116 protein-coding genes (1 of these 116 running past the window's edge) are annotated in these 111,782 nt (G+C 70.6%); 67 read left to right on the top strand and 49 right to left on the bottom strand.

Features of this window, described 5'->3' with window-relative positions; all coding sequences use genetic code 11:
• The 5 genes in view from FKR81_RS20115 to FKR81_RS45655 are tightly spaced (at most 32 nt apart) and all read left to right on the top strand, a layout consistent with a single transcriptional unit that may run on beyond the window.
• Positions 1–875, top strand: the 3' end of a protein-coding gene (locus FKR81_RS20115) for an NHLP family bacteriocin export ABC transporter peptidase/permease/ATPase subunit (RefSeq protein WP_146353643.1). It extends 1,342 nt beyond the left edge of the window; 875 of the gene's 2,217 nt are visible here — the last part of the coding sequence; its start codon lies beyond the left edge, outside the window; it ends in the stop codon at positions 873–875.
• Between the two features lie 2 nt (positions 876–877).
• The gene (locus FKR81_RS20110; RefSeq protein ID WP_146353642.1) at positions 878–3,805 is read left to right on the top strand and encodes an NHLP bacteriocin export ABC transporter permease/ATPase subunit; all 2,928 of its coding nucleotides are present in this window, start codon (positions 878–880) and stop codon (positions 3,803–3,805) included.
• 11 nt (positions 3,806–3,816) lie between these two features.
• A complete protein-coding gene (locus tag FKR81_RS20105) occupies positions 3,817–4,803 on the top strand; it encodes a hypothetical protein (RefSeq protein ID WP_146353641.1) in 987 nt (328 codons plus the stop codon).
• 15 nt (positions 4,804–4,818) lie between these two features.
• A complete protein-coding gene (locus tag FKR81_RS45825; protein ID WP_328593150.1) occupies positions 4,819–4,926 on the top strand; it encodes a hypothetical protein in 108 nt (35 codons plus the stop codon).
• 32 nt (positions 4,927–4,958) lie between these two features.
• Entirely contained in the window at positions 4,959–5,081 is a 123-nt protein-coding gene (locus FKR81_RS45655; RefSeq protein ID WP_268891573.1) for a hypothetical protein, read from the top strand.
• 110 nt (positions 5,082–5,191) lie between these two features.
• On the opposite strand, the gene FKR81_RS20100 is transcribed toward FKR81_RS45655, so the two are convergent.
• The 12 genes from FKR81_RS20100 to FKR81_RS20045 form a co-directional block, all read right to left on the bottom strand.
• Entirely contained in the window at positions 5,192–5,902 is a 711-nt protein-coding gene (locus FKR81_RS20100) for a GvpL/GvpF family gas vesicle protein (RefSeq protein WP_146353640.1), read from the bottom strand.
• The gene (gene gvpJ, locus FKR81_RS20095) at positions 5,899–6,216 is read right to left on the bottom strand and encodes a gas vesicle protein GvpJ (protein WP_235921651.1); all 318 of its coding nucleotides are present in this window, start codon (positions 6,214–6,216) and stop codon (positions 5,899–5,901) included. The genes FKR81_RS20100 and gvpJ (FKR81_RS20095) overlap by 4 nt, the downstream gene beginning before the upstream one ends.
• Positions 6,213–6,482: a gas vesicle protein K gene (locus FKR81_RS20090; RefSeq protein WP_146353639.1), complete on the bottom strand. Its 270-nt coding sequence runs from the start codon at positions 6,480–6,482 to the stop codon at positions 6,213–6,215. The genes gvpJ (FKR81_RS20095) and FKR81_RS20090 overlap by 4 nt, the downstream gene beginning before the upstream one ends.
• The gene (gene gvpJ, locus FKR81_RS20085) at positions 6,479–6,637 is read right to left on the bottom strand and encodes a gas vesicle protein GvpJ (RefSeq protein ID WP_146353638.1); all 159 of its coding nucleotides are present in this window, start codon (positions 6,635–6,637) and stop codon (positions 6,479–6,481) included. The genes FKR81_RS20090 and gvpJ (FKR81_RS20085) overlap by 4 nt, the downstream gene beginning before the upstream one ends.
• A complete protein-coding gene (locus FKR81_RS20080; protein WP_146353637.1) occupies positions 6,630–7,316 on the bottom strand; it encodes a GvpL/GvpF family gas vesicle protein in 687 nt (228 codons plus the stop codon). The genes gvpJ (FKR81_RS20085) and FKR81_RS20080 overlap by 8 nt, the downstream gene beginning before the upstream one ends.
• A complete protein-coding gene (locus FKR81_RS20075) occupies positions 7,313–7,528 on the bottom strand; it encodes a hypothetical protein (protein ID WP_235921664.1) in 216 nt (71 codons plus the stop codon). The genes FKR81_RS20080 and FKR81_RS20075 overlap by 4 nt, the downstream gene beginning before the upstream one ends.
• 110 nt (positions 7,529–7,638) lie before the next feature.
• The gene (locus FKR81_RS20070) at positions 7,639–7,941 is read right to left on the bottom strand and encodes a gas vesicle protein GvpO (RefSeq protein ID WP_146353635.1); all 303 of its coding nucleotides are present in this window, start codon (positions 7,939–7,941) and stop codon (positions 7,639–7,641) included.
• Between the two features lie 267 nt (positions 7,942–8,208).
• Positions 8,209–8,385 (bottom strand): CsbD family protein, encoded by a 177-nt coding sequence (locus FKR81_RS20065; protein ID WP_146353634.1) that lies wholly within the window; start codon positions 8,383–8,385, stop codon positions 8,209–8,211.
• A 244-nt stretch (positions 8,386–8,629) separates the two neighbouring features.
• A complete protein-coding gene (locus tag FKR81_RS20060; protein WP_146353633.1) occupies positions 8,630–9,256 on the bottom strand; it encodes a dihydrofolate reductase family protein in 627 nt (208 codons plus the stop codon).
• Positions 9,253–9,723, bottom strand: coding sequence for an SRPBCC domain-containing protein (locus tag FKR81_RS20055; protein WP_146353632.1), 471 nt, complete (start codon positions 9,721–9,723; stop codon positions 9,253–9,255). Before FKR81_RS20055 ends, FKR81_RS20060 begins: the two co-directional genes overlap by 4 nt.
• Positions 9,720–10,055, bottom strand: coding sequence for an ArsR/SmtB family transcription factor (locus FKR81_RS20050; protein WP_146353631.1), 336 nt, complete (start codon positions 10,053–10,055; stop codon positions 9,720–9,722). Before FKR81_RS20050 ends, FKR81_RS20055 begins: the two co-directional genes overlap by 4 nt.
• 46 nt (positions 10,056–10,101) lie before the next feature.
• Positions 10,102–11,277: a cytochrome P450 gene (locus tag FKR81_RS20045; RefSeq protein WP_146353630.1), complete on the bottom strand. Its 1,176-nt coding sequence runs from the start codon at positions 11,275–11,277 to the stop codon at positions 10,102–10,104.
• A gap of 162 nt (positions 11,278–11,439) precedes the next feature.
• On the opposite strand from FKR81_RS20045, the gene FKR81_RS20040 reads away from it, so the two are divergent.
• Genes FKR81_RS20040 through FKR81_RS20030 form a run of 3 tightly spaced genes read left to right on the top strand, consistent with a single transcriptional unit; the run spans position 11,440 to position 16,288 of the window.
• Positions 11,440–14,469: a squalene/phytoene synthase family protein gene (locus tag FKR81_RS20040; protein ID WP_186763065.1), complete on the top strand. Its 3,030-nt coding sequence runs from the start codon at positions 11,440–11,442 to the stop codon at positions 14,467–14,469.
• Positions 14,466–15,803: a cytochrome P450 gene (locus tag FKR81_RS20035; RefSeq protein ID WP_235921650.1), complete on the top strand. Its 1,338-nt coding sequence runs from the start codon at positions 14,466–14,468 to the stop codon at positions 15,801–15,803. The genes FKR81_RS20040 and FKR81_RS20035 overlap by 4 nt, the downstream gene beginning before the upstream one ends.
• A gap of 41 nt (positions 15,804–15,844) precedes the next feature.
• On the top strand, positions 15,845–16,288 hold the full coding sequence (locus tag FKR81_RS20030; RefSeq protein WP_146353628.1) for an acyl-CoA thioesterase: 444 nt from the start codon (positions 15,845–15,847) through the stop codon (positions 16,286–16,288).
• Here FKR81_RS20030 and FKR81_RS20025 read toward each other — a convergent pair.
• The gene (locus FKR81_RS20025) at positions 16,285–17,064 is read right to left on the bottom strand and encodes a class I SAM-dependent methyltransferase (protein ID WP_146353627.1); all 780 of its coding nucleotides are present in this window, start codon (positions 17,062–17,064) and stop codon (positions 16,285–16,287) included. The two genes, FKR81_RS20030 and FKR81_RS20025, sit on opposite strands and share 4 nt — an antisense overlap.
• 11 nt (positions 17,065–17,075) lie before the next feature.
• On the bottom strand, positions 17,076–19,751 hold the full coding sequence (locus FKR81_RS20020) for an ATP-binding protein (protein WP_235921663.1): 2,676 nt from the start codon (positions 19,749–19,751) through the stop codon (positions 17,076–17,078).
• Positions 19,752–19,857: 106 nt separating this feature from the next.
• On the opposite strand from FKR81_RS20020, the gene FKR81_RS20015 reads away from it, so the two are divergent.
• Positions 19,858–20,931: a class I SAM-dependent methyltransferase gene (locus FKR81_RS20015; protein ID WP_146353625.1), complete on the top strand. Its 1,074-nt coding sequence runs from the start codon at positions 19,858–19,860 to the stop codon at positions 20,929–20,931.
• Positions 20,928–23,063: an alpha/beta fold hydrolase gene (locus tag FKR81_RS20010; protein ID WP_235921649.1), complete on the top strand. Its 2,136-nt coding sequence runs from the start codon at positions 20,928–20,930 to the stop codon at positions 23,061–23,063. Before FKR81_RS20015 ends, FKR81_RS20010 begins: the two co-directional genes overlap by 4 nt.
• Before the next feature lie 328 nt (positions 23,064–23,391).
• Here FKR81_RS20010 and FKR81_RS20005 read toward each other — a convergent pair whose 3' ends face one another.
• From FKR81_RS20005 to FKR81_RS19960, 10 genes are read right to left on the bottom strand one after another with little or no spacing between them, the layout of a single operon-like run.
• The gene (locus tag FKR81_RS20005; protein ID WP_146353624.1) at positions 23,392–23,850 is read right to left on the bottom strand and encodes a nuclear transport factor 2 family protein; all 459 of its coding nucleotides are present in this window, start codon (positions 23,848–23,850) and stop codon (positions 23,392–23,394) included.
• A gap of 22 nt (positions 23,851–23,872) precedes the next feature.
• Positions 23,873–24,637 carry an IclR family transcriptional regulator gene (locus FKR81_RS20000; protein WP_146353623.1) on the bottom strand — a complete coding sequence of 255 codons (765 nt, stop codon included), beginning with the start codon at positions 24,635–24,637 and terminating at the stop codon, positions 23,873–23,875.
• Positions 24,638–24,639: 2 nt separating this feature from the next.
• Entirely contained in the window at positions 24,640–24,996 is a 357-nt protein-coding gene (gene pcaC, locus FKR81_RS19995; RefSeq protein WP_146353622.1) for a 4-carboxymuconolactone decarboxylase, read from the bottom strand.
• Complete coding sequence (gene pcaD / locus FKR81_RS19990; protein ID WP_146353621.1) at positions 24,986–25,732, bottom strand: 3-oxoadipate enol-lactonase; 747 nt, start codon at positions 25,730–25,732, stop codon at positions 24,986–24,988. Before pcaD ends, pcaC begins: the two co-directional genes overlap by 11 nt.
• Positions 25,729–26,091: a hypothetical protein gene (locus tag FKR81_RS19985; RefSeq protein WP_146353620.1), complete on the bottom strand. Its 363-nt coding sequence runs from the start codon at positions 26,089–26,091 to the stop codon at positions 25,729–25,731. The genes pcaD and FKR81_RS19985 overlap by 4 nt, the downstream gene beginning before the upstream one ends.
• The gene (locus tag FKR81_RS19980; RefSeq protein WP_146353619.1) at positions 26,088–27,335 is read right to left on the bottom strand and encodes a class-II fumarase/aspartase family protein; all 1,248 of its coding nucleotides are present in this window, start codon (positions 27,333–27,335) and stop codon (positions 26,088–26,090) included. The genes FKR81_RS19985 and FKR81_RS19980 overlap by 4 nt, the downstream gene beginning before the upstream one ends.
• Positions 27,328–27,870 carry a protocatechuate 3,4-dioxygenase subunit alpha gene (gene pcaG, locus FKR81_RS19975; protein ID WP_146353618.1) on the bottom strand — a complete coding sequence of 181 codons (543 nt, stop codon included), beginning with the start codon at positions 27,868–27,870 and terminating at the stop codon, positions 27,328–27,330. Before pcaG ends, FKR81_RS19980 begins: the two co-directional genes overlap by 8 nt.
• Entirely contained in the window at positions 27,863–28,600 is a 738-nt protein-coding gene (pcaH, locus tag FKR81_RS19970; RefSeq protein WP_146353617.1) for a protocatechuate 3,4-dioxygenase subunit beta, read from the bottom strand. The genes pcaG and pcaH overlap by 8 nt, the downstream gene beginning before the upstream one ends.
• Complete coding sequence (locus FKR81_RS19965) at positions 28,593–29,264, bottom strand: CoA-transferase subunit beta (protein WP_146353757.1); 672 nt, start codon at positions 29,262–29,264, stop codon at positions 28,593–28,595. The genes pcaH and FKR81_RS19965 overlap by 8 nt, the downstream gene beginning before the upstream one ends.
• Before the next feature lie 4 nt (positions 29,265–29,268).
• Entirely contained in the window at positions 29,269–30,069 is an 801-nt protein-coding gene (locus FKR81_RS19960; RefSeq protein ID WP_146353616.1) for a CoA transferase subunit A, read from the bottom strand.
• Between the two features lie 207 nt (positions 30,070–30,276).
• Between FKR81_RS19960 and FKR81_RS19955 the strand changes: the two genes are divergently transcribed.
• From FKR81_RS19955 to FKR81_RS19900, 12 genes are all read left to right on the top strand, one after another.
• Entirely contained in the window at positions 30,277–31,296 is a 1,020-nt protein-coding gene (locus FKR81_RS19955; protein ID WP_146353615.1) for a cupin domain-containing protein, read from the top strand.
• The gene (locus FKR81_RS19950; RefSeq protein WP_146353614.1) at positions 31,296–31,499 is read left to right on the top strand and encodes a hypothetical protein; all 204 of its coding nucleotides are present in this window, start codon (positions 31,296–31,298) and stop codon (positions 31,497–31,499) included. The genes FKR81_RS19955 and FKR81_RS19950 overlap by 1 nt, the downstream gene beginning before the upstream one ends.
• A complete protein-coding gene (locus FKR81_RS19945; protein WP_146353613.1) occupies positions 31,499–32,629 on the top strand; it encodes an FAD-dependent oxidoreductase in 1,131 nt (376 codons plus the stop codon). The genes FKR81_RS19950 and FKR81_RS19945 overlap by 1 nt, the downstream gene beginning before the upstream one ends.
• Positions 32,629–33,063 carry a type II 3-dehydroquinate dehydratase gene (locus FKR81_RS19940; RefSeq protein WP_146353612.1) on the top strand — a complete coding sequence of 145 codons (435 nt, stop codon included), beginning with the start codon at positions 32,629–32,631 and terminating at the stop codon, positions 33,061–33,063. The genes FKR81_RS19945 and FKR81_RS19940 overlap by 1 nt, the downstream gene beginning before the upstream one ends.
• Entirely contained in the window at positions 33,060–34,769 is a 1,710-nt protein-coding gene (locus FKR81_RS19935) for an ABC transporter permease (RefSeq protein WP_146353611.1), read from the top strand. The genes FKR81_RS19940 and FKR81_RS19935 overlap by 4 nt, the downstream gene beginning before the upstream one ends.
• The gene (locus FKR81_RS19930) at positions 34,742–35,851 is read left to right on the top strand and encodes an ABC transporter ATP-binding protein (RefSeq protein ID WP_146353610.1); all 1,110 of its coding nucleotides are present in this window, start codon (positions 34,742–34,744) and stop codon (positions 35,849–35,851) included. The genes FKR81_RS19935 and FKR81_RS19930 overlap by 28 nt, the downstream gene beginning before the upstream one ends.
• Positions 35,852–36,928 carry an ABC transporter substrate-binding protein gene (locus FKR81_RS19925; RefSeq protein WP_146353609.1) on the top strand — a complete coding sequence of 359 codons (1,077 nt, stop codon included), beginning with the start codon at positions 35,852–35,854 and terminating at the stop codon, positions 36,926–36,928.
• Positions 36,928–37,599, top strand: coding sequence for a fumarylacetoacetate hydrolase family protein (locus tag FKR81_RS19920; RefSeq protein WP_146353608.1), 672 nt, complete (start codon positions 36,928–36,930; stop codon positions 37,597–37,599). The genes FKR81_RS19925 and FKR81_RS19920 overlap by 1 nt, the downstream gene beginning before the upstream one ends.
• A 5-nt stretch (positions 37,600–37,604) precedes the next feature.
• The gene (locus FKR81_RS19915) at positions 37,605–38,072 is read left to right on the top strand and encodes a MarR family winged helix-turn-helix transcriptional regulator (RefSeq protein ID WP_186763064.1); all 468 of its coding nucleotides are present in this window, start codon (positions 37,605–37,607) and stop codon (positions 38,070–38,072) included.
• Positions 38,069–39,043: a substrate-binding domain-containing protein gene (locus FKR81_RS19910; RefSeq protein ID WP_146353606.1), complete on the top strand. Its 975-nt coding sequence runs from the start codon at positions 38,069–38,071 to the stop codon at positions 39,041–39,043. The genes FKR81_RS19915 and FKR81_RS19910 overlap by 4 nt, the downstream gene beginning before the upstream one ends.
• Positions 39,036–39,659: a dienelactone hydrolase family protein gene (locus FKR81_RS19905; RefSeq protein ID WP_186763063.1), complete on the top strand. Its 624-nt coding sequence runs from the start codon at positions 39,036–39,038 to the stop codon at positions 39,657–39,659. The genes FKR81_RS19910 and FKR81_RS19905 overlap by 8 nt, the downstream gene beginning before the upstream one ends.
• Before the next feature lie 161 nt (positions 39,660–39,820).
• Positions 39,821–40,102 carry a hypothetical protein gene (locus tag FKR81_RS19900; protein ID WP_146353604.1) on the top strand — a complete coding sequence of 94 codons (282 nt, stop codon included), beginning with the start codon at positions 39,821–39,823 and terminating at the stop codon, positions 40,100–40,102.
• 7 nt (positions 40,103–40,109) lie between these two features.
• On the opposite strand, the gene FKR81_RS19895 is transcribed toward FKR81_RS19900, so the two are convergent.
• The 15 genes from FKR81_RS19895 to FKR81_RS19830 form a co-directional block, all read right to left on the bottom strand.
• Positions 40,110–41,336, bottom strand: coding sequence for an MFS transporter (locus tag FKR81_RS19895; protein WP_146353603.1), 1,227 nt, complete (start codon positions 41,334–41,336; stop codon positions 40,110–40,112).
• Positions 41,333–42,136, bottom strand: coding sequence for a nucleotidyltransferase domain-containing protein (locus tag FKR81_RS19890; RefSeq protein WP_146353602.1), 804 nt, complete (start codon positions 42,134–42,136; stop codon positions 41,333–41,335). The genes FKR81_RS19895 and FKR81_RS19890 overlap by 4 nt, the downstream gene beginning before the upstream one ends.
• Positions 42,126–42,854: a CPBP family intramembrane glutamic endopeptidase gene (locus FKR81_RS19885; protein ID WP_146353601.1), complete on the bottom strand. Its 729-nt coding sequence runs from the start codon at positions 42,852–42,854 to the stop codon at positions 42,126–42,128. The genes FKR81_RS19890 and FKR81_RS19885 overlap by 11 nt, the downstream gene beginning before the upstream one ends.
• A complete protein-coding gene (locus FKR81_RS19880) occupies positions 42,847–43,101 on the bottom strand; it encodes a PqqD family protein (protein WP_146353600.1) in 255 nt (84 codons plus the stop codon). The genes FKR81_RS19885 and FKR81_RS19880 overlap by 8 nt, the downstream gene beginning before the upstream one ends.
• A 219-nt stretch (positions 43,102–43,320) precedes the next feature.
• Positions 43,321–44,211 carry an HAD-IA family hydrolase gene (locus FKR81_RS19875; protein WP_186763062.1) on the bottom strand — a complete coding sequence of 297 codons (891 nt, stop codon included), beginning with the start codon at positions 44,209–44,211 and terminating at the stop codon, positions 43,321–43,323.
• On the bottom strand, positions 44,208–45,248 hold the full coding sequence (locus FKR81_RS43640) for a phosphoenolpyruvate carboxykinase (ATP) (protein ID WP_186763061.1): 1,041 nt from the start codon (positions 45,246–45,248) through the stop codon (positions 44,208–44,210). Before FKR81_RS43640 ends, FKR81_RS19875 begins: the two co-directional genes overlap by 4 nt.
• Complete coding sequence (locus FKR81_RS19870; protein ID WP_186763060.1) at positions 45,241–46,176, bottom strand: JmjC domain-containing protein; 936 nt, start codon at positions 46,174–46,176, stop codon at positions 45,241–45,243. The genes FKR81_RS43640 and FKR81_RS19870 overlap by 8 nt, the downstream gene beginning before the upstream one ends.
• Positions 46,163–46,834, bottom strand: a complete 672-nt coding sequence (locus FKR81_RS19865) for a P-loop NTPase (RefSeq protein ID WP_146353597.1) — start codon at positions 46,832–46,834, stop codon at positions 46,163–46,165. Before FKR81_RS19865 ends, FKR81_RS19870 begins: the two co-directional genes overlap by 14 nt.
• Positions 46,831–47,877, bottom strand: a complete 1,047-nt coding sequence (locus FKR81_RS19860; RefSeq protein ID WP_146353596.1) for a phosphotransferase — start codon at positions 47,875–47,877, stop codon at positions 46,831–46,833. The genes FKR81_RS19865 and FKR81_RS19860 overlap by 4 nt, the downstream gene beginning before the upstream one ends.
• Before the next feature lie 4 nt (positions 47,878–47,881).
• Complete coding sequence (locus tag FKR81_RS19855) at positions 47,882–48,781, bottom strand: phosphotransferase (RefSeq protein WP_186763059.1); 900 nt, start codon at positions 48,779–48,781, stop codon at positions 47,882–47,884.
• Entirely contained in the window at positions 48,778–50,118 is a 1,341-nt protein-coding gene (locus FKR81_RS19850; RefSeq protein WP_146353594.1) for an alanine racemase, read from the bottom strand. The genes FKR81_RS19855 and FKR81_RS19850 overlap by 4 nt, the downstream gene beginning before the upstream one ends.
• A complete protein-coding gene (locus FKR81_RS19845) occupies positions 50,118–51,008 on the bottom strand; it encodes a class I SAM-dependent methyltransferase (RefSeq protein ID WP_186763058.1) in 891 nt (296 codons plus the stop codon). Before FKR81_RS19845 ends, FKR81_RS19850 begins: the two co-directional genes overlap by 1 nt.
• Positions 51,009–51,045: 37 nt before the next feature.
• Positions 51,046–52,056: a S66 peptidase family protein gene (locus FKR81_RS19840; protein ID WP_146353592.1), complete on the bottom strand. Its 1,011-nt coding sequence runs from the start codon at positions 52,054–52,056 to the stop codon at positions 51,046–51,048.
• Entirely contained in the window at positions 52,053–53,012 is a 960-nt protein-coding gene (locus FKR81_RS19835; protein ID WP_235921647.1) for an amino acid--tRNA ligase-related protein, read from the bottom strand. The genes FKR81_RS19840 and FKR81_RS19835 overlap by 4 nt, the downstream gene beginning before the upstream one ends.
• A gap of 179 nt (positions 53,013–53,191) precedes the next feature.
• Positions 53,192–54,175: a hypothetical protein gene (locus tag FKR81_RS19830; RefSeq protein WP_146353591.1), complete on the bottom strand. Its 984-nt coding sequence runs from the start codon at positions 54,173–54,175 to the stop codon at positions 53,192–53,194.
• Positions 54,176–54,279: 104 nt separating this feature from the next.
• On the opposite strand from FKR81_RS19830, the gene FKR81_RS19825 reads away from it, so the two are divergent.
• Positions 54,280–57,393, top strand: a complete 3,114-nt coding sequence (locus FKR81_RS19825) for an ATP-binding protein (RefSeq protein WP_146353590.1) — start codon at positions 54,280–54,282, stop codon at positions 57,391–57,393.
• A 65-nt stretch (positions 57,394–57,458) separates the two neighbouring features.
• Here the strand turns inward: FKR81_RS19825 and FKR81_RS19820 are convergent, their stop codons facing one another.
• Positions 57,459–58,229, bottom strand: coding sequence for an AfsR/SARP family transcriptional regulator (locus FKR81_RS19820; protein WP_235921662.1), 771 nt, complete (start codon positions 58,227–58,229; stop codon positions 57,459–57,461).
• Positions 58,230–58,598: 369 nt separating this feature from the next.
• On the opposite strand from FKR81_RS19820, the gene kdpF reads away from it, so the two are divergent.
• The 7 genes from kdpF (at position 58,599) to FKR81_RS19785 (ending at position 67,534) form a co-directional block, all read left to right on the top strand.
• Positions 58,599–58,700: a K(+)-transporting ATPase subunit F gene (gene kdpF, locus FKR81_RS19815; protein ID WP_146353588.1), complete on the top strand. Its 102-nt coding sequence runs from the start codon at positions 58,599–58,601 to the stop codon at positions 58,698–58,700.
• A complete protein-coding gene (gene kdpA / locus FKR81_RS19810; RefSeq protein WP_146353587.1) occupies positions 58,700–60,322 on the top strand; it encodes a potassium-transporting ATPase subunit KdpA in 1,623 nt (540 codons plus the stop codon). Before kdpF ends, kdpA begins: the two co-directional genes overlap by 1 nt.
• A gap of 38 nt (positions 60,323–60,360) precedes the next feature.
• Positions 60,361–62,310, top strand: coding sequence for a potassium-transporting ATPase subunit KdpB (gene kdpB / locus FKR81_RS19805; RefSeq protein ID WP_235921661.1), 1,950 nt, complete (start codon positions 60,361–60,363; stop codon positions 62,308–62,310).
• Between the two features lies 1 nt (position 62,311).
• Positions 62,312–62,833, top strand: coding sequence for a potassium-transporting ATPase subunit C (locus FKR81_RS19800; protein WP_146353585.1), 522 nt, complete (start codon positions 62,312–62,314; stop codon positions 62,831–62,833).
• Positions 62,817–65,384: a sensor histidine kinase gene (locus tag FKR81_RS19795; RefSeq protein ID WP_146353584.1), complete on the top strand. Its 2,568-nt coding sequence runs from the start codon at positions 62,817–62,819 to the stop codon at positions 65,382–65,384. Before FKR81_RS19800 ends, FKR81_RS19795 begins: the two co-directional genes overlap by 17 nt.
• Positions 65,381–66,061, top strand: a complete 681-nt coding sequence (locus tag FKR81_RS19790; protein ID WP_146353583.1) for a response regulator — start codon at positions 65,381–65,383, stop codon at positions 66,059–66,061. Before FKR81_RS19795 ends, FKR81_RS19790 begins: the two co-directional genes overlap by 4 nt.
• An 84-nt stretch (positions 66,062–66,145) precedes the next feature.
• Positions 66,146–67,534 (top strand): MFS transporter, encoded by a 1,389-nt coding sequence (locus FKR81_RS19785; protein ID WP_146353582.1) that lies wholly within the window; start codon positions 66,146–66,148, stop codon positions 67,532–67,534.
• Between the two features lie 3 nt (positions 67,535–67,537).
• Here the strand turns inward: FKR81_RS19785 and FKR81_RS19780 are convergent, their stop codons facing one another.
• The gene (locus tag FKR81_RS19780) at positions 67,538–68,062 is read right to left on the bottom strand and encodes a hypothetical protein (RefSeq protein ID WP_146353581.1); all 525 of its coding nucleotides are present in this window, start codon (positions 68,060–68,062) and stop codon (positions 67,538–67,540) included.
• A 139-nt stretch (positions 68,063–68,201) separates the two neighbouring features.
• On the opposite strand from FKR81_RS19780, the gene FKR81_RS19775 reads away from it, so the two are divergent.
• From FKR81_RS19775 to FKR81_RS19765, 3 genes are all read left to right on the top strand, one after another.
• Positions 68,202–69,047, top strand: coding sequence for a hypothetical protein (locus FKR81_RS19775; protein WP_146353580.1), 846 nt, complete (start codon positions 68,202–68,204; stop codon positions 69,045–69,047).
• A 19-nt stretch (positions 69,048–69,066) separates the two neighbouring features.
• Complete coding sequence (locus FKR81_RS19770) at positions 69,067–69,558, top strand: pyridoxamine 5'-phosphate oxidase family protein (RefSeq protein ID WP_146353579.1); 492 nt, start codon at positions 69,067–69,069, stop codon at positions 69,556–69,558.
• Between the two features lie 100 nt (positions 69,559–69,658).
• Positions 69,659–70,231 (top strand): hypothetical protein, encoded by a 573-nt coding sequence (locus tag FKR81_RS19765; protein WP_146353755.1) that lies wholly within the window; start codon positions 69,659–69,661, stop codon positions 70,229–70,231.
• Between the two features lie 4 nt (positions 70,232–70,235).
• On the opposite strand, the gene FKR81_RS19760 is transcribed toward FKR81_RS19765, so the two are convergent.
• A complete protein-coding gene (locus FKR81_RS19760) occupies positions 70,236–70,583 on the bottom strand; it encodes a hypothetical protein (RefSeq protein WP_222598334.1) in 348 nt (115 codons plus the stop codon).
• A 261-nt stretch (positions 70,584–70,844) separates the two neighbouring features.
• Here FKR81_RS19760 and FKR81_RS19755 point away from each other — a divergent pair, with 261 nt between their 5' ends.
• Positions 70,845–71,717 (top strand): alpha/beta fold hydrolase, encoded by an 873-nt coding sequence (locus FKR81_RS19755; protein ID WP_146353578.1) that lies wholly within the window; start codon positions 70,845–70,847, stop codon positions 71,715–71,717.
• Positions 71,718–71,748: 31 nt separating this feature from the next.
• On the opposite strand, the gene FKR81_RS19750 is transcribed toward FKR81_RS19755, so the two are convergent.
• Positions 71,749–72,459, bottom strand: a complete 711-nt coding sequence (locus tag FKR81_RS19750) for a TetR/AcrR family transcriptional regulator (protein ID WP_146353577.1) — start codon at positions 72,457–72,459, stop codon at positions 71,749–71,751.
• Between the two features lie 76 nt (positions 72,460–72,535).
• Here FKR81_RS19750 and FKR81_RS19745 point away from each other — a divergent pair, with 76 nt between their 5' ends.
• Both FKR81_RS19745 and FKR81_RS19740 read left to right on the top strand, forming a co-directional pair.
• Complete coding sequence (locus FKR81_RS19745) at positions 72,536–73,993, top strand: FAD-dependent oxidoreductase (protein WP_146353576.1); 1,458 nt, start codon at positions 72,536–72,538, stop codon at positions 73,991–73,993.
• On the top strand, positions 73,990–74,448 hold the full coding sequence (locus FKR81_RS19740) for a DUF6640 family protein (protein WP_146353575.1): 459 nt from the start codon (positions 73,990–73,992) through the stop codon (positions 74,446–74,448). The genes FKR81_RS19745 and FKR81_RS19740 overlap by 4 nt, the downstream gene beginning before the upstream one ends.
• A 60-nt stretch (positions 74,449–74,508) precedes the next feature.
• Here the strand turns inward: FKR81_RS19740 and FKR81_RS19735 are convergent, their stop codons facing one another.
• Together FKR81_RS19735 and FKR81_RS19730 are read right to left on the bottom strand one after the other, a co-directional pair.
• Positions 74,509–75,183, bottom strand: a complete 675-nt coding sequence (locus FKR81_RS19735) for a hypothetical protein (RefSeq protein WP_146353574.1) — start codon at positions 75,181–75,183, stop codon at positions 74,509–74,511.
• A complete protein-coding gene (locus FKR81_RS19730; RefSeq protein ID WP_146353573.1) occupies positions 75,180–75,530 on the bottom strand; it encodes a hypothetical protein in 351 nt (116 codons plus the stop codon). Before FKR81_RS19730 ends, FKR81_RS19735 begins: the two co-directional genes overlap by 4 nt.
• 150 nt (positions 75,531–75,680) lie before the next feature.
• Here FKR81_RS19730 and FKR81_RS19725 point away from each other — a divergent pair, with 150 nt between their 5' ends.
• From FKR81_RS19725 to FKR81_RS19690, 8 genes are all read left to right on the top strand, one after another.
• Positions 75,681–77,645 (top strand): sensor histidine kinase, encoded by a 1,965-nt coding sequence (locus FKR81_RS19725; protein WP_146353572.1) that lies wholly within the window; start codon positions 75,681–75,683, stop codon positions 77,643–77,645.
• On the top strand, positions 77,642–78,298 hold the full coding sequence (locus tag FKR81_RS19720; RefSeq protein WP_186763056.1) for a response regulator transcription factor: 657 nt from the start codon (positions 77,642–77,644) through the stop codon (positions 78,296–78,298). The genes FKR81_RS19725 and FKR81_RS19720 overlap by 4 nt, the downstream gene beginning before the upstream one ends.
• A 145-nt stretch (positions 78,299–78,443) precedes the next feature.
• A complete protein-coding gene (locus FKR81_RS19715) occupies positions 78,444–78,911 on the top strand; it encodes a hypothetical protein (protein ID WP_146353571.1) in 468 nt (155 codons plus the stop codon).
• Positions 78,912–79,061: 150 nt separating this feature from the next.
• Positions 79,062–80,657 (top strand): FAD-dependent oxidoreductase, encoded by a 1,596-nt coding sequence (locus FKR81_RS19710; protein WP_146353570.1) that lies wholly within the window; start codon positions 79,062–79,064, stop codon positions 80,655–80,657.
• A gap of 45 nt (positions 80,658–80,702) precedes the next feature.
• Complete coding sequence (locus FKR81_RS19705) at positions 80,703–82,208, top strand: FAD-dependent monooxygenase (RefSeq protein ID WP_146353569.1); 1,506 nt, start codon at positions 80,703–80,705, stop codon at positions 82,206–82,208.
• Positions 82,209–82,294: 86 nt separating this feature from the next.
• Positions 82,295–83,137, top strand: coding sequence for an SDR family oxidoreductase (locus FKR81_RS19700; RefSeq protein ID WP_146353568.1), 843 nt, complete (start codon positions 82,295–82,297; stop codon positions 83,135–83,137).
• 91 nt (positions 83,138–83,228) lie between these two features.
• Entirely contained in the window at positions 83,229–84,260 is a 1,032-nt protein-coding gene (locus FKR81_RS19695; protein WP_146353567.1) for a methyltransferase, read from the top strand.
• 23 nt (positions 84,261–84,283) lie between these two features.
• Positions 84,284–85,888, top strand: a complete 1,605-nt coding sequence (locus tag FKR81_RS19690) for an FAD-dependent monooxygenase (protein WP_146353566.1) — start codon at positions 84,284–84,286, stop codon at positions 85,886–85,888.
• A gap of 62 nt (positions 85,889–85,950) precedes the next feature.
• Here FKR81_RS19690 and FKR81_RS19685 read toward each other — a convergent pair whose 3' ends face one another.
• The gene (locus FKR81_RS19685) at positions 85,951–87,579 is read right to left on the bottom strand and encodes an FAD-dependent monooxygenase (RefSeq protein WP_146353565.1); all 1,629 of its coding nucleotides are present in this window, start codon (positions 87,577–87,579) and stop codon (positions 85,951–85,953) included.
• A 146-nt stretch (positions 87,580–87,725) separates the two neighbouring features.
• Here FKR81_RS19685 and FKR81_RS19680 point away from each other — a divergent pair, with 146 nt between their 5' ends.
• From FKR81_RS19680 to FKR81_RS19595, 19 genes are all read left to right on the top strand, one after another.
• Positions 87,726–88,184, top strand: coding sequence for an anthrone oxygenase family protein (locus tag FKR81_RS19680; RefSeq protein ID WP_407936534.1), 459 nt, complete (start codon positions 87,726–87,728; stop codon positions 88,182–88,184).
• Complete coding sequence (locus FKR81_RS19675; protein WP_146353563.1) at positions 88,181–88,714, top strand: hypothetical protein; 534 nt, start codon at positions 88,181–88,183, stop codon at positions 88,712–88,714. Before FKR81_RS19680 ends, FKR81_RS19675 begins: the two co-directional genes overlap by 4 nt.
• Positions 88,711–90,570 carry an asparagine synthase (glutamine-hydrolyzing) gene (gene asnB / locus FKR81_RS19670; RefSeq protein WP_146353562.1) on the top strand — a complete coding sequence of 620 codons (1,860 nt, stop codon included), beginning with the start codon at positions 88,711–88,713 and terminating at the stop codon, positions 90,568–90,570. Before FKR81_RS19675 ends, asnB begins: the two co-directional genes overlap by 4 nt.
• A 284-nt stretch (positions 90,571–90,854) precedes the next feature.
• Positions 90,855–92,774, top strand: coding sequence for an AfsR/SARP family transcriptional regulator (locus tag FKR81_RS19665; protein WP_146353561.1), 1,920 nt, complete (start codon positions 90,855–90,857; stop codon positions 92,772–92,774).
• A 155-nt stretch (positions 92,775–92,929) separates the two neighbouring features.
• Positions 92,930–93,325, top strand: coding sequence for a TcmI family type II polyketide cyclase (locus FKR81_RS19660; protein ID WP_328593149.1), 396 nt, complete (start codon positions 92,930–92,932; stop codon positions 93,323–93,325).
• Entirely contained in the window at positions 93,322–93,750 is a 429-nt protein-coding gene (locus FKR81_RS19655) for a cupin domain-containing protein (protein ID WP_146353559.1), read from the top strand. The genes FKR81_RS19660 and FKR81_RS19655 overlap by 4 nt, the downstream gene beginning before the upstream one ends.
• Positions 93,747–95,000, top strand: coding sequence for a beta-ketoacyl-[acyl-carrier-protein] synthase family protein (locus tag FKR81_RS19650; protein WP_146353558.1), 1,254 nt, complete (start codon positions 93,747–93,749; stop codon positions 94,998–95,000). Before FKR81_RS19655 ends, FKR81_RS19650 begins: the two co-directional genes overlap by 4 nt.
• Before the next feature lie 35 nt (positions 95,001–95,035).
• The gene (locus FKR81_RS19645; RefSeq protein ID WP_146353557.1) at positions 95,036–96,286 is read left to right on the top strand and encodes a ketosynthase chain-length factor; all 1,251 of its coding nucleotides are present in this window, start codon (positions 95,036–95,038) and stop codon (positions 96,284–96,286) included.
• A 34-nt stretch (positions 96,287–96,320) separates the two neighbouring features.
• Entirely contained in the window at positions 96,321–96,581 is a 261-nt protein-coding gene (locus tag FKR81_RS19640; protein WP_146353556.1) for an acyl carrier protein, read from the top strand.
• Complete coding sequence (locus tag FKR81_RS19635; RefSeq protein ID WP_146353555.1) at positions 96,581–97,042, top strand: SRPBCC family protein; 462 nt, start codon at positions 96,581–96,583, stop codon at positions 97,040–97,042. Before FKR81_RS19640 ends, FKR81_RS19635 begins: the two co-directional genes overlap by 1 nt.
• Positions 97,043–97,071: 29 nt before the next feature.
• Entirely contained in the window at positions 97,072–97,833 is a 762-nt protein-coding gene (locus tag FKR81_RS19630) for an SDR family NAD(P)-dependent oxidoreductase (protein ID WP_235921646.1), read from the top strand.
• A gap of 22 nt (positions 97,834–97,855) precedes the next feature.
• A complete protein-coding gene (locus tag FKR81_RS19625) occupies positions 97,856–98,605 on the top strand; it encodes an SDR family NAD(P)-dependent oxidoreductase (RefSeq protein WP_146353554.1) in 750 nt (249 codons plus the stop codon).
• Between the two features lies 1 nt (position 98,606).
• Positions 98,607–98,912 carry an antibiotic biosynthesis monooxygenase family protein gene (locus FKR81_RS19620; RefSeq protein WP_146353553.1) on the top strand — a complete coding sequence of 102 codons (306 nt, stop codon included), beginning with the start codon at positions 98,607–98,609 and terminating at the stop codon, positions 98,910–98,912.
• Positions 98,909–99,229 carry an antibiotic biosynthesis monooxygenase family protein gene (locus FKR81_RS19615; RefSeq protein WP_146353552.1) on the top strand — a complete coding sequence of 107 codons (321 nt, stop codon included), beginning with the start codon at positions 98,909–98,911 and terminating at the stop codon, positions 99,227–99,229. The genes FKR81_RS19620 and FKR81_RS19615 overlap by 4 nt, the downstream gene beginning before the upstream one ends.
• A 112-nt stretch (positions 99,230–99,341) precedes the next feature.
• A complete protein-coding gene (gene accA / locus FKR81_RS19610; protein ID WP_146353751.1) occupies positions 99,342–101,009 on the top strand; it encodes an acetyl-CoA carboxylase carboxyltransferase subunit alpha/beta in 1,668 nt (555 codons plus the stop codon).
• Positions 101,006–101,152 carry a hypothetical protein gene (locus FKR81_RS43635; RefSeq protein ID WP_186763055.1) on the top strand — a complete coding sequence of 49 codons (147 nt, stop codon included), beginning with the start codon at positions 101,006–101,008 and terminating at the stop codon, positions 101,150–101,152. The genes accA and FKR81_RS43635 overlap by 4 nt, the downstream gene beginning before the upstream one ends.
• Positions 101,149–101,640, top strand: a complete 492-nt coding sequence (locus FKR81_RS19605) for an acetyl-CoA carboxylase biotin carboxyl carrier protein (protein ID WP_146353551.1) — start codon at positions 101,149–101,151, stop codon at positions 101,638–101,640. The genes FKR81_RS43635 and FKR81_RS19605 overlap by 4 nt, the downstream gene beginning before the upstream one ends.
• A gap of 3 nt (positions 101,641–101,643) precedes the next feature.
• On the top strand, positions 101,644–102,984 hold the full coding sequence (locus FKR81_RS19600; RefSeq protein WP_146353550.1) for an acetyl-CoA carboxylase biotin carboxylase subunit: 1,341 nt from the start codon (positions 101,644–101,646) through the stop codon (positions 102,982–102,984).
• A gap of 11 nt (positions 102,985–102,995) precedes the next feature.
• Positions 102,996–104,447 carry a peptide MFS transporter gene (locus FKR81_RS19595; RefSeq protein WP_146353549.1) on the top strand — a complete coding sequence of 484 codons (1,452 nt, stop codon included), beginning with the start codon at positions 102,996–102,998 and terminating at the stop codon, positions 104,445–104,447.
• A gap of 2 nt (positions 104,448–104,449) precedes the next feature.
• Here the strand turns inward: FKR81_RS19595 and FKR81_RS19590 are convergent, their stop codons facing one another.
• Genes FKR81_RS19590 through FKR81_RS19580 form a run of 3 tightly spaced genes read right to left on the bottom strand, consistent with a single transcriptional unit; the run spans position 104,450 to position 106,775 of the window.
• Positions 104,450–104,905 (bottom strand): MarR family winged helix-turn-helix transcriptional regulator, encoded by a 456-nt coding sequence (locus FKR81_RS19590; protein WP_146353548.1) that lies wholly within the window; start codon positions 104,903–104,905, stop codon positions 104,450–104,452.
• Positions 104,906–104,913: 8 nt separating this feature from the next.
• A complete protein-coding gene (locus FKR81_RS19585) occupies positions 104,914–106,377 on the bottom strand; it encodes an FAD-binding oxidoreductase (RefSeq protein WP_146353547.1) in 1,464 nt (487 codons plus the stop codon).
• 23 nt (positions 106,378–106,400) lie between these two features.
• On the bottom strand, positions 106,401–106,775 hold the full coding sequence (locus FKR81_RS19580) for a hypothetical protein (protein WP_146353546.1): 375 nt from the start codon (positions 106,773–106,775) through the stop codon (positions 106,401–106,403).
• Positions 106,776–106,948: 173 nt separating this feature from the next.
• Between FKR81_RS19580 and FKR81_RS19575 the strand changes: the two genes are divergently transcribed.
• From FKR81_RS19575 to FKR81_RS19560, 4 genes are read left to right on the top strand one after another with little or no spacing between them, the layout of a single operon-like run.
• Positions 106,949–107,893 carry a GNAT family N-acetyltransferase gene (locus FKR81_RS19575; RefSeq protein WP_186763054.1) on the top strand — a complete coding sequence of 315 codons (945 nt, stop codon included), beginning with the start codon at positions 106,949–106,951 and terminating at the stop codon, positions 107,891–107,893.
• Positions 107,894–107,928: 35 nt separating this feature from the next.
• Positions 107,929–109,182: a cytochrome P450 family protein gene (locus tag FKR81_RS19570; protein WP_146353544.1), complete on the top strand. Its 1,254-nt coding sequence runs from the start codon at positions 107,929–107,931 to the stop codon at positions 109,180–109,182.
• A gap of 19 nt (positions 109,183–109,201) precedes the next feature.
• A complete protein-coding gene (locus FKR81_RS19565) occupies positions 109,202–109,975 on the top strand; it encodes an SDR family NAD(P)-dependent oxidoreductase (RefSeq protein ID WP_146353543.1) in 774 nt (257 codons plus the stop codon).
• Between the two features lie 37 nt (positions 109,976–110,012).
• Entirely contained in the window at positions 110,013–110,993 is a 981-nt protein-coding gene (locus tag FKR81_RS19560; protein WP_146353542.1) for a quinone oxidoreductase family protein, read from the top strand.
• The last annotated feature ends 789 nt before the right edge of the window (positions 110,994–111,782 follow it).

Raw genomic sequence — 111,782 nt, 5'->3', positions numbered from 1 at the left:
CGCTGGTGACGTCGTTCAGCGCGCCCATCGCCCGGCTGACGAGCGTCGCGGGCCGCATCCAGGACTTCGGCGTCGACGTCGCGCGGCTGCGGGACGTCGAGAACTTCCCGCCCGACGAGCTGGACGCGGTGCCGGAGCCCGAAGACGTCAAGCGGCTCAACGGACACGTCCGCTTCGAGCGGATCACCTTCGGCTACAACCCGCTGGGCAAGCCGTTGCTGGAGGACTTCTCGTTCGCCGTCGGTCCCGGTGAGCAGGTGGCGCTGGTGGGCGGGTCCGGCAGCGGCAAGTCCACCGCGACCCGGCTCATCTCCGGGCTGTACCGGCCGTGGGGCGGGCAGGTGCAGATCGACGGCGTGCCGCGCGCCGACGTTCCGCGCAGCGTGCTGGCCGCGTCGGTGACGTTCGTGGACCAGGACATCTGCCTGTTCGAGGGCACCGTGCGGGACAACGTGACGCTGTGGGACCAGTCCATCCCGGACGAGGACGTGATCACCGCGTTGAAGGACGCGGCGATCTACGACGTGATCTCCGGCAGGCGCGGCGGCATCCACAGCCGGGTCGAGCAGGACGGCCGCAACTTCTCGGGAGGACAGCGGCAGCGCATGGAGATCGCCCGCGCGCTGGTGCGCAACCCGAGCGTGCTCGTGCTCGACGAGGCGACCAGCGCGCTGGACTCGGAGACCGAGCTGCGGATCACCGACAACGTCCGGCGGCGCGGCTGCGCGTGCATCGTGATCGCGCACCGCCTGTCCACGATCCGCGACAGCGACGAGATCCTCGTGCTGGACAAGGGAGTCGTGGTCGAGCGCGGCAGGCACCCCGACCTCGTCGCGGCAGGCGGCAGGTACGCCGCGCTGATCAAGGAGCACTGATCATGACCCAGCTCGTGCACCCGGACGCCGTGGAACTGCTCGGGCACCTCGGTGAGCAGGTGGCTCTGCCCGCGGCGCACCGCATGCCACTGGACGGCCGCACCACCCTGTGGCTGGTGACCGGTGGCGAGCTCGACGTGTTCGCCGTGGACACCGGCGAGGGCGGCAGGTGGCACTTCATCGGCAGGGTCCGGGCGGGCACCATCCTGTCGGCGCCGGTGCGCGGGCCGAAGCACACGCTGGTCGCCCGTCCGGTCGGGGACGCGGGGCTCAGCAGGCTGCGGGTGGGCGATCTGGTCGCGGCCCAACGCGACCGGTGGGAACGTCACGGCGGCGGGCTCAGCCCGGAGGAGAAGGCGCTGGCGCACGGCATCGACCTCGGCCTGGTCGTGCTCATGGACTTCGTCCGCGACGGTCTGCCGCCGAGGGAGTTCGTGCCGCTGCTGCCGGGCACCGAGGTCGAGATGAGCGCGGGGCAGGACGCCCGGCCGGTCGACGGCGTGCTGTGGGTCGATGTCCTCAAAGGACGGATGCGCGCGGGCGGGCACGGAACCTCGCGAGAACGCGAGGCCGGTGAGTCGGTCACCATCTGCCCGCAGGACTGGGTGTCGTGCGACTTGTTCGCGACGCTCAAGGTCAGGGACACCGAGGGGCTGCTCGCCGACGGGCTGCTCTGGGAGAACCTGCTCAAGCTCCAGGCCAGGATCCTCTACCAGATCGACCGCGCCGTGGAGCGCCAGGACCGCGCGGGCAACGACCTGATCGCCGCGGGCCGTGCCACCGGCGAAGCGGTCAGGGACCGGGCGAACCAGGCGCTGCGCACGGTGTTGCTGCCCGATGACGGCTCGATGCGCGGCGAGGTGCTGGGTACCGACGACAGCCCGGTGGTGGCGGCGTGCCGGCTGGCGGCGGGTGAGCTCGGCATCACCGTCGTCGCACCGGAGTCCGACCAGGCGGACAGCCGGGTGGGCCCGATCGAGCGGATCGCGACGCGCTCGCGCTTCCGCACCCGCACGATCGCGTTGAAGGACAGGTGGTGGCAGGCGGACGTCGGCCCGCTGGTCGGTTTCCGCGCCGAAGGGCACGCACCGGTCGCCCTGTTGTGGCGGCGCGGTGGCTACGAGGCTGTGGACCCGGAAACCGGTGCGCGCACGGCGGTCACGGCGCAGTCCGCCGGGGAGATCGAGAGCCGGGCGGTGATGTTCTACCTCCCGCTGCCGGAGAAGCCCGTGCGCAGCTGGCAGCTCATGGCGTTCGGACTGAAGGGCAGTCTGCGCGACGTGCGGAACCTGTGCACCGCCGCGGCGGTCGCGGTGCTGCTCGGCCTGCTGGTGCCGATCACGACGGGGCAGGTGCTCGGCGAGTTCGTGCCGAACGCGCAGACCAGCCTCATCATCCAGCTGTGCCTCGCGCTCGTGCTGGCGAGCCTGGTGTCCGCGGCGTTCGCGTTGCTGGAGAACGTGGCACTGCTGCGCATCGAGGGCAGGTTCGAGTCGACCCTGCAAGCCGCGGTGTGGGACAGGTTGCTCAGGTTGCCCGCCAGGTTCTTCACCCGCTACTCGACGGGTGAGCTCGCGAGCGCGGCGCTCGGGGTGAAGCACATCCGCGCGGTGCTGATGGGTGTCAGCTCGGTGGCACTGCACTCGGGTGTGCTGGCGTTGTTCAACTTCCTGCTGCTGTTCTGGTTCAGCGTGCCGCTGGCGCTGCTCGCCGGACTGTTCGTCCTGGTCGGCATCGTCGTGTTCGTCGTGCTGGGGCTGCGCCAGATGCGCTGGCAGGGCAAAGCGCTCGAGCTGGACCACAGGCTGGCGAACAAGGTCTTCCAGACCCTGCGGGCGCTGCCGAAGCTGCGCGTGGCCGCGGCGGAGAACCGCGCCTACGGCGACTGGGCGGGCGACTTCGTGCGGGAGAAGGAGTTCCAGAAGAAGGTCGGCCGGTACCAGGACATCGTCACCGTGTTCAACGCGGCCTACGTGCCGCTCTGCACGATGCTGCTGTTCATCGCGCTCGCGGGGCCGGCGCGCGACGTCATGTCCGTGGCGGAGTTCCTCGCGTTCAACGCCGCGTTCGCCATCATGCTGACGTCGATGATGCAGTTCACCAGCTCGGTCACGTCGGTCATCGCGATCGTGCCGATGTACCGGCGGCTCGTGCCGGTGCTCACGGAACCGCTCGAGGTGTCCGAGGCGAACACGGTGCCCGGCGAGCTGTCCGGCGACATCGAGGTGAACCACCTGTCGTTCGGCTACGCCGAGGACGCTCCTCCGGTGCTGAACGACGTGTCGTTCCACATCCGGCCCGGCGAGTTCGTCGCGGTGGTCGGCCCCAGCGGCTGCGGCAAGTCGACCCTGTTGCGACTGCTGCTCGGTTTCGAGAAACCGGTGTCGGGAACCGTGCTGTACGACGGCCAGGACCTGTCCTCATTGGACACCGCGGCCGTGCGCCGCCAGTGCGGTGTGGTGCTGCAGCAGGCGAAGCCCACCACCGGCACGATCTACCAGGCCATCGCGGGCGCGCAGAACTTCACGATCGACGACGCCTGGGCGGCGGCTGAGATGGCCGGTCTGGAGGCCGACATCAGGGCGATGCCGATGGGGATGCACACCATCCTCAGCGATGGCGGAACGCTGTCCGGTGGTCAGCGGCAGCGGCTCGTGATCGCGCAGGCGCTGATCCGCAAACCGCGCATCCTGTTCTTCGACGAGGCGACCTCCGCGCTGGACAACGAGACCCAGCGCGTCGTGACGGAGAGCACCCAGCGCCTGCGCGCCACCCGGATCGTCATCGCCCACCGGTTGTCGACGGTCATGGACGCCGACCGGGTCATCGTGCTGAACGCGGGCCAGGTCGAGCAGTTCGGCTCGCCCGCGGACCTGCTCGCGGACACCGATGGCCTCTTCCACCAGCTCGTACGACGTCAGATGCAGTGATCGGAGCAACGATGAGCAGACTGGTTCCCGCTCTGGCACTGGCCGGCGCGGCGTTGATGGGAACAGCCGCACTCGCGGGATGCGGCACCGAGAAACCCGCCGCGGCCGTGGGGCAGCCCGCGGTGCTCTCCGCGGCGGAGGCGGCGGAGGTGGTCGCCGGCTACGACCGGGCCAACAACGAGGTCAACGCGACGCTGAACGCGGAGGCGCTCGCCCGGATCGAGGCACCGCCGCTGCGCACCACCAGCGAGGCGTGGTTGCGCATCACGAAGCAGCAGGCGCGGAGCATTCCGCTGATCACCAGCAACGACCCCCGGTTCATCGTGCCGTCGGGCACGGGACACCCGCGCTGGTTCGTGGCCACGGCCAACCGCGTCCAGGGTGGTGTGCCGAGCCCGCGCCCCACCTACTCGGTGTTCACGCAGCAGCAACCGGGTGCACCCTGGCTGGTCGCCTACTCGCTCGCACCGATGGAAGACGCACCCGCGCCCGCGTTGAACGGCGCGTCCGCGGCGACCGCGGTCACCGACGTCGCCGATCTGCTCGTCCGGCCGGAGAACCTCGGCCAGGCCATCTTCGACCACTACGCGAAGGACCTGACGGGCAAGGACGACTTCGCCAAGAGCACGGCACTAGACGACCAGCTCGCGAACGGGTTCAAGGTCGGCCGGAACGTGTTGCGTACCAAGGGACGTGAGCTGACGCGCACGGTGAGCGCCACGGAGCTCCCCCGGTACGCGCTGCGCACAGAGGACGGGGGAGTCCTGGTCTTCACGGCGAGCACGGTGGTCGACGTGATCAAGGCGTCGGCACCGGGCGGGCTGGTCACCTTCGAGCCGGGGACCAACGAGGCCGCCCTCGCGGGCAAGACCGGTGCGAAGGCCTTCGCCATCACCCGCCTGCACGCGTTCCTGACCCACATCCCCACCAAGGCGTCCGGGGCTCAGGTGAAGGTGCTCGCCTTCGCCGATGCGCCGATCAGCATCTCCCCGCGATGAGAACGGAGAACGACCATGCCCGAGAACACCGAGCCGGCTGACCTGCTGGAGATCGACGAGGAGGAGCTGGACGAGATCGCCGGTGGTGACGGCGGTCAGAGCTCGTACCCCCCGTACCTGTGAGTCCCGAAATCAACCACGAATGGAGAAGGACCATGCCCGAGAACCCCGTCAATCCCGAGGTCGTCGACATCGCCGAGGCCGACCTGGAGGAGGTGGCCGGCGGCGCCGCGAAGATCGGCAGGCAGGACGACGTCCACATCCTGCCGTACGAGTGAGGTCCTGATCCGGTGAGTCGATCAGCCGGCCTGCCCGGTGCACGGCCGGGCAGGCCGGCTGATCGCGTCCGAAGTGCGCCGGGGTCGTGGCAACCTGGATCGACCCGGACCTACCAGCCCCAACGAGACGTGGGCTGGAGCTCGAACCGGGTGCGTTCCGGTGGCGCGCCGAGGAAGTTGAACGCGGGCAACGGGCCGGTGCAGGTCGCCGTGACCCCGTCGATCGCGGCGACCGCGGCGCGCACGGCCTCGACTTCGCCGAGTGACACCAGCAGTGCGCGGTGTTCCTCGGTGTGCTCGGCCGCGTCGAGCAGTGCGACCTCGCGGGCCATCGCCGACGCGGGAGCGAGCAGGCCGTCGGCCTGGCCGCGGCGCCAGGCCACGATCTTCCGCGCGATCACCTCGCCCTGCCGGATGGTGCCGGTCAGGTCCGTACCACCACCCCTCGAGAACTCGCGTTCGTCGTACACCGCGCGCAATGCGGCGTCTTCGTCGAACGCGACGCGCACGTGCATCTCGGCCAGGCCGTCGAGCCGGTTCAGGTGGCCCCGCAGCACCGGCACGCTCAGCGCGAGCACCGCGGCGCGGGCGGCGTCGGTGTCCACCGCGGTGGTGCCGAAACGCAGCGGCAGCACCGGGCCGTTCGGCACCAGCGCGCACAACCAGGCCAGGTGTGCGGTGGCTTCCTCCTCGGTCAGCGCGCGGTCCGCCCGCCGGTCGCTGACCACCACGGCGAGGTCCTCCAGCTCGGCCAGCCGCAGTGGTGAGCCGTCCGGCAGCCGGTGGCGGGCCCGCACGACGCCGTGCAGGTGCAGGCTCACGGCTGCAGTCGCGGGGGTTGGGTGACCACGGCCGGGATCGCCGCGCCCAGCAGGCCCTGGGTGCCGCCGATGCCCTGCGCGGCGGGTACTGCCGCCAGCACGCCCCGGCGGGCCGCGTCGAGCCGTTGCATCGCCTCCAAGTAACGGATGTAGGTGTCGACGCTGGCGATCACGATCTTGATCTCGATGGCCAGGATCTCGATGCCGATCAGCGAGACGCGCACCGACGCGTCGATCACGAGTCCCTTGTCCAGCAGGATGTTCAACACGTCGGCGAGGCCGCCGCCTGAGTTCGGGATGGCGGGAGCGGTCACGATGATGTCCTCTCTTGGTCCAGCAGTCGTGCGACGTCCACGGGCAGCCGGACACCGGAGGAATCCGGCTTTCCCAGTGCTTCCCGCAGTGCGGCGAACTGGCGTTGCAGCGAGATCAGTGCCAGGCCGAGGTTCTCCACCTGCTCGGTGGTCAACGTGCCGGCGTCCACCCGGCGCAACGCTTGGCGCTCCAGCAGTTCGCACACGATCTCCAGCACTGCGACGACGATCCGGCCGAGTCCCCGGCCCACTTCCTCGTTGCTCACCGGGAGCTGCCGATGCCGATGAGCAACAGCCGCAGGTCGAGCCGGATCAGCTCGACGCCCGCAAGCGCGATGACCACGTCGCCGCGCACGACCGCACCCCGGTGCACCACCCGGTCGAGCAGGTCGACCAGGCTCGCGGCGCTGTGCTCAGGCATCGGCGAACTCCACGTTCGTGAACGAGTACGGCGGCCACGGCCCGGTGATCTCCACCGGCTGGCCCAGTTCGCCTGCCAGCCGGCCGATCTCGGCGTGGAAGTCGTCCTCGTTCTCCGTGTCGACCAGGTACGCCGCTTCGAGGAGCAGGTCGCTCGCGTGGTCGCGGCACGTGCTGTCGGCGGCACGTCTGGTCAGCGCCTGATGCACCGCCTCGGCGCTGCGCCGGGCGTCCTCGGCCGCGGTCAGCCGTTGACGGCGCAGCGCCAGGTAGCCGGTCCCGGACACGCTGTCCAGGTCAACGGGTTCGGGCTCGGCGGCGGCGCGCACCCGGACGCCCCACTCGCGCCGTCCCTCCACCCGGTCCAGCCAGGCCAGTGCCTCCTCGTGGCGAGCGCGGAGCAGGCGCAGCGCGGCGTCGGCGCCGTCGAGGACGGTGCCGAACCGCAGTGGCAGCACCGGTTCGTGCTGGAACACCGCGCGCACCACGGCGTCGTGCTCGCGGACCAGCACGGCGAGCGGGCCGTCCTCGGCGGGCTCGTCGGCCTCGATCCCGGTGAACCGGTCGAGGTCGACCTCGGCCACGACGAGCGCCAGCCCCTGATAGCTGATCAGCCAGGGCCCGGCGAGGTCGGCCAGGCGGTCCCTGGTGATCGCGTAGGCGTACAAGCCGCAGCTCATGGTCGCTTCTCCTCCAACGTCCGCTCCAGCGCGGCGACGCGGTCGCGCAGTTCGGTGTTCTGCTGTTCCAACTCGTTCACCTCGGTCGCCCGGTTCACCGCTTTCGGTGTGAAGAACGGGTCGTTCGTCCACCAGTCCATCCCCATTTCGCGGGCGGTCTGGGCGGATGCGATGAACAAACGCACCCGCAATGTGAGCAGTTCGATGTCCACGACGCTGACGGTGATGTCGCCGACTATCACCACGCCTTTGTCGAGAACGCGTTCCAGTGTGTCGGCGAGCGAACTGGGTCTGTTGTCCACCTCTTACAACCGTCCTGTCATCACATGTCGGTCGTCCCACGTGTGTAGCGCCTGAGTCGTTCGCATGCGAACAATTCCCCGGTCGCGTCGACGTCGACGCGATAGGTGGCCATGATGCTGGTGGTGGCCGGTACGCGTTCCAGTTCCAGCACGTCGACCAGCACCGACCAGCCACCTTCCGGCAGCGCGCGCACTCCCGTGACAGCTTCGGGCGCCCTGCCGGTCAGGGAACCGAACTGCTCCGTCGCAGTTCGAATGGCGATTACCGCCGTCAACTTGACAGGTTTTCCAGATGACGACGAATCGTTCGAGTCGACGCTCATTTTCGTGACTTTAGTTATGCGGGGCGCGACGTTACTGGAATGATCACCAGATAAGACGCGACATGGTCATCGCGCTCCGTTGGAAAAGTTGGCCGTTAGACCGGCCGCGTCGCCCGTTGAGGGCTGAAGGGCGTCTCTCGGGCCACCATTGGGCGGCAATCGAAAATGTTAGCCAGCCATCTCATTTGGACGCGGAAACGAACTCGTGCCGACACGCGCGCGGGCGCGCACCACTTGGGTGCACGCCCGCACGCGGAGACGGCTGAGTCAGTCCTTCTTGAAAGCGTCCTTGACCTTCTCGACCGACTCCTTGAGGTGGCCCTTGGCCTGGTCGGTCCTGCCCTCGGCCTCCAGGCCCTTGTCGTCGGTTGCCTCGCCGACGCCTTCCTTGACCTTGCCCTTGAGCTCGTCGGCCTTGGCGTCGAACTTGTCGTCGGTGCCCATGTGGTCCTTCCTCGACCTGAGTCGCGGGCTTGATGCCCACCTCTCGGGTGCCCACACGGGGAAACCTCAACCCTCGCGCCGGCTCGGGCGATCCGCGTAGCACGCCGGACCGCCTTCGACTGAATCCGGCTTCGGTCTGACACGTTGTCGGTCGAAAACAGTCTGCAATTCGACACCACGGTGCCGCGGCAGCTCGTGCACCGGGCGTCGTCGCGGCACACCGGCACCTCTGACGGGTCCGCGGCTACCGCAGGTCGGTGACGCCTTCGTAGTCGCCGGTGCGGGCGGCCCCCGCGGTCTCGTACTCGAGCAGCAGCAGCCCCTGTTTCGCGGCCTCGTGCCGGACGAGCCGCAGACCGGTCGCTGAAACGGGGTGCGTGAGCAGGCGCCGCCCCGACCCGATCACGACGGGCGCGACTACGAGGCGGAGGGTGTCGACGAGGCCCGTGGACAGCAGTGCGGCGCCGAGCCGGGCGCTGCCGTGGATCTGGAGCTCCCGGCCCGGACGTTCCTTGAGCGCACCGACGGTCTGCACCGGATCGCCGTGCAGCACGGTGGCCGGCTGCCAGCTCGCGGTCGTGAGCGTGTTCGACACGACGTACTTCGGCAGGGCGTTCATCCGCTCGGTGAACGGGTCGTCGGGGTCGGTGATCCGCGGCCAGTCGCGCGCGAACGCCTCGTAGGTCCGGCGTCCGAGCAGCAGGCCGTCGGCGAGGTCGAGCCACTCGGACGCGCGCTGGACGAACAGTTCGTCGATGTGCGGGACGAGCCAGCCGCCGCTGGTGAAACCGTCGCTCGTGTCCTCGGTGCTCGAGCCGGGGCCCTGGCTCACGCCGTCGAGGGTGACGAACTGCGTCAGCGTGATCTTCATCGGGCGGCTTCCACGAACCGGATGAGCTGGTCGGCGACGGTGCCCCAGCCGTCGGCGAAGCCCAGCGCGGCGTGGCGGTCCCTGGCGGCCGGATCGCCGTGGCGCACGACGATCCGGTAGTCGGTGCCGTCCGGGTGGTCGTGCAGGGTGATCTCGGCCGTCATCGAGATCGGGTCGGGGGTCGCGGGCCGCCATCCGCTGTCCACGGCGTTGGTGAACACGATGCGCTCGAACTCGTCCACCACGAGGAAGCACATGTCGGAGTGCGGGGCGAACGTGACGCCGTCTTCGCTCATCCTGGTGATGAACGCGCCACCGGGGCGGACTTCCAGGCGGTCGACCCGGCACACGGCCGGGGCGGGGATCCACCACTGCGCCAGGCCGGCCGGATCGGTCCACGCGTTCCACACGACCTTGCGGGGCGCGCGAATGACGCGGTCGATGCCGAGGTCGAGATCGGGGTTCATGTCGGGTCCTCCGTGGATGCGATGACGAATCGCTCGAGTCGGTCGGTGCGCTCTTCCCAGAGACGTCGCTGCTGCGCCAGCCAGTTCTCGACGACCGCGAACCGCTCCCGGTTGAGCTCGCAGGTGCGCACCCGGCCGGACTTCGCGGTGTGGATCAGGCCGGTCGACTCGAGCATCCGCACGTGCTTCATGAACGAGGGGAGCGTCATGGTGGCCTCGCCCGCCAGTTCGCCGACGCTCGCCGGCCCGCGTCCGAGCCGGTGGATCACCGCCCGCCTGGTCGGGTCCGCGAGAGCGAGGAAGACCCCGTCGAGCTCCAGATACTGTGCCACGAGGCTAAGTATCCGACGACGCGATACTTAGCGCAAGGGCTAAGTGTTACCAGGCAACCTGCAGCTCGTGGACGCCGATGTTGATGCTGCGCCGGAACCTGATCTCCTCGGGCGGCACGGCAAGGCGCAGATCGGGCAGTCTGCGCAGCACCGCGGGCAGTGCGATCTGCAGTTCCGCGCGGGCGAGTGACTGGCCGATGCACTGGTGGACGCCGTGTCCGAACGCGAGGTGGCCGCGGGCGTTGCGGTCGACGTCGAGCGTGCCGGGCTGGTCGGCGAACGCAGGGTCGTGGTTGGCCGCGGGCAGGCACAGGATGAGGCCCTCGCCCGCCCGGACGAGCTGTCCGCCGATGGTGATGTCTTCGGTGGCCGCTCGGACGACGCTGTTCTCGGTGATGGACAGGTAGCGGAGCAGCTCCTCGACGGCTGCGCGTGCGTCGTCCGCGGCGCGGAGGCGGGCTGCCTGGACGGGGTGCTGCAGCAGGGCCAGCACGCTCAGCGCGAGCATGTTGGAGGTGGACTCGTGCCCGGCGATCAGCACGAGCAGGCAGTTCATCGCCGCTTCGTCCGCGGTGAGCTCACCCCGGCTCACGTGCGCGGCCTGCTGGCTCGCGATGTCGTCGGCGGGGTCGGTTCCCTTGCCAGCCAACAACTCGTGCAGGTATCCGACGAGCGCGTGGACGGCCGACTTCTTGTCCACGTCCGGGTACTCGCTGCTGAACAGGGTGGCGGTCTTCTCCTGGAAGAAGTCGTGGTCGCGGTAGGGCACCCCGAGCAGGATCGAGATCACCAGTGACGGGACGGGCAGCGCGAACTCGCGCACGAAGTCCGCTGGGGCGCCCTTGCCGATCATCTCGTCGAGGAACCGGTGCACCACCTCCTCGATGCGGGGCCGCACGAGGTTCGCCTGCCTGACCGTGAAGTGGCCGGTGAGCGTGCGGCGCAATCGGGCGTGCTCGGGATCGTCCATCCTCGCCATCGACCTGAAGCCCAGGTTGTTGCCCGGCAGGTTCGGGTTCCGCGAGTCGGCGCTGCACCGCGGGTCCGCCAGCGCCGCGCGGACGTCCGCGTGCCTCGTCACGACCCACGCCTCGCGGCCGTCGGCCAGCGTCGCGCGTTGCAGGCCTTCCCGCTCCCGCCACGCGGCGTAGTCCGCGGGCTGCTCGTACGGGCAGCGGCCGGACCGGCTGCCCGGATAGGACGGCGGTCTCGTCGTGGTCATGTGGGTTCCTGTCGTCGGGCGTGGTGATTCTCGGGTGCCTGCGACATGGCCTTTCGACCACATACCGGAAATGAGACGGGCCTTAAGTGGCACGAACGTCGCCGCCAGCGCCCGGCCGGTGAGGATGAATCGGGGGGGACACACACGACGAGGGGCACTCTGTTGGCCGTCCTACATCCCGATCCCGCGGCGTTCTGCCGGGAGATGCTGCCGCTGACGTCGCGGACGTTCGCGCTCACCGTCCCGCTGCTGCCGTCCCCGTTGGACGAGATCGTGACCACGGCCTACCTGCTGTGCCGGGTGGTCGACACCGTCGAGGACGAGTCCGGGAGCCCGGTGTCCGACCGGGTGCAGCTGCTCACCGAGCTAGCGGCGCTGGCGGCGCTGCCGCCGGACTGGCGGGAGCGGTCCGCCGCCGCCGCGGAGCGCGCCCGTGGCCTGCTCGGCTCCGGCACGCCCGCAGACGAGGTGCGGCTCGTCGCCGGGCTGCCCGTGGTGCTGGAGAACTTCACCCGCCTGCCACGCGCGGCGCGCGGGCTCGTCCAGGAGTGCTTGCAGGACATGGCGATCGGCATGGCGGACACGCTGTCGCGCCGTCAGTCCGCACTGGAGGACGTGGACGAGGTCCTCGCCTACTGCGACGTCGTCGCGAGCACCGTCGGACGGATGCTCACCGGGTTGTTCGCGTGGCGCTCCGGTGGTGCGGCGGCGGTGCTGCCCGCGTTGACGGCGCGTGCGGACTCGTTCGGCCGGGTGCTGCAGCTGACCAACATCATCAAGGACGTCCGGGCCGACCTGGACGCGAACCGGTGCTGGCTGCCCCGCACCGTGCTCGCCGACTGCGGTGTCGACAGCCCGGAGCGACTGCGGGACCCCGAGAACGCCACGCGCGCCCGTGCCGTGCTGCGCCGCATGATCGCGATCGCCCACCGGGAGCTCGTCGACGCCGTCGCGTACGTCGACGCGTTGCCGTCGGCCGACGCCGCGGACGCCGCCATCCGGCGGTTCTGCACCGCGCCGTTGCTGATGGCCGTGCTGACCCTGCGCAAGATCTGGCGCGGCGACGAGGTCTTCGGCGTCCGGCCCGTGAAGATCAGCAGGCGCACGGTCGCCGCCGCGATGCTGACGACCCGTGTGACCGCGGCGCGTCCGACCGCGCTCACCACGATGTTGACCGCACTGCGCCGGTCGTTGCCCGGCCCGCTGCCGCACGACGCGCCCGCACCGCCGCCTGCACGCACGCGCCGGTCGCTCGGCGAGGGCATCGAGGCGGCGGCGGCCCGGCTCGTGGCCGCCCAGTCCCCGACCGGTTCGTGGCACGAGGACTACGGCAGCATGCCGATGTTCCTGGCCCAGTACGTCATCACGTGCCACGTGGTCGGCGCGATGCCCGACGAGCACACGCGTGCGCGGATGGTGCACCACTTCCGCGTCCGGCAGAACCCCGACGGCGGGTGGGGCATCGACATCGAGTCCGACAGCATGGTCCTGGCCTCCACGCTGGGGTACACGGCGCTGCGCCTGCTCGGCGTGCCCGCCGACGACCCGTGCGCGCGTGGTGCCCGCGCGTTCATCCTGCGGCACGGCGGCGCGCTCGCCGCACCGCACTGGGCGAAGCTCATGCTCGCCGTGCTCGGTGTGTTCGACTGGAAGGGGCTGTACCCGTTCCCGCCCGAGGGGTGGCTCCTGCCGCGCGGGCTGCCGGTCCACCTCGGTCGCCTGTGGTGCTACCCGCGGGTCGTGTTCACGTCGATGAGCTGGTTGTACGCCCGGCGCGCGGTGGTGCGGAGCGACGACCCGGTGCTGCGCGAGCTCCGCGACGAGCTCTACGCCGTGCCGTACGACCGCATCGACTGGCGCAAGTCTCGGGGGACGATCGCCGCCACGGACTCGTTGCGGCCGCGGTCGTGGCTGCTCAAGGCCGCGTTCGCCGCACTCTCGATCTACGAGGCGCGGCCGTCGCCGAAGCTGCGCGAGCGGGCGATGGCGACCGCGCTCGACCACGTCGACCACGAGAACCGCACCTCCAACTACGTCGGGCACGGTCCGATCCCGAAGTTCCTCGACACCCTCGTGTGGCACTTCGCCGATCCCGGTGGCGACGCGGTGCTGGCGCACGCGAAACGGCTCCCCGACTACCTGTGGGACTCGGCCGACGGCACGAGGGTGCAGAGCTTCAACTCCTCCGAGACCTGGGACACCTCGTTCGCCGTCCAGGCGCTGGTGGCCTCGGGCAGTCCCGGCGCGCGGGAGGCGCTGCGGTCCGCTTCCGGTTTCCTGGAACGAAACCAGCGCCTCACCGACGTGCCCGACGCCGAACGTCACTTCCGGCAGCCCGGCCGCGGCGGCTGGACGCTCTCCACCGCCGAACAGGCGTGGTCGATCACCGACGGCACCGCGGAGGCGCTCAAGGCGGTGCTCGCGCTGGACGAGCTGGGCCTCGCGGACGACGTGACGCCGGAGCGCAGGCTCGCGGCCGTCGAGTTCCTGCTGGCCACCCAGAACGCCGACGGCGGCTGGCCCGCGTACGAGCCCAACGCGACACCGGCGTGGCTCGAGAAGCTCAACTTCTCGGACGTCTTCGACAACCTCATGGTCGACTACTCGACCGTCGAGCCGACGGCCTCCTGCGTCACGGCACTGCGGCGTCATCTCGCGCGGCATCCCGACGGCCCGCGCGCCGCGATCGAGCGCGCGGTCTCGCGCGGCGAACAGTTCATCGTGGACAGTCAGCGCGCCGAGGGCTCCTGGGAGGGGTTCTGGGGCGTCTGCTTCACCTACGGCACCTGGTTCGGTGTCAAGGGCCTCAAGGGTTCCCGCCATCCGGGGGCCCGCGGCGCGGTGGACCGGGCCTGTGAGTTCCTGCTCGCGCACCAGCGTCCCGACGGCGGCTGGGGCGAGACGATCGAGGGCAACCGCAACCAGCGCTACGTCCACGCCGCGACCAGCCAGGCGGTCATGACCTCGTGGGCGTTGCTCGCACTCACCGACGCGGGCCGCGCCACGTCCCCGTCCGCGCGCAGGGCGACGGACTTCCTGCTGCGGGCGCAGCTGCCCGACGGAGGCTGGCAGGACGACCACCTGTCCGGCGCGATGATGCGCTGCGCCGCCATGAACTACGACGGCTACCAGCGGGCTTTCCCGCTGTGGGCGTTGTCTGCTGTTGCCGACTCTGAGGGGGCGTCCTCGTGAGCCGACTGCCGAAGATGGTGTCCGGGGCGAAGCCGGTGATCGGTCACCTCACCGAGTTCCACCGCTCGCCCGAGGAGTTGTTCCGGCGCGGCCGCGCGGAGCACGGCGACATGTTCACGTTCGCCCTGCCCGGCGGACACAAGGCGGTGGCGCTGCTCGGCCCCGAGCGCAGCCGGCTGTTCTTCGCGGAGACGGACCGCGCGCTGTCGGTGCGGCCCGCGTACCCGTTCATCGCCCGGATGTTCGCGCCCGACTTCTTCTTCGTGGCGCCGTTCGACGAGTACCGGCGGCAGCGCCAGATCATCCTGCCGAGGTTCCAGGGCCGTCAGCTCGACGGCTACGTGACCGCGATGGACGCCGAGGCCGTCGCGTTGATCGAGCAGCTCGGTGACGCGGGCGAGTTCACCGTGACCGACCACTTCGCCCCGCTCGCCGCGCGGATCGCCGCCCGCTGCTTCCTCGGTCGCGACCTCGCGGCGGCGATCGACCAGGACTTCTTCGCCGAGTTCCGCAGGTTCTCCGGCGGCATCGCGTCGTTCCCACGCGGCGACTGGCCGCTGCCGAAGTTCATCCGCGGCAAGCGGGCGCGGAACCGGCTGCGCGTCATCCTCGGCGACCTGATCGCCGAGCGGCGGAAGGCTCCGCTCGACCCGCCCGACTTCCTCCAGACGATCGCCGAAGCGCACTACCCCGACGGCTCGCCGGTGCCGGACCTCGTGCTGATCAACCTCATCCTGCTGCTGATCGTCGGCGGGCACGAGACGACCGCGGGGCACATGTCGTGGGCGCTGCTCGACCTGCTCGGCAACCCTCGTGAGCTGGCTTCGGCGACGTCGGAGAGCGCGGAGGTGCTGGCGGGAAACGGGTTCTGCGACTTCGCGAGCGTCAAACCGCTGCGCCACCTCGACCTCTGCCTGCTGGAGACCGAACGACTGCACCCGGTCGCGAACCTCCTGGTGCGGGAAGCCTTGGCACCGCTGGAAGTCGACGGCACGACGATCCCCGCGGGCACCGTCATGTTCGTGTCACCGGCCGTGTCCCACCGGCTCGCGGACCTGTGGCCCGAACCGGACGCGTTCCGGCCGGAGCGCTTCGCGGGTGAGGAGGGCAAGCTGGCCCGGCAGATGCTGATCGGTTTCGGCGGCGGGACGCATCGCTGCATCGGCCTGCACTTCGCGCACCTGGAGATGAAGATCGTCCTGGCGCGGCTGCTGACGCACTTCGACATGGAGCTCGTGGACGGCCCGCCGCAACCCGTCCGAGGGTTCCGGGCGAAGTGGCCCGCCTCGCCGTGCCGCGTCCGCTACCGGGCACGCGTCACCAGTCCGGTGTGACCCTCCGCGGTCTCGAGTGGAACTTCGGGTTGAATGAGCTCATGACGGCGCAGAGCGACGGTGTGGTGCCCAGCTACTCGTTCACCCCTCGTTTCTACGAGATCGACGGCCAGGGCGTCATGTTCAACATGTGGTACCTGGGCTACCTCGACGAGGCCATCGACGCCTTCTTCATCGAGCGCGGCCTGCCGTACAAGGAATGGCGCGGCCTCGGGTTCGACGTGCACGTCGTGCACGTGGACCTCGACTTCAGCGCGGGCGTCAGGAACCACGACCGGGCTGTCGTCCTGATCAGCACGTCCCGGCTCGGTGGGAAGAGCTTCACCCTCGACTTCGCGTTCCGCCGGGACGGGGAGATCGCCTGTGCGGGCGGCATCGTCTACGCCACGGTCGCCGCCGACGGATCCGGCACCATCGCGCTGCCCGACCGCCTGGTCGAAGCCCTCGGTGAGGTCAACCCGCTCCGCGCTGCCCGACCGTCCTAGACCGACCCGCGCACGGCCCACGCCCTCGCGGTGAGCCTGATCGACCCGTCCGGCGCGATGGGCAACCGGGCGCGCAGCAGGTCCGCGAGCGCGCCGCGGTGGTCGTCGGGCAGCGACATCGCGTAGCCGGGTGCCGGTCCCTGGCCGCCGAGGAACGGCGCCCAGTAGTCGTCGAAGCCGGTGAACACCGTCGGCACCTCGATGCTGCGCACGGTGACGTCGTCCACAGTGGACCACAGCTCCGCGAGCTTCTCCGGGTGGCACAACGGGAAGCGGACGCCTTCGTCCAGCGCCGCCGCCTCGGGGTCGAGCTCGGCCGCGGCGTCCCAGAAGTAGCGCATCAGCGCCATGCCCTCCGCGTAGTCCCAGACGTAGGCGGCGGCGATCCCGCCCGGCCTGGTGACCCTGGCGAACTCGGCGACCGCGCGGGCGGGGTCGGGCACGAAGTTGAGCGTCAGCCCGCTGATCACGGCGTCGAAGTGCGCGTCCGGCAGCGGCAGTTCCTGGGCGTCGCCGGTGAGGAACGTCGAGCCGGGGTTGGTGGCGCGGGCGGTGTCGAGGAACCCGTCCGACGGGTCCACGCCGGTGGTGTGCGCGGGGGCCGCGAGTGCGGTGACCGCGGCGGTCAGCGCACCCGTGCCGCAGCCGACGTCGAGCCAGTCCCGGCCCGCGGGCACGTCCAGCCAGCGCACGAACACCTCGGCGACGGCCCGGCTCCACCGGCCGACGTACCTCTCGTACGCGTCGCCCGCGGCCCACACGTCATGCGTGTCCATGGCGTTCCTCCTCACGGCAGTCGGGTGGCCAGTTCGGCGCGTGATCTGATGCCGAGCTTCGTGTACACCTTGCGCAGGTGGTACTCGATCGTCTTCGGGCTCAGGAAGAGCGCGGCGGCGACCTCGCGGGTGGTCTTGCCCTCCGCGAGCAGGAGCGACACCTGCAGCTCCTGCGGGGTGAGTGCCTGCACGTCGCTCGGGGCGCGCCGCTGGATCGCCTCGCCGGTCGCCGCCAGCTCGATCGCGGTGAGATCGGCCCACCCGACCGCACCCAGGTTCTCGAACGTCTCGAGTGCGGCGTGCAGCTGCGGCCGGGCGTCGACCCGCCGCCGGGCTCGCCGCAGCCGGGCACCGTACGCCAGGCGGGTGCGCGCGGTCTCGAAGTCGTCGAGTGTTCTTTCGTGGAACCGGAGTGATGCCTCGAAGTGCGGGTCGAAGTCCTCGCTGAGCACGCCGAGCGTGCGCTCGGCGCGGCCCATCGCCCACGGCTGGCCTTTCGCCGCCGCCGCGGAGCTGTAGCGGCGCGTGACTTCCCACGCCTCGTCGCGTCTGCCGAGTCTCGCCAGCGCGTCGGTGATCTCGGGCGCGGGCGACAGGTCCGGGTCGGTCAGCTCGAGCTCGTCGAGCACGGCGGCGAGTTCTTCGAGGTGTGCCAGTGCTTTGTGCGGGTCGCCGAGCCCCAGTTCGAGCTCTCCCAACGCGAACAGCGACCAGACCCGGCAGATGTGGATGTCGCGAGCGCGGCAGATCGGCAGCGCCTCCGCGACGAGCGCGCGGCACTGCGCCTCGTTGCCGAGGCGCGCCTGCAGCCACGCCAGCCCGGCGAGGCACAGCGCCAGGTCGGTGTTCTGGCCGGTCTCCCTGGCCAGCTGGATGGCCTCGTCGTAGGTCGCCTCGGCACGGACCCACTGGTTCGTGGTGGCCTCGTCCCGTGCGACGTGGAACAGCAGGGTCGGCAGGGTCCCCACCGCCGCCTCCGCGCGGGCTTCTCCGACGATGCGCCGAAGCTCCGCCCCGGAGTCCGCGTCGCGCAGGAACAACGGTCCGACCATCAGCCACGGCAACCTGCGCCGGTCGTCGCGCAGCAGGCCGGAGACGGCGAGCAGCTCGGTCCCCGCCCGGATCTGGTCGGCGCCGCCGCGGTTGGCGAGCACCCGCGCCGTGCCCGCGGCCAGCTGGCCGAGTCCCCGTGCCCTCGGCGTGGTCACCTGCTCCAGCAGCTGTTCTATCTCGTGGGCCAGTTCGACACCGGTCGTGACGTCACCGAGGTAGAAGCAGGCGTTCACCGCGTCGGCGAGGAGCACCACGCCTTCGTCGGCGCTCGCGGACTGCCGGGCGGCTGTCCGGCACAGGTCGCGCGACTCGGTCAGCGACCCGGTGCGCGCCGCGATCGCGCCGCGCAGTTCGAGCGCCCGCAGCCGGGCCTTCGGTTCGGCCAGGTCGCCCGCCTCGTCGAGCAACGCGGTGGCGCGCGGAGCGGCACCGGCGAACCACGCCGACTCCGCGGCCGCCACGCACAGCAGGGCGTGCCGTTCGACGTCCGGGCTCAGTCGCGCGGCCCGTTCGAAAGCGGCCGCGGCGATGTCGTGCGCACTGCGTTCGTGTGCCCGCATCGCCGCTCGGACGAGGAGCTCGGCGGCGCGGGCGTCGGGTCCCAGTGCCGCCTCCGCCAGGTGCCAGGCGTGCCGGTCCGCCTCGTGCGGCCCGACCGCTTCGGCCACGGCCCGGTGGATCGACCGGCGGTGCTCCGGCGCCGCGTCGCCGTACACGGCCGCGCGGATCAGCGGATGGCGGAACTCGACGTGCCCGTCGGCGATCCGGACCAGCTCGGCGCCCTCCGCCTCGGCCAGCGCGTCGACGCCGACACCGAGCAGTTCGCACGCCCTGGCGACCACCCGCAGGTCGGTGCCCGCCACCGAGGCGACGGTGAGCGCCGCGCGTCCGGCCGCACCGAGCGACCGAGCGCGGGCGGCGAACTCGTTCGCCAGTGCGGCCGACACCGGCAGCGGTGCCTCGGGGGAGAGGTTCAGGTGGTCCGCGCCCGCCAGTTCGATCAGCGCGAGCGGGTTCCCCGCGGTCGCCCGGTGCAGCCGCGCGACCAGCTCGGCCGACATGGGGGCGGACGCACGGCGTGAGACCAGCTCTCCCGCTGCGGCCAGGTCGATGCCGGACAACGGCAGCGCGGGCAGCTGGAGGTCCGCGGAACGCGAGGTGGCGAGCAGGACGATCGGGTCGGCGACCAGCCTCCTGGCCGCGAACGCCAGCGCGTCCGCGGACGGCCGGTCGAACAGGTGCAGGTCGTCGAGCAGGATCGCGACCGGCTGGTCCTCGGCGAACCGGCACAGCAGGCTCAGCGTGGCGGCGCCGACGGCGAACCGGTCGCCCGCCGCTCCGGGACGCAGCGCGAGCGCGGCCGACAACGCCTGCGCCTGCGGCGCCGGTATCTCGTCGATTCGGTCCAGCGCGGGCCGCAGCACCTGGTGCAACGCGCCGAACGGCAGCTCCCGCTCGGGCTCGCTCCCGGCCGCGCGCAGCACCTTCATGCCCGTGGCGCACTCGGCCGCGTCGTGCAGCAGCGCGGTCTTGCCGACTCCGGGCTCCCCGGTGATGACCAGGACGCCACCGTGCCCGATCCGCGCACTCGCGACGAGCCGCTCGATCTGTCGACGCTCGGACTCGCGCCCCATCAGCACGAAGGGGAGTCTAGGTGTGCCTCGCGGACTAGGTGGGGCACCTGATGCGGCCGTCCCGCTGGCGCTCATAGGTTCCGACCCTCACAGGAGGGAAGAGCAGATGACGACAACCAGCCCCGAGGTCGACACCGACAAGCTCATGGAGTTCGTGTTCCGGGCCGTCGGCGAGGTCGGTGCCACGCTGAACGCCGCGCTCGTCGTCATGGGCGACAAGCTCGGCTACTACCGCGTCATGGCGTCCGGTGAGCCGATCAGCGCGGCCGAGCTGGCCGACCGCAGCGGCACCGCCGAGCCCTACGTCCGGGAGTGGCTCAACGCCCAGGCCGCCGGTGGTTACGTGACCTACGACCCCGCCACCGCGCGGTACACCCTGCCGATCGAGCACGCGGTGGCGCTGACGGTCGAGGACAGCCCCGCGTTCCTGCCGGGGATGTTCCAGATCGCGCTGGGCACGGTGCACGACGCCGGACGCGTCCTGGAGGCCGCCCGCAGCGGTTCCGGTGTCGGCTGGCACGAGCACGGCTCCGACGTGCACCTCGGCTGTGAGCGCTTCTTCCGGCCGAACTACGAGGCGAACCTGATCGAGAGCTGGCTGCCCGCGCTGGACGGCGTCGCCGCCAAGCTGCGTGCCGGCGCCTCGATCGCCGACGTGGGCTGCGGTCACGGCGCGTCGACGATCCTGATGGCGCAGGCGTTCCCGAACTCGACGTTCATCGGCTCCGACTACCACGCGGAGTCGATCGAGATCGCACGCGAACGGGCGGCGGCCGCCGGCGTCGGTGACCGGGTGACGTTCGAGGTGTCGCCAGCCGGAGGGTTCAGCGGCACCGGCTACGACCTGGTGACCATGTTCGACTGCCTGCACGACATGGGCGACCCGGTCGGGGCGGCGCGCCACGTGCGGGACGCGGTGGCGCCCGACGGCACGTGGATGATCGTCGAGCCGATGGCGGGCGACCACGTCGAGGACAACCTCAACCCGGTCGGCCGCGCCTACTACGGCTTCTCCACGCTGCTGTGCACGCCCGCCTCGCTGTCACAGGACGTCGGCCTCGCACTCGGCACCCAGGCCGGGCCCGCGCGCATCCGCGACGTGGCGCTCGCCGGCGGGTTCACCCGGTTCGCCGGGGTGGCCCAGACGCCGTTCAACCAGGTGCTGGAAGTCCGGCCGTGAGAACCGAGCCGCGCCCGGTGCGCGAGGCCGACCGGACCGGGTTCGCCGAGCGCGCCGGGGTGCGGCTCGCGTTCGCGGTCTACGAGAACCCTGGCAGGCCGACGGTTCTGCTCATGCCGACCTGGTCGATCGTGCCGTCGAGGTTCTGGAAGGTGCAGGTGCCTTACCTCGCCAGGCATTTCCGGGTGGTCACGTTCGACGGCAGGGGGTCCGGCGAGTCGAGCCGTCCGACCGGCGCGGCGTCCTATGTGGACTCCGAGTACGCCGCAGACGCGATCGCGGTCATGGACGCCACCTCGACCGACCGCGCCGTGCTGGTGTCGTTGTCCTGCGGGGTGACCTGGTCGGTGCACCTGGCTGCGGATCATCCCGGCCGGGTCGACGGGCTGGTGGCCATCGGTCCCGCCTGCGGGTTCCAGCTCAGCCAGCCCGACCGGGAGCAGTACCGCTGGGACGAGCGGCACGAGACGACCGAGGGCTGGGCGAAGTACAACCGGCACCACTGGCTGGAGGGCGGGTACGACGACTTCGTCGAGTGGTTCTTCGCCAAGATGTTCTCCGAACCGCACTCCACCAAGCAGATCGAGGACGCCGTGCGGTGGGCGCACGAGATCGAGCCCGCGACGCTGGCCGACACGACGGCGGGCCGGCTCGGCTGCGACGGCGCGGTGTGCGTGTCGGTGGAGGAGCTCTGCCCGCGGGTGCGGTGCCCGGTGCTGGTGATCCACGGCACCGACGACCGGATCCGCAGGCACGCGATCGGTGAACGCCTCGCCGAGCTGACCGGCGGTTCGCTGGTGCTGCTCGACGGCGCCGGGCACGGGGTGCCCGCGCGGGATCCGGTGCTGGTCAACCTGCTGATCAAGGACTTCGTCGACCGGGTGCACCCCGTCGTCCGGCACACGCGGCCGGCCAGGGCGCTCAGCAGGCCGCCGCGGGCGCTGTACCTGAGCTCGCCGATCGGTCTCGGCCACGCCCGGCGCGACCTCGCCATCGCCTCCGAACTGCGCAAGCTGCGGCCGGGCCTGGAGATCGACTGGCTCGCGCAGCACCCGGTCACCGAGGTGCTCGGTCCGGCGGGGGAGCGGATCCACCCGGCGTCCGCGTGGCTGGCCAACGAGTCGTCCCACGTGGAAGACGACGCGGGGGAGCACGACCTGCACGTGTTCGAGACGTTCCGCCGGCTGGACGCGGTGCTGGTGAACAACTTCATGGTGTTCAACGAGGTTCTCGACGTCGAGCAGTACGACCTGGTGATCGGCGACGAGGCGTGGGACGTCGACTACTTCCTGCACGAGAATCCCCGGCTGAAGCGGTCCGCGTTCGCCTGGTTGACCGACTTCGTCGGCTGGCTCCCGATGCCCGACGGCGGCGCCCGCGAGCAACGCCTGACCGCCGACTACAACCTCGAGATGATCGAGCAGCGGGCCCGCCTGCGGCGCGTGCGCGACCGGTCGGTGTTCGTCGGCAACCCGGACGACGTGGTCTCCCTGCCGTTCGGTGAGGGCCTGCCCGCGATTCGCGAGTGGACGGAGCAGAACTTCGACTTCTCCGGCTACGTAACGGGTTTCGAACCGCCGGACGAGAGCGAGCGCGAGACGTTGCGCAGGAAGATCGGCGTCCGGCCGGACGAGCGGCTGTGCGTGGTCACCGTCGGCGGCTCCGGTGTGGGGGAGTCGTTGCTCCGCCGGATGCTCGACGCGGTGCCCGCCGCGCGCAGGCTGGTGCCGGGTCTGAGGTTCCTCGTCGTCACCGGGCCGCGCATCGATCCCGCTTCCCTGCCCCGGCACCCCGAGGTGTCCGTGCACGGATACCTACCGGACCTGCACCGCCACCTCGCCGCGTGCGACCTGGCCGTGGTGCAGGGCGGCCTGACCACGTGCATGGAGCTGACCGCGAACCGGCGCCCGTTCATCTTCGTGCCCCTGCGCCACCACTTCGAGCAGAACTTCCACGTCCGGCACCGGCTCGCGCGCTACGGAGCCGGCCGGTGCATGACCTACGACGAGGTCGTCGAACCGGAGGCACTCGCCGCCGCGATGGCGGAGGAGATCCACCGCGAGGTCGGCTACCGGCCCGTCGAGACCGATGGTGCCTCGCGTGCCGCCGCCTTGCTCGCCGATCTGCTCTGACCGCAGCACACGTTCGTGAATTCGGCCCACCCAGAGTGTCTTGGTCACTGAAGCGAGCGACGTTCAGGCGCGCGCACGGGTGAAATCGCCGCTCCTGGGCGAGTCGCGGGTCCGCGAAACCTAGCCTCTACCTGACATGTCCAACGCTGCAGGGGGAAACCGCGGTGGTTGAACCGGAGTACTCGACCGGGGCTCACGAAAGCCCGGCACCTGAGCCCGCGCCGGAGTTGGTGATGAGCACGCCCATTCACGATCAGGTCGCGGCCCGGCTGGACGTTCGCCGCCGGTCGGACGCCCCGGCCGCGGGCGGGGGAGTGCCAGGCTGACGTCAGGCGGGTGGCAGCCCGACGGGAACGGCGAGCTGGTCGAACTGCCAGAGCGGGGCGTGGATCCGCTTGCTGATCTTCCAGCCGTCGGCGGTCCGGACGAACTCGTCGCGGTAGTGGATGCCGCGCACCAGCACCTTCGACGGCTCGGTGGCGGTCGCGGGCAGCACGACGTTGGCCACGGCGAGGGTGCTGGCGGTCGCGGTGAGGCCGCTCGCGACGTTCGCGACGAAGTTCCCCTTGGCGTGCACCGAGGCGGCGAACCCGAACGCGCCGCGCACGGTCGCCGCGCAGGCGTCGATGCCGACGTGCGTGACGCCGCCGGTGCCGTCCGGGTCGGCGAACATCGTGAACACCGCGTCGTCGGCCCAGATCGTGCGGTAGAGCGCCTCGTCCTTCGTGTCGACGCCCTGGAAGTAGATGTTGACCAGGCGTTCGATCGCCTGTTCGGCATCGGGCACAGCGGACCCTTTCGCTGGTTGTTCACCTGACCTTGGAGCTGGACAGGTCCTCTTCGATCAGCTTCGTGGTGGCGCGCAACTGCGGCAGCAGGTCCTCGAGCACGCTCGTCGCGTTGCCGCGGTTCGCGTGCGCGGACGTGTTGACCGCCGCGATGACCTGACCGGAGGCGTCGTGGACGGGTACGGCGATCGAGCGCAGGCCCTCCTCGAGCTCCTGGTCGACGAGTGCCCATCCCTGTTCCCGCACGGCTTTCAGCGTGTCGCGCAGCACGGCCGGGTCGATGATGGTGTTGCGGGTCAACGGCTTGAGCCGCGCATCGCGCAGGTACGCGTCGAGCTGGTCACCGGGCTGGGCGGCCAGCAGGACGCGTCCCATGGCGGTGGCGTAGGCGGGGAACCGGGTGCCGACGTCGATGGACACGGTCATGATCCGCTTCGTGGGGACGCGGGCGACGTAGACGACCTCGTCGCCGTCGAGCACCGACATCGAGCACGACTCGCGCACGGCGGCGACGAGCTTCTCCATGTGCGGCTGGGCGACCTCGGGCAGCGTCAGCGACGACAGGTAGGCGTACCCGAGCTCCAGGATGCGCGGCCGCAGGGAGAACAGCTTGCCGTCGGTGCGCACGTAGCCGAGCTCGACCAGGGTCAGCAGGAAGCGGCGTGCGGCGGCACGGGTGAGGCCGGTGATGCGAGCGACGTCGCTGAGCGTCAACGACGGGTGCTCGGCGTCGAAGGCCTTGATCACCGCCAGGCCGCGGTCGAGGGACTGGACGAACTCGGACATGATCACTCCACCTGGTCGAGCACTTTCCTGGCGACGCCGAACGCGCGGTTGGCCGCGGGTACGCCTGCGTAGATCGCGACCTGCAGCAGCACCTCCTTGATCTCCTCGTGGGTCAGCCCGTTGTGCAGTGCCGCCTGGACGTGCATCGCCAGCTCGTCGTCGTGGTGCAGTGCCGCGAGCATCGCGAGCGTGATGCAGCTGCGCGTGCGCCGGTCGAGGCCGGGACGCGTCCAGATCTCGCCCCACGCGTACCGGGTGATGAGGTCCTGGAAGTCCGCGGTGAACTCGTCGACGCGCACTCCGTCGACGTGCGCGCTGCCCAGCACCTCGCGCCGGACCCGCATGCCGTCAGCGGACATCGGCACCTCCGAGGTGACGGGCGAGGACCCTCCGCACGGCCTCGTGCGCCTCGACGCCTGCCAGGTGGGCCGCGCCGTCCACGACGTGCAGCTCCGCGTCCGGCACTGCCTCGGCGATCGCGCGGCCGCACTCCGGCGGCGTCGCCTCGTCCTGCGCCGCCGCGACCACCGTGGTCGGGGCTTTGATCAGGTGCAGGTCCGGGCGCAGGTCCATGTCGCGGATCGCCTCGCAGCACGCGGCGTAGGCGTGCCGGTCGACGCGCGTCAGCTGCTCGCGGAACTCCTGCTTGCGCGTCTGGTCGAAGTGCGGCGTGAACCAGCGGTCGACGACCTTGTCCGCGATGGACTCGAGCCCGTGGTTCTTGACGGCGTCGATCCTGTTGTCCCACAACGACTTGTCCGGGAAGTGGGCGGTCGTGCACACCAGCGTGAGCCGGGAGATCCGGTCGGTGTGCGCGGCCAGCCACATGCCGATCATTCCGCCGAGTGACACGCCCGCGTACGCCACGCGCTCGAGATCCAGGTGGTCGAGCAGGTCCAGCACGTCTTGCGCCAGGTCGGCGATCGCGTACGGACCTGGCGGCGCGGGGGAGTTGCCGTGGCCGCGGTGGTCGTAGCGCAGCAGGCGGAACGGCAGGTCGAGTCCGTTCCACAGGGTCGTGGTGGTGCCCAGCGAGTTGCCCAGCACCAGTACGGGGGCGTCGGCTGGGCCGGAGAGCTCGTGGTGCCCGATCACGTCGCTTCCTCCCCGCCGCGGCCCGCGAGCACGCGGTCGACGAACGCGCCCGCGCTGCCCAGCGCGGTGCCGAGTGCGGGCGTGTCGGCGGGGCGGGGCAACTCGTGGTGTCTGATCACGTCGCTTCCTTCCGGCCGCGGTCGGGCGGGCGCGCTGTTGGCGGACGCGCCGGCGGTGCCCGGCGAGTTGGCGAGTGCGGGCGTGTCGGCGGGGCGGGGCAGCTCGTGGTGTCTGATCACGTCGCCTCCTTCCGGCCGCGGTCGGGCGGGCGCGCTGTTGGTGAACGCGCCGGCGGTGTCCGGCGGGTTGCCGAGCGTGTGAGCAACGGCTGGGCGGGAGAGCTCGTGGTGCCCGATCACGTCGCTTCCTCCCCGCCGCGGCCCGCGAGCACGCGGTCGACGAACGCGCCCGCGCTGCCCAGCGCGTCACCGGGGTCGAGCACGCGGTCGATCTCCTGCACGTCGAGCGACACGCCGGGGTCCGCGAGCAGGACGTCGCGCAACGGCTTGCCGGTCCGCGCGGCCTCGGCCACGGCGGCCTGCGCGGTGGCCCGTCCGAGCACGGTGGCGAGGTGCTCGGACATCACCAAGCCCTCGGTCAGCCCGAGGTTGTGGCGCATCCGCTCACCGTCGACGCGCAGCCCGGCCAGCAGCTCACGGGCGTGCAGCGCCGCGCCGCCGACCAGGCGCAGCAGCTCGGTCACGGTCTCCCACTCGGCGTGCCACGCGCCGCCCGCCCGCTCGTGCTCCTGGGGCATCTGGGCGAGCAGGGTCTGCACGAGTCCGGGTGTCCGGCGGGTGCACGCGCTGACCAGCACCGACCGGGTCGGGTTCTGCTTGTGCGGCATCGCGGACGAGCCGCCGCCCGTGCCTTCGGCGACCTCGCCCACCTCGGTCTGCGACAGCAGCAGCACGTCACCCGCGATCTTGCCGAGCACCCCGGCGACCGTGCCCAGCGCGCAGGCGAGGTCCGCCACCCGCGTGCGGTCGGTGTGCCAGGGGAGCAGCGGCGCCGACAGGTCCAGCTCGGCGGCCAGCTCGCCGACGAGATCGCCGGTCACCGCGAGCGTTCCGGCCGCGCCGCCGAACTGCACGGCGAGCTCCACGTCGCACAGCCGCTCGGTCGCTCGGTCGAGCGCGACCAGCCAGCCTGCGCACTTCAGCCCGAACGTCGTCGGCACCGCCTGCTGGTAGAGCGTCCGGCCCGCCATCACGGTGTCGCGGTGCGCGGCGGCGAGCCGGGCGCACGACGACGCCACCGCGGCCAGGTCCGCGCGCAGCGGCGCCAGCGCCCGCCTGGCCACCAGCGACATCGCCGTGTCGAGCACGTCCTGCGAGGTCGCGCCGTGGTGGGCCCAGGGCTGCACGGAGCGCAGGAGGCTCACCAGCGGCACCACCGGGTTGCCGGACGCCAGCGCCGCCGAGCCCAGCGCCGCCGGATCCACCTCGACGGACGGGAACTCGCCCGGCGGGACGATCCCGGCCCGTGCGGACACGGCGAAGAGCGCGCGCTCGAAGTCGAGCATCGCCCGCACCCACGCCGCGGAGGAGAGCTCGCGGTCGACGGCCGGGTTGCCGAAGAGCGGTCCGAAGAGGTCAGACATCGAAGAACACGGTCTCGTCCTGGCCCTGCAGGCAGATGTCGAACCGGTAGCCGAACGGTGCGACCGACGCGATCAGCGTGTGCCGGAACTCGGAGTCCACGAGCGCGAGCACCGGGTCCGCCGAGTTGTCCGAGTCCGGGAAGTAGATCCGGGTGACCAACCGGCGCAGCATGCCCCGGCAGAACACGGACACGTCGACGTGCGGCGCCTGTCCGGGCAGCGCCCCCGGCTTCAGGGTGAGGAACTCGAACCGGCCGTTCACGTCGGTCGCGCACCGGCCGAACCCGCGGAAGCCCGACGAGACCGCGCCCCGCGGGTCGTCCGGGTGGTCGAAGCGCCCGTCGGGGTCGGCCTGCCAGGTCTCGATCAACGCGTCCGGCACCGGTTCGCCCGTGCCGTCGACCATCCGTCCGGCGATGTGGAACGCGCCGGGCGTGCCCGCGGGCACCACGAACGGCCCGTCCTCCCAGGGCAGCCCGATCGCGAAGAACGGGCCGACGGTCTGCGAAGACGTTGTGACCAGGGGCTCAGTCATCGTCCTCGTCCTCCTCGTTCTCCAACGGCGTCGGGTTCTTGCCGCGCAACACGATGTCCCACGAGTAGGCCAGCGCCCACTCGGGCACCGTCGCGTCGAGGTCGAACGAGGCGATCATCGACTCGCGCGCCTTGGGGTCGCGCACCGAGTTGAAGATCGGGTCCTGGCCGAACAGCGGGTCGCCGGGGAAGTACATCTGCGTGATCAGCCGCTGGGTGAAGGCCTGGCCGAACAACGAGAAGTGGATGTGCGCTGGCCGCCACGCGTTGTGGTGGTTGCGCCACGGGTAGGCGCCCGGCTGGATCGTGGTGAACGTGTACCGGCCCGCCGCATCGGTCATGCACCTGCCGACGCCGGAGAAGTTCGGGTCGAGAGGCGCCGGGTGCCGGTCGCCGTTGTGGTGGTAGCGGCCGGAGGCGTTGGCCTGCCAGATCTCCAGCAGCGTGTCCGGGATCGGGCGGCCGTCGCCGTCGAGCACCCGGCCGGTGACGACGATGCGCTGGCCCTGCGGCTCACCGACGTGCTGGACCGTCAGGTCGTTGTCGTGCTGCCCGACGCGTTCGGCGCCGAGCAGGGGACCGGTGATCTCGGTGAGCCGTTGCGGCATCAGCACCAGGGGCCGCTTCGGCGCGCGGCCGGGGTTCGAGACGTAGTCCGGCCAGTGCACCGGCGGCTGCGACTCCTCGTCGCGGCGGTAGGTGGGCAACCTCAAGGCAGGCTCCTCAGCGATGGGTCAGTGAACGAAGCACGTCGAGCTCGTGCGGGGAGGGCGGCGAGGTGACGCCCAGGTCGTCGGCCATCGCCAGATCCCACCCGGTGGCGGCACGGGCGTCGGCGGCGGAGACACCGGGGTGCAGCGAGGTCATCACCAGCTCGCCGGACGGCGAGGGTTCGAGCACGCCGAGATCGGTGATCACCATCCGCGGCGCGGCCGCGGAGGTCACGAAGTCCAGACCGTCCACGAAGGTCTTCAGCGACTGCCGCACGACCACGACGACGGACCGGCAGCCGGAGGCGATCTCCGGGGCACCGCCCGCGCCGGGCAGCCTGACCTCGGGGGAGGCGTACGGGCCGATCACCGTCGTGTTGATGTTGCCGCGCCGGTCCAGCTGCGCCGCGCTGAGGAAGCCGACGTCGACGCGGCCGGGCTGCAGCCAGTAGTTGAAGATCTCGGGGACGGACACCACGGCGTCGGCGGACGAGGCCAGCTCACCGTCCCCGATGGACAGCGGCAGCGACGTCGGCTTCGCCCCGATGCAGCCGGACTCGTAGATCAGCACCAGGCCGGGCGCGTGCGTGCGGCGGGCGAGGTTGGCCGCGGTGCTCGGGATCCCGATGCCCACGAAGCACACCGCGCGGTCGCGCAGCGCCCGTGCGGCGGCGACGGTCATCATCTCGTCAGCGCTGTAGTTCACGCAGCCACTCCCCGAACGTCGCACGGTCCCTGCTGATCGCGTCCCACTCCTGGTAGAAGGCGTTGTCCCGCACGGAGTAACCGTCCGCGTAGGAAGGATGCGCGCCACCCGGCGCCAGCGCCACGCAGTCGACCACCCACGAGGGCAGCACCACCGCACCCGGCACCGGCTCCAGCACGGGCACGATCTCCTCGACCGTCACCAGCGAGCGGGTGGCGGACAGCACCGCCTCCTTCTGCACCCCGGTGATGCCCCACAGCTGCACGTTGCCCTCCCGGTCCGCGCGCTGCGCGTGGACGACGGCGGCGTCCAGGCGCAGCGCGGGGACCGCGGTGAGCTCCTCACCGGTGAACGGGCACGTGATCGGCCTGATCGAGTCCGAGTGCGCGGGCAGGTCGGTGCCCACGGCCCCGCGCAGGACCGCGAACGGCAGACCCGACGCGGCCGCGACGTACCTGTTGGCCATCACCGCGTGGCTGTTCTCCTCGATCTCCAGCGGCGCGGGCCAGCCGTGCTGGACCGCGTCGCGGAAGCGGTGCAACGAGCCCACACCGGGGTTTCCGCCCCACGAGAACACCAGCCTGCGCGCGCAGCCCGCCCCGATCAGCTGGTCGTAGATGACGTCCGGCGTCATCCGCACCAGCGTCAGGTCACGCCTGCCCTGACGGATCACCTCGTGTCCCGCGGCGAACGGGATGAGGTGCGTGAAGCCCTCGAAGGCGACCGTGTCGCCGTCCTGGACGACCAGGGCGACGGCGTCGGGCAGCGAGGTGATGACGGTCATCAGACCTCCGTTCGCTATACGAACACACATCCGTATTACGAACGTACGCCCGATCGTGCAGGTCGGTCAACGACGGGCCGTGATCAACTGGTCGCTAAGTTTCCGACATGTTCGCCGGTCAAACGGCACATACAATGGCTCTACCTGCGCAAAGATCGGAAAAGTGGCGCTTGACACATCACCGTCCGTGGTGATGTCCTTCAGCGCATGAACCTTCAGTACACGGACGATCTGGCGAAGAGGGCGGACAGCTACTACCAGCGCCTGGAAGAAGTGAAGGTCGCCCCGCTGTGGCGGATCCCCGGCACGACGGACCCCGAGCCGAAGGTCGACGAGGTCCCGCACCTGTGGCGGTGGAACGACCTCCACCCGCTGCTGCTCGAGGCGTCGGAGGTGGTGGACCTCGGCGAGGACGCCGACCGCCGCGCGCTCAACGCCCACAACCCGAGCCGGGTCTTCGGCACCACCCACACGATGGTGGCCGGCTACCAGCTCGTGGAACCGGGCGAGACCGCGCCCGCGCACCACCACACGCCCGGCGCCATCCGGTTCATGCTGCAGGGCAGCGGCCACACGATCGTCGAGGGCGAGCCGGTGCTCATGGAGCCCGGTGACCTGGTGCTCACGCCGAGCTGGACGTGGCACGACCACCGGCACGAGGGCACCGAGGCGATGGTGTGGCTCGACGGGCTGGACGTGCCGTTCGTCAAGGCCATGCGCGCCGGGTTCTACGAGGACTACCCCGGCAACCAGCTGCAGCCGCTGACCAAGCCCGAGGGCTGGAGCATCCGCCGCTACGGCTCAGGGCTGCGCCCGGCGAACGACGAGATCACCACCCCGCACTCGCCGCTGATGAACTACAAGTACGAGCACGCGCTGCGGGCCGTGCAGGCCGCCGAGACCGATCCGCACCACGGGCAGCGCGTCGAGTACAGCAACCCGCAGACCGGCGGCCACGTGCTGCCCACGATGGCCTGCTACCTCCAGCAGATCGAGGAGACGCGGCCGCTGCGGCACACCTCGAGCACGATCTTCTGCGTCGTGCAGGGCGAGGGCCACAGCTACCTCGGCGGACAGCGCTTCGACTGGTCCCGCAACGACTTCTTCGTCGTGCCGTCGTGGACGTGGCACAAGCACGTCGCCGAGACGCCCGACGCCGTCCTGTTCTCCATGAGCGATCTCCCGCTGCTGGAGCCCTTCCACCTGTACCGAGAGGAGCTCGGCTGATGGCGACCACCACCGCCACACCGCGGCACCTGCACCTCCCCGACGCCCGCCGCGGGCGCGACCCCTACTCCGGCGCCAAGGGGGTGCACCACTACCCGGCTTCGGCCCTCCTGCCCGCACCGCGGCAGGCATACGTCGGCCAGCACCTGATCGGCGCCGAGCACCCGCGGTACGTCGGATCCCACCGAGAGGAGCTCGGCTGATGGACGTCCTCGTCGTGGGCGGCGGCATCGGTGGTGTCGCGACCGCGTTGTCACTGGCGCGCAGAGGCATCTCCGCGACCGTGCTGGAACGCGCACCGGTCATCGAGGAGGTCGGCGCGGGACTGCAGGTCGGACCGAACGCGTGGCGCATGCTCACCAGGCTCGGCGTGATCGACCGCCTCGACGCCTCCGCCGTGCGCCCCTCCCGCGCCGTCATGAAGGACATCTACACCGGCGAGGAGATCACCTCGCTCGACTTCGGCGCCGGCTTCGTCGAGCGCTACGGCGCGCCGTACACCGTCATGCACCGCGCCGACCTGCTGTCCGCGCTCATCGACGGCTGCGCGGCGACCGGCCTCGTGCGGCTCGAAGCGGGCAAGGAGGTCGTGCACGTCGAGCAGACCGGCGACGACGCGACGGTGCGCTGCTCCGACGGTTCGACCTACACGGCGGACGCGCTGGTCGGCGCGGACGGGCTGCGGTCGACCGTGCGCCGGTTCGTGCTGGACGACGAACAGCCGGTCGTCGACACGTACGTCGTGTACCGCGGCCCCGGACCGCGTCCCGACGGCGTCGAGGACGCGGTGACCCTCCACGTCGGCGACGGCATCCACTACATGCAGTACCCGGTGCGCGGCGGCCAGGTGCTCAACCGCGTCGCCTCGTTCAAACCTCAGGGGACCGGCGACGCCGCGGAGTTCCTCGAGCGGTTCGCCGGCGCATGCGAGTACGTCCGCGACGCGATCGCCGAGTTCGACCTGAGCAGGCAGTGGCCGTTGTGCGACCGGGAACCGAGGGGCGGCTGGGCGCACGGCCGGATCACGCTGCTCGGCGACGCCGCCCACCCGATGCACCAGTACCTCGCGCAGGGCGCGTGCCAGGCGCTCGAGGACGCGGTGGCGCTCGGCGACGTGCTCGGCGAGTCCGGAGTGGACGTTCCCGGTGCGTTCAAGAAGTACGAGGAGGCCAGGTTCCCGCGCACCAGCCGGGTGCAGCGGACCACCCGGCTGATGGGCGAGCTCTGCCACCTCGGCGGCGTCGGCGCACAGTTGCGCGACCACGTGCTCGCGACCAGGGCCGCCGACGACTACTCCCACGTCGAGTGGCTCTACGCGGAAGGGGATGCCTGATGCACCACCTCGTTCTGCAGGGCCCGAACCTCAACCGCCTCGGCAGGCGCGACCCCGAGCGCTACGGCACCCAGACCCTCGCCGAGATCCAGGCCGATCTCGACGTGCTGGCGAAGGAGCTCGGCGACACCGTCGAGCACTTCCAGTCCAACCACGAGGGTGACCTGATCGACTTCGTCCAGCAGCGCCAGGACGAGCTCGACGGCGGGATCATCCTGAACCCCTCCGGGCTCACCAAGGTGGGCTACTCGCTGGCGAACGCGTTGGAGGACACCGGCCGCCCGATCGCGATCGTCCACCTGTCGCAGCTGTTCGCGCACGACGCCGCCAACCGGCAGGACGTGTTCGCGGGCATCGCCGCGGTGTACGTCGCGGGCGCCGGCGGCCGCGGGTACCGGTACGCGCTCGACGCACTGCACGGGCGGTTGTCATGACTCGCCTCGCCAAGCCGGCGCTGATCGTCTTCGTGCTGATGATGTACGTGCTGCCGCTCGCGATGGTCCTCTACGGCGCGTTCCGCACGGCGGCGCCGGGTCTGCCGGGAGCGCTGACGCTCGCGGGCTTCGCCGAGGCGTTCTCCGACCGGCGCACCTACGAGACGCTGGGCAGCTCGCTGTGGCTCGCGGTGATGACCGGCATCGGTGCCACCGGGCTGGCGGTCGTGTTCGCGTGGATCGTGTCGCGCACGAACGCCGCGCTGCGCAAGGTGATCACCCCGCTGATGGTGGTCGTGCTGGCCACCCCGCCGCTGTTCTTCTCGCTGAGCTGGAACCTGCTCGGCACGCCGGAGTTCGGGTTGCTCAACCAGCTGCTCGGCTCGATCGGACTGCCGGGAGACCTGGTGTCCGTCGGCGGCGGATGGGGCACCTGGTTCGTGCTGAGCCTCAAGGTCTGCTCGCTGGGCTACTTCATCCTCATCGGACCGTTCCTCGCGATGGACCGCAGGCTCGAGGAGGCGTCGCTGATCTCCGGCGCGAGCAGGCTCGGCACGTTCGCCCGGATCAACGTGCCCGTCATGGCCCCCGCGGTGCTCGGCGTGTTCATCATCAACTTCATCATCGGGCTGATCGCGTTCGAGATCCCGCTGATCGTGGGCCGCGCGGGCGGCTTCGAGGTGCTGTCGACGCAGATCTACGCGTTCGTCACCAACGAGACCCCGCCGAACTACGCCGCGGCGAGCGCGCTCGCGCTGCTGTTCGTGGTGGCGGTGGTCGTGCTGGTCGCGATCAAGTGGCGGCTGCTCGACCGGCGTCAGTTCACCACGGTGTCCGGCAAGGGCGCCAAGCCCGAGCCGTGGGACATCGGCCGCTGGACGTGGGCCTGCAACGGTTTCGTCGCCGGGTACGCGCTGCTCGCGTTCGTGCTGCCGGTCGTGCAGATCGTGCTCGGCTCGCTGCAGCCGCTGTTCGGTGTCAACGACTTCAGCCTCACCAACTACGAGGCGCTGTTCGCCGACCCGGTGGTGCTGCCCGCACTCGGCAACACCCTGGTGCTCGCGCTCGTCGGCGGACTGCTCGCGGTCGCGATCTCGTTGCTGCTCGGCGTGGTCGGCAGGCACGGCAGCATCCGGATGCGCCGGACGCTGGAGCTCGCGACGTGGCTGCCGTGGGCCGCGCACGGCATCATCCTCGGCCTCGGCCTGGTGTGGGCGTTCCTCACCGTGCCGTTCCTGCGCGGCCTCTTCGGCACGGTGTGGATCGTCCTCATCGGACTGATCATCGCCTCGACCCCGGTGGCCAGCAGGACCGTCGACGCCGCGCTCGCCCAGGTGGGCAAGGAGCTCGAGGAGTCCGCACGGGTCAGCGGCGCGTCGCAGCTGCGCACCTCGCTCGGCATCGTGACCAGGCTGATCCTGCCCGCCTGCGGTGCGGCGTGGCTCATCACCGGCATCCAGATCGCGGGCAACCTCGAGGTCCCGATCCTGCTGTCGTTGCCGACCAACGAGACCGTCGCGGTGATGGTCTTCCAGTTCAACTCGCAGGGCCAGACCACGCAGGCCGCCGCCCTGTTCTGCATCGTGCTCGCCGCTGCCGCCGCAGGTGGCCTGCTCCACCTCGCGATCAGGGGCGTCGCCCGTTCCGTCGCCCACCTCAAGATTGGAGAGGCCAAGTCATGGCGGCTGTCACCATCCGAGGCCTGACGAAGCGCTACGGCGACAACACCGTCGTCGAAGGGCTCGACCTGGACATCGCCGACGGCGAGTTCCTCACCCTGCTCGGCCCGAGCGGCTGCGGCAAGACGACGACACTGCGCTGCGTCGCCGGCCTCGAGAAGCCGGACGCGGGCGAGATCAGCATCGACGGGCGCGTGGTCGTGTCCGGCCGGACGTTCGTGCCGCCGGAGAAGCGCGACGCGGGCATGGTGTTCCAGAGCTACGCGCTGTGGCCGCACATGACGGTCCGCTCCAACGTCGCCTATCCGCTGAAGATGCGCCGCAGGCCGCGCGCCGAGATCACGTCCGCGGTGCTGGAGGCGCTGGAGATGGTCGGGCTCGACCACCTCGCCGACCGGTCCGTCGGCGCGCTGTCCGGCGGCCAGCAGCAACGCGTCGCACTCGCACGGGCGCTCGTCGCCCGGCCGTCGCTGCTGCTGTTCGACGAGCCGCTGTCGAACCTGGACGCCAAGCTGCGCGCCTCCATGCGCACCGAGCTGCACGCCATGCACGAACGCGTCGGCACCACGTCGATCTACGTGACGCACGACCAGATCGAGGCGCTCACCCTGTCCGACCGGATCGTGGTGATGCAGCACGGTGCCATCCACCAGATCGGCACCCCCGAGGAGATCTACGCCGACCCCGTCGACCGGTTCGTCGCGGACTTCGTCGGCTTCGAGAACTTCCTCACCGGCATCGTGGTCGACGTCGACACCTGGACCTCGGTCGTCAAGGTCGACGGCTTCCCCACCGCGCTGCTCGCCCGGTCGAGCAAGCACCGCACCTTCGACCCCGGCGACGACGTCACGCTCGCGTTGCGCGCCAACAACGTCACGCTCACAGATTTCAACGCGGCCTCCGCGGCGACGAGTACGTCGGCCGGCACGGACGGCATCCCCGCCACGGTCACCGGTGTCGCCTACCTCGGCGACCAGGTCGAGTACCAGGTGAAGGTCGGCGCGCACACCCTCAAGTCCCGCATGTCCTCCCCAGTCCGATGGGCCGAAGGCGACCAGGTCGCCGTGGTCCTCCAGCAGGACTCCCTGCTGGTAGTCAAGGAGTCCTAGATGAAGGCTCGTGTCGCCCTTGCCGCGATCGCTCTCGTCGCCACCGCCTGCAACACCGCTCCCGGTGCCACCACCGGCACCGACCCCGGCACGCTCGGCGGCGCCGAGGTGCAGAAGCAGATGGCCGACCTCTACACCGCCGCGCAGGCCGCCAAGGAGGCGCAGGTCGTCGTCTACGGCCCCGGCCAGGAGTTCTTCGAGCCCGCGTACAAGACGTTCATGCGGCGCTACCCGGCGATCAAGGTCGTCGCGGAGCCGATCTTCGGCGAGAAGCTGAACACGCGGCTGGACCAGGAGTTCGTGAGCGGCCAGCACGTCGGCTCCATCCAGACGCACGGCGGCTCCGGCACCGCGCTCACCGTCAAGGCCGACCGCTGCGAGATCTACAAGCCGTTCACCGCCGACTTCCAGACCGGCGCCGAGACCGCCGCGACCTACAACGCGTTCTCGCACTTCGGCGTGGGCATCGAGTACAACAGCCAGAAGCTCACCGAGGACCAGGCCCCGAAGGGCTGGCAGGAGCTCGCGGACGCCAAGTGGAACGGCAAGCTGGTCGCCGCCGACCCCAACATCGTGGGCGCGACGTCGCTGATGATCTCCAACCTGATGAAGGAGAACAAGCTCGACCAGGCGTGGGTGCGCGGCCTGATGGGCAACAACCCGCTCATCGTCGACACGGCCGCGCTCGCCGAGCAGTCCGTCGCCCGCGGTGAGCGCGAGGTGATGGCGGTCAACAACACCGGCGTCTTCACCACCAGCAAGAAGAAGAACCTGCCGGTCGAGTTCGTCTTCCCGACCGCGGAGGGCGCGCGCCTGGACACGATGTACCTGTGCTTGCTCAAGGGCGGCCCGAACGCCAGCGCCACCAAGCTCTTCGCGAACTGGATGTTCACCCCCGAGGCGCAGGAGGAGATCGCCAAGACCGGTGTCTTCGGCGCCCGGCCCGGCACCAGCGCGCCGCCGAACCTGCCGTCGCTGGACTCGATCAAGGACAGGGTCATCCCGCAGATCCCGGTCGAGCAGCAGGGCCCCGAGGTGCAGAACACGATCAAGCTGATCAAGGAGATCAAGGGCTGATGCGCTACGACTTCACGGACAACCCGTTACCGCCGCCGAGCAAGGTGATCGGCGCGCCCGCGAACTACTACGACCACGTCGACGAGATGCCCGACAGCCACACGGTCGTGGACTGGGGGCTGTTCCTCAAGGCCCCGTCGTCGATCATCGGGCACGGCGGCACGATCCGGTTGCCCTACCTGGACAAGCGGACCGACCAGGAAGGCGAGCTCGGCGTCGTCATCGGGCGGTTCGCGCGCAACGTGAGCCCGGAGAAGGCACTGGACCACGTGTTCGGCTACACCTGCGTGCTGGACATCACCGTCCGGTCCACTGAGGACAGGTCGCTGCGCAAGTCGTTCGACACGTTCACCCCGATGGGGCCGGAGATCGTCACCGCCGACGAGGTGGACCCGAGCGACCTCGAGCTGCGCTGCTGGGTGAACGACGAGCTCCGCCAGCACACCTCCACGGCGAAGATGATCTACGACGTGCCCCGGCTGATCGCCTACGCCAGTGCCGCCATGACGCTCAACCCCGGCGACGTGATCGCGACCGGTACTCCCGCCGGTGTCGGTCCGCTCGCCGACGGTGACAAGGTGGTGCTCGACATCTCCGGTGTCGGCAGGCTCGAAGCAGGGGTCAGCGCGGACGGGGCCATCCCGTACGACGACAGGCCAAGATGGAGGTAACCGCGATGAAGCCGTTCAGCAGCAACGCCGCAGCGGTCGACATGTACCAGCAGCCCGGTCATCTCATCCGGCGCGCGCAGCAGGTGCACAACCAGCTGTGGGCGGCCGAGGTGTCGTCGGACGTGACGTCGACGCAGTTCGCCGTGCTGAGCGCGATCGCGGTCAACCCGGCGACCGACCAGAACTCGCTGGCCCGCGAGGCTTCGCTCGACACGTCGACCGTCGCCGACGTCGTCAACCGCCTCGCGGCCCGCGGCTTCCTCGCTCGCGCCAAGCACCCCGAAGACCGCCGCCGCAACGTGCTCACCCTGACCGACGAGGGCGCCCGCGTCTTCGAGGAGATCTCGGAGAGCGCGCTGCGGATGACCGACAAGCTCGTCGGCTGCCTCACCGAAGGCGACCGCCGTGACCTCGTGCGCATCCTGCAGCGGGTCGTGGAAGCGGGCGAATCCGGAGAAGGAGGAAGAACTTGATCCCGATCACGCTCGCCTGCGGCCGCTACGACCGCACGGACGCGCTGCGCACCGGCGCCGTGCGACCGGAGGGCGTCGACCTGACCTACCTGGCCCTGCCGCCGGAGGAGGTCTTCTACCGGATGCTGCGGCACCGCGAGTTCGACGTCGCGGAGCTCTCGCTCTCGTCGTACGTCATGAACACCGCCGAGCTCGTCGCGATCCCCGTCTTCCCGTCGCGGACGTTCCGGCACAACGCGATCTACGTCGGCGCGGCGTCCGGCATCACCTCGCCCGCCGACCTCAAGGGCCGGGTCGTCGGCATCCCGGAGTACCAGATGACGGCCGCGGTGTTCATCCGCGGCATCCTCGCCGAGCACCACGACGTCCCGGTCGACAGCGTGCGCTACCGCACCGGCGGCCTGCACGAGCCGGGCCGCCCGGAGAAGATCCCGCTGCCGTCCGGCGTCACCGCCGACATCACCCCGATCGGGCCGGCCCAGACGCTGGCGCGGATGCTGCTCGACGGCGAGATCGACGCCCTGTACTCCGCGCGGATGCCGTTGCCGTACGCCGACGGCGATCACCGGGTGCGCAGGCTGTTCGCCGACCCGCGCCAGGTCGAGGAGGATTACTTCCGCGCGACCGGCGTCTTCCCGATCATGCACGCGGTGGTGATCCGCCGCGAGCTCCACGAGCAGCACCGATGGCTCGCCCGCTCGCTGTACAAGGCGTTCGAGCAGGCCCGTTCCTCGGCCATGAGCACGCTGGGCGAGACGAACGCGCTGCGCTACTCGCTGCCGTGGCTCTACGAGGAGGTCGAGCGGACCAGGCGGATCATGGGCGAGGACTACTGGCCGTACGGCGTCGATGCCAACGACACCGTGCTGCGGACGTTCCTGCGGTACTCGTTCGAGCAGGGCCTGTCGGAGCGGCAGCTCGAGCCGCGGCAGCTCTTCGCCTCCGAGACACTGGACGGTTTCCGTGTCTAGGGTCCTGCTGCCCTCGGGGACGGAGGCGATCCTGGTCTCGCCGGCCGAGCCGGTGGCCGGACTGGTGCTGCTGACCGACATCTTCGGCCTGCGGCCGCTGTTCGACGAGCTGTGCACGCGCCTCGCCGAGGAGTGGAACGTCGCGGTGTGCGCGCCCGACCCGTACCCCGGCATCGCCGATCCCGGCGACGTGACCGCGCGGCTCGCCTTGGCCGCTGACACACCGGACTCGGTGAAACTGCGCCAGATCGGCGAGGCGGCGGACGCCACCGGCTGCGCGCGGCAGTTGCTGCTCGGGTTCTGCCAGGGCGGCGGATACGCGTACAAGGCGGCGGCGGACGTCCGCTACGAACGGCTCGTGTCGTTCTACGGCCCGGTGCAGCCCGGCGCGCTGGACGCGTTGGAGGGCAACGGGGACCGCCTGCTCGCACTGGTCGGCTGGCTCGACCCGCTGATCATGTGCTCGGACGTGCGCGCGCTGGACGCACTCGGCGTCACGGTCGTGCGGTACTACGAGGCGTCGCACGGGTTCGCACACGACTCCTCCCGGCCTGCCCACCGCCCGGCCGACGCCGCGGACGCGTTCCGCCGGGCCCGTGAGTGGCTGAAGGTCTGACACCTCGTCGGGGCGCGATCCCCTGCACGCGCGGTGGTCTCCGGGGTTGTCCCCTAGTGGCGCGCCGCGCCGGATCTAGGGGGTTTGCCGGTGCCCAGTCGCCCCGGATGGGTGGATGGTTGTGACCGGAGTCACGGCGGGACGAAAGCGGGGGAGCGACGATGAACCAACCGGATGCGGTGACGCACAGGGGCATGGCGATGTTGCGCGCCGTTGCCGCGGGCAGGGTCGAGGCGACCTGCAGCTGCGAGCCCGACCTGCGGGTCGACGGCCTGTTGTGCAGCGACCAGGCGACGTCGCACCAGTTGGTGCGCGCCGGGTACATCCGGTTGTCCGGAGGGCGTCGCCCGTGGACCTGGGTGCCCGCGGAGCTCACGGCCGCGGGCAGGCTGCTGCTCGGTATGCCCGCGGCCGCGGCGGAACCGGTCGCCGAGGCGGCCTGAGCAGGCCCTACAGGCGGTCGGGGAGCACCCGGCGGCGGGTGAACAACCACAGGGCCGCCACCAGCTGTCCCATCCCTGCGGCGGCGATCGCGAACCTCGGTGACGTCCCGGCCGCCAGCAGACCGCCCGCGGCCGCGCCGAGCGGCATGACGCCCCTCGTCAACAGGCGCAACGTCGCGAACACCCGGCCGCGCACGTGTTCCGGCACGAGGTGCTGGCGCAGGGTCGCGTTGGCGGTCATGTAGGCAACAGCGCCTGAGGTGGCAACGCACTGCGCGGTGGCGATGACGGCGAAGGCGACGGCCTTGTCGGCGGGTGCCACCGCGATGGCGAACTCCGCCACGCTCGCCAGGAGGATCCCGCCGCTGAGCATGGTGCGCAGGCCCAGCGCGTCGGACAGCTTGCGGGCGACGAGTCCGGTGACCAGGCCGCCCACGAGACCGGCGGAGGTGGCGAGGCCGAGCAGCAGTGCCGGAAAACCCAGCACCTTGATCGCGAAGTAGACGATCACGGCCTGGGAGGCGCCCGCGGCGAGGTTGAACAGGCAGCTGGAGAATCCGAGCAGCAACACCGGCGGCGTGTCCCGCAGGGCCCTGAACCCGTCGGCCAGGAACGCCTTGTAGCCGCCCGATGACCGTTTGGTCGTCGGCACCTCCGCGGTGCTGTGGCCGATCGTCAACGCCGACACCAGGAACGAGATGCCGTCGACGACGATCGCGGCGACGGCACCGACGGCCTGGACGAGTGCACCCGCGAGGCTCGGACCGGCCAGCGACGCGGCGCTGTGCAGGGCCGAGCTCCGGCCGTTCGCCATCGCCAGCTGGTGCGGCGGGAAGTAGCTCGGCAGGAACGCGAACAACGCGGTGTCGTACAACGTCGATGCCGCGCCGAGCACGAACTGAAGTCCCAACAGGACGGTGAGGTTGAGCGCCCCGGCCCAGTGCAGCGGCAGGACGGCGAGCAGTGCGGCGCAGCGCACGAGGTCGGTGACGACGAGCAGGAGCCTGCGGTCGAACAGGTCGACCACGGGGCCTGCCACGAACGGGCCGAGCAGCGCGGGCAGTCCGGCGCACGCGACGAGCAGTCCCATCTCGGCGGGACCCGCGCCGAGCACGACGACGCAGTAGAGCGGAATCCCCAGCGTGGAGAACTCGCTGCCGAAGAACGACACGCCGCGGCCGAGCCAGAACATTCGTTGCCGGCTCGGCCCCTCGCGCAGCTCCGCCTGGCTCATGGCCGGGCGCTCGCCTTGACCGCGAACTCGGATGCCAGGCGCAGCCTCGCCTTGCTGCTGGCGATCATGGCGGCGTCCGTGTCGCCCGTGGTGAACTCGGCCCGGCGGTACGACTCGGCGTCCTCGGTGAGGCCCAGCACTCCGAACTTGCGCCAGCGCCACTTCGACTTCGCGTTGGTGTGGCCGAACGCCGCGGTGAGCGCGTCCGCCGCGGCGCCGAGCGCGTCACGCGACATCAGGACCGACGTCATCCCGTCACCCGACTTGATCGCGCCGATCGCGTCGTCCGCCAGACTGTTGTACGCCGCAAGGCAACGGTTCCTGATGACCGTGCTGAGCCGCGGCCAGTCGAAGAGGTCGCGCAGCGCGGCGAACTCCTTCGCGCCGGTCAGCGGTTCGCCGATCCGCAGGCGGTGCGCGACGGTCAGCTTGATCCCCTCGATGCCTCCCGCGGCGTTCCAGTTCGCGAGGTCGATCTTCTCGAGCTCGGTCGCGATGGAGACGATCGAGTCGACCGTCCACACCTCGGTGTCGACCGTGACGTCGTCCGCGTAGTCGATGTCGATGCGTCGTCCGTCGGCGTCGAAACTCGCCGATCCCGCGCTCGCCACCTCCGCGCCGTTGTCGACCAGCACGAAGATGTCGAGGTCCGAGGTGGGGGTGGCGAAGCCGTCGAGGAACGATCCGCTCAGAAAGCTGATCCTGGTCGCCGGGTAGCGCTCGACGATCTGCCTGCCGACCGCGATCCGCCGGGCCCACACTTCACCGGTCAGTTCAGGCCTACCCAGGTCAGCCGTCATGGCGAATCCTCCGATCAGAGCGTTGGGCGTGAATCCGAACGAAAATCTGAATGACGTTCGGCAGGTTGTAGACCGTGTGACCGATCACGGCGGGGAGCACGGAGCCCGCGTGAATCGCCAAGGCGCCGAAAACAATGCTCATGATGGTCTGGTTGATCAGGTCCCGGCGGTCGAAGTGCAGTCCGCCGCCCTGTGCGACGTGTTCGAAGACGAACATCGCGGCGGCCGGGAGGATCGCGAACCAGCCGAGCTGCGGCAGCAGTGCCGTCAGCACCACGCCGCGGTAGAAGTACTCCTGGGCCACACCGGCGCCGGCGAACGCGATGAAGTCGCGGAGCGGTTCGTCCCCGCTGCGGTAGCTCCGCAGGGCGAGTCGCGCCGGGCTCAGCTCGCGCACGATGTTCCGGCGGTCGGGGGCGAGGAGGGCGAACGCGAACGCGACCGCGACGAGCGACTCGACGACACCGCCCGACCACGTCACGGTGGCGACGAACGGGACCGGCACGAAGAAGATCGCGACGCGCACCAGCCTGCGCACGATCCGGCCGGCCAGCCCTTTGCCGAGCCAGGACAAGCGCGTTCTGCCGGTCGCCAGGATCGCCAGGTAGGCCAGCGCGGCGACGGCGACCGGGAAGTCGCTGACGAACGGGATCGCGCCGATCGACACGACCGCTACCGCGCCGGCCGCGGTGGCGGACCGGCTCCGCCCGCTACTCATCGAGCAGGTGTGCCTTTCCCAGCTCGGTGAGGAAGAACTCGACGTCCGCCTCGGCCTGGTCGTACGTGACGTCGTAGAGGGCCTGGATCTCCTCGACGATGTCCTGCTGGGAGTGCACGCCGTCGCACCGCTCCCAGATCGCCAGGCCGACGTCGTTGAGCTCGAACGCGTCGTGGCCGCGCACGAGGATGGGGCCGTCCGGCGTGTTGTTGAACCGGACGTCGAATGCCTGGTTCGGCTTGTCCATGACTACACCTTTCCATTACAGAGAGAAATGGTGCCAGCAGGCCTGCTGGCACCATTTCGGGCTTAGCCTCAGATGCCGATGACAGCCTTGCGGATGCTCACCTTGCGGAGGGCCGGCTTGGAGTAGTTGCGCATGAAAATCACCCCCTAACTTGCATCTTGAAAAAAGTGGCGGTTCGAACTGCCACGACTAAGAACCCTAGTCAGGCGCATTGCATTTTTATTGCAGTGCGTCGCCGGCAATTCGGCCCGCCGAACGCCACGGGCCGGACGGCGCCGTGGCACGCAGGAGGGAGGCCAGTTCGGCCGGTTCGATCCGTTCGCGCGCGCCGAGCACCTCGTTCCACGTCCACCACCGGACGTCGAGGTACCTGCGCACGGCGTCGTTCTGCCCGCCCGGTGGCTCCCAGAGCAGGTCGCCGCTGACCGGGTCCTGCCGCTGCACGAGCAGCACCCGATCGTCAGGATCGAGGCAGAGCGCCCCGGTAGCCCGGCCACCTGGGGCTTCTCGCGTGAGCCAGTGCTCGACCGCCTGCTCCAGCGCGGTCGTGGCGGTGAACGTGTGGCCGGTCATGCCGACGTCCTCGGCGGCCGCGGTGACCCCGGCCGCGTCGTCCACCACGAGGCAGTGCTCCGGTGGTGCGCCGGACAGCCGGGCCGCCGCGACCAGGACGCGGGGATCCGGTTTCGTCACCCCGAGATCTGCCGAGGACACGACGTGGTCGACGTGGTCGGTGAGTCCGAGCGCCTCCAGGTCGGCGTGCAGCCTGCTGGTGGCGTTGCTGACGAGGCAGACAGTCGCATGTGGACGGACGGCGTCCACGACGGCCAGCACCTCGGGGTCGAGGTGACCCACGTCCCCCAGGCACCGCCGGACCGCGGGCCGGGTGTCCGCGTCGGGGTGACGGCCCGACAGCTCCATGATGACCGCGTTCTCCCACTGGTTCTGGGTGATGCGGCCGGTCACCGCCGCGGTCAGCAGGTTCGGCTCGAACGCGGCGGCCAGGATGCTGCCCGCGGGCAGTCCGGCCTCCTCCTCGCAGCCGTGCACCACGCGGGGGTCCCGGCGTCGCAGCACCCCGTCCAGGTCGACGAGCAGCGCGCGGGTCACCGCCGGGTCCCCGCCGGCACCGGCGCCGCGAGGCCGGCGGCCTCGAGCAGTGCCGAGGTCGCCGAACCCATGTCGTCGAAGTCCTGCCTCAGCCGCAGGAACGTCGCCGAGTCCAGCAGCTGGTCGGTGACCGCGGTGCGGGCGGCCGCGTCGTACGAGGGGAACCACGAGGCCAGGAAAGGATCGTGGTCGGTGGCCTCGGACTCGGTGTGCTCCGCGAGCAGTTCCGCGGCCTCGGCCCGGTCGAGCTTTTCCACACCGGTGCGCTCGCCGGCGTCGACGAACTGCGGGAAGGCCACGACCTGGAGCGGATGCCGTGGCCGCAGCTCGGTTCCCGCGGCCACGACCAGCTCCGCGCACCGCACGAACAGGCTCTCCTGCACCCGGTGGTGGTTGATCGGGTGCTTCACGTCGTGCACGAGCTTGCGCAACCGCTGGTCTTCCTTGGTGACCGCCATCAGCGAGTCGAGCCGGATGGTGATCGCGCGCGGGTAGCCCTGCCCGACGACACCGTCCGGGCCCGGCGCCAGCACCAGGTCGTCGTTGGACACGAAGTCCGCCGCGGCGTTGATGAGGGCGCTGAGGATGTTGGAGGTCTTGCCCGCCCGCTTGCGGCCGAGGAACGCGATGCCGACGTCGCCGACGGCCACCATGCCGCCGTGCACGAAGAGCTCACCGCGTTCGTAGGCCTGCCAGCGGATCAGGTTGCGCACGGAGCGCAGCAGTTGCTGCGTGCGCCACGCCGACGGGGGAGCGACGAACGCGATCTCCCGCCGCGCGTGGTTCACCCACAGGACCCGGTCGGGCTCGGTCTCCGACGAGAAGGTCAGCCGCTCCCAGTCCTCGCCTGCCGGTGGCGCCGTCGTGGCCCACACCAGTGGTGCGGGCGCACTGTCGGAGCTCACCGGCTTGCGCTGGAAGAACGGCCTGCTCAACCCGTCGAGCTCGGCGGCCGTCCGCACGTCGGTGCGCACGTCGACCTCGCTCCTCCCGCAGGCGAAGCGGTACCGGTGCAGGCCGTTCGGGTGCTCAGGCATCCGGCGTGACCTCGCGGCCGTAACCCGCGGCCTCGATCAGCCGGGTGGCCAGCTCGAGGTCGCTGTCGCCGGACGTCTCCTTCCGGAACCGGCCGATCAGCTCGGCGAACGTGGCGAGCGCCGCCTCACGGCTGGTGTCGTCACCGACGATGCCGTAGGCCATGTCCCGCCACTCGACGTCGGGCAGCAGCATCTCGGTCAGCGACTCCTGGAACACCGTGAGCCACATCGGGCCCTTCACCGCGACGTTCAGCTGCATGCACTCGCCGATGGCCTGGGTCTGGTGCCACCAGTCGCGCGGGAGGAACACCATGCCGCCGCCGCGCACGGTGACGTCGTACGCGTCGTCGGCCTGCTTGTGCGGCAGCGGAAGACTCGTCGCGAACTCGAGCTGGCGCAGGTCCCGCTGCGGGCGGTCACCACCGATGATGGTGTTCGTGGCGTGGCGGATGTGGGTGTTGCGCGAGTACGTCCACCGCTTCGCGCCGCGCAGCAGGAGCGCGAAGTTGTGGTCGTAGTCGCTGTGCATCGCGACGCCGCTCTCGCCTTCGGAGCAGAACACCTCGCAGATCAGGTACTTCCGCGGCACGCCGAGCTGCACGGCGACGTTGTCCAGCAGGCTCGACAGCACCGGGATGTGGTTCTCGAGGTTGCGCAGGTAGCAGGTGAAACCCTGGTGCAGGAACGGAAGTGCGCTGCGACCGTCCGGAACGGACGCCCGGAACCCCTTGGGGCTCATCAGGCTGACCCGGTCCTGCCAGCCGGACAGCAGGGCCTCCGCCGAGTTGAGCTCCGGAACGGCCTCGGCGAACGCCGCGACCCGTTCCTCGCTCTCCACGCTGATGTACGGGTCGCGCGGCCATTCGCCGCCGAGGAAGCCCTCGATCGTGTGTGGCGCCACGAGCGTCGCGAGGTCAAGGTCGAGCATTGGTTCCTCCCTGGTTCGATACGAGATGGGTTGCCAAGCGAGCCAGCTCCCGGCAAACGCGTTCGTCCCGCCACGGCGGCCCATCGCCTGCCGCGGAGGGAATGCGGAACGCGGCCGTGGTCGCCGGTTCCGCGTCCGCCCGGTTCTCCACGATCGCCGCCACGGGCACCACGTCCTCGAGAAAACGCAGGCAGCGGCGCGTGTCCGTCAACGCCAGCCGGTCGGAGGTGGTCACGACGACGGCGGTGGCCGGCGCGAGCGCGTCGATCAGCGCCGCGTGCACCGGCCCGGTGCCCGATGGCACGTCGACGACGAGGTAGTCGGGTTTCCCCCAGTCCACGTCCCGGACGAACTGCCGCACCACGCCGCGGAGCAACGGGCCCTGCCAGGCGAAGACGGTGTCGGGCCCGCCGAACAGGCCGGTCGACATGAGCGAGACCGTCACCGGGCCGTCGGATGCCTTCGCGGGCACCATCTTCCCGTCGAGCACGCGCGGTGGGCCGCTCACGCCGAGCAGCACCGGCAGGTTCGGGCACGACAGGTCGGCGTCGAGCAGACCGACCTCGTGCTCGCGGGCGAGCGCGAACGCCAGACCGGCGGCCACGGTGGTCCGGCCGACCCCGCCCTTGCTGCCCGCGACGAGCACCACGCGGGTCACGGGGACACCCCGATCCGGCGCACGTCAGCGACGAGAGCCGCCAGATCGGGTGGATCGGCCTGCCACGCGGCGACCTCGTCCGCCGACTCGTCGTCGATCTCGCCGCGCAGGACCGCCAGCGCGACGAGCTCGACGTGCACGGCGCGGACGACACCGCGGAGACACGACAGCTCGGCCTCGGTGAACGGGGTGAGCGTGGTGCCGAGGTAACCGGCCAGGAACGCCGCGGCGAGACCCTCGTCGAGCTCGCAGCGGAACGGCCGCGCGAAGTTCGTCGAGTCGCCCTGGTAGCGCACACCGGCCGCGGTCAGCACGCCCTCGACGACGTCGCGCAGGCGGGACCCGACATCGCTGTTGTCGAAGTCCACGACCGCGAGCACGTCGCCGGGCCCGAACACGACGTTCCACGGGCTGTAGTCACCGTGCACGAACGTCTGCGGCAACGCGTGCCAGACGTCGTCCGGGAGCTGTGCGGGCAGAGCTGCCTCGCACTCCCGGAGCACGGCGCGCAGTCGCGGCGGCGCGCCGACCTCCTCGGCCAGCCGCACGTGCTTCGCGACGAGCGACCGGTAGTCCTCGGCCGGACCGTCGTGGGAGATCGGGCAGTCGTGGAGGGTGGCGAGCGCCGAGCCCGCGGCGCGCACCTGCCGGGCGGACCCGTCGAACCGGTGCCCGCGGCGGTACTCGGTGACCTCGAACGCGGCGCCCTCGATCCGGGTCCAGCCGAGACCGTCGACGGTCTTCCTCTTCCGCGGCACCAGTCCGGTGCTCGCCAGCTGGCGGGTGAGCGCGTGCCTGCGCGCCAGTTCGGCTTCGTCGTCGGCGTACCAGGGCACCTGCTTCACGAACCACGTGCCGAGCTCGTCTTCGAGGAGCGCCTTGCGGCTCGTCTCGGTCCGCACGTCGAGCAGGGAGGCGAACTCGCCGTCCATGATCACCGGCAGCAGCGCGTCCACGTCCGCCAACCCGTACGCGACGCGGAGCGCGTGCAGGTGGCGGTCGTCGAACCCCGTCAGCGCCTTCGGTTTCTGGGCGACCGGCACGTGCTCACGCTCCTTCCGCACCGAGCAGGTGCCGGTCCAGCAGCTGGAGCAGAGGCGTGTCGGATCCCCACGGCGTGGCGCGGTCGAGCGGTTCGGGCGAGAAGCGCTCGACGTAGGCGAGGATCACGTAGGCGTGGAACGCGGCGTAGAAGTGCAGCAGCCCGGACGCGGAGGTCAGCACCGGCTCGCCTGCCGTGCCCGCCCAGTGCAGCAGGGCCTCACCGCGGGACGCGGCCGGATCGCCCGCCCACAGCACCGGGATGTTGCAGCACACCAGGCCCGAGGTGCCGACCACGAAGTTGCGCAGGTTCACGTCCGCCAGCACGAGGCGGGGGAGTGGCGCGGCCGCGGCCAGCTCGGCGCGCGCGGCCACCAGGGCCCGGTGCAGCCGGTCGTACCGCAGCTCCGCCAGGCGGGGCGCCTTGACGCGCTGCCCTTCCAAGTAGTCCTCGAGGAACCCAGGCCAACTGTCGTGCTCGGCGCACAGCCCGTCCGGTCCCAGCCGGACTTTTCCGTAGCCCGTCACGGGAATCCGGCTGACCGCGTCGATCAGGTCGTTGAGCTGACTGGCCCACCCGCCCGCCGCGGCGGGCTTCGCGGTGGCGAGGCACTCGTCGAGGGTCCGCCCGTGCGCGTACTCGGCGATGAGGTAGGTCGAACCGTCCGCGCACGACCGGAACGCCTTGATCGGCCGGACGTCCGGCCGGTCGCGCAGCTCCGCGAGCACGAACGACTCGACCTCGGGCGTGCTGGACAGGTCGCTCAGGTGCTTCAGCACCCAGTCACCCGACGAGGTGGCTGCCCTCCACACCCGACTGTTCGAAGTGGACAGAGGTGTCGCCAGCTGGATCGCCCCGATCTCCTCGTGCGCCCAGGAGACGAGGTCGGGTGGTGGAATGGTCACGACGCACCCAGGTCCAGGTCGTAGCCGTACATGGCCTTCGCGATCGCGGTGAACTCGGCGGGCCCCGCGACCACCTCGACGACGCCGTCGCCGTCCATCGACACCACCGCCGGTGGCCGCGGACCCCAGACGTGGCTGAACACCGTGGTGTAGGCCCCGCAGTTCAGCATCGCCAGGCCGGCACCGCCGCGCACGTCGGGCAGCTCGACGTCGTCGCACATCGTCGACGGTGCGCAGGTCCCGTCGCCGATCCGGGCGATCGTCGTCCGGTCGCCCGCGTCCTCCTGGAGCACGACCGGGTAGTACTCCGCGCCGGGAACCGGGATGAGCACGTTGGTGGCCAGGTCGACGATCTGCCAGGTGAAGCCGTCACGGGGTTTGCGGGCGCGGACCTTGGTGAGCCCCACCGCGGCGTCCGCGGCCACGTAGCGTCCCGGTTCGACGACCAGCCGGTAGCCGCTGGGCACGACGGCCAGCTTCTCGGCCGCGACGGCGGCGAAGTCGTCGATCCGCACGCCGCGCGCCTCGAGTGCGGACCGCGCCTCGAAACCGCCGCCGATGTCCAGCACGGCGAACCGGTGTCCGCGCTTGTCCGCCTCCACCACGACATCGGCGAAGCCCTCGAGGTAGTGGCCGTAGTCCTCGAGCGACGCGGCCCTGGTGAACTGGTGCCCGTGCAGCCCGCGGAGGTTCAGCCACGGGTTGTCCGTCACCGCGCGGAGCAGCCGCCAGAACGACTCGCCGTCGACGTGGTTGCCGAGCTTGCTGTCCCGCGGCGTCGCGCCGTCGAGCTCCAGCGGCATCCACGGCGTGACCCGGACGGCCACGTCGACCACGACCTGCGCCTGTTGTGCCGCACGGGCGATCGCGTCGACGTCGTCCCAGGTGTCCAGCACGTTCAGCGCTTCGGGGACGTCGATGCAGCCTCGGACGTACGCCTCGTCCCTGCCCAGCCCGTTGAGCACGATCTGGTCCGCCCGGAAACCGAGCTGCCGCGCGATCTGCAGCTCGAGACCGCTCATGACCTCGATCCCGGCACCGGCGTCCTTCGCGGCCAGCACTACTCCGGCGTGGTAGCACGCCTTCACCGCGTAGTGCACCGAGACGTCGGGGAAGTGCTCGCCGAACGCGGCCTTGACGCTGCGCACGTTGTCCGCGGCTCGGTCCGGGAGCAGCACCAGCACCGGAGACCCGTGCTGGGTCAGCAGTTCTCCGGCGTCCCGGCCGTGCAGCAACGCGCGTCCGTCGTCGTCGCGGGTGAGGTACGGCAGGCGCTCGGCGACGCGGGCGGGGAAGTCGCGACCGCGCGCTGGTGCCGTGACCGAGACGTCCGTCATCAGTCGTTCATCCCCACGAAGGCCTTCTCGAAGTACGGGTCGTACACGCCAGGCATCAGGAACAGCTCGGGCTGCTCCTCGTCGCCCGGTTCCTGGTTGCGCAGCGTCAGCTCCATGAACCCGAGGTGGGCGTTGTTGCGGTTGAACACGCTCATCACCCGGTGCCACTGCGCGCTGACCTGGCGCCGCTGCTCCTCGTCGATGTGCCCGAGCCGCTCCGGCGAGCAGAGCTCGGCCACGTAGGCGTCCAGCACGTGGTCCGCGCGGACGGCCAGCTCGGAGAGCTTCAGGTCGTACATCTCCCAGGCCGCCGGAGCGAGGATCTCCAGCCACTCCTCGACTCCGAGTGCGGGCACGGAGAAGCCGAGCACGTCGCGCAGGTCGTCCTGCAGCGCCTGGTCCGGCCGCCGCCGGTAGTAGAGGTTGGTGACCGAGACGAACCCGTAGGGCCGCAGCACCCTGGCGTACTCCTGGAAGGCCGCTTCCCTCTCCTGGATGAAGGTGTTCGCGCCACCGCAGACGATCACGTCGAAGCTGTCGTCCTCGAACGGGAGCGACGCCGCGTCGGCCACGTGGAACCGCATCCGGTCGCCGATGCTGTCCACGAGGGACTTGCGCATCATCTCGGACTGGGCGACGGCGGCCGGGTTCACGTCGACGCCGACGGCCGTGCACCCGGTGATCTTGACCAGTTCGGTCGAGGTGAACCCGGTGTTCGAGCCGATCTCCAGCACCTTCGTGTCACGCCCGATGCCCAGCCGCCTGGCGATGCTCAGCACGGTCCGCTTGCCGCCGGGGCAGCGGTTCGTCTCACCGACGAGCGACAGCAGGTCGACGTACGGCAGGTCGGCTTCTCGGGTGTCGTCTCGCAAAGACAGGTTGTCCAACAACGCGGTCACTCCATTGCCTCGGGATGGGATTCACGGCTCAGCACACAGCGGCGTCCAGCACGGTCAGTTCGGCACCGGACAGCTCGGCGACCGGCCCGATGGGAATCGTCAGCGCCGGGTCGCCGTGGCCGCTCTCGAACTCGGCGAGCACCGGAAACCCGTACGGCCGCGTCACTTCGTCGATCACGTCGCACAGCTGGTCGGTCAGCGGCTCGTCGAAGTGCCGCGACCGGCAGACCACCAGACCGGCGAGGCCGTCCATGATCCGCGCGTTGCGCAGGTGCCACAGGTCGGCGTCGGCGTCGGCGACGCGGTACCGGGAGTCGGGGATGTCGAGCACGAGAACGCTGCCCCGGCAGTCGACCTGCCACGGTGTTCCGACGAGGTGCCGGATGGTGGGCAGGCACCCGGCGACGAGCGGCCCGCGAGCGCGGCCGTCGCGGATCACCCGGCGTCCGGTCGCCTTCTCCTGTTCGCGCGGCCGCACTTCGTCGTCGGCCCAGTCGATGAACTCGCGGACGATGCCGTCGAGCACCGGGAACGCGCCCGCCGGTGCGGCGACCGACGTCACCGCCCGAAAGTGGTCGACGGTCTCCCGCATCGGCCGCGGCCACTCCCCGAACTGGGGGAGCACCTGTGGCCCGTAGAACGTCACCAGCCCGGTCATCCGGTGCACCGCGTGCAGCAGGCTGGTCATGTCCGAGTACCCGAACAGCACCTTGGGGTTGCCGGCGATCAGGTCGTGGTCCAGCGACCCCAGCAGCTGGGCGCTGTGGTTGCCGCCGATGAACGAGGCGATGGCGCGCACCCGTTCATCGGCGAACGCCCGGTGGACGTCGTCGACGCGTTCCCGCACGGTGCCCGACACCCAGGACCGGTCACGCGTGGCGTTCGGCATGACGTCGACGACGAACCCGAGTTCTTCCAGCGCTCGTACGCCGCGGGCGGCGCGCCGGGCGTACCGGGCGGCGTCACCGGCGGACGGTGAGATCACCGCCACCACGTCGCCCGGTCGCAGACGCGGTGGCAGCACGGCGCTGCCGGTCATGGCAGGATGACCCGCCCGCGCATGCGCGGCAGCAGCTGCAGGTCGCGCACGTCGTCGTGGTTGAACACCCACAGCAGGAACCGCTCGATGCCGAGTCCGAAGCCGGACGTGAGCATCGGGTAGCGGTCCTTCATCGTGACGTACCAGGCGTATTCCTCTTCCGCCACGTTGTGGGCGGCGAGTGCGGCACGCGCCTCGGCACCGGTCGTGTGGCGCTGCCCGGCACCGGCGGTCTCGCCCTGTCCCATGAGCAGGTCGGCGGCGACGGCCTTGCCGTCCACATCGGCCTGGTAGAACGGAACGGCCAGCCGGTCGAAGTGGGTCAGCCACAGCATTCCGCCGCAGTGCTCCATGAGCAGCTGCTCCGATTCCCGCGGCATGGTGCGGAAACCGTGCACGGGATCGGTGCGCACCTCGCCACCGAGCCTGCCCAGCACGGCGACCGCCTCGTCGAACGTGAGCCTCGGCAGCGAGGCGGGCGAGGAGTGCAGGTCCTCCAGGTGGGTCACATCGCCCGCGACCGAAGCGATGTCCTCGGCGTGTTCGGCCACGAGCGCACCGGACATCGTCCGCACGTACGCCTCGACCGCGTCGATCACGTCGTCGAGCTCGCCCGGGATCTCGGCCTCGCTGTGGAAGAACTCGTTGAGGTGCGTCGCGTCCGGCATCTCGCCGCGGAACGACGGCATGAGGTAGTAGGCCCCGCCGGGTGACAGCCGGCAGCCGTACTCGAGCATGAACTGCATGGAGTCCGCGAGGTAGGTCGGCGCGCCGTTCAGCTCGACCAGAACCGGCTCGGAGTCGCTGCCGAGGCCCATCGGTGAGGAGATCGACCCCGTCGTCACCGGCAGCAGCAACGATTTCACACCGCGGGCCGACCAGAACGTGGAAGTGGTGGTGGCAATGGTGTCCTGCGCCTGCACCAGGGTGCGGTACCACGGGTCGGACAACGCCACCAGGAAATGACCTTCTGGCTCTTGCCACGATCTTGGAGCGCGAAAGCGGAGCTTTCCAGGACTCAATGACCCTTTCATCAAACAACTCCCCATCGGCCCGAATGCGTTTTCCTGGAACAGGAACATAGCCAGGGGGATTGCAGTGACGTTGCAGTGATGTTGCAGTGAACGGGAGGGAACTAGCGCTGGTCCAGCGCTGTCCGCAGGGCGACGGCGGCCTCGGCGGCATCCATCTCTTCGGTCAGGTCGAATGCCGGCGCGGGCGTACCGCCCGTGTGCAGCACAGGATTCTCGGTGAGCCGCGAGACCTGTTCAGGGGAAAGGCCGCCGTCGAGCAGCAAACGGTCGAACGTGGTCGCCGCGTCGCCGAAGAAGCGGCGCATCTCCACCAGGCCCTCCAGTGGGCCCGCGGACAGGTGAAACCCGTTCGACCGCCCGCTCAGGCCGAATTCCGCGGCGCGGTCGAACAACGTCCGCCGAATCGAGCCCCGTGCGGCCGCGGCGGAGTCGGTGGCCCCGGCCACGTGCTGCCGCAGCACTTTCCACGGGGTGGCCGCCGCGCATTCCAGGATCACGACGACCGCTTCCGGCCGGGTGAAGCGCTCGAGCTGGAACGGGTGGAAACCGTTCAACAGCACGATCTCGTTGCCCAGCACCGACACCGCGCCCGCATACGTTCCGGACGCGAGCTTCACGTTTGCGACGTTGCCGAACAGCGTGGCGAGCGCGAATGCCGAGAACTGCGGGAACCGCGCGAGGAACTGGTGCGCGCCGAGCACGTCCGCGCCGGTGAAGCGGTCACGCAGCGCCGCCAGCGCGGCGGGGGACAGCGCGGGTTCTCCCAACCGGGAAACCTCGTTGATGACGCCGTAGTGGCCCTCCATCATGCGTGCTCGCTCGACGAACGGTCCGTTGACGACCCGCACGGCGTGCACGTCGACCGCGTGCGCCGCGAGGGTGCTCAGCACCATCTCGTACACCTCGGCGAAGCGCACCCCCGCGGCGACGGCGGTGACCTCCGGTTTGAGGAACACGACGAACTGGTTCGCCGCGATGTCGGCGCGCGGTGACGGCTCCGCGATCCACACCTGTTCGGCGCCTTGACTTCCGGTGAGCTTCTCGACGGCGGACGCGGTCCGTCGCACGACATCCTGCTCGAGCACCGCAGCAGTGTAGATGCCCTGATCACGGCGACCGGGATGAATTCAACTCCTATGTACAACGGGAAAGGCGCAGCCGCTCGAGCGGGATGGGGCAGACTTGGTGAGTGGAAGGCACGTTTGTCGGTCGTGGTCATGAGCTCGAGGTGCTGGCCGCGGCAAGAGCGCGGGCGAGGAGAGGTCGCCGCCAACTCGTCGTGGTGAGCGGTGAGGCGGGCGTCGGCAAGACCTGGTTCTGCGAACAGGCGTCGGCGGCGGCTCAGCGCGACGGCTTCGAGGTGGTGTGGGGCCGGTGCTGGCCGCACGGTGGCGCACCCGCCTTGTGGCCGTGGCCCGCCGTCCTGCCCGCGCTGGCCGGTCCCGCGGGTTCCAGTCTGCTGGCCGCGGACTCCGGCCGGGACGGCGTCGACCCGGAGCGCTTCGCCCGGTTCGCCGCGGTGGCCGAGCTGCTCACCGAGACCCGCGCGGACAAACCGACCATGATCGTCGTCGACGACGTGCACTACGCCGACGAGAGCGCGCTGCTGCTGACCCGGTTCCTCGCGGGCGCACTCGACCGGCTCCCGCTGATCATGATCCTCACCACCCGCAACACCCCGGTGGAGAGCGGCCAGACAGCCGACGCGCTGCTCGGCGAGCTGCGGGCGACCGCGGCGACGATCACGTTGCGGCGCTTCGACATCGGCGACGTCGAAGCGCTGCTGGAGGCGCACGGTCAGCCCAGACCGGACCGCACCACGGCCAGGACGCTCATGCGCGTCACCGGCGGCAGCCCGCTGTACCTCGCCCGCGCGGTGGAGCTCGGCTGGACGGGATCCGGGCCGGCGACCCTCGAGCACGCCATCACCGAAGCCGTCACCCGGCTGTCGCCACCGCACCGCGGCATCCTCGCGTGCGCCGCCCTGCTCGGCGTCGACGGCACCACGGGCGAGATCGCGAGCCTCGCCGGCCGATCACCCGGCGAGGTGCTGGAAGCGCTCACCGCGGCCTCGGACGAGGGACTGCTCGACCTGACGCCGAACGGGTTCCGGTTCCACGACCTCGTCCGGGAGGCCGCACTCGGCCAGTTCGACACCGTGCGGCTGCTCGACGCGCATTCCCGTGCCGCGGCCATCCTGACGGGCAACCCCGAGCGAATCGCCCACCACGCGCTCGCCGCCGCCGTCCGGTCCGACGCCGACACCGTGATCGCGATCAACGCGTGCCGCGCGGCCGCCGAGTCGTTGCGCCGCGGCTACGCCTACGAGCGCGCCGCGGACCTGCTCGGCAGGGCGGCGGCGCTGGCACAGCAGAGGCAGGACCTGCCGGGCCGCGCCGAGCTGCTGGTCGAACACGCCGACGCGGTGCTGGCCTGCGGACGGTTGAGTCACGCGCGAGCGGAGTTCGAGGACGCGACCGAGGCCGCCGAGCTGACCGGTGATCCGGTGCTGACCGCCAGGGCCGTGCTGGGGCTGGGCGGTGTCTGGGTGCACGAGTACCGCAACGCGGCCGTCCGGGCGCACGTGCTGGCCAGGCAGCGGGCCGCGTTGGCCGCGCTGCCGGAGCACGAGCGGTCGTTGCGCTGCCGGCTCGCGGTGCGACTCGCCGCCGAGGCCGTCTACGAGGGCGCACCGGTACCGGAGGTGCTGGACGCGCTGGACCGGACCCGTGCGACCGGTGACCCGCACGCGGTGGCGGACGCGCTCTCGCTGACCCACCACGCGTTGCTCAGCCCCGAGCACGCGGCGATGCGGCTGCCGCTCGCCGAGGAGCAGATCGCGGCGGCCTCGGCGGCAGGCGACGGGATCCTCGCGCTGTTCGGACTGCTGTGGCGCACCACCGACCTGTACCTGCTCGGCGATCCGGAGGCCGAGCGATCGCTGACCGAGCTGCGCCAGCGGTCGGCCACGCTGGGCGTGGCCAGCACCGGTTACATCGTGGCGTGCATGGACGTCATGCGGCACATCCGGGCCGGCCGGTTCGGTGCGGCGGAGGCGGCTGCCGGGAGCTGCCTGCGGCTCGGCCTCGCGGTCGGCGACGCCGACTCGGTCGGCTACCACGCCGCGCAGCTGCTGAACATCCGGTGGTACCAGGGGCGGGACGCCGAGTTGGCCGACCTCGTCACCAACACGCTGACCTCCGCCACCCTCGCTGTCGGCGAGTACGGCTTCCGGGCGTCGGCGGTGATGGTGCTCGCCCGCGACGGCCGGGAGGCCGAGGCGAGGGCGGCTTTGGCGCCGCTGCTCGGCATGGGGCTGGCCAACATGCCGAAGTCGAGCACCTGGCTGGCCGCGATGGTGGTGCTCGTCGAGGCCGCCGCGCTGCTGAACGACCCCGCGCTGGCCGCAGAGGTGGCCGGCCTCCTGCGGCCGTTCGCCCACCTGCCGGTCACGGTCTCGCTCGCGGTGTGCTGCCTGGGTTCGGCCTCCGGTGCGCTCGGTGTCGCGTCGCTGATCGCCGGGGATGCGATGGCCGCGGTCGAGTACCTGACCAGAGCTGTCCAGACCAACCTCCGACTCGAGAACCGACCGGCGACCGCGCTCAGCCGGGCGCGGCTCGCCGAGGCGCTCGTCGCGCGTGCCAAACCGGGTGATCTCGCGCGGGCCCGTGCCCTGCTCGCGCAGGCGATCGACGAGGCGGCGGCGATGGACCTGTCCGAGCGCGTGCACGAGTGGACCGCCAAGGCCGAGGCGCTGGCACCGTCGACGACGCCCGCGGTGCTGCGCTGCGGCGGCGGTGAGTGGTCGGTGCGCAGCGGTACGACCTGCTTCGACCTGCCGGACCTGATCGGCATCGACTACGTGGCCCGGCTCCTCGAGCAGCCGGGCGAGGACATCGCCGCCGTCGAACTGGTCGGGTCGGCGGTGCTGGCCGGCAGGCACGAGCTGCTCGACGACGCGGCCGTCGACTCCTATCGAAGACACGTGCGCGACCTCGAGCAGGCCATCGAGGACGCGGAGGCCAACGCGGATCCGGGCAAGGCGCAGCGGTTGCGGTCGGAACGGGACGCGGTGATCGCGGAGCTCGCCCGCGCGATGGGACTCGGCAGCAAGGTCCGCGGCTTCGCGTCCACGCCCGAACGAGCGCGCACCGCCGTGCGCAAGGCCATCAAGCGGGCACTCGACGCCATCAGCGAGCACGACCCCGTGCTCGGCGGCGAACTGTGCGCCGCCATCACCACCGGCGGCGTCTGCCGCTACGCGCCGTCGTCCCGCGAGTGGCGCGTCGAAAGGGCTCCCTAGCCGCGCGCCGCGGAGCGAGCTTCCCCAGCTGGGAAAGCTCGCTCCACGGCACAGCTGGGCTCGTGTCACGCCGAGATCACGTCTGCCCGCAGGATGGAGACGTGCAGGTCACGGGTCGCGGCGACCGGGAGCGTGCCCAGCTCGGCGGCCAGCGTGGCGCGCAGCCGCTCGTAGGCGAGGAGTGCCCTGGCCGGTTCGCCGACCGCGACGTGGGCGCGCATCAGCATGCCGTAGGCGCGTTCGTCGAGCAGATCCGCCGTGATCGCGGCTTCGGCCAACGTCTGCGCTCGCGCCGAGAGTCCTTCCCGCAACGCGCATTCCGCACCCGTGTGCCGGCCGCGGCGCAGCAGCTCGGCCTGCCTGGCACGGGCCCGGTCGGCCCACTCCGACGACGGGTGGTCGGCGAGCACCGGACCCCCGCCGATCAGCTCGAGCGCCTGCTCGGCGGCGAGCAACCCGGCCCGCGGCTGACCGCTGCCCAGCGCGGCCTCCGCCTGTGCCACCAGGTCGGCCGCGTCGTGCAGGTCCACCCCGACCGCGTTTCCCAGCCGGTATCCCTGCCGGCCGCCCGCGATCACGTCCGGCCCGAACTTCGCCCGCAGCCTGCTGACCAGCGTCGCGACGTTGGCCTCCGGTTGCCGCGGCGGCTCGTCTCCCCACAGCTCGTCCACGACGGTTTCGACGGTGACCAGCCGTCCGTGCGACGCACCGAGCAGCGCCAGCAGGGTTCTCGCCTTGCGGCTCCCCACGTCGAGCGCTTCCCACGTGCCGTTCACCCCGTGCACGGCCACCGCACCGACCAGCCGAACCTGCCAGCTGCCCGCGCGGTACCGCACCTGGGTCAATCCACCCCTGTTTTCACCCATACCTCCAAGGCGTGACACGGGTGTGCCACGGCCGTGCCATCACCGTGCCGCGCGTGCCCCCCTGCGGCACACCGAGGTGGATCACGCCCGGTGACCGCCGTGGCCTCGTCGGGATGAGACCGGGGTCTCGTCGGCATCAAGAACGCGTAAGGGACGCCGCAACAGGTGTCAAGGTGTCGTCAGAGCAGCCAAAACCCCCACTTCGGTGATGCACGCTTTCGGCCGTCGGAACCACTTGTCGTCGGAAGGGAGCGCGCTCATGGCCGACCTGGCCTACGCGTTGCTGCTGATCGGGGTTTTCCTCCTGCTGGCGCTCACCGTGCGCGGACTGGAGAGGTTGTGAGCGGCACCGGCCTGCTCGCGAACGCCGTCGGCGGCGTCCTCGCGTTGCTGCTGATCGTCTACTTGTTCATCGCTCTCATCAGGCCGGAGAAGTTCTGATGTCTCCCACAGCGGCCGGCCTGGTGCAGGTCGGCATCCTCGTCGTGGCACTGGCGGTCGTGCACCGGCCGCTCGGTGACCACATGGCCCGCGTGTACTCGGCGACGAAGCACTCGAAGCTCGAGCTCGCGATCTACCGGCTGGGCCGGGTGGATCCCGATGCCGGACAGAAGTGGAGCATTTACGCCTTCGGCGTGCTCGGCTTCTCGTTCGTGAGCGTCGTCGTCCTCTACGTGCTGCAACGGATCCAGTCCGTCCTGCCGTTCGACTTCGGCCGCGGCGACGTGCCGCCCGGGATGTCGTTCAACACGGCGATCAGCTTCGTGACCAACACGAACTGGCAGTCGTACGTCCCGGAGACGGTCATGGGCCACACAGTTCAGATGGCTGGCCTGACGGTGCAGAACTTCGTGTCCGCCGCGGTCGGCATGGCCGTCGCGGTCGCGCTGGTGCGCGGGTTCCTGCGGCACCAGAGCGACCGGCTCGGCAACTTCTGGGTCGACCTGGTCCGCGGCGTCGTGCGCATCCTGCTGCCGATCTCCTTCGTGTTCGCGATCGTGCTGATCGCGCTCGGCGTGACGATGAGCCTCAAGTCCGGTGTGCACGTCGACGGTCAGCTCGTCGCGACCGCGCCGGTCGCGTCGCAGGAGGCCGTCAAGGAGCTCGGGACCAACGGCGGCGGCATCCTGAACGCCAACTCGGCGCACCCGTTCGAGAACCCGAACGCGTGGTCGAACCTGGTCGAGATCTTCCTGCTGCTGGTGATCCCGGTGTCGTTGACCCGGACGTTCGGCACGTTGGTGGGCAACAAGAAGCAGGGTTACGTCCTGCTCAGCGTGATGGGCCTGATCTGGTCCGCGATGCTCGCCGTCATCTGGGTGGCCGAGGCGAACGGCCTGCGCCCGTTGGAGGGCAAGGAGCTCCGCTTCGGCGTTCCGGGGAGCGCGATCTTCGCCAACTCGACCACGAGCACCTCGACCGGTGCGATCAACTCGTTGCACGACAGCTTCACCGGGCTCGGTGGCGGCGGCACGCTGCTGAACATGCTGTTCGGCGAGATGACGCCGGGCGGTGCCGGCACCGGCCTCTACAGCATCCTGGTGATGGCGATCATCGCGATGTTCCTGGCCGGCCTGATGGTCGGCCGCACGCCCGAGTACCTCGGCAAGAAGCTGGGGCGCGAGGAGGTCACCGCCGCGGCGGTGTCGATCCTGGCGATGCCCACCGTGCTGCTGATCTTCGCGGGAGTCGCCGCGGTCCTGCCGAGCACCGGCGCCGCGCTGAACAACCCCGGCTCGCACGGGCTCTCGGAGATCCTCTACGCCTACGCGTCGGCGTCGAACAACAACGGCAGCGCGTTCGCGGGCATCACCGTGACGAACGACTGGTTCCAGTCGTCGCTGGGCGTGTGCATGGCGTTCGGCCGGTTCCTGCCGATCGTCGCGGTGCTCGCGCTCGCGGGATCCCTCGCGGCGCAGAAGAAGGTGCCGGTCACCGCGGGCACGCTGCCCACGACAGGTCCGCTCTTCGCGACGCTGCTGGCGGGCACCATCGTGCTGGTCGCCGCGCTCACGTTCGTCCCCGCTCTCGCTCTCGGTCCCATCGCGGAGGCCCTGCTGTGACCACGACGATCGAGAAACCCGTCGCGCCGAAACCGAAGGTGGTGGCCAGGGGACACCTGGCCGACGCCGTGCCCGACGCGTTCCGCAAGCTCCACCCGCGCCACCAGCTGCGCAACCCCGTGATGTTCGTGGTGTGGGTCGGCTCGCTGCTGGTCACCGTCTTCGCGATCAGCGACCCCCGCGTGTTCACCGCCGCGGTCGCGGTGTGGCTGTGGTTCACGGTTCTCTTCGCGAACCTCGCCGAGGCCGTCGCCGAAGGCCGGGGCAAGGCGCAGGCCGACTCGTTGCGCAGGACCAAGACCGACGCCGTGGCGAGGCTGCTCGACGGCGACGTGCTGCCGGGAGCCGAGCTGAAGATCGGTGACCTGGTCGTGGTCGAGGCGGGCGAGGTCATCCCCGGCGACGGTGACGTCGTCGAGGGCATCGCGACGGTCGACGAGTCCGCGATCACGGGCGAGTCGGCGCCGGTGATCCGCGAGTCGGGCGGCGACCGGTGCGCGGTCACCGGCGGCACCACGGTGCTGTCCGACCGGATCGTCGTCCGCATCACGACCAAGCCAGGTGAGTCCTTCGTGGACCGGATGATCGCGCTGGTCGAGGGTGCGGAACGGCAGAAGACGCCGAACGAGGTCGCGCTGACGATCCTGCTGTCCACGCTCACGATCATCTTTCTGCTCGCCGTGGTGGCGTTGCAGCCGTTCGCGATCTACTCCGGTGGCGAGCAGTCGGTCGTCGTGCTCACCGCGCTGCTGGTGTGCCTGATCCCGACCACGATCGGCGCACTGCTGTCCGCGATCGGGATCGCGGGCATGGACCGGCTGGTGCAGCGCAACGTCCTCGCCATGTCCGGCAAGGCGGTCGAGGCGGCGGGCGACATCGACACGCTGCTGCTGGACAAGACCGGCACCATCACCTGGGGCAACCGGCGCGCCACCGAGTTCGTGCCCGTCGACGGCGCGTCGCACGACGAGCTGGTCGCGGCCGCGCGGCTGGCGAGCCTCGCCGACGGCACGCCGGAAGGCCGGAGCATCCTCGACCTGACGGGCGGACAGCCCGCCACCGAGCACGAGAAGACCGGCGACTTCGTCCCGTTCGCCGCGCAGACCCGCATGAGCGGCATCGACCTCGGTGACCGCCGCATCCGCAAGGGCGCCGCCTCCGCGTTCACGCTGACCGCACAGGCGCGCGAGGTGGTCGACGAGATCAGCGAGCAGGGCGGTACCCCGCTCGTCGTCGCGGAGAACGACGTCGTACTCGGTGTCATCCGGCTGTCCGATGTGGTGAAGCCCGGCATGAAGGCGCGCTTCGCCGAGCTGCGGGCAATGGGCATCCGCACGGTCATGGTCACCGGCGACAACCCGTTGACCGCCAAGGCGATCGCGGCAGAAGCAGGCGTCGACGACTTCCTCGCCGAAGCCAAGCCCGAGGACAAGATGGCCCTGATCCGCGAGGAGCAGGAGGGCGGCAGGCTCGTCGCGATGACCGGTGACGGCACCAACGACGCGCCTGCGCTCGCGCAGTCGGACGTGGGCGTCGCGATGAACACCGGCACGTCGGCCGCGAAGGAGGCAGGCAACATGGTCGACCTCGACTCGGACCCGACCAAGCTGATCGAGATCGTGCAGATCGGCAAGCAGCTGCTGATCACGCGCGGCGCGCTGACGACGTTCTCCGTCGCCAACGACCTCGCGAAGTACTTCGCGATCCTGCCCGCCATGTTCGCCGCGATCTACCCGCAGCTCGGCCTGCTCAACATCATGGGGCTCGCCACGCCGCAGTCGGCGATCCTCTCGGCGGTGATCTTCAACGCGCTGATCATCGTGGTGCTGATCCCGTTGGCGCTCAAGGGTGTTCGCTACACGCCGTCCAGCGCGTCGGCGCTGCTGCGGCGCAACCTGCTGATCTACGGACTGGGCGGCATCGTCACGCCGTTCGTCGGGATCTGGCTGATCGACCTGCTGGTGCGACTGATTCCCGGGATCGGATGACATGAACAACTTCGTCAAGCAGTCACTCGCGGGGCTGCGCGTCCTGCTGGTGCTCACCGTGCTCACCGGGGTGCTCTACCCGGCCGCGGTGTGGGCGGTGTCGCGGGTGCCCGGCCTGCACGGCAACGCGGAGGCGGTCGGCACCACGCTCGTCGGCGTGGACCGCGAGGGCGACCGGTGGTTCCACACGAGGCCGTCCGCGGCGACGCTGCCCGCGTCCGGGGGCTCCAACAAGGGTGAGCTGAACCCCGACTACGACCAGGTCATCGCCGAGCGCCGAACGGAGATCGCGCGGCGCGAGGGTGTCGCGGAGGACCAGGTGCCGCAGGACGCGGTGACCGCGTCTGCGTCCGGACTCGACCCGCACATCAGCCCGGCGTACGCCGCGTTGCAGGTGCCCCGCGTGGCACGGGCGACCGGCCTGCCCGAGGAGGAGGTGCGCGAGCTCGTCGCGGAGAACACGAGCACCGGATTCACCGAGACTGTCAATGTGACGGCGCTCAACCGTGCACTCGAACGGTGAGGTGAAGCGCGGCGAGCTGCGCATCTACCTCGGTGCGGCTCCCGGTGTCGGCAAGACCTTCGCCATGCTCGGCGAGGCTCACCGGCGCCGGGAGCGCGGCACGGACGTCGTCGTGGGCCTCGTCGAGACGCACGGCCGGGAGAAGACGGCCGACCTGCTGGCAGGGCTGGAGATCCTGCCCCGCGAGGAGATCCACCACCGCGGCGCCGGCTTCACCGAGATGGACGTCGACGGGCTGCTGGCCCGCGCGCCCGAGGTGGCCGTGGTCGACGAGCTCGCGCACACCAACGTCCCCGGCAGCCGCAACGACAAGCGCTGGCAGGACATCGAGGAGCTGCTCGACGCGGGCATCGACGTGCTGTCCACGGTCAACGTCCAGCACCTCGAGTCGCTCAACCACGTCGTGCAGCGGATCACCGGTGTGCGGCAACGGGAAACCGTGCCGGACGAGGTCGTGCGCCGCGCCGAGCAGATCGAGCTCGTCGACGTCACTCCCGAGGCGCTGCGCCGCAGGCTGGCCCACGGCAACATCTACGCCGCGCACAAGATCGATGCTGCGCTGGGCAACTACTTCCGGGTCGGCAACCTCACCGCGCTGCGCGAGCTGGCACTGCTGTGGGTGGCCGACCAGGTGGACGTGGCGTTGCAGCGCTACCGGTCCGAGCAGCGGATCACCGACACCTGGGAGACCCGCGAACGCGTCGTCGTGGCGATCACCGGGGGAGCGGAGAGCGAGACCCTGATCCGCCGCGCCCGGCGGATCGCGGTGCGCGCCGGTGCCGAACTGCTCGTCGTGCACGTCATGCGCGGCGACGGCCTCGCGGGCCCCGCACCGGAGGTGGTCGCCAAGTGCCGCCGGATCGCCGAGGACCTCGGCGCGACGTTCCACTCCGTCGTCGGTGACGACGTGCCCACCGCGCTGCTGGAGTTCGCCCGCGGGGTGAACGCCACGCAGCTCGTGCTGGGCACGTCCCGGCGCTCCCGGCTGGCGCGGGCGTTCGACGAGGGCATCGGCTCCGCGGTCGTGCAGGCGTCCGGCCCGATCGACGTGCACATGGTCACCCACGACGAGGCCCGCCGCGGGCTGCGCTGGAAGATCGGGCGCAACGCGCTGAGCCGGTCGCGGCGCAGCGCGGGCTGGGCGGCGTCGGCGGTGCTGCCCGCCGCGGTCACCGGGCTCGGCCTGCTGTGGCAGAACGGACTGGACTACTCGACGGACCTGGTCGGGTTCATCCTCGCCACCTGCGTCGTCGCACTGATCGGCGGCCTCGGCCCCGCGTTGTTCGCCGCGTTCATCGGCGCCGGGCTGCTGAACTTCTTCTTCACGCCGCCCTGCTACAGCCTCGCGGTCAACGACCCGCGGAACGTGATCACCCTGGTGGCGATGGTGATCGTCGCCGTGCTCGTCGCGCTCGTCGTGGACCGGGCCGCCCGGCTGGCCGAGCAGGGAGCGCGGGCGCGCACCGAGGCGGCGCTGCTGGCCTCCTACGCGCGGACCGTGCTCACCAGCCCGTACCCGCTCGCCAGGTTGCTGGAGAAGGTGCGGGAGAACTTCGGGCTGGAGTCAGTCGCACTGCTGGAGCGCCGCAACGGCGGCTGGGAACGGGTCGCCTGCATCGGCCCGCGGCCGTGCGACGAGCCCGACGAGGCGGACGCGGACGTCGCCGTCACCTCCGACGTGCACCTGGCGCTGCGCGGCCCCACCCTGCCCGCGAGCGATCAGCGGGTGCTGGAGGCCGCCGCCGGGCAGGCGCTGATGGCGTTGCGGCAGCAGCGGATGGCCGCCGAGACACTCGATGCGCAGCGTCGTGCCGAGACCACCGAACTGCGCACCGCGCTGCTGTCCGCCGTCGGCCACGACCTGCGCACGCCGTTGACGTCCATCAAGGCCGCGATCGGCAGCCTGCGCGACCCGGAGCTGCGTCTGTCCACAGAGGACGTCTCGGAGCTGATGGCGACCGTGGAGGAGTCGGCGGACCGGCTGACCGGGCTGGTGGACAACCTGCTGGACTCGTCGCGGCTGGCGACCGGCGCGGTGGTGCCGGTGATCCGGCCGGTCGGCTACTACGAGGTGGTGGCCAGTGCGTTGTCCGGCGTCGAGGAACGACGCGCCGTGTCGGTGAACGTGGACGAGCAGCTGCCACCGGTCCGCGCCGACCTCGGCCTGCTGGAACGCGTGGTCGCCAACGTCGTCGACAACGCGCTGCGGCACGGACGCCTGTCGCCGCGCCGGCTCGTCGACGTGGACGGCGACGGGCGGGTCGCCGACGACGAACCCGAGGTGGCGGTGCGCGCGAGCGCGCACGGCGACCACGTGGAGCTGCGCGTCGTGGACCACGGGCGCGGGTTGCCCAAGAAGTCCGGCGGCCGCGTGTTCACGCCGTTCCAGCGGCTCGGCGACCGCGACGCGACACCCGGCGTCGGACTGGGACTGAGCGTGGCCAAGGGTTTCACCGAGGCGATGGGCGGCGAGATCACCGCCGAGGACACACCGGGTGGCGGGCTCACGATCGTGATCTCGTTGCCCGTTCACGAGGAGACGCCGGCATGACCTCGGTACTGGTGGTCGACGACGAACCGCAGATCGTCAGAGCGTTGCGCATCAACCTCACCGCGCGCGGGTACCACGTCATGACGGCGTACGACGGCAGAACCGCGCTGAGCGTGGCCGTCGAGGCGAAACCGGACGTGGTCGTGCTCGACCTCGGACTCCCGGACATCGACGGCGTGGACGTCATCGCCGGCCTGCGCGGGTGGACGGCCATCCCGATCATCGTGCTGTCCGCGCGCACCGAGTCCGCGAGGAAGGTCGAGGCGCTCGACGCGGGCGCCGACGACTACATGACCAAGCCGTTCGGCATGGACGAGTTGCTCGCCCGGTTGCGCGCCGCCGTGCGCCGGTCCGCCAGCGCGCAGGTGGCCGACGACCCGGTGGTGCGGACGGCGACGTTCACGGTGGACCTCGTGGTCAAGAAAGTGCACCGCGGTGACGCCGAGGTCCACCTGACGCCGACGGAGTGGGGCCTGCTGGAGATGCTCGTCCGCAACCCCGGCCGTCTCGTGTCGCAGAAGCAGCTGCTGCGGGAGGTGTGGGGACCGTCGCACGTCGGCGAGTCCCAGTACCTCCGGGTGTACATGGCGCAGCTGCGGCGCAAGCTCGAACCGGTGCCCGCCCACCCGCGCCACCTGATCACCGAGCCCGGCATGGGATATCGCTTCGAGCTCTGATGTGGTTGGAGGCAAGGGGAAATCACGGCAGGGTCATCCGGAGCGGGTGAGGACGTCTCCTCGCCGATGCCGCACCGTGGAGCGATGCCCCAACCAGGTCGTGTGGCGGCCCGCGGGATCGTGCTGCCGCTGGCGCTGAGCCAGTTCATCGCGAGCTACGCCGCCACGAACATGAACGTGGCCATCAGCGCGATCGCCGCGGACATCGGGACGACGGTGTTCGGTGTGCAGACGGCGATCACGCTGTTCACCCTCACGATGGCGGCGTTGATGGTGCCGGGCAGCAAGCTGACCGACATCTGGGGACGCAAGACGTGCCTCGTCGCCGGGCTCGTCGTCTACGGGGCGGGCGCGGTGCTGGCCACGTTCGCTCAGGGGCTCGGGCTGCTGATCGCGGGGTACTCGCTGCTGCAGGGCATCGGCTCCGCGTTGCTGATCCCGCCGATCTACATCCTGATCACCGTGGCGTTCGACGACGTCGCGGCCAGGGCGCGGTACTTCGGCGTGGTGAGCGGCGCGGCCGGTCTCGGCGCCGCCGCCGGGCCGTTGGTCGGCGGTCTCGTCACCACCCAGTTCGGCTGGCGCGCGTCGTTCCTGCTGCAGGTGCTGGTCGTGGCGTGGATCGTGGTGCTGGCCCGCCGGATCGTCGACCCGCCGCGTCCCCGGCCGCTACCGCGGTTCGACGTGCTCGGGGCCGTGCTCGCGGCGGCGGGCATGGTCCTGCTGGTCGGCGGCGTGCTGCGGACCGCGGGCGCGGGGTGGACCGGTGGGCCGCTCGCGTGGATGGCCGCCGGACTCGCCGTGCTGGCCGGGTTCGCGGTGCACATCAGGGCGCGGGAGAAGAAGGGTGAGGCCCCGCTCTGCTCACCCGCGCTGTTCCGCGACCGGACGTCGAACCTCGGCCTGGTGACCCAGCACCTGCAGTGGCTCGTCCTGCAGGGATCGTTCTTCGTGATCTCCGTGTTCCTGCAACAGGTTCGGGGCTACAACGCGATCCAGACCGGCCTGGTGCTGGTACCCGCGACGATCGGCATCCTGCTGTCCTCGGCCGCCGCGCCCCGTCTCGCGCGGCGGCACTCCCAGCGCAGGCTGATCCGCGCCGGGTTCAGCACCACGACCGCGGGCCTGCTGCTCCTGCTCGCACTCGCGCGAGCCGACTCGGGCGTGCTGAGCTTCGTGCCCGGTCTGTTCCTGCTCGGCGTCGGGATCGGGATCATGCTGACCGCGTCGGTGAACCTCGTCCAGTCGAGCTGGCCGGACTCGGCGCAGGGCGAGATCTCCGGGGTGTCGCGCAGCGTGTCGAACCTGGGGTCGTCGCTGGGCACGGCGCTCGCGGGCTCGATCCTGACCGGGGCCGCCCACCCCGGCGGGCATCCGTTCGCGGTGGCGCTCGTGACGCTGGGCGGGTTCGCCCTGCTCGGCGTCCTCTCCGCGCTGCTGATTCCCAGGCGCGACCTCACCCGCGAAGGGTGAAGGTCAGCCCACGCCCGAGGAGAGCCGGGCGTTCTCGGCGGCCGCGGTCACCGTCGTGCCGATCCCGCTGAAGAACACGGTCGGCGAGGTGCAGTGACCCTTCACCTGGAAGCCGCCGGACACCTTGTTCACGAACGTGTCCGTGCATTGCCTGCCGGGAGCCATCGCCTCGAGCAGCCGGGCTTCGGCCGCGGCGGCGGACAGCGTGGTGCCGTAGGCGGTGATGAAGTTGGTCGGTCCGCTGCAGGTCATCCCCAGCTCGAACCCGCCGGTGGCGGTCCGGCTCCGGGTGCCGCTGCACGTCGGGCCGACGGTGACCTGGAACCGCCGCAGCAGCAACGCTTCCCGGTTGGCGTCCGACGCGTTGTCGCCGAAGCCGTCGATGAACGCGGTCGGCGAGGAGCAGGTGATGCCGACCATCACCCCGCCCGTGGTCGACCGGGCGGGCTTGGCGTTGCACGGCCCCGCTGCTGCGGCGGGCGCGACCATCCCGCCCATGATCAGCACGACGCCCAGCACGACCTTCACCGTTCGCGATGGTGCCCGCATCAGAGTCCCCCTGCGGTCGAAACGCGCTCGAGCCACCACCCTGGCGCGCACCGAGTTCCGGCGTCAATCGACGAAGCGCCACTACCCCGGTCGATGCGGGTTCGGGGAGAATGGCGGGATGTCGACCGCGGCTGAGTTCGCCATGGCGAAGGTGAGCCGGGTTCGCGACGACCCGGACGCCCGGCTCGCGCTGATGTGCCTGCTCTACAACGGATCCGATGACGAGGTCATGGCGCACCTGCCCTACCGCCGTGCCGCGGTCGCGTTCGTGCGGTGGCAGTTGCGGCGCGGCCTGCTCCGGCCGGGCGCGGGCAGTCCGTGGTGGCGGGCGGTCAACGAGCGCCTGATGCGTGACGGCTGGGAAGCACGCGCACTGGCCGCCGGTTTCGATCCGGCGGGGACCACGCCGAGTGCGTTGGCGTCGTTGGAGTTCGTCCGTGAACCCACCGCGCGCAACTGGTACCGCGCGCACAACGTCAGCATCGTCGCGGCCTATCTGGAGCACCGCGACCTGGCCGAGCGGGAGAGCCGGACCGAGCGGTTCTTCATCAACCTCGTCCTGATGCGCGTGCTCTACGCGCATGCGCTGGTGTCCGCGCCGCGGCTCGCACTCGGCTGGCTCGCGTCCGTCGCGCCCGCGCTCGGCGACCCGCGGGTGAGGATGACGGGACTCTTCCTCTCGATGGCCCGGATCCTGCCCGCCACCTACCCGCTCGGGGACGACGTCGAGCGGTACGTGGCCATCGAGCACCAGCTGGGCCGCCTGCTCGACGTCGGCGTGATCCAGCCCCGCCTGCGGCAGGTCTACGACTGGTCGGCGGCCGAGCTCGGCCTGGTCGGTGTGCGCGACCTGCTGACCGACGGCGTGCCGTCCTACGCGTGGTCCGCGGACGACCGCCTGCCGTGGTTCCCGCGCCCCACGGTCCTGGCGCGGCTGGCCAGGCGCGCTGTGCCGGCGCGCTGAGACCCCTAGGCTCGGGGGCATGGCCACGTGGAACGACTTCGCCCAGGGTGCCCCGCGGATCGCCGACACGTTCGTCCGCAGGCACACCGCGACCGGCAACCTGTGCATGCTCGGCACATTGCGCTCCGACGGGTTCCCGCGGATCAGCCCGATGGAGCCGCGGTTCTTCGAGAACGAGCTCTGGATCGTCGGCATGCCCAACACCACCAAGTTCGCGGACCTGGAGCGCGATCCGCGGTTCTGCCTGCACACGGCCACGGTCGACACCGGCGTGTCGGACGGCGACGCGAAGCTGTTCGGACGCGTCCGCGACGTGCCCGACCCGCAGCTGCACCAGCGGTTCGCCGAAGACCTGTTCGCCACCACGGGGTTCGACCTCCGCGGCCGCCGGTTCGACCGCTTCTACGCCGCCGACATCGTCAGTGCGTCCTCGGTGGGGATGAACGAGGGCCACCTCGACATCCACGTCTGGAAAGAGGGCCAACCGGAACGCGTCGTGCGCAAGCACTGATCCTTCCCAACTCACGCGCCGACCCGCTACGGTCGCTGGAATGCGCATGGGGACGACGCACAGTCGTGGAACGGTCGCATTGGTCAGTGTTCTCGCGGTGATCGCGTCCCTGCTGGTCGGCCCGTTCGGCCACGCGTCCGGCAGCGATGCGTCGCATCAGCAGAACTGTGAATGCGCGACGCCGTCGATCGACCGGTTGCAGCAGTGGCTCGCCAGCGGCGAGGGCACCACCGTGCCCGCGACCGGCAGCCTGCTCGTCCGCGAGCGCGACCGGTACGCGGCCAAGGTGACGTTCCTCAACGCCGAGTGGCACGTGATCGTCGTGTGGCTCGGCAACAAGTTCGAGGCGCAGGCCGATCTCTCCCGGTCGTCCGGCTTCTGGCTGACCTACAGCGCCACCGACGACCTCTACGTCCAGTTGCGTCCCGCCTCGCACTGGAGCGGCGGCGACAAGTGGCTCACGCTCGTTCCGTCGACCCGCGGAAAGCTCGTGCGGAAGTTCTTCAGCTTCGCGCCCGACAAGTGGACGACGCTGCCCGAACTGGGCAAGCCGACGTACTCGCTGGCTTCGGCGCTGACCGAGGCGCGCGGCCTCGTCTTCGTCGGCAAGACCCCGAACGAGCTGGACTTCCGCGGACTGCGCGTCGACGGCTACCGGCCACCGTGCCTGTGAACACTCAGCAGTCGTCGACGCGCCACATGCCGGTCTCTCGCACCCAAGGCTCGCCGCGCTGGTCCAGTTCGGGCTTCGCGTAGGTGTAGGTCACCCGGCCGAGGTCGCCGCTGACCTGATCGATCTTCAACGACGCGATCTCCTGCGGGCCGTACTGCTCGCTCGCCGCGGCGACGAGTTGGAGGAACGCAGCACGCGTCATGCGTTCCCTGCAGCGCTGCGACAGCAGATCGTAGGCCTCGCCCTTCCCACCGAGGTACGCCGCCGAGTACGCGCGGACCGCTGCCTCGAGCTCGACTGCCGCGTCGACCGCTAGTGCTGCGGATGTGTTGGGCGCCGATGTCACGCTCACCTGCGCTGGGGTGGGCGGCTGTTGTTGGCTGCATCCCGCGATGGTCGCGAGCGCTGCCAAGGCCATCGCTGCGCGCATGTGTCCGAATCGCATCACGCATGATCACTACCACAACGCGCCGCGCCAGGCGGCTGTACATCGCGATGGCCGGTGGCAGATCCACTTCATGCGGTCTGCGTGCCGAGTGGAAAGGCTGCCTGTCCGGGCACTCGGGCGTAGGGTTTTCGCTGAGTTCTCGACACGGGAGATGTAGCGACTGCGATGACGACGACGCACCTGCTCGAAACCGCCGAAGCCGACCTCACCTACGACGTGCACGGCCCGCTGCCCGCCGCCGACGGCAGGCCGCCGCTGTTCATGATCGGCCAGCCCATGACCGCCGACGGGTTCGCCACCCTGGCGTCGTTCCTCCCCGACCGCACGGTGGTCACCTACGACCCGCGCGGTCTCGGCCGCAGCACGCGCAAGGACGGCCGGGTCGAGAACTCGCCCGACGTCCAGGCGGGTGACGTGCACGCGGTGATCGAGGCGCTGGGTGCGGGGCCGGTCGAGATGTTCGCCAGCAGCGGTGGCGCGGTGACCGCGCTCGCGCTCGTGGCGGCCCACCCGGACGACGTGTCGACCCTCGTCGCGCACGAACCGCCGCTCATCCCGGTGCTGTCGGACGCCGAGGCCGCGGAGCGCGCCCGTGCGGGCATCCGTGACGCCTACGAGGCCAAGGGGTTCGGCGCCGGGATGGCGGCGTTCATCGCGATGACGGCCTGGCGTGGCGAGTTCACCGACGAGTACTTCGCCCAGCCCGCGGCCGATCCCGTCCAGTTCGGGCTGCCCGCCGAGGACGACGGCGCGCGCGACGACGTGCTGCTGTCCGACCGGTCGTGGGCCGTCAGCAGCTACCGCCCCGACGTCGACGCGCTCGCCGCGGCACCGACGCGCGTCGTGATCGCCGTCGGTGAGGAGTCCGGCGACGTCTTCACCGGACGCACCTCGCTCGCCGCCGCCGAGCTGCTCGGTCTGCAGGCGGTCGTGTTCCCGAGCCACCACGGCGGTTTCCTAGGCCCCGAGTTCGGCTATCCCGGCCAGCCCGAGGCGTTCGCCCAGAAGCTCAGCGAGGTTCTCAGCGAGAAGTCGTGAGTGATCAGGAGGCCTGTGGCACTCCTGATCACTACGACTGGCTTGGTGTGAAGGGGTACGAGCCGAGTCCGGTGTCGATGACGCGTGCCGCGCGGTGAACCGCGGCCGACACGCCGTCGCGAACCTCGTCCAGCCCTTGGTCGCCGTCCAGGTGGGCCCGCAGTGAGCGGGCCTGCACGTCCCACAGCCCGACCAGTGCGGTCGCGGCGATCCGCGGCTCGGGGTCGTCGGCGCTCATCCCGGCGCGCTCGGCCAGTATCTCCGCGGCGACGGTGACCACGCGGTCCAGCGCATCCCGCTGGTGCGCGCGCAATGACGGCGTGGCGCTGACCAGTTCGCCGAAGCGTCGCACCGCAGAGCGCGCCAGCGCCGCATCCTCCTGTCCGGCGAGCCAGGACAGCACGTCCTCCAGTTCGCTGGCCAGGATCCGCAGCACCGCGTCGACGGGTGAAGCGTCGGCCAGGCCCGACCGCAGCGAGACGGTCGTGGCCTCCCAGCGGTCCAGTACCAGCGACTCCTTGGTCGGGAAGTAGTTGAAGACCGTCTTCTCCGACACCCCGCACGCCTCGGCGATCTCGGCCACCCGGACGGCGTCGAAGCCCCGTTCCATGAACAGCTCAGTCGCCGTGTCGGAGAGCTGCTGGCGCATCAGGCGCTTCTTGCGCTCCCGCAGTCCTTCGTCGGCCGGCGGGTGGCCCGCCGGGCCGCGCAGAGCCGTCCAGCTCACCGATCGCGCACTCATGGCTCCAGCGTAGTCCAGCCGCACGATAGTTTCTGCTACTATAGTTTTACAGCTACTGAAACTTTGGAGCCTGCACATGACCACTCCACGCATCGCCATCATCGGAGCCGGACCCGGCGGCCTGCTGTGCGCCCGTGTCCTGCAGCGGCACGGCATCGAGGTCGCCGTCTACGACGCCGACGCCTCTGTCGGTGCCCGTGACGCCGGAGGCACGCTCGACCTCAAGGCCGACTCGGGGCAGATCGCCTTGGAGGACGCGGGTCTCTTAGCCGAGTTCCGCGCACTCGCCCGGCCCGAAGGCCAGGCCAAGACCCGGCTCGACCAGCACGGCACCGTGCTGGTCGCGTACGTCCCCGAGGAACACGACGAGGCAGCGAACGAGATCGACCGCGGGCAGCTGCGGGCGCTGCTCGCGGCGCACCTGGCAGCTGGAACCGTGCGGTGGGGCCACAAGCTGCACGTGGCGACGCCGCTCGGCGGGGGAGTGCACCGCCTCGAGTTCGCCAACGGTGCCGTCGCCGAGGCCGACCTGCTGATCGGGGCCGACGGGGCCTGGTCGAGGGTCCGTCCACTCCTGACCGGCGCCACCCCGGACTACAGCGGCATCTCGTTCCTCGACGCCCGCTTCGACGACGTCGACGTCCGGCATCCCCGCATCGCGAAGCTCGTCGGCGACGGCCACATGTTCGCCAGCGACAACGCCGGACGGGCGCTCATCGGCCAGCGCAACAGCAACGGGCACGTCCGCGGCTACGTCGCCCTGCGCACCGGCCTCGACTGGTGCGCCGACCTCGACCTCGACGACCGGGTTGCCGTGCAACGGTTCCTGCGCGCGGAGTTCGCCGGCTGGTCCGACGACCTGATGCCGTTCATCACCGACGGCGACGGCGGCTTCGTCAACCGCCCGATCCACGCGCTGCCCGCACCTCTGGCGTGGGAGCACCGTCCCGGCGTGACCTTGCTGGGGGACGCCGCGCACCTGATGTCCCCGTGGGGCGGCTTCGGCGTGAACCTCGCGATGCTCGACGGCGCCGAGCTCGCCCGCGCCATCGCGGAGGAGGCCACGGTCGACGAAGCCGTCATCCGCTACGAAAAGGTCATGTTCCCCCGAGCCGGTGAGCACGCCGTCGGCGCCAACGAGGCGATGGAGAGGTTCTTCGCCACCAAGGAGTTCGACCCCGCCGACGTTCCCGACACAGCGGAGGAGCACCGGGCGTCGATGGCGGCCGCCGCCGAGTACCGGCGCCTCAACCCCGCCGTCACCACGTGGACGTTGCGCTTCCGGACACCGAGCGGGGAGAGGCGGAGTGCGCTGGTGCTCGGCACCGGCGGGACGGCAGGCACCCTCGACGGCGTCGCGCTGGAGGAGTGCGAGCTCGCGGGCGACGACCTCAGGTTCACCGCCAAGCTCACCTCGCCCTTCCCGGTGAAGGTCACGTGCACCGCCTCGATCGACGGCGACCGGATGACCGGCAAGGCGAAGGCCGCGATGATGTCGATCGCCTTCACCGGCACCCGTGGCGCGGCGTCGTGAGCACCGCGGGCCGCTCCACTCGACGTCTGGTCGGGAAGTTGCTCATCTCCGCGGTGGCGATCGCCGGGCCGGCCGGGGCGATCGCCGCTGACTGGAACGAGACCCACGTGTTCAACCCGAACTGGCCCCCGCACGCGAAGTTCCACAACGGACAGACGATCGCGCTCGGTTTCGAACTGGCGGCGGTGAGCCTCTGGCAGCTGTGGGGACCGGGGAAGCGATCCCGATCCGCGGTGCGCTGGGCGACGTTGTTCGCCGGCTTCTACTCCGCCACGCAGGTACCCGCGATCCTGTTCCCCGGTGCCGAGTTCACCGATCCCGAGTTCGCCGACCGGCTGCCTGTCGTCGCGGGCGTCCAGCTCAACCAGCTCATGCCCGTCTTCGCCGTGGTCGCGCCCCTGCTCGCGGTGGGATACCGGCTCGCGATGCCTGACGGCACTCCCGAGGCCAACTGATCACTCTCGTGGCCGACCCGGGGTCCACAGTGGACGCCGGGTCGGCCGTGCGAACGGGACCTACTCGGCAGGAGGCTGCCGGAGGAGTGCGATCGCCGCCGCGGCGAAGCCTGCCGCGTTCAGGCCCCACGCGACGAGGTCGAGCGGGTGGCTGACGATCACCACGGCCGCCACGAAGTGCAGCGGTTGCGACACCAGCGTCGCCACGGCCGCCCAGCGCGGCACCGCGCGCGAGCTCCACATCGCCACACCCAGCAGCACCGTGCCGAAGACGTGGCCGACGATGAACACCAGGCCCGCGACGGCGATCGCCGGGTGCACCGACGCGCCGTCGAACAGCTGGGCGGTCACACCGTCGGGCAGTCCTTCCCGCACACCGAACAGCAGGACCGCGTCACCGGACAGCAGCACACCGAGCGACAGGTAGGCGGGGACGAGCAGCAGCACGGCCGCCGCGGTCGTGCGCGGTGCCGCCGCGCGGGTGAGCCCGGCGACCCACAGCACGGCCGGAACCATGGTCAGCATGCCGACGAGGCCCAGCCAGACGGCCAGGGACATGGCGTCCGGATCCGCGGCGACCTTCGCGACGGCCGCGGCCGGGGAGTCCGTCGTGTCGTAGGGGATGACCAGCCGGAGCACGGCGATCGCGGCCGGGCCGACGGGCAGCAGCGCCGCGGCCAGCCAGCGGGACGGACGTCTCGTCCGCGGGGCGGCGGTCAGGAGGCCGGCGGTCATCGCGCACCCGCCGTGACCCGGCTGGCCAGCACGAGGACGATGCCGACGGCCGTGAGCAGCACGCCTGCACCCGCTGCGATGATCGCCGGCTGGGGGACGCCGGGCACGACGGCCGCGGGCACGGCCCCGAGCGCGGACAACGCGCGCAGAACGACCAGCGGGACCACCGCGCGGGTGGCGCCACGCCACGCCGACACCACGAGGACCAGGCTGGCCAGCCCCAGTGCGGCGGCGACCAGCGCGATCGCCATCGGTGGGTGCTCGCCGTCGGTCAGCAGCGGCAGCAACAGGTCGAGCACTGAGAGCACACCGAGCACGATCAGCCCGGCACGCGTGGATCTGGACACTGGACACCTCCGGAGTTCGACTGCGTCCACCGTGCGGCCGGGACACCTCCCCCGGCATGAGGCCGCGTTCCGGGTGAACGAGGAGATCGCCCGGCCGATCCGGGATCACGATCCCGGGACAGCGGGAACCCGAGGGCGGACACTGTCCACATGGCAGTCGGCCGCGCGCTCTCGTCCGGCCTCGGTGCGCTCGCCGTCGCCGAGGTCGGCCTCGCCGTCGCGTTCACGATCGGCGTCGGGTGGTCGTGGCAGCAGGCGCTGAACGCTTTCGTGGTGACCAACTCGGTCATCGGCGCGGCGTTCGCCGCCTGCGGCGCGATCATCGCCTGGCACCGGCCGCGCAACCCGATCGGCTGGCTGTTCGTGGCCGACGGACTCGGCCACGCCACCACCGCGATGGCCGCACCGCTGCTCCAGGTCCTGCACGACGGCGGCGCGCCCGTCGGCCTCCAGCGGCTGGTCGCCACGGTGTTCGCCTACTCGTGGCCGTGGTCCATCGGGTTGTTGCTGCCGCTGGCGCTGGTGCTCTTCCCCGACGGCAGGCCGCCTTCGCCCCGCTGGCGGCCCGTGCTGCTCGTGCTGGTCGTCACCGCCCCGCTGTTCGTGGTGGAGCTCGGAGCGACCCCGCAACCGCTGACGCCCGGCCTGCCCACCGGGTACCTGACCGTCGACTGGTACGACCAGGTCGCTCCACTGTGGATCCTCAGCGAGGTGCGGACGCTGGCCGCGCTGTTCGTCGGGATCATCGCGATGGTCGTGCGGTACCGGCGCGGTGACGACGTGCTGCGCCGTCAGCTGCTGTGGCTGGTGCTGGCCACCATCACCACCGTCGGATTCGTCACGCCGTGGTCGCTCGTGACGGGCACGCCGATCGTGGTGCTGTTCGCCATCCCGCTGATCCCGGTCGCGGTGACCATCGCGATCATCCGGCACCGCCTGCTGGACATCCGGCTCGTGGTGTCGCGGGTGGTCACCTGGCTGCTGCTGTCCGCCTGCGTGGTGCTGGCGTACGGGGTGCTGGTCGCCGTGCTGGACCGGTTCGTGTCCGCGCAGCTCGGCAGGTCGGCGGTGGCGACGATCGTGGTGGCGCTGCTCGTCGCGCCCGTCCTGCCGCGGCTGCAGCGGCTCGTCGACCGCGCGTTGTACGGCGACCGAGGCGATCCCGCACGCGTGGTGTCCCGCGTGGGAGAACAGCTCGCCGGACCGGGGCTCGCGGGCGTCGTGTCCGCGATCCGCACCGCGCTGCGCGTGCCGTACGTCGCGGTCCACACGAGCGACGGACCACTCGCCGAGGACGGCACGGCGCCCGCCGAGGTCGCCGTCGTCCCGCTCGAGTACGGCGGCGCGCCCGTCGGTGAGCTGCGCGTCGGCGTGCGTCCCGGCGAGGGCGACCTCGGGGCGGCGGACCGCGCGGTGCTCGGTCTCGTCGCCGCGCCGCTCGCGGTTGCCGTGCACGCCACCCTGCTGTCCGCCCAGCTGCAGACCTCCCGCGAGAGAATCGTTGCCGCGCAAGAAGAGGAACGCCGCCGGCTGCGCCGAGACCTGCACGACGGCCTCGGCCCCACGCTGACCGGCGTGGCGCTCACCGCCGACGCCGCCACCAACCTCCTCGGCACCGACCCCGCCCGCACGCGGAGCCTGCTGGCGGCGATCCGCACGGACGTCCGCACCGCGATCACCGACGTGCGCCGCCTCGTCGAGAACCTGCGCCCACCCGCGCTCGACGAGCTCGGCCTGCTCGGCGCACTCCGGCAACGGGCCGAACACCTGGCCTGGCGCGCCGACGGCGCCGCGCTCCACGTCCGGCTCGACGTCCCCGACGAGGTCCCGGCACTCCCGGCCGCCGTCGAGGTGGCGGCGTACCGCATCGCCACCGAGGCGCTCACCAACGTGGTGCGGCACTCCGGCGCGTCCGGTGCCGTGCTCCGGCTGCGCTGCACCGACGACCTGGACGTGGAGATCACCGACGACGGCCCGCTCAACGGCCCGTGGCATCCTGGCGTCGGCCTGAACACCATGCGCGAGCGCGCCGCGGAGCTCGGCGGCCGCTTCGACGCGGGCCCGTCGCCCACCGGCGGCCGGGTCCACGTGTCCCTGCCCTTGGTGGTCCCATGACAGCCGCGCCAGAGATCCGGGTGGTGATCGCGGACGATCACCCGATCGTCCGCGAGGGCATGACGGCGCTGCTCACGTCGCTGCCCGGCTTCACCGTCGCGGGTGTGGCCGCCACCGGCCGCGAGGCCGTGCGCGAGGTGGTCGCCACCCGCCCGGACGTGGCCGTGCTCGACCTGCAGATGCCGGACCTCGACGGCATCGCCGCCACGAAGGAGATCGCCCGCGCCGCACCCGGCGTGGCCGTGCTCGTGCTGACCATGTTCTCCGACGACGACTCGGTCTTCGCGGCGATGCGCGCGGGCGCCCGCGGCTACCTGGTCAAGGGCGCCGAACAGGACGAGATCGCCAGGGCCATCCGCGCCGTTGCCGCGGGCGAAGCGATCTTCGGACCCGCTGTGGCACAACGCGTTCTCAGCTTCTTCGCCGCCCCGCCGGCCGCCGCGGACGTGCCGTTCCCGGACCTGACCGGCCGCGAGCGCCAGATACTCGACCTGCTCGCGGCGGGACTGCCCAACGGGGCCATCGCCACCCGCCTCGGCGTCGCGTCCAAGACCGTCGCGAACAACGTCTCCGCGATCTTCACGAAGCTCCAGGTGGCGGACCGCGCCGCGGCCATCATCCGCGCCCGCGACGCGGGGCTCGGCCGGCCCTAGGGCGCGAGAGCGCTCTCAACGTCTGAAAGTCCTGGCATGTAACGAAGTTCAGGACGCGTGGATTGATCTTGGACCGTCGGCCGGAAAGATCATCAACACGGTGAGACTCCTCGCCGGGCAAGTGATGGACTGACGGAACGGGTTGATGCAGATGTCTTACTCGCAACGAATCATGGGCGTGACCGCGGCACTGGCCGCGGTGCTGGGAACGGCGATTCCCGCGTCCGCTGCCGCCGACACGACCCCGGTCGGCACCTGGGACGGCATCGTGACCGTGGCGGACGCTCCGGCGCAGCACGCCACGCTGTCGTTCGCCGCCAGCGGCAAGGCCTGCGTCACGTTCGGCTCGGGTGAAAGCGCCAGCACCGGCGTGGGCACCTGGTCGGCGACGGACGCGGACCACTTCTCGTTCGAGGTCGTGCGCGGCGCGCTCGACCCGGCGGGCAACCCCATCACGGTGAAGGCGAGCCAGCAGGCCGGTCAGGAAAGCGACAACTTCACCAGTTCGGGCGTTTCGGAGATCTTCGCGTCCGACGGCACTCCGCTCGGCTCGTGGCCTTCCAAGGCCTCGGCCACCAGGACGAGCGCGAGCGACCCGGCTGACTGCGTCTGATCGCACCACCGCCACAGGTGCTCGAACCCGGGAGACGGCGGCTCGGGTTCGAGCACCAACGGCCCTGGTCAGGGATTCCAGTGACATTTCAGCGACGAGCAAGATCGGCTGGGCACCATACCGGCGTTGAGGCAGCGAAAGGGGAGCGCGATGAGTGATGGGCATGCACCGGTCTTGGTCGTCGGGGGAAGCGTGGTCGGCTTGTCCACGGCGATGTTCCTCGCCCATCACAACGTTCCCTGCGTGCTGGTGGAGCGTCATCCGTCCACGTCGATCCACCCGCGGGCGGTCGGCTACTACCCGCGGACGATCGAGCTGCTCCGCTCCGCCGGTGTGGCGGACGCGGTGGAGAAGTCCGCTGCGGGGTTCGCGACGCACCGGACCCGTGCCGGCGTCGAGTCGCTGGCCGGCAAGGAGCTCTTCGCCAAGGAGGAGCTCGAGGACGAGGACGCGCTGAGCGACCTCACACCGTGCCGGATGGTTCTCCTGCCGCAGGACAGGCTGGAGCCGCACCTGCGCTACCGCGCGGAGGAGCTCGGCGCGGAACTGAGGTTCGGCACCGAACTGCGCTCGTTCGAGCAGGACGCCGACGGCGTGACCGCGGTGCTCGCCGACGTGGCGACGGGTGCGACGACGACCGTGCGCGCCGACTACCTGGTGGCGGCGGACGGTCCGCGCAGCGCGGTCCGCGAGTCGCTGGGCATCGCCCGCACCGGGCGCGGCGTGCTGTCCAGGCACGTCAGCATCGCGTTCAACGCCGACATGTCCGAGGCGCTGCGCGGGCGCCGGTTCAGCGTCGTGCACGTGCAGAACTCCGTCGTGAGCGGGATTCTGGTGCACGACGACACCCTCACCGAGGGCACGTTCATCGTCGCCTACGACCCGGACAAGGGCGAGAGCCTCGAGGACTTCGGCGACGCGCGGTGCGCGGAGCTCGTGCGCGCCGCGATCGGTGACCCGAGCACGGCGATCCGGATCCGGTCGGTCTTCCCGTGGGACATGGCGGAGCAGGTCGCCGAGCGGTTCGTCGACGGCCGGGTGCTGCTCGCGGGCGACGCCGCGCACGTCATCCCGCCGACGGGCGGCTACGGCGCCAACACCGGCATCGCCGACGCGCACAACCTCGCCTGGAAGCTCGCGATGGTCGTGCACGGCCAGGCGGGCCCGGAACTGGTCGACACCTACGCCGCCGAGCGCGAGCCGGTCGGGCGCTACGTCGCCGGACAGGGTTCGCTGACGCTCGCGGTCCGCTCGAAGAAGGCGACCGAAGAACAGCTGGCCGCCGTCGACGACGCGATCACGGTCACCACGGGCTACCGCTACCGGTCCACCGCCGTGCGCGCCGAAGGCGACCTCGAGCAGGTGACGACCGACCCGCGCGCGCTGGGCGGTGAGCCGGGCGGCCGCGCACCGCACGTGCTGCTGGAGCTGCAGGGTGAACCGGTGTCCACTGTGGACCTGTTCGGCACGGGTTTCGTCCTGCTGGCCGGCGAGCGCGCGGACGAGTGGCTGCGTGCCGCGAACGCGGTGAGCACCGAGCTGGAGGTGTCCGTGGCCGCCCACCGGATCGCACCGGGCTCGCTGCTCGCGGATCCCTCCGGTGGTTGGCTCGCCGCCTACGGCATCGCCGCCGATGGCGCCGTCCTGGTCCGGCCGGACGGGTTCGTGGCGTGGCGTTCGCGGGGCTCCGCCCAGGACCCGGTGCACGAGCTGGCCGCTGTCTTCCGCGCCGTGCTGAGCCGCTGAGCACGACCGAACTTCCCATGGCAACGAGATGGAGAAAACCACCCCATGACCACATCTTCTGAGTTTTCCCGCGAGTACGACGTCGTCGTGGTCGGTGGCGGCCCGGTCGGCATGATGCTGGCGGCCGAGCTGCGGCTCGCCGGTGTCGACGTGGCCGTGCTCGAACGGCTGGCCGAGCGCTCGCCGCACTCGAAGGCGTTCGGGCTGCACGCCCGGTCGCTCGAGGTGCTGGACCGCCGCGGCCTGGTCGACCGGTTCCGCGCGGGAGCGCGGTCGTGGGCGAACGGCCACTTCGCCGGTCTCGACGAGTGGGTCGACTTCAGCGTCCTCGACAGCAGCCACCCGTACGCGCTGCTCGTCCAGCAGACGAAGACGGAGCAGCTGCTGGAGGAGCGGGCCACCGAGCTCGGCGCGGACGTGCTCCGCCGCCACGAGGTGAGCGCCATCCAGCAGGACGACGACGGCGTCACCGTCGACGGGCAGCGACCCGAAGGCGCGTTCCGGTTCCGCGCGAAGTACGTCGTCGGTTGCGACGGCGCGCGCAGCCTGGTCCGCAAGACCGCCGGCATCGACTTCCCCGGTTCCGGCGGCCGGGTCACCGCGCGGCTCGGCGACGTCAAGCTCCGCGAGGGCGAGGACGCGCCGATGGGCATGGAGCGGACCGAGCGCGGCCTGCTCTTCTGCGTCCCGCTGGAGGAGGGCTACCACCGGGTCGCGACGTTCGACTTCGCCGTCGGGAAGGACCCGGCCGAGGAGCTGACGCTCGACGAGCTGACCTCGAGCATGCGCGAGATCTGGGGCACGGACCACGGTGCCCACGAGGCGCGCTGGCTCTCCTGGTTCACCGACTCCGCGCGTCTGGCCGACACCTACCGCAACGGGCGGCTGCTGATCGCGGGCGACGCCGCCCACGTGCACTTCCCCGTTGGCGGGCAAGGACTCAACCTCGGTCTGCAGGACGCGTTCAACCTCGGCTGGAAGCTCGCGGCCGCGGTGCACGGCACCGCGCCCAGCGGGCTGCTGGACAGCTACACCGAGGAACGGCGCGCGCCCGCGGCGAAGGTGCTGGAGAACACCAGGGCGCAGATCGCGCTGATGAACCCGGACCCGGACGTCACGGCGCTGCGCGGTCTCGTCACCGACTGGATGCGACTCGGCCAGGTCAACCACTACATCGCCGAGATGCTGACCGGCGTGGGCGTGCGCTACGACCTGGACGGCCCGGAGCACCCGCTGCTCGGCGTGTTCGCGGCCGACCTCCAGCTGGACATCGCGGGCGAGAGCCGCAAGCTCTCCGACCTCATGCACGACGGTGACGCCATCCTGCTGGACCTGGGCGGACTTCCGGAGACCGCCGAGGGCGTGCGGGACTGGGCGGCCGAGCCGAACGGCAAGGTCCGGGTCGTCGAAGCCACGTGCGCGGACCGGCCCGAGCTCGCCGCCGTGCTGATCCGCCCGGACGGTTACGTCGCATGGGCGGCCGACCGGGACGGCACCGAGGTGCGCAAGAACGTCAACGCCGCGCTCGAACGATGGTTCGGTCAGGGCTGAGCCCCACACCGTGATGTGCCGGGTCCGAATGCGCGGGCCCGGCACATCACGGTGTTCTCACCGAGCTGCTCAGCAAGGAGAAACGGATGTATCTGGTCACCGGTGCAATGGGGCACGTCGGTCGCGAGATAGTCGTTCAGCTCGTCACTTCGGGGTTCCGAATCCGGGTGCTGAGCCGCGTTCCGGAAGGGACCTATTTCGATTCAGAAGTAGAAGTGTTCACCGGGGAGCTCGACGATGCTGAAACGCTACCCGGCGCACTGGAGAATGTCGAGGGCGTTTTCGTCATGGCGAGCGGCCGGAGAGGAGGAGTCAAAATACCGGATCTCCTCGCCGAGGCGAAGAAGGCCGGTGTCCGCCACGTGGTCAAGGTGTCGGCGATCGGCAGCGCGTTCGGGCTGACCGACCCGATCAGCATGAAGGACCAGGCGGACGAGGCGGCGGTGATGGCGTCCGGGCTCGACTGGACGATGCTGCGGTGCGGGGCGTTCATGACGGACCTCTGCCGCTGGGCGTGGTCGGTGCGCATGGAGAACACGGTCTACGCGACCGCGGGCGATCTGGGTGCTGCCCTCGTGCACCCACGAGACGTCGCCGCTGCCGCCGTCGTGGCGATGACCGGCGGCGGCCACGTCGGCAGGACGCACGTGCTCACCGGCAGGGAGGAGCTGTCGCCGCGGCAGCAGGTGAACTGCCTCGAAGTGGCGTTGGGCAGAAGCCTCGAGTTCGTCGAGGAGACCGTCGAGCGGTCCAAGGTGCGAATGGCCGCTAGCGGGTGGTGTCCCGAGTACGTGAACGCGTTGTTCGACTTCAAGCAGCAGTCGGCCGACTGCGGCCGCATCGTCTTCGAAACCCTCGAGCAGGTCATCGACTCCGTTCCCCTTTCGCTGGTCGACTGGGTCAACGAAAACGTCGACGACTTCCGCTGACGGGGTTGTTCAGCCGGATTCCAGGCTGGTTCCACAATGCGTGGCATCGTCTTCTTCAGGCCTAATTAATTGGCGCGTCGAGGAGGATCGTGTGACGAGTACTGAGGAACTGGCGGCCGGCACGCCGGTGAGCCCCGGCCAGTTGATCAAGATGACCATCGCGGACTGTTCGGCGAAGGTGCTGCAGAGCGCGGTCCGGCTCGGGGTGTTCTCCGTGCTGGCGGACGGCCCAGCGGACGCCGCGAGCGTCGCCGAGGCGGCCGGCCTGCACCCGAGGCTCGCGACCGACTTCCTCGACGCGCTGGCGGCACTGGGACTGCTGGAGCGCGACGGGGACTCCTACCGCAACGCCGCGATCGCCGACGCCTATCTCGTCCAGGGGCGCAGCGGTTACCTCGGCGGCTTCGTCGAGCTGACCGACCAGACGCTGTACGAGACCTGGAACCGGCTGACCGACGCGCTGCGCACCGGCGAGCCGCAGCGGCTGGACCCGGACAAGGGCGGCTTCTTCGGTGACAAGCACACCGACCCCGAGCGGATGAAGCGGTTCCTCTCCGGGCTGGACGCCTTCTCCGACCGCATGGGCACCGAGCTCGCCGACCGGATCGACTGGTCGGCGTACCGGTCGTTCGTCGACGTCGGCGGCGCGCGCGGCAACCTCGCCGCGGTGCTCGTCCAGACCCACCCGCACCTCGCGGCGTCCTGCTTCGACCTGGAGCGGACCCGGCCGCTGTTCACCGAGCACGTCGGCAGGCTCGGCCTCACCGACCGGATCTCCTTCGCGGGCGGCGACTTCTTCGCCGACCCCGTGCCCGCCGCCGACGTCCTCGTGCTCGGCCACATCCTGCACGGCTTCGACGACGAGAAGCGGAAGTCGTTGCTGCGCAAGATCTTCGACTCGGTCAACCCCGGTGGCCGGGTGCTGATCTACGACCGCATGATCGACGACGACCGCAGCGACCCGGACCGCCTGCTGAGCAGCCTCCACATGCGGCTGGTGAGCGAGACCGGCTCGGAGTACCGCGCGGCGGACTGCCAGGCGTGGCTGCGTGAAGCGGGTTTCACGTCCACGTCGGCGGAACCGTTCCTCGACACCCACACCCTGGTGATCGGGACCAAGTGAGCACCCCGGCTACGGAGGAAAGCATGTACGACGAAGAGGTTCCCGTTCTCATCGTCGGCGGGGGGCTCACCGGCCTGTCGGCGGCGGTCTTCCTGGCGTGGCACGGTCAGCGCGCGATGCTCGTCGAACGGCACGCGGACACCTCCGCCCACCCCAAGGCCAGGGCGATCAACCCGCGCACGATGGAGCTCTACCGCGCGGTCGACATGGAGGAGGTGGTCCGGGCCGGGCAGTCGCCCATCTCCGGCAACACCGACCTCGTCCACGTGCACACGCTCGCAGGCGAGGAACGCGTCCGGATGCCCAACGCCTCGCCGGAGGACATCAGCCGGATCAGCGCGACGCAGTGGACGTTCATCGACCAGAACCAGCTCGAGCCGATCCTGCGCAAGCGCGCCGTGGCGGCGGGCACCGACGTCCGGTTCCACCACCGGCTCGACGCGCTGGAGGAGTCCGGCGACGGGGTCACCGCCGTGATCACCGATCTCGGCACCGGTGACGCGTTGCGCGTCCGCGCCAAGTACGTGATCGCCGCGGACGGCAGCAAGAGCAGCGTGCGCGAGCTCCTGGGCATCGGTCACCACGGCCGGGGCACGATCACCAACCTGATCAGCTTCTTCTTCCACGCCGACCTCACCGACGCGCTGCGCGGCCGCAAGATCGTCGCGGCCTACGTCAACAACCCCGAGGTGCGCGGCACGCTCATCCCGGTCGACAACGAGAAGCGCTGGGTGCTCAACGTCTCCTACTTCCCCGACCGCGGCGACAAGCCGGAGGACTTCACCGAGGAACGCTGCCTCGAGCTGGTGCGCGCGGCGGTCGGTGTGCCGGACCTGCCGGTGGACATCGAGGCCGCGGGCACCCCGTCGTGGGACATCTCGGCGAAGGTCGCGGACCGGTTCAAGCAGGGCCGGGTCTTCGTCGCGGGCGACGCGGCGCACGTCATGCCGCCGACGGGCGCCTTCGGTGCCAGCACCGGCATCCAGGACGCGTACAACCTCGCGTGGAAGCTGGCCTACGTGCTGTCCGGCCGCGCCGCGCCGGCACTGCTGGACAGCTACGAGCAGGAACGCCTCCCGGTGGCGCGGGAGACCGTCCGCCAGGCTGGCCTGCGCTTCGCGGTGCGCGAGGGCAAGCAGCTGGCCGACGTGGCCGCGGACCTGGTCGACGAGACCGTGATGACCTTCGGCTACCGCTACCCGGCCGGCGCGTTCGTGCCCGGTGCGGACTTCGACCCCGCGCTGCTGGAGGACCCGACGGCACCGTCGGTGCGGGCGGGTGCCCGTGCTCCCCACGTGCTGGTCGACGACGAGGGCGTCGCGATGTCCGTGATCGACCTCTTCGGTGCTGAGTTCGTCCTGTTCACCACCGACGACGCGACGGAGTGGCAGCGGGCCGCGGCGGGCGTGGCGGTGGGCACCGGTGTGTCGGTGCGCGTCGTCCAGGTCGGCGAGGACGGCGCGTTCGGTGACCCCTCGGGTGGGTTCGCCGACCGCTACCGCCTGATCGACGGCGGCGCGGTGCTCGTGCGCCCCGACGGTGTCGTCGCCTGGCGCGCCACCGCGGGCTTGCCGGACCCCGCCGCCGAGCTGGACAACGCCGTCCACACGGTGCTGGCACTCGACTGACACGGGTCAACGACGAAGGTGCCGGGTTCGATCCGAACCCGGCACCTTCGTCGTTCGGTGTGTCAGCGAAGAGCGCTTTCCGGCTCGGTGACGCGCCACAGCGTCCGGCGCAGCTCGGAGGTGAGCGTGCCCGCCGGGTCGGCTGGCAGGTCCGCGCTGCGCCACGCGATGAACCCGTCCGGCCGGATCAGCACGGCGCCCTGGTCGCCCACCTGGTAGCGGTCGGTGAACGACGTGTCGCCCGCGGGCTGCACGTCGCTGCCGAGGATCTTCGCGTCGATGTCGACCCCGGTGCGCGCGGTGGCAGTACTGGCCGCTTCCCGCCACCGGCCGTCCGCGGCCAGCAGCACGAAGCCACCCAGCATCAGGTCGTGCACGCTGATCTCCTCGTCATCGCGCCGCAGCGTCAGATCCGGTGCCCTCGTGCCGGGGCGGGCCGACGGCTCGGTCGGGTCCTCGAGCAGCACGTCGAGCTCGGCATCGGCCGCGCTGTAGTTGTGTCCGAAGAGGACGGTCGACTCCGGGCGGTGCCGGGCCGCGGCGGCCTCGTCCAGCCCGCTGCGCTGCAGGTAGCGGATCACGCCCTGCTCGGCGACGACGTCGGCGAGCGGCAGCCGCTCGCGCTCGTAGGTGTCGAGCAGGTCCGGCCCCGCAGCGCCCTTCAGCACCATCGCGAGCTTCCACGCCAGGTTGTGGGCGTCCTGCACGCCGAAGTTCCCGCCGAAGCCGCCCGTGGGCGGCATGATGTGGGCGGAGTCGCCCGCGAGGAAGATCCGCCGGTCGCGGAACCGGTCGGCCACCCGCGCCGCGATCTCCCAACTGTCCACATTGTCCACCGTGACTGCGATGTCCGGATTGCCCACTGCAGACCGAATCAGCTCGGCACACCGTTCCGGCGTGTAGCTCTCGTGCCGCTCGCCGGGCTGCAGGCTCAGCGCGAGGCACCATCGGTCCGCGTCCGTCGCGCCCAGCTGGCCCAGCACGCCGTGGACCTCGGAGTTGCTGACGAAGCAGAGGAAGAACTCGCGGCCTGCGACGTGCTCGGTCAGGTCGGCGCGGAACAAGATGATCATCTGTCGGCCGAACACATCGCGGCCGTGTGTCCCGATCCCGAGGTTTGTCCTAATTGCACTCCTGTTGCCGTCGGCCGCGATGAGGTAGTCGGCCCGGACGGTCGTCTCGGTCCCGTCCGGGTTCCTCAGCACGGCGTCGACGCCGTCGGAATCCTGTTGGCAGCTCAGCAGTTCGGTGCCGAAGCGCAGGTCGGCGCCCGCGGCCACGGCGTGCTTGGCCAGGATGGGCTCCAGCCGGTCCTGGCCGATCAGGGTCCAGCCGGTCGCGCTGACGCCGTTCTGCTCGGTCCGGAACGGCCCGTCGAACCAGCCTCGTTCCGCACCGGCGAGCGACTCGACCTGCAGGATGTTGCCGTACCTGGCATTGGGCGTCTCCGCCGCGCGCACCTCGGGCTCGAGCCCCAGCGGCCGCAGCAGTTCCATGGTCCGCGGACTCGTCGCCTGCGCCCTCGGGTGTTGCGAGATGTTCTCGTGGCGTTCGACGAGCAGGGTGTCGATCCCTTGGCGGGCAAGGAACAGCGCGGCTGAGAGGCCCACCATGCTGCCTCCTGCGATCAGGACCGATGTCCGTTCGGCGGGCATGTCCACGTCCTTTCCTCGGCTCGATGCGGTGGTCATCTCTGCGAGGGAACCCCGGACAGCTGGAACATCGGCCACAGCATCGATGGAGGCGGCGTCGTTCAGCCTTCTTCCAGCGGCGTCCCAGCAGCCGGTGGCAGCTTCACGCCCACGGGTGGTGAATTTCTCAATTGGTGAGGGGACAGGTGAACGGCTTGCTGGAACTCCTGAGCGTGCTGGCGCTGGCGGGCAGCGGACTGGTGGCCGGTGTGCTGTTCGCCGTGGCGATCAGCGTGATGCCCGCGCTGCTGGCCATGCCGCCGGACCGGTACGTGTTCACGCACAAGCTGCTGGGCAGGCACTACGACCGGGTGATGCCGTTCATCGTCGCCGGGTCGACGCTGATCGACGTGTTCCTCGCGGTCCAGGCGGAACAGCCGGAGCGGCGGGCGCTCTTCGTCGTCGCGGCGGTGTTCATGGCCGGCGTGGCGGCGGTGTCGCAGACGAAGAACGTGCCGATCAACAACCGGGTCAAGGCGCTGGAGCCGGACGGGATCCCGGCAGGCTGGCAGGATCCGCGGATCGCCTGGCGGAACTGGAACCTGGTGCGCATGGCCTTCGCCATGGCCGGCTGCCTGGCCACCGGCGCGGCGGTGGTGGCATGACCACCTCGCACGCCATCGAGCGGATCGTTCCGGACGCGCTGGAGCGGGACGCGGCCAACCGCCGCATGGTCGCCCTGCTGTCCCAGCCGGATCCGGGACCGGTCGCGGAACACCTGGCGCTGCTGCACTTCACGGGCAGGCGCAGCGGCCGGGAGTTCGTGCTGCCCGCCGGAGTCCACCCGTGGCGGGAACGCCTCGTCGTCGCCACCGGCAGCGCCTGGCGGCACAACTTCGACGGCGGCAGCCGCGGAGCGCTGACCTGGCGCGGTGAGCACACGGCTGTCCACTTCCGACTGATCAGCGACGTCGACCAGGTGGCGCCTGCCTATCAGGAGCTCATCGAGCGTTATGGCGTCCAGACCTCGGAACGGCGTCTCGGCCTGCGGCTACCCGCCGACCGGGTACCGAGCCTCGAAGAAATCGTTGAGGCGGTGGAACGCTGCGGCCTCGGACTCGTCGAAGTCACCGGGAACTTTCTTGTATCAACAGGCCACCGGCGTGATCTGAGTACTGGGAGGACCGTGCAATGAGTGGAATCGTCGGCTGGGTCGACTTCGACCGCGACCTCGGCGCCGAGCAGGGCACCGTCCGCCGGATGGCGGACACGCTGGCCCATCGCGGGCCCGACGGTGCTGGCGAGTGGGCGGGTGGACACGCCGCGCTCGGCCATCGCCGGCTGGCGCTGCGCGACGTCGAGGGCGGTGCGCAGCCGGTCACCTTCGAGGTCGGCGGGACCACCGCGGCGGTGCTGGTGCTGGACGGTGCGGTGACCAACCACCGCGAGCTCCGCCGTCAGCTCGCCGGGACCGGTCCCTTCCGCCGGGGCGACGATGCGGAGGTCGCGCTGCGGGCCTACCTCGAGTGGGGAACCGCCTTCGTCGAACGGCTCGAAGGGATGTTCGCATTGGCCGTGTGGGACGTCCGGGAGCAGCGGCTGCTCCTCGCCCGCGACCGGCTCGGGGTCAAGCCGCTCACCTACGCGCGACTGCCGCACGGGATCCTCTTCGGCTCCGAGCCGAAGGCGGTGCTGGCGCACCCCGCGATCGAGGCCGAGGTCGACGCGACCGGACTGCGCGAGCTCTTCGCCCACGGCAAGATGCCCGGCACCACGGTGTTCCGCGGTGTGGACGAGCTGCGGCCGGGGCACATCGCCGTGCAACGGCGGGAAGGCCCGACCCAGCAGCGGTACTGGACGTTGCCCGCCCGTGAGCACACCGACGACCTGGACACGACCGTGGAGACCGTGCGGTCGTTGCTCGCGGACGCCGTCGAGAGTCATCTCGACGCGGACGTCGAGGTCGCCTGCATGCTGTCCGGCGGCATCGACTCGAGCGCGCTGACCGCGCTGGCCAGGCAGCGCGCGGGCAGTGCGGGCCTGTCGACGTTCTCGCTCAACTTCGCGGGCTACGCCGAGAACTTCGAGCCGCACCCGACGATGCGGGCGACGCCGGACGCGCCGTTCGCCACGATGGTCGCCGAGCACGTCGGGACCCGGCACACCGAGATCCTCCTCGACACCGAGGGGCTGTCCGACCTGTCGGCGCACGAAACGGCCATGCGCAGCCAGGACATGCCGTCGCCGCTCGGCGACATGGACGTCTCACTCGTGCTCTTCTTCGCCGCGCTGAAGAAGCACGGCGTGTCGGCGGTGCTGTCCGGCGAGACGGCCGACGAGCTGTTCAACGGCTACTTCTGGGCATACGACCCCGCACACAGCAACGCACACACTTTTCCGTGGGTCTCCTTCGAACGCGGGCACGACGCGGCGGCCGGTGGACTCGGTTGTTCGCTCATCGACCGGTCGTTGCGCCTGGAGCTGGACTTCCTCGGTTATGCCGACCAGCACTACCGCGACGCGCTGCGGGAAGTGCCGCGGCTGGCGGGCGAGACAACCGAGGAGGCGAGGGCGCGCGAGATCACGTATCTGGCGCTGACTCGCTGGGCTCCTACACATCTAGACCGGGCCGACCGGCTGAGCATGTCCGCGGGCGTTCAATTGCGCGCTCCTTTCTGTGACCGTGCGTTGGTCGAGTACGTGTTCAACGTTCCGGCGGCCGTGAAACGGGTCAACGGGCAGGAGAAGGGCCTGCTGCGAACGGCGGTGGCCGATCTGCTGCCACAGGCGGTACTCGATCGGCGGAAGAGCGCCTATCCCACCACCCAGGAGGTGCGATACGGAGAATTCGTGCGGTCGAGGTTCGTCGAGCTGATGGCGGACGGTTCCGCGCAGGTCACACCGCTCCTGGATATCGAGGCCACGCGTGCGGCGCTGCAGCCGGGTGACGCCATGGGTGGGGCTTTCGCGTGGGTCGAGCGCGCGAGCATGGAAATGGTGCTGCAGCTGGAGAACTGGCTCACGCAGTGTGACGTGAGGCTGCGCCTGTGACCAGTGTCTTTCTCGAACGTTAAAGGCTCTTTTACTTAATTACATAACGTGATTACTGCAATCGAGTGAATCCTTTAGTGTAACTTTCGATGTGTCCGATTTGCCGGATTGAAAAATGCCGTTTCTGATAGTGTCGGCCCGGGGTGAAGGTAAAGGTCGGCATGTTGAGCTTTCAACGAAACCTGTGGTTGAGCGCTCAATGAATTCGCGGCGCGGCCGTTGTTCCACTTTCTTGGCCAGGTGAAGCCGGCGTCAGGTTCTCAAGCGAAATTGGGGAGTATCGCATGATCGAGATCTCTTTGCTGGGCGCTTTAAAGGTGTGCCGGGACGGTGAGGACGTCACGCCATCGGCACCCAAGCTCAGGCGAGTTCTCGCGCTGCTGGTGCTCAACGCCAACTCCTTGGTCACCGTCGAGCAGCTCTGCGAGGAGATGTGGGAGGGCGGGATGCCGCCGAGCGCGGCCACGACCCTGCAGACCTACATCTACCAGCTGCGCAGGCGACTGCGGCTGACCAGCGAGTCCGCACTCCCCACGCGGCAGGGCTCCGGCGAAGCGGGCAGGCAGCCCGCACTGCTGACGAAGGTCGGCGGTTACGAGCTCAGGCTCGGGCCGGGCGAGATCACCGACATCGACCGGTTCGACCGGCTCGTCACCAAGGGGAGGGTGGCGCTCGAGGCCGCGGACTACCACACGGCGGCGAGCAGCCTCACCGAAGCGCTGGGCGTGTGGCGCGGCGGGGCGCTGATGGACGTCAGCGCGAGCCAGCGCCTCGACGCGTGGCGCACCCAGCTGGAGGAGCGCCGGAAGCGGGCGCTCGAGCAGCGGTTCAGCGCCGAGCTCCAGCTCGACCGGCACCAGGACGTGCTGGAGGAGCTGGCCGGCCTGGTCCGGATGAACCCCACGCACGAGGGCTTCACCGGGTTGCTGATGGTCGCCCTGTACCGGTGCGGCCGTCGCACGGAGGCGCTCGAGGTCTTCCGCGCCGCCCGCGGCAGGCTCGTGGAGGAGCTGGGGCTCGAGCCGACGAACAAGCTGCGCAGGCTGCACGAGGCGATGCTGGCCGAGGATCCGGGGCTGTTCGTCACCCCCGTCGCGACCCAGCGCGTCGAAGCGCGGGCCGCGGTGGTGCCCCGGCAGCTGCCGCCGGACCTGCCCGGTTTCGTCGGCAGGGAGCACGAGCTCGGCCGGATCGCCGACCAGCTGGGGAAGACCCCGGCGAACGGCGCCGCGGCCATGCGCGTCGTCGAGATCCACGGTCCGCCCGGTGCGGGCAAGACGGCGCTGGCCACGCGTGCGGCGCACAAACTGCGGCCCGAGTTCCCCGACGGGCAGCTCTACGTCGACCTGGCCGGGGTGGACGCGGGCAGCGTGCCGTTGTCGAACGCGCTGGCCGCCTGCCTGAGCGCCTGCGGTTTCGCCAGGGAGACCCTGCCCACCGGGCTGGGTGAGCTGAGCGCGTTGTTCCGGACCTGGACGGCCGACCGCCGGGTGCTCATCGTCGTCGACGACGTGTTCACGGCGTCGCAGGTGCGACCGCTCATGCCGGGCGGCTCGGGCTGCGCGCTCATCGTCAGCTACCGGTACCGGCGGGACACGCTCTCGATCGGCGAGCAGATCGACCTGGCCCCGCTGCGGGAGAACGAGGCCGAGCTGATGTTCGACCGCATCGTCGGCCCGCAACGCCGCTCGGCCGAGCCGGACGCCGTGCGCGAGCTCATCCGGCTGTGCGGCCGCCTGCCGCTGACCGTGCGCGCGGTGGCCGTGAAGCTCGCGAGCCGGTCCTCCAAGATCGTCGCGCATCTGCTGGACCGCATGATCGCCGACGAGCTGCTGCTGTCCGAGCTCCCCGGCGGCGCGCAGAGCCTCCTCGGCACGGTGGAGTCGAGCTTCCGCAACCTGCCCGTCCACTGCCGCGCGGTGCTGCGGGTGCTCGTCCGCGGCGACCGGATGCGCTGGGAGGCGTGCGAGGTGGCCACGCGGGCAGGCATCGAAGCCGAGGACGCCGCCGCCGCGCTGGAGTACCTCGTCGACGTCTACCTGCTCGACGAGCGCGAGACGGGGTACGTCGTGCCGGAGCTGCTCAAGCCCGCGCTGAAGCTGCTGCTCGAGCAGGAGCGGCACGCGGAGGGCGGCGTGCTGGTGCCACTTCCGGTAGTGGTCGCGCAGGCGGCGCCCGGCAAGTCCAGCGTGGTTTTCGGATAGTCCTGCCGATTCGGCTTCGAGCAATTCTCCACCCGCCCACCAGCGTGCTGCTGGTGGGCTTTTGTTCGTTCTGGGCCCGGTAGTTGATTCGGCGGTCTTGATTCAGCGGTCTTACAGATTCATTCCAGGAGCACGGGGCAAGCTGACACAACGGAATGAAGACGTCGGAAGGACCGCCTGTGCACCGGACATTGATCGTGGCGAGAATGGATCCGGCCGATGCGCCGAATGTCGCCGAAGCCTTTGCTGCCTCGGACGGGACGGAGCTGCCGCACATGATCGGCGTCTCCCGTCGCACCCTGTTCGCCTTCCACAACCTCTACTTCCACCTCGTGGAGGCCGACCACGACATCGCTCCCGGCCTCTACAAGGCGCGCAGCCACCCGCTGTACGGCGAGCTCAACAAGAAGCTCTCGGAGTCCATCTCGCCGTTCGACCCCGGCTGGCGGGAACCGAAGGACGCGATGGCGGTTCCTTTCTACTCGTGGACTCCGGAAAACGGCTGCCTGATCACCGAGGTGGCCGGCGCGAACATGGGCGGTGCTCGATGACGGCGACCAGGCAGACCCGTGTCGCGGAAAGCGACGCCGTTCCGAACCGCAAACGCGGCGGCGACATCAGGGTCACGCTCAGCCCGAAGACGGTGGGGTGCACGTCGGGATTCGGCGGATTTCTCACCCTCGCGCCCGGCGAGCACGTGACCGAGCATTACCACCCGTACTCCGAGGAATTCCTGCACGTGATCGACGGCAGGCTCGAGATCACCCTCGACGACGCCGTGGTGCCGCTGGGCCCCGGTGACTCGGTGCTGGTGCCGATCGGCGCGCGCCACCGGCTGCGCAACGTCGGCGACGCGCCCGCCCGGTGCGTGTTCCACCTGTCACCGCTCGCGCCGCGGCCGGAACTGGGGCACGTCGACACGGAGCAGGTCGCCGATCCCGACGCGGCCGGCCCCGACGTCGGCGGTGCTCCGTGACCCGCCGAGCGGTGATCACCGGGATCGGCGTGGTGGCACCGGGCCACACCGGTCGTGAGGCGTTCTGGGAGCTGCTGACCGCCGGTCGCACGGCCACCAGGGCGATCAGCCTGTTCGACGCCTCGAGGTTCCGCTCGCGGGTCGCCGCCGAGTGCTCGTTCGACGCGGCCGCGGAAGGCCTGTCACCGCAGGAGATCCGCCGGATGGACCGGGCGGCGCAGTTCGCCGTGGTCGCGTCCCGCGAAGCTCTCGCGGACAGCGGCCTCGACCTGTCGTCGGCGGACCCGTCGGCGATCGGGGTGAGCATCGGCAGCGCGGTCGGCTGCACGATGGGGCTCGAGCAGGAGTACGCGGTCCTGTCGGACGGCGGCCGCGAGTGGCTCGTCGACCACGAGTACGGCGTACCGCAGCTGTACGGGTACATGGTGCCGAGCACGCTCGCCGTCGAGGTGGCGTGGGTGGTCGGCGCCGAGGGCCCGGTGTCGCTGATCTCCACCGGCTGCACGTCCGGCCTGGACGCCGTCGGGCACGGTGCCAAGCTGATCGAGGAGGGGAGCGCCGAGTTCGTGCTGGCCGGCGCGACCGACGCACCGCTGTCCCCGATCACCTCGGCGTGCTTCGACGCCATCCGCGCGACGACGTCGAACAACGACGACCCCGAGCACGCGTCCCGCCCGTTCGACGCCGACCGGGACGGCTTCGTCCTCGGCGAGGGATCGGCCGTGATGGTGCTCGAGGAGCTGGAGGCCGCGCGGGCACGTGGTGCGCGGATCTACGGTGAGATCGCCGGGTTCGCCAGTCGCAGCAACGCGTTCCACATGACGGGCCTCAAGCCCGACGGTCGCGAGATGGCCGAGGCGATCAGGGTGGCGCTGGACCGCGCGCAACGCGATCCATCCACAGTGGACTACATCAATGCGCACGGTTCCGGCACGAAGCAGAACGACCGGCACGAGACCGCGGCGTTCAAGCGCAGTCTCGGTGAGCGCGCGTACGAGGTTCCGGTCAGCTCCATCAAGTCGATGATCGGGCACTCGCTGGGCGCGATCGGGTCGCTCGAGGTCGCGGCGTGCGCGATGGCGTTGCGGCACCAGGTCGTGCCGCCGACGGCGAACCTGTCCACCCCGGATCCCGAGTGCGATCTGGACTACGTGCCCGTGGTCGCCCGGGAGCACCGGATGGACACGATCCTCAGCGTCGGCAGCGGGTTCGGCGGTTTCCAGAGCGCGCTCGTGCTGAGCCGGTTGTGACCGGGCGGCCTTCGATTCGGTAAGGAGGTATCCCGATGCACGCGTCCCTGATCCGGGAGGAACCGCCGGTCATCACCGGGCTCGGTGTGCTGGCGCCCACCGGTCTCGACGTCGGTGAGCACTGGGAGTCGGTGCTCGGCGGCAAGAGCAGGATCGCCCCGATCACCCTGTTCGACCCGAGCCCGTACCCGGTGCGCCTGGCGGGTGAGGTCTCCGGGTTCTTCGCGCGAGACCTGGTTCCCGGCAGGCTGATCCCGCAGACGGACCGGTACACCCACCTCGCGCTGGCGGGCTCCGAGGCGGCGCTGAACGACGCGCACCTCGACCCGGCATCGATGCCGGAGTTCGAGATGGCCGTGGTCACCGCGAGCTCGTCGGGTGGCACGGAGTTCGGCCAGCACGAGATGGAACGGCTCTACACCAACGGTCCCTCGTGGGTCGGCGCCTACCAGTCCATCGCGTGGTTCTACGCGGCGACCACCGGGCAGGTCTCGATCCGCCACGGGATGCGCGGCCCCTGCGGCGTGTTCTGCAGCGAGCAGGCGGGCGCGCTGGACGCGCTGGGGCAGGCGCGGCGACTCGTCGCCGAGGGCTCCAAGGTCGTGCTCAGCGGCGGCACCGACGCCTCGCTGTGCCCGTACGGCCTCGTGGCGCAGCTCGCGACCGGCCAATTGTCCACTGTGGATGATCCGCAGCGGGCGTACGTCCCGTTCGACGTCGACGCGTCCGGTTACCTGCCGGGTGAGGGCGGCGCGATGATGGTCGTCGAGAGCGCCGCTTCGGCCGCCGCTCGAGACGTCCCGCACTACGGTTCGCTGCTCGGGTACGCGGCCGGTTTCGACCCGCCACCCGGCTCCGGCCGACCGCCCGCGCTGGCGGGCACGATCCGCCGGGTGCTGAAGCAGGCCCGTCTCGAACCGTCCGAAGTGGATGTCGTGTTCGCCGACGCCGCTGGTGTTCCCGCGCTCGACCTCGCCGAGGCCAGGGCGATCACCGAGGTGTTCGGCCCGCGCGGAGTTCCGGTCACCGCACCGAAAACGCTCACCGGACGGCTGTACGCGGGTGGCGCGGCGCTGGACGTCGCCACGGCACTGCTGTCGATGTCGGCCGGTGTCGTCCCGCACACCGTCGGCCCGGCGACGCTCAGGCCCGGCTGCGACATCGACCTGGTGATGGACGACTCGCGCGAGACCCGGCCCAGCACCGCGCTGGTGCTGGCGAGAGGTCACGGAGGGTTCACCGCCGCGCTCGTGCTGGGCAAGGGAAACCGGCGGTTTCCCAGCTAGGTCACCAAGGTCCGCAACGATGAGGAGCACACGGATGAAGAGCTTCACCCTGTCCGACCTGACCGGGATCCTCGGATCCTGCGCCGGTGTGGACGACGCCGTCAAGCTGGACGAATCGCGGCCGGACGAGCAGTTCGGCGACCTCGGCTACGACTCGCTCGCGATCCTGGAGCTCGCGGGCAGGATCCAGCGCACCTTCGGCATCACGATGCCCGACGAGGCCGTCGACCACATGAAGACGCCGCGCCAGGCCGTGGACTACGTCAACGGACTCCTGTCGGCGGTGAGCGCGTGATGATCGGGCACACCGACAACGAGATCCTGATCGACGCGCCGATGGACCTGGTCTGGGACATGACCAACGACGTCGAGAACTGGCCGCGGCTGTTCAGCGAGTACGCCAGCGCGGAGATCATCGAGAACACCGGCCACACGGTCCGGTTCCGGCTCTCCCTGCACCCGGACGAGAACGGCAAGGTCTGGAGCTGGGTCTCCGAGCGCACCCCCGACCCGGTGCGGCGGACGGTCGACGCGCATCGCGTGGAGACCGGGGTCTTCCAGTACATGGTCATCCACTGGGAGTACGAGCAGAAGCCCGGCGGTGTGCTGATGCGCTGGGTGCAGGACTTCAAGATGAAGCCGGACGCGCCGATCGACGACGCGGCCATGACCGACCGGCTGAACCGCAACACGCGCGTCCAGATGGAACTGATCAAGGGCAAGCTCGAGTCCGCCGCAGCGGCCGTGACCCGCTGAATCTCGCACAGGCACAGGAGAAACTTCAGATGAGTGTGGATTTCGCCTTGAAGGGCAAGCGGGTCGTGGTCACCGGTGGCTCGCGGGGGATCGGTCGCGGCATCGCGATCGCCGCGGCACGCGCAGGCGCCAACGTGATCACCTGTCACCGCAAGGGCAAGGAGGCGGTGCGCGGGCTGGAGGACGAGCTCGCCGAGACCGCGGGTGACCACCGCATCGTGGAAGCCGACGTGTCGGACGCGCACGGAACCGCCCGGCTGCTCGCCGAGGCGCAGAGCCACTTCGGTGGGCTCGACGTGCTCGTCAACAACGTCGGTGAGTTCAGCCCCCAGCCGTACGCCGAGCTGACCGACGCGGGGTGGGGTGCCGCCGTCGAGGGGAACCTGACCTCGGCCCACCGGCTGATCCACGGGGCGCTGTCGCTGGACCTGCTGGCGTCCGGCTCGTCGATCGTCAACCTCGGCTCGATCGTCACGTTCATCGGCATGGCGGGCGGTGCGCACTACACCGCGGGCAAGGCCGGGCTGGTCGGGATGACCCGCTCGCTGGCCAGGGAGCTGGGCCCGCGCAACATTCGGGTCAACGTCGTCTCGCCCGGCCGGATCGACACCGAGGCGTTCGACGCGATGCCGCCGGAGGTGGCCGCTCGCCAGCGGGCGATGTTCAGCCAGATGTCCGCGGTCAAGAGGCTCGGCACCGTCGAGGAGATCGCGAACGTCGTGCTCTTCCTGGCGAGCGACCTGGCCTCGTACATCACCGGTCAGGACATCCACGCCGACGGTTGCGTCTAGATCCGCGCGAAGGGACAACGTCATGGAACTCGGACTGCAGAACAAGAAGCTCCTCATCACCGGCGGCTCGCGAGGCATCGGGCGCGGCATCGTGCTGGCCGCCGCGCGGGCGGGCGCGGACGTGATCACCTGCTACCGGCAGGAAAGCGAAGCGGTCGAAAGCCTCACCCGCGAACTGAAGGAGACCGGCGGCCAGCACCACGTCGTGCGCGCCGACGTCGGTGAGATCGAGGAGATCGACCGCCTGCTGGAGGAGGCGAAGGAGCGCTTCGGCAGCCTCGACGGCGTGGTCAACAACGCCGGCGTGATCAGCCACATCCCGTTCGAGAAGCTCCCCGCCGACGAGTGGTCGCGGATCCTCGACACCAACCTGACCGCCGCGTACCGGGTGATCCAGCAGGCGCTGCCGCTGTTCGGCGACGGGGCGTCGGTGGTCAACATCGGCTCCCGCGGTGCCGCCGCGGGCATCCCGCTGCGCGCGCACTACACCGCCGCGAAGTCGGCGATGATCGGTCTCACCCGGTCGCTGGCCAAGGAGCTCGGCCCCAAGGGCGTGCGGGTCAACGTCGTGGCGCCCGGTGTCATCGAGACCGAGGCGTTCGACGACATGCCCGCCGAGCGCGCCGAAGGCCTGCGCGCCACCTACTCGCAGAAGACCTCACTGGCCAGGCTGGGCACCACCGACGAGATCGCCGGGCCGGTGCTCTTCCTGCTCAGCGACCTCTCCCGGTACGTCACCGGCGCGACGATCAACGTGGACGGGGGCATCTGACATGGCTTTCCGCGTGATGCTGCGGATGCAGATCAAGCCAGGCCTCGGCGGCCAGTTCGAGCAGAAGTGGCTCGAGGTCGGCACTTCCGTCACCAGTCACCCGGCCAACCTCGGCCAGTGGCTGTCGCGCAGTGAAGAGGAAGAGGACATCTACTACATCGTCAGCGACTGGGTCGACGAGCCGCGGTTCCGCGAGTTCGAGACCAGCGACGGACACCTCGAGCACCGCCAGAAGCTGCACCCGTACCGCAGCGGTGGGTCGATGACGACGATGACGGTGGTCGCGCACCTGCCAGGTGGCTCATGAGCCAGGAAGTCCAGGTGATCCTCTACCACTCCAGCGACGACGAGCAGGCCGTGCTCGACGCCTACCACGAGTCGAGCGCCCGGATGGCCGGGACGACCGGCCTGCTGGGCAACCACCTGCTCCGCTCGGTCGGCGACCCGGCGAGCTACACGGTGGTGAGCCGGTGGGCGAGCTGGCAGGTGTTCGAGGAGTGGGAGCGCAGCGAGGGCCACCTCGACCAGACGGCGCCGCTGCGGCCGTTCCGCGACCACTCGCGCGCCAAGCCGTTCGAGGTCTGCCGGGTCGTGGCTGCGTACGGCGCACAGCCGGAGCTCTGAGCTCCCGGTGGACTGGGACACCGTGCTGCAGGGGCTGGCCAGGTACGGCGCGGCGGTCGCGGGCGTGCCGTGCCCGGTGATCGGCTCGACGACGACGAAGGGAGGAACACCGGTGACGATCGCACGCGAAGTGAGCACGCAGGCGGACTGGTACGTCTGCTCGAACTGCCGGACGACGATCTACGCGAAGCGGTTCGCCCGCGAGCTCCGCGTCTGCCAGGACTGCGGCTGGCACTCGCGACTCAGTGCCGCACAACGGATCGCCCAGCTCTTCGACCACGGTGCCGAAGAGCTGGGTGTCCCCGGCACCACGGTCGACCCGCTGTCCTTCGTGGACGTCCGGGCCTATGCCGAGCGGCACGCCTCCGCGCGTGCCGACACCGGCATGGAACGCGGCGTCGTCGTGGTGCGGGGGTCGATCGACGGCAGGCCGCTGGTGGCCGCCGTGATGGACTTCCGCTTCCTCGGCGGCAGCCTGGGTGCCGCGGAGGGCGAGGCGATCACGGTCGCGGCCGAGGCCGCACTCGCTGAACGCCTGCCCCTGCTGGTGGTCACCGCCTCCGGTGGTGCCCGGATGCAGGAGGGCGCGCTCTCGTTGATGCAGATGGCGAAGACGAGCAACGCCTTCGCCGCACTGGACGAGGCGGGCCTGCTGACGATCACCCTGGTCACCGACCCCACGTACGGGGGAGTGGCGGCGTCGTTCGCCACGCTCTCCGACGTCGTCGTCGCCGAACCCGGTGCCCGCATGGGGTTCGCCGGCCCCAGGGTGATCGAGCAGACCATCCGCCAGCGCCTGCCGGAGGGGTTCCAGACCGCGGAGTACCTGCTGGCCAAGGGACTCGTCGACCTGGTCCGCCCCCGCAGCGAGCTGCGCGCGACGCTGTCGCGGCTGCTCGCGGTCACCGACCGCGCCCCCGCGCGGTGGTGCGCGGACCTGCCCGACGTCCGGCTGGGCTCTGCTGATCTCGCTGCGGCGTCCGGCTGGGACACGGTCAAGCTGGCCCGCCACATCGACCGGCCGACCGGATTGGACCACGTCGCGCATCTGCTCGACGGCTTCGTCGAGCTGCACGGCGACCGGCTCGGCGCGGACTGTCCCGCACTGGTCGGGGGATTCGGCGTGCTCGACGGCCTCCCGGTGCTGGCGCTGTGCCACCAGAAGGGGCACAACACGGCCGAACTGGTCGCGCGGAACTTCGGCATGCCCTCGCCCGCCGGCTACCGCAAGTCGGCGCGGCTGCTGCGACTGGCGGCGAAGCTGGGCACGCCGGTCGTGGCGCTGATCGACACCCCCGGCGCGTTTCCCGGGATCGAGGCCGAGGAGAACGGCCAGGCCGTCGCCATCGCGGAGAACCTGCGCCTGATGGGCGGACTGGGCGTGCCGGTGGTGTCCGTGATCACCGGTGAGGGAGGCAGCGGCGGCGCACTCGCGCTGGCCGTCGCCGACACCGTGCTCATCACCCAGAACGGGACCTACTCCGTGATCAGCCCGGAAGGGTGCGCGTCGATCCTCTGGCGCGACGCGGCCGCGGCACCGCTCGCCGCCGCGTCACTGGGGATCGACCCGGTTTCCCTGCTGCGGGCCGGTGTCGTCGACGCGGTGGTGCCCGAGCCGGACGGCGGCAGCCACCTCGATCCCGCTGCCGCGTCCGAGCTCCTGCGGCAGGCCGTCGCGCGGTCGCTCGCCGAGCTGGTGGGCAGGGAGAGCGCTGAGCTGGTCGCTGCGCGGCGGTTGCGTTTCCGCAGGCTCGGCCTCGGCGGGGGTGAGGTGGCGTGAGCGTCGCGTATCGGGTGTGCGAGGTGCCGCCGCGCGTGGCCGTTGCCTGGTCGCTCGCCGAGTCGGCGAGCACAGGAAGCGTTGAGCTGATCATCGTCCGGCGGGTGCGTTTCCGCGGGCTCGGCAGAGGAGAAGTGACATGAGCATCGTGCCTGACCGGCTCCCGTTGGGCGAGGAGCCACCGAGCCTCGCCGACGAACGGGAGACGGTGCGTGAGTTGTGCCGGAGTCTGGGCGATCTGGTCCGCGGGCCCGCCGGGCGTGCGACGCGGGTCGTGATGGCGGCCGGGTCGGTGCGCGTCGAGGTCGAGTGGCCGGTGGGCGAAGCGGGCTCCGTGGTGCCGTCCGGCGAAGGGAATGCGCTGGAGGCCGAGCCGACCGGTGAGGTGCTGCGGGCCGAGATGGTCGGCACGTTCTACGTGGCGGCCGAGCCGGGTGCGCGTCCGTTCGCGGCGGTCGGAGACGTTGTCGCGCAAGGGCAGCAGGTCGGCATCGTCGAGGCGATGAAGCTGATGAACGCCGTGGTGGCGCCGTGCGCCGGAACGGTGACCGAGGTGCTCGCCGCCGATGGTCAGGCGGTCGAGTACGACCAGCCGTTGCTCGTCATCGCTCCGGCCGAGCAGGAGGAGTAGATCGTGTTCGACACGGTACTCGTCGCGAACCGGGGTGAGATCGCCCTGCGCGTGGTTCGCAGCTGTCAGGAGATGGGCATCCGCACCGTCGTGGTCCACTCCACCGCGGACGCGGACTCGGCGGCGGTGCGCGCCGCCGACGTGGCCGTCCAGATCGGCCCGCCGCCCGCCCGCCGCAGCTACCTGTTCGCGCCCGCGCTGGTGGAGGCGGCACTCGCCACCGGAGCACAGGCGGTGCACCCCGGATACGGGTTCCTCTCCGAGGATCCGGACTTCGCGGAGATCTGCGCCGACAACGGTCTCGTCTTCGTCGGGCCACCGCCCGAGGTGATGGCGCGGCTCGGCGACAAGGCGTCGGCGCGCGCCGCGATGGCCGAGGCCGGGTTGCCCTTGCTGCCCGGCAGCAGGTCCACTGTGGACAGCGCGGCCGAGGCGACGGCGCTCGCCGCGGAGATCGGCTACCCGGTGATCATCAAGGCCACCGCGGGCGGTGGCGGCCGGGGCATGACGGTGGTGCGCGACCCGCGGGACCTCGCCAAGGCCTACCGCAGCACGCGTGCCGTGGGACAGGCCGTGTTCGGCAACAGCTCTGTCTACATGGAACGGTTCTGCGAGAGCGCGCGGCACGTCGAGGTCCAGGTGCTCGCGGACTCCTACGGCGAGGTCGTCCACCTCGGCGAGCGCGACTGCTCGGTGCAGCGCCGCCATCAGAAGCTGATCGAGGAGAGCCCGGCGCCCGAGCTGCCGGAGAGCCTGCGCCGCCGGATGGCGGAGGCCTCGGTGGCGGGCGCGAAGGCTGTCGGCTACGTCGGCGCGGGCACGTTCGAGTACCTCGTCGTCGACGACGAGTTCTACTTCATGGAGATCAACTGCCGGATCCAGGTCGAGCACCCGGTGACCGAGATGGTGACGGGCATCGACCTGGTCCGCGAGCAGTTGCGGGTCGCCGCGGGTCTGCCGCTCAGCCTGGAGTTCGACGGCCGGGGCGTGTCGCTGGAGTGCCGGGTCAACGCGGAGGATCCCGACCGGGACTACCTGCCCGCGGCCGGTCTGATCGACGAGTTCGTGCCGCCAGGTGGACCGTTCACCAGGGTCGACACGCATGCGCGTGCCGGCTGGCGGATCAGCCCCGACTACGACTCGCTGCTGGCCAAGGTCGTCGTCTGGGCGCCCGACCGGCCGCAGGCGGTGGCGCGGATGCGCCGGGCGCTGAGCGAGTTCCGGATCACCGGCAAGGGCATCAGGACCACGATCCCCGCCCTGCTGCGCATCCTCGACACCCCCGAGTTCGTCAAGGGCGTGCACGACACCTCCCTGATCTCGAAGCTGGGCACCGCTACCTGAGAAGGGCCGTCATGGTCGCGACCGCGAACGAACCGAGCACGACTTCCGCTCCCGGACGCCGAGGGTTCGGCACGTTGTTCGTCGTGGACCTGTGGGAGCGCTTCAGCTTCTACGGGATGGCGGCGATCCTCGTGCTGTACCTCGCCGCACCGGTCGCTGACGGTGGGCAGGGGATGAGCGGGCAGACGGCGACAGCGCTGTTCGCCTGCTACATCTCGCTGGCCTTCATGGCCGGGCTGCCCGGCGGCTGGCTGGCCGACCGGGTGCTCGGCGCCCGGCGGTCGGTCCTGCTCGGCGGCGGGCTGATCGTCGCCGGGCACGTCACGCTCAGCCTGCCGTTCGACGCATCTGTCTACTTGGGACTGTTCCTGGTGGCGACGGGAACCGGGTTGGTCAAGCCCGCCATGGCCGCGATGGTCGGCGGAACGGGCGGCTCGGACGACCGCGACCGCGAAGCCGTCTTCTCGTTGTTCTACATGAGCATCCAGGTCAGCGCGGTGATCGCGCCGGTGGTGACCGGGTTCCTGGCCGAGAAGGTGGCCTGGCACCTCGGGTTCGCCGCGGCCGCGGCCGGGATGGCTCTCGGACTGGTCCAGTTCACCCTGGGGCTGCGGAAGTTCGGCGACCTGGGGCGCTACCCGGCTCATCCGCTCCCGCCCGCCGAGATCCAGCGCGTGCTGCGGAGAACCGCGGCGGTGGCCGTACCCGTGGCCGTCGTGCTGGTGGCGGGAGTCGCCAGCGGAACCGTTCCGCTGCAGGCCGTTCTCGCACTGTTCGGCCTGGGCACGCTCGTCGTCCCGTTCTGGTTCCTGAACACGCTGCGGCGGCGTGGCGCGCTCGAGATGCCGCGGGCCAGGCTGCGGAGCTTCACCCTGCTGATGCTGGCGGCGTCGACGTTCTGGATGATCTTCGCCCAGTCCGGGTCCGTGCTGGGTTTGTTCGCCGAACGCGACACCGACCGCGCCGTCGGCGGGTACGAGGTGCCCGCCAGCTGGTTCCAGTCGGTGCACCCGCTGTTCGTGCTGCTGATCGCGCCGCTGTGCGCGTGGTTGTGGGTCCGGGCGGGCGACCGGCTGACCGTGCCGGTCAAGTTCGCCGCCGGACTCACGGCCGGAGGCCTGAGCTTCGTGCTGATGGCCGTGGCGGCGGTTGATGCCCAGAGCGGCCCGGTGACGCCGATGTGGCTGCTGGTGGTCTACCTGCTCTTCTCCTGCGCCGAGGTCGCCATCGCCCCGGTGGGGCTGGCATTGGCCGCCTCGGTGGCCCCGCCCGGCTACGGCAGCAGGTTCCTCGCGGTCAACGGGTTGTTCGGCGCGGTCGGTGTGGTGATCGGCGGGCAGTTGTACCGGCTCACCACCGGGATCCCGCTGCCCGCGTACTTCGTCCTGGCGGGTGGCATCGCCCTGCTGGCAGCGGTGCTGGTGGCCGCGTACCGCCACCGCCTGCTGGCCGGCCTGTCCTGAGCTCAGGGGCGGTCGGCGTTGACGACCGCCTCGTACCGCTCGGTGAACGTCACGAGCAGGCGGCTGAAGGTCGCCTGCTCGTGCGCGGGCCAGCCGGCCATCGCCTGCGTGAACAGTGAACGCCGCAGTGCCTGCACCTTCTCGGCCGTGGCTTGTCCGTCGGGGGTCAGCACCAGCACCGCTTTGCGGCCGTCTGTCTGGTCCGCTGTCCGCTCCACCAGGCCTGCCTCGACCGCCTGCGCCACGAGCCTGCTCACGCTGGACAGGTCGACGTGCAACGCCTTGGCCACCGCGGAAACGGTGCACGGGCGCTCGCCGGTCTGGTCGATCGCGTCGAGCACGGCGATGAGCGCGTTGTCCCACGCCGAACCGCACGCCGTCCGGGACGGCGTGCGGCGGGCGTGCAGACGGCGCAGGGTGAACAGGGCCCGCTCGATGGCGGCGGTCGGCTCGTCCACGGGATCGGTCAGATGCCCTGTGCGTGCTGGAACATCCCGGTGGGGTCGTACTTCCGCTTGACCCTGCGCAGCCGGGACAGGTTCTCCCCGTAGCACTCCGACAGCCAGTCCGCGTCGGGGTTCGAGCTCGGGAAGTTGACGTACGCACCGCAGGACAGCGGGGTCAGCAGCGCGTCGGCGCGGTCCGCCCACGCGTTCATGAACGCGACGTCCTCGGCTGGACGGTCGTCGCCGCGCAGCGCGATCTGGTAGCCGATCAGGAACTGCGCTTCGCGATGGGCGTACGCGGTCTCCGTCCGGCAGACCCGGTTGGCCGCACCGCCGATGGCGATGCAGAGCACGTAGCGCTCCCGGTTCAGGGACGGATCCCACGCCTGGATGACCTCGGCGGTCTCCTGGACGTCCAGCGCCCGGTCGATCAGCCGGTAGCTCTGCCGGGTGTACGGGTGCCGGTGGCCGACCGCGACCGGGTTGGAGCCGGTCCGGTGGCACTCGGCCAGGCCGTTCCCGCCGCACAGCTGGCTGTGCATGACCTTGCCGTAGGGCGCGGGGTCGCTGCTCGTCCGGCTCAACGGCGCCACACCCACCCGCTCGGCCAGCTCGTCCAGCGCGGCGTCCAGCTGGTCGCGGGAACCCAGGTGCACGCCCCAGACCTTGACCATCGGCGGGTTGTCCGGGCCGAAGGCAGGCAGCACGACGAGCGACGAGCCGAGGTCCTCCGAGCCGTCCATGCACCACGCCTGCCAGGCGGCCATCACCTCGGCGGCAGCGGAGATCGGCCAGGTCGTCTCGTAGCCCACCAGCAGTGGTGCCTCGATCGGCCGGACCTCGAACTCCACGACGACACCGAAGTTGCCGCCGCCTCCGCCGCGCACGGCCCAGAACAGGTCCGGCTCCTCGGTGGCCGAGCAGTGCACCAGCCTGCCGTCGGCGAGCACCACCCGCGCGGAGACGATCCGGTCGCTGCCGATGCCGAACTTCCTCGTCTGCCAGCCGATCCCGCCGCCGGAGAGGAATCCTCCCGCGCTGACGGTGGGAAAGGTCCCGGTGACGACCTGGGCGCCCTGCCGGTGCAGGGCGTCCAGGACGTCGACCGACTGGCTGCCCGCGCCGAGCTGGACGGTCGGTCCCGCGATCACGTGGTTGATGCGCGACACGTCGATCACCAGACCGGTGCCGGTCGAGCAGCCGTTGAAGCTGTGCCCGCCGCTGCGGATGTGGACCCGGACGTCGTGACCGCGGGCGAACCTGAGGCACGCCTGCACGTCCCGCGCCGTTTCGCAGTAGGCGACGGCCGCCGGCTCGATCGCGTCGAACTCGTAGTTCTGCAGTTGCTTGGCGAAGACGTAGCCGGGGTCGCCGGGAAGGACGAGCTCACCGGACAGCTGGGCGGCGAGTCCGCTCCAGAACGACGCGGGCAGTGCGGTGGAAGGGAATTCCGCCGCGATCTGTGAATCTGGGCCTGCGGACATTCGAGCTCCAGGATCGAGGGTGGCTACTTGCCGATGCCGAACTTCTTCGCGACCACCTTCGAGCCGCCGTGGCCGCGCAGGGACTTGCCCTCGGGGTTGTAGAAGGTGGCGCCACCGGTACCGACCCAGGTGCCGTCGTCGACGATCTCGCCCTCGACGTGGATGCGGGCCTCGCCGACGTGCTTGCCCTCGTCGTCGGACGCCAGGATGTGGAAGGCGTACTCGAACGTCGTCGCACCCGTGGCACGCCAGGTGCCGAGTCCGATGTGCTTGGTGTTGAGCTGCGTGGACGTGACGCCACCGTCAGCGGAGAAGGCGACCAGGCCGAGTGCGGGGGTGCCGTCGTTGTCCAGCTCCGTCGTCCAGCTGCCGACCAGCTGCGCCTGCACGGTGTTCATGGTTCTCCCTCGTGAAGTCTCAGGTGCGTTGCGCCTCACGCTGCCGGGACCGTCTGAAAGAGCCCTGGAGTCGGCCTGAAACCCGTTGCCCCGCTGGAAGAACGCTGAAAGCTCGGTGGAATCCGGTGTTCGGCCACTGCGCGCGAGGCGTCCTGTCTGGCTGAATGACGAGCATGGAAATCCGAACCCTCGACGGAGACGACCAGGCGACCGTGCGGGCACTGTTCCCCGGCTTTGCCGAGACCATGCGCGTTGCGCTGCCGGACGATCCGCCGGCGTCGGAGGACTTGATGGCGCGGCTGCTGCAGAAGCGCAGGGGAACCGACCGCGTCGTGCTGGCGGTCTACGACGGCGCCGAGCCCGCCGGATACGTGAAGCTCGGCCTCGACCTCTCGGCGACATTGGACACCGGGCACGGTTCCCTGTGGGTGTTCCCCGGTTTCCGGCGCCGCGGCGCCGGGCGTCTGCTGGTGGACGCCGCACGCGAGGAGCTCGCCGCGCGCGGCCGGACCAGGCTGCTGGTCGACGCGCCGCATACCGCGGAGGCCGACGCGTTCGCGGAGTCGGCCGGGGGCAAGCGGATCGTCGTGAACGTCCGCAACCGGCTGAAGCTGAAGGGCGCCGCCATCGCGGCGGAAGCCGTTGCCGGGTACCGGTTCGTGCGCTGGAACGACGGCTGCCCCGACGACCTCGTCGACTCGTACGCGAAGGCGTGGAGCGAGCTGGACGTGCCGATCAACGGGCAGGCGCGGGTCGGTCAGGCCACCGCCGCCGACGTGCGGGAGCGCGAGGCCGAGGCGGAGCGGGCCCGGCACCGGTGCTACGTCACCGCGGCTGTGGACGAGGCGACCGGCGAGATCGCCGGTTACTGCACGATGTTCGTGCGGGACAGCCCGATGGCCGACGCGGGCGAGGTGCTGGTGCTGCCCGCGCACCGCCGCAAGGGCCTGGCCGCCCAGCTGAAGGCCGAGCTGCTCTCCTGGGTCGCCGGGACCGAGCCGCAGGTCTTACTGGTGCAGGCGTGGAACGACGAGACCAACTCCGCCGTGCTCGCGCTCAACCGCAAGCTCGGCTTCTCATCGACCGGGGGCTGGGCGACCTACGAGGTCTCCGCCTGACCGCGGCGCACGTTGCCGAAGAGAGGAACCAAACCATGACGGACATCGTTGCGCCGCAAGAGATTCTCGAACTGTTCGACGACGGCTACGTCCGTGACCCGCACCCCGTGCTCGCCGCGTTGCGCGCCAGCTCGCCGGTGCACGTCATGGCCACCCCCAACGGGATCAAGACCTGGGTCGTCACCGGCTACGACGAGGCCCGCGCGCTGCTCGTCGATCCCCGGCTGAGCAAGGACATGCGGGTGGGCTACGGCCTGATCCCGCAGAACTTCGTCGATCCGGTGCGGCGGGCTGAGTTCCTGCAGGAGGTCGGTACCCGCAAGCAGTTCGCGACCGAGCTCAGCACCACCATGCTGGACAGCGACCCGCCCGACCACACCCGGCTGCGTCGCCTGGTGGGCAAGGCTTTCACGGCGCGCAGGGTCGAGGCGCTGCGGCCGAGGATCGTGGCGCTGACCGACGAGCTGCTCGACGCGCTGGAGGGGAAACAGAGCGCGGACCTCATCGAGGAGCTCGCGTTCCCCATCCCGTTCACGGTGATCTGCTGGCTGCTGGGGATTCCGCAGGACGACCGGGCCACGTTCCGCGGCTGGTCGAACACCCTCACCTCGGGTTCCGGTGGCGAGGAGGTGCTGGACGCGAGCGAGGCGATGGTCGTCTACCTGCGCGGCCTCATCGCGGACAAGCGCGCCGAGCCGGGCGAGGACATGCTCAGCGAGCTGATCCAGGTGCGCGACGAGGGCGACAAGCTCGACGAGACCGAGCTGATGTCGATGGCGTTCCTGCTGCTGGTCGCCGGGCACGAGACGACGGTGAACATGCTCGGCACCGGCGTGCTGGCGCTGCTCACGCACCCCGACCAGCGCGCGCTGGTGGAGGCAGAGGAAGGGCTGTGGCCGGGCGCGGTCGACGAGATCCTGCGCTACGACGCCCCGCTGGCCAACGCGACCTGGCGCTACACCACCGAGCCCATCGAAGTAGCGGGAGTGCACATCCCCGCGCAGGAGTTCGTCACGATCGCGCTGGGCGCGGCCGGACGGGATCCCGCCAAGTACGCCGATCCCGACCGCCTGGACGTGCGCCGCGCCGCGGCGGGTCACCTGTCGTTCGGGCACGGCATCCACCACTGCGTCGGCGCGCCTCTGGCCAGGATGGAAGGCCAGATCGTGCTGAGCAGGCTGTTCCAGAGGTTCCCGAAGCTGCGGCTCGCCGTCGAGCCGGGGCAGGCCGAGTGGCGGCCGAGCTTCAACCTGCGCGGCCTCGCATCGCTTCCGGTCGCACTCTCCTGAGAAAGGACGTCTCCAGCCGATGGAAACTGCAGTTCGGGACAAGGTCGTGCTGGTGACCGGTGCCTCTTCGGGCATCGGCCGCGCGACGGCTCTCGCCTACGCCGCGGACGGCGCCCGCGTCGCCGTCACCTTCCACGACAACAAGGACGGCGCCGACGAGACGGCCCGCCTGGTGCGCGAGGCGGGCGGCTCCGCACTAGTCGTCCGCTACGACCTGACCGACCTCGAGTCGATCCGCGCCGCGGTGGACGCGGTCGTCAGCGAGTGGGGCGGCATCGACGTGCTGGTGGCGAGCGCGATCGCCTGGAGCGACGGCATTCCCCGCCCAGGCCGCCCGATGCCGAAGTTCGAGGACGTGCCGTCGGCCACGTGGCAGGAAGTGCTGCGCACGACCGTAGACGGCGTGTACCACACGATCCAGGCCGCGGTGCCAGCCATGCGCGGCCGCGAGTGGGGCCGGATCGTCATGATGTCCTGCGGCCTGGCCGAGTACGGCATGGTGGGCGGAACCGCTTACAGCGCAGCGAAAGCCGCCCTGCTGGGTATGGCACGCAGCCTGGCGTGGGAGCTGGCTCCCGAGAGCATCCTCGTGAACGTGGTGCTGCCGGGCCAGACCCTGACGGAGAACGTGGTGCGCTTCGCACCGCCGCAAGCCCTCGAGGCCAAGGCGAAGACCCTGGCCTCGGGAAAGCTCTCCGTGCCTTCGGACGTGGCCAATGCCGTCCTCTTCCTGGGTTCCGCAGCGAACGGAAACATCACCGGCCAGGCGTTGCGCTTCACCGGTGGAGCCTGAAGTCCTTGTCCACCACAATCTTTGGGGAGCCAGTGTCATGAGAGTCGTTCGCTACCACGAGTTCGGCGCACCGTCGGTGCTGCAGGTGGACGAGGCAGCCAAGCCCGCACCCGGCGCGGGGGAGGTGCTGATCCGCGTAGAGGCCGTAGGCGTCAACTTCGCCGAAGTCCAACGCCGCCAGGGCATCCCGATCGGCGGCCCCGCCGAACTGCCCGGCTCACCGGGAGGTGACGTAGCGGGCATCGTCGAGTCGATCGGCACCGGCGTGGTGGACGTCACCGCAGGGGACCGCGTGGTGACCGAGGTCCACCAGGACGCCTACGCCGACTTCGTCATCGCACCGGCCAGGGGCCTGCTGCACATCCCCGAGGGCATCGACGCAGCACAGGCGACCGCACTGACGACGCCCGCGCAGACTGCCTACGGCATCCTCAAGTTCAGCGCCGCAGTCCGCCCAGGCGAGACGGTCCTGGTGGACGCCGCAGCAGGCGGCGTAGGCCACCTGGCCGTCCAGGTGGCCAAAGCTTTGGGCGCAGGCACAGTGATCGCCACGGCGAGCAGCCCCGAGAAGCTCGCGTTCGCCAAGTCACTCGGCGCAGACCACGCCTTCGACTACACGTCGGACGACTGGACGGACAAGGTCCTAGAGGCAACCGACGGCAAGGGCGCCGACGTGGTGCTGGACACCGTGGGCGGCGACATCCTGCTGAAGAGCCTCGACGTACTGGCAACTTTCGGCAGGCTCGTGTTCTACGGCTCGGCGTCCGGCGCCGACATCCCGATGATCAACCCGATGCACCTGTTCGGCATGAAGACCGTCGCGGGCTTCAGCGTCTACGCCATGCTCTACAAGCGCCCCGAGGAGTTCGCGGCGGGCCAGCGCGAGCTGATCGAGTTCGTGCTGGCGGGCAAGGTGAAGCCGATCGTGCACGCCAGCCTCTCGCTGGACGAGGCCGTGAAGGCGCACGAGATCATGGAGGCGCGGTCCCAGCTGGGCCGGGTTGTCCTGGTTCCCTGACCTCACCGGCTCCGACACACCGCAGGCCCCCGACCACGTGGTCGGGGGCCTGCGGTGTGTGAGAAGGGAAGGTGAGCCTGGCGGCGGGTGGCCGGGAAGGCGGGTTCGGCAGGCAGGGCAGGAAGGCAGGCAAGGAATGCGGGGCAAGGAAAGCGGGGCAAGGAAAGCGTCCGGCGGCGAGCGGGCCGGTGTGTGTGAGAAGGGAAGGTGGGCCCGCCGCCGGGGAGGGCGGGCAGGGCAAGGCAGGGCAGGGCAGGCGGGCGGGCAGGGCAGGCGGGCAGGGCAGGGCAGGCGGGCAAGGCAAGGCAGGCGGGCAAGGCAAGGCAGGCGGGCAAGGCAGGGCAGGGCAGGGCAGGCGGGCAGGGCAGGGCAGGCGGGCAAGGCAAGGCAGGCGGGCAAGGCAAGGCAGGCGGGCAAGGCAGGGCAGGGCAGGGCAGGCGGGCAGGAAAGCGGCCGACGGCGGGTGGGCTGGTGTGTCAGGACGGAAGGCGAGCACGTCGGCAGGCGGGTCGGTGTGCAAGAACGGAAGGCGAGCACGTCGGCAGGCGGGTCGGTGTGCAAGAACGGAAGGCGAGCACGTCGGCAGGCGGGTCGGTGTGATTGCGGAAGGCGAGTCCGACGGCAGGTGGGCCGGTGTGGTCAGGCTAGGAGTGTGCGTGTCCGCAGTGTGCGGGGTGGTGGGCACCGCGCGATTGGGCCTTGACTTGGGGTGCGGCGTGGTACCCCTATCGGGCCGGCAGGTGCTCTTCCTGCCGGCGGAGCCGGCCCCACCACGCCGCGAGGGGCCCC

Source organism: Lentzea tibetensis (assembly GCF_007845675.1).
Lineage (GTDB): Bacteria > Actinomycetota > Actinomycetes > Mycobacteriales > Pseudonocardiaceae > Lentzea > Lentzea tibetensis.
Note: the sequence above shows the minus strand (reverse complement) of the source record. Positions and strands in the feature narration are given on the sequence as shown.

Bases quoted from the DNA above. Each gene is read 5' to 3' on its own strand.
- FKR81_RS20110 (WP_146353642.1), top strand. From the start codon at position 878: ATGACCCAGCTCGTGCACCCGGACGCCGTGGAACTGCTCGGGCACCTC.
- FKR81_RS20105 (WP_146353641.1), top strand. From the start codon at position 3,817: ATGAGCAGACTGGTTCCCGCTCTGGCACTGGCCGGCGCGGCGTTGATG.
- FKR81_RS45825 (WP_328593150.1), top strand. From the start codon at position 4,819: ATGCCCGAGAACACCGAGCCGGCTGACCTGCTGGAGATCGACGAGGAG.
- FKR81_RS45655 (WP_268891573.1), top strand. From the start codon at position 4,959: ATGCCCGAGAACCCCGTCAATCCCGAGGTCGTCGACATCGCCGAGGCC.
- gvpJ (WP_146353638.1), bottom strand. From the start codon at position 6,637: ATGCCTGAGCACAGCGCCGCGAGCCTGGTCGACCTGCTCGACCGGGTG.
- FKR81_RS20080 (WP_146353637.1), bottom strand. From the start codon at position 7,316: ATGAGCTGCGGCTTGTACGCCTACGCGATCACCAGGGACCGCCTGGCC.
- FKR81_RS20070 (WP_146353635.1), bottom strand. From the start codon at position 7,941: ATGAGCGTCGACTCGAACGATTCGTCGTCATCTGGAAAACCTGTCAAG.
- FKR81_RS20065 (WP_146353634.1), bottom strand. From the start codon at position 8,385: ATGGGCACCGACGACAAGTTCGACGCCAAGGCCGACGAGCTCAAGGGC.
- FKR81_RS20060 (WP_146353633.1), bottom strand. From the start codon at position 9,256: ATGAAGATCACGCTGACGCAGTTCGTCACCCTCGACGGCGTGAGCCAG.
- FKR81_RS20055 (WP_146353632.1), bottom strand. From the start codon at position 9,723: ATGAACCCCGATCTCGACCTCGGCATCGACCGCGTCATTCGCGCGCCC.
- FKR81_RS20045 (WP_146353630.1), bottom strand. From the start codon at position 11,277: ATGACCACGACGAGACCGCCGTCCTATCCGGGCAGCCGGTCCGGCCGC.
- FKR81_RS20030 (WP_146353628.1), top strand. From the start codon at position 15,845: ATGACGGCGCAGAGCGACGGTGTGGTGCCCAGCTACTCGTTCACCCCT.
- FKR81_RS20025 (WP_146353627.1), bottom strand. From the start codon at position 17,064: ATGGACACGCATGACGTGTGGGCCGCGGGCGACGCGTACGAGAGGTAC.
- FKR81_RS20020 (WP_235921663.1), bottom strand. From the start codon at position 19,751: ATGGGGCGCGAGTCCGAGCGTCGACAGATCGAGCGGCTCGTCGCGAGT.
- FKR81_RS20015 (WP_146353625.1), top strand. From the start codon at position 19,858: ATGACGACAACCAGCCCCGAGGTCGACACCGACAAGCTCATGGAGTTC.
- FKR81_RS20000 (WP_146353623.1), bottom strand. From the start codon at position 24,637: ATGTCCGAGTTCGTCCAGTCCCTCGACCGCGGCCTGGCGGTGATCAAG.
- pcaC (WP_146353622.1), bottom strand. From the start codon at position 24,996: ATGTCCGCTGACGGCATGCGGGTCCGGCGCGAGGTGCTGGGCAGCGCG.
- FKR81_RS19980 (WP_146353619.1), bottom strand. From the start codon at position 27,335: ATGTCTGACCTCTTCGGACCGCTCTTCGGCAACCCGGCCGTCGACCGC.
- pcaG (WP_146353618.1), bottom strand. From the start codon at position 27,870: ATGACTGAGCCCCTGGTCACAACGTCTTCGCAGACCGTCGGCCCGTTC.
- FKR81_RS19965 (WP_146353757.1), bottom strand. From the start codon at position 29,264: ATGATGACCGTCGCCGCCGCACGGGCGCTGCGCGACCGCGCGGTGTGC.
- FKR81_RS19960 (WP_146353616.1), bottom strand. From the start codon at position 30,069: ATGACCGTCATCACCTCGCTGCCCGACGCCGTCGCCCTGGTCGTCCAG.
- FKR81_RS19955 (WP_146353615.1), top strand. From the start codon at position 30,277: ATGAACCTTCAGTACACGGACGATCTGGCGAAGAGGGCGGACAGCTAC.
- FKR81_RS19950 (WP_146353614.1), top strand. From the start codon at position 31,296: ATGGCGACCACCACCGCCACACCGCGGCACCTGCACCTCCCCGACGCC.
- FKR81_RS19945 (WP_146353613.1), top strand. From the start codon at position 31,499: ATGGACGTCCTCGTCGTGGGCGGCGGCATCGGTGGTGTCGCGACCGCG.
- FKR81_RS19940 (WP_146353612.1), top strand. From the start codon at position 32,629: ATGCACCACCTCGTTCTGCAGGGCCCGAACCTCAACCGCCTCGGCAGG.
- FKR81_RS19935 (WP_146353611.1), top strand. From the start codon at position 33,060: ATGACTCGCCTCGCCAAGCCGGCGCTGATCGTCTTCGTGCTGATGATG.
- FKR81_RS19930 (WP_146353610.1), top strand. From the start codon at position 34,742: ATGGCGGCTGTCACCATCCGAGGCCTGACGAAGCGCTACGGCGACAAC.
- FKR81_RS19925 (WP_146353609.1), top strand. From the start codon at position 35,852: ATGAAGGCTCGTGTCGCCCTTGCCGCGATCGCTCTCGTCGCCACCGCC.
- FKR81_RS19920 (WP_146353608.1), top strand. From the start codon at position 36,928: ATGCGCTACGACTTCACGGACAACCCGTTACCGCCGCCGAGCAAGGTG.
- FKR81_RS19915 (WP_186763064.1), top strand. From the start codon at position 37,605: ATGAAGCCGTTCAGCAGCAACGCCGCAGCGGTCGACATGTACCAGCAG.
- FKR81_RS19900 (WP_146353604.1), top strand. From the start codon at position 39,821: ATGAACCAACCGGATGCGGTGACGCACAGGGGCATGGCGATGTTGCGC.
- FKR81_RS19895 (WP_146353603.1), bottom strand. From the start codon at position 41,336: ATGAGCCAGGCGGAGCTGCGCGAGGGGCCGAGCCGGCAACGAATGTTC.
- FKR81_RS19890 (WP_146353602.1), bottom strand. From the start codon at position 42,136: ATGACGGCTGACCTGGGTAGGCCTGAACTGACCGGTGAAGTGTGGGCC.
- FKR81_RS19885 (WP_146353601.1), bottom strand. From the start codon at position 42,854: ATGAGTAGCGGGCGGAGCCGGTCCGCCACCGCGGCCGGCGCGGTAGCG.
- FKR81_RS19880 (WP_146353600.1), bottom strand. From the start codon at position 43,101: ATGGACAAGCCGAACCAGGCATTCGACGTCCGGTTCAACAACACGCCG.
- FKR81_RS43640 (WP_186763061.1), bottom strand. From the start codon at position 45,248: ATGCCTGAGCACCCGAACGGCCTGCACCGGTACCGCTTCGCCTGCGGG.
- FKR81_RS19870 (WP_186763060.1), bottom strand. From the start codon at position 46,176: ATGCTCGACCTTGACCTCGCGACGCTCGTGGCGCCACACACGATCGAG.
- FKR81_RS19850 (WP_146353594.1), bottom strand. From the start codon at position 50,118: ATGACGGACGTCTCGGTCACGGCACCAGCGCGCGGTCGCGACTTCCCC.
- FKR81_RS19840 (WP_146353592.1), bottom strand. From the start codon at position 52,056: ATGACCGGCAGCGCCGTGCTGCCACCGCGTCTGCGACCGGGCGACGTG.
- kdpA (WP_146353587.1), top strand. From the start codon at position 58,700: ATGTCTCCCACAGCGGCCGGCCTGGTGCAGGTCGGCATCCTCGTCGTG.
- FKR81_RS19800 (WP_146353585.1), top strand. From the start codon at position 62,312: ATGAACAACTTCGTCAAGCAGTCACTCGCGGGGCTGCGCGTCCTGCTG.
- FKR81_RS19790 (WP_146353583.1), top strand. From the start codon at position 65,381: ATGACCTCGGTACTGGTGGTCGACGACGAACCGCAGATCGTCAGAGCG.
- FKR81_RS19785 (WP_146353582.1), top strand. From the start codon at position 66,146: ATGCCCCAACCAGGTCGTGTGGCGGCCCGCGGGATCGTGCTGCCGCTG.
- FKR81_RS19775 (WP_146353580.1), top strand. From the start codon at position 68,202: ATGTCGACCGCGGCTGAGTTCGCCATGGCGAAGGTGAGCCGGGTTCGC.
- FKR81_RS19770 (WP_146353579.1), top strand. From the start codon at position 69,067: ATGGCCACGTGGAACGACTTCGCCCAGGGTGCCCCGCGGATCGCCGAC.
- FKR81_RS19755 (WP_146353578.1), top strand. From the start codon at position 70,845: ATGACGACGACGCACCTGCTCGAAACCGCCGAAGCCGACCTCACCTAC.
- FKR81_RS19750 (WP_146353577.1), bottom strand. From the start codon at position 72,459: ATGAGTGCGCGATCGGTGAGCTGGACGGCTCTGCGCGGCCCGGCGGGC.
- FKR81_RS19745 (WP_146353576.1), top strand. From the start codon at position 72,536: ATGACCACTCCACGCATCGCCATCATCGGAGCCGGACCCGGCGGCCTG.
- FKR81_RS19735 (WP_146353574.1), bottom strand. From the start codon at position 75,183: ATGACCGCCGGCCTCCTGACCGCCGCCCCGCGGACGAGACGTCCGTCC.
- FKR81_RS19725 (WP_146353572.1), top strand. From the start codon at position 75,681: ATGGCAGTCGGCCGCGCGCTCTCGTCCGGCCTCGGTGCGCTCGCCGTC.
- FKR81_RS19720 (WP_186763056.1), top strand. From the start codon at position 77,642: ATGACAGCCGCGCCAGAGATCCGGGTGGTGATCGCGGACGATCACCCG.
- FKR81_RS19715 (WP_146353571.1), top strand. From the start codon at position 78,444: ATGCAGATGTCTTACTCGCAACGAATCATGGGCGTGACCGCGGCACTG.
- FKR81_RS19710 (WP_146353570.1), top strand. From the start codon at position 79,062: ATGAGTGATGGGCATGCACCGGTCTTGGTCGTCGGGGGAAGCGTGGTC.
- FKR81_RS19705 (WP_146353569.1), top strand. From the start codon at position 80,703: ATGACCACATCTTCTGAGTTTTCCCGCGAGTACGACGTCGTCGTGGTC.
- FKR81_RS19700 (WP_146353568.1), top strand. From the start codon at position 82,295: ATGTATCTGGTCACCGGTGCAATGGGGCACGTCGGTCGCGAGATAGTC.
- FKR81_RS19690 (WP_146353566.1), top strand. From the start codon at position 84,284: ATGTACGACGAAGAGGTTCCCGTTCTCATCGTCGGCGGGGGGCTCACC.
- FKR81_RS19685 (WP_146353565.1), bottom strand. From the start codon at position 87,579: ATGACCACCGCATCGAGCCGAGGAAAGGACGTGGACATGCCCGCCGAA.
- FKR81_RS19675 (WP_146353563.1), top strand. From the start codon at position 88,181: ATGACCACCTCGCACGCCATCGAGCGGATCGTTCCGGACGCGCTGGAG.
- asnB (WP_146353562.1), top strand. From the start codon at position 88,711: ATGAGTGGAATCGTCGGCTGGGTCGACTTCGACCGCGACCTCGGCGCC.
- FKR81_RS19665 (WP_146353561.1), top strand. From the start codon at position 90,855: ATGATCGAGATCTCTTTGCTGGGCGCTTTAAAGGTGTGCCGGGACGGT.
- FKR81_RS19660 (WP_328593149.1), top strand. From the start codon at position 92,930: ATGAAGACGTCGGAAGGACCGCCTGTGCACCGGACATTGATCGTGGCG.
- FKR81_RS19655 (WP_146353559.1), top strand. From the start codon at position 93,322: ATGACGGCGACCAGGCAGACCCGTGTCGCGGAAAGCGACGCCGTTCCG.
- FKR81_RS19645 (WP_146353557.1), top strand. From the start codon at position 95,036: ATGCACGCGTCCCTGATCCGGGAGGAACCGCCGGTCATCACCGGGCTC.
- FKR81_RS19640 (WP_146353556.1), top strand. From the start codon at position 96,321: ATGAAGAGCTTCACCCTGTCCGACCTGACCGGGATCCTCGGATCCTGC.
- FKR81_RS19635 (WP_146353555.1), top strand. From the start codon at position 96,581: ATGATCGGGCACACCGACAACGAGATCCTGATCGACGCGCCGATGGAC.
- FKR81_RS19630 (WP_235921646.1), top strand. From the start codon at position 97,072: ATGAGTGTGGATTTCGCCTTGAAGGGCAAGCGGGTCGTGGTCACCGGT.
- FKR81_RS19625 (WP_146353554.1), top strand. From the start codon at position 97,856: ATGGAACTCGGACTGCAGAACAAGAAGCTCCTCATCACCGGCGGCTCG.
- FKR81_RS19620 (WP_146353553.1), top strand. From the start codon at position 98,607: ATGGCTTTCCGCGTGATGCTGCGGATGCAGATCAAGCCAGGCCTCGGC.
- FKR81_RS19615 (WP_146353552.1), top strand. From the start codon at position 98,909: ATGAGCCAGGAAGTCCAGGTGATCCTCTACCACTCCAGCGACGACGAG.
- FKR81_RS19605 (WP_146353551.1), top strand. From the start codon at position 101,149: ATGAGCATCGTGCCTGACCGGCTCCCGTTGGGCGAGGAGCCACCGAGC.
- FKR81_RS19595 (WP_146353549.1), top strand. From the start codon at position 102,996: ATGGTCGCGACCGCGAACGAACCGAGCACGACTTCCGCTCCCGGACGC.
- FKR81_RS19585 (WP_146353547.1), bottom strand. From the start codon at position 106,377: ATGTCCGCAGGCCCAGATTCACAGATCGCGGCGGAATTCCCTTCCACC.
- FKR81_RS19580 (WP_146353546.1), bottom strand. From the start codon at position 106,775: ATGAACACCGTGCAGGCGCAGCTGGTCGGCAGCTGGACGACGGAGCTG.
- FKR81_RS19575 (WP_186763054.1), top strand. From the start codon at position 106,949: ATGGAAATCCGAACCCTCGACGGAGACGACCAGGCGACCGTGCGGGCA.
- FKR81_RS19570 (WP_146353544.1), top strand. From the start codon at position 107,929: ATGACGGACATCGTTGCGCCGCAAGAGATTCTCGAACTGTTCGACGAC.
- FKR81_RS19565 (WP_146353543.1), top strand. From the start codon at position 109,202: ATGGAAACTGCAGTTCGGGACAAGGTCGTGCTGGTGACCGGTGCCTCT.
- FKR81_RS19560 (WP_146353542.1), top strand. From the start codon at position 110,013: ATGAGAGTCGTTCGCTACCACGAGTTCGGCGCACCGTCGGTGCTGCAG.